The organism is Peptacetobacter sp. AB800 (genome assembly GCF_047807365.1).
GTDB lineage: Bacteria > Bacillota > Clostridia > Peptostreptococcales > Peptostreptococcaceae > Peptacetobacter.
The window spans coordinates 57,672-173,014 of record NZ_JBLOUI010000001.1; the positions used below are offsets into that span (position 1 = coordinate 57,672).

Here is a 115,343-nt window from a genome sequence, read left to right on the forward strand (position 1 = left end):
CTTCTTATAACTAATGGTGGATCTGAAGCATTATTATTCGCTATGATGGCTACTTGCGATCCAGGAGACAAACTTTTAATACCAGAACCATTCTACACTAACTACAATGGATTTGGACAGTGTGTAAACGTTGGAGTTGCTCCAATAACAACTAAAGCAGAAAACGGATTCCACTTACCATCTAAAGAAGAAATACTTTCTAAAATAGATGATAAAGTTAAAGCAATACTTCTTTCAAACCCAGGTAACCCAACTGGTGCTATATACAGCAAAGAAGAATTAGAAATGATAGCTGAAATAGCTATAGAAAAAGATTTATGGATAATATCTGATGAAGTTTACAGAGAATTCGTATATGATGGATTAGAATATACAAGCTTTGGTAACTTAAAACAGGTTGAAGACAGAGTTATAATAATAGATTCAGTTTCTAAGAGATATAGTGCTTGTGGTGCAAGAATAGGATCTATAGCATCTAAAAACAAAGAACTTATAGCTCAGATAATGAAACTTTGCCAGGGAAGACTTTGTGTTCCAACATTAGAACAGATAGGTGCAGTTGAACTTTACAAAACTCCAGTATCTTACTTCAAAGAAGTTAACGATGAATACAGAAAAAGAAGAGATGTTCTTTATTCTGAATTAATGAAAGTTGATGGAGTTATATGTGAAAAACCAACTGGTGCATTCTACATAGTTGCTAAACTTCCAGTAGACAACGCAGAAGATTTCGTTAAATGGATGCTTACTGACTTCAGAGTTGACAATGAAACAGTAATGGCTACTCCAGCAGAAGGATTCTACGCTACTCCAGGACTAGGAAGAGACGAAATAAGACTTGCTTACATCTTAAAAGAAGAAGATTTAAGAAAAGCAGCTAAAATACTTAAAGAAGGTCTTGAAGCTTACGTTAAATTAAACAAATAATAAAATTTAATATATTTAAAAGAAGGATATTTATTATCCTTCTTTTTTTATGATTTCTTTAGATTTAATTTATTACGTCTTACTTGTTAAGTTTGTTTTGTTGTGATATTATATTTTAGGTGTAGCATTGTTTAAATTTTTGCTACAAATACACTTAAATTTGAATTTTAGGAGGTAACAATTTTGATAGAAATTCTTAAAGCCGTCCTACTTGGGATTGTTCAGGGTATAACTGAATGGCTTCCTGTAAGTAGTACTGGACACATGATACTTGTTGATGAATTTGTAAAGCTTAATTTTTCACCGACATTTATAAGTACATTCCTTGTAGTTATACAGTTTGGTTCAATTTTAGCAGTTTTACTAATATTCTTCAAAAAATTAAATCCTTTCGACTCTAGCAAGAGCAAGGTTGAAAAGAAAGAAACTCTAAGCCTATGGGCAAAGGTAATCGTAGCAGTTATACCATCAGGTATAATAGGGATTTTATTTGAGGAAGATATAGACCGTCTATTCTTCAATTCCACTACTGTTGCACTAGCTCTTATAATCTACGGGGTTATAATGATAGTTATAGAAAACAGAAATAAGAAACCAGCTGTTTCAGACTTCTCTCAGGTTTCTTTTAAGTTAGCTTTAGGAATAGGTCTATTCCAGTGTCTAGCACTTATACCAGGTACATCTAGATCTGGTTCAACAATAATAGGTGCAACTCTACTTGGAGCATCTAGATACGTTGCTGCAGAATTCTCATTCTTCCTAGCAATACCTACAATGCTTGGTGCTAGTTTATTAAAACTATTAAAAGCAGGATTTGTATTCTCAGGATTCGAATGGTTAGTATTAGGTGTTGGATCTGTTGTTGCATTTGTAGTTTCTGTTATAGTTATAAAATTCTTTATGGATTACATCAAAAAACACGACTTCAAAGCTTTCGGATACTATAGAATAGTTCTTGGTATAATCGTTCTACTATACTTCGGACTTGTTAAATAATAATAAACATAAAAATAAAGGGACTTTTATTTTGACAATAATATCGTCATTATAAAGTCCCTTTTCTTTTACATATTTATTATCTTTTCACTTTCGACAGTATCATTTATCACTTTGATAATATCGCTTGTATCTTCGCTAAATGTAGTTACAAAGCTTACATAATCTGTAGCTCTGTTCACAGCATGATATACCTTGTTTATATCTCCTGCAAAGTCATTTACCTGATAATCCTGACTAATGTCTGCTATCTTCTGATTATAAAGCATTTCTAATTCACATATTATAACAGCCTTAAACTCTAAGCTCTTTACAGTATATATATTTGATATTGTTACACCATTTTTTCTACTCAGACTTGTAAGATTTTCATCAGACACTATAACCTCTATTCCAGCATCGTCTAACGCTTTTTTAATCATATACTGGAAGTAGATTGTTTTTCCATTTTTCAATCTCTTTTTATTGAACGGATATATTATAGCTATATCAGAATAATCCAAACCTTTTTTATTTACAAAGTACTCTATTTCCCAAATAACTGAGCTTATCTGGTCATCTAAGTCGCTCACCTTGATAAGTGCTACCTGATTCTTTCCAAGCTCTCTAACTGGCTCTGATTCCAAGAATACATTTCTCTTAATATCCGGTCTTATCTCCTTATAATAATTATCCGTATTCTGTCCAAGCTTATTAGAAAAATCTACAAGACTTCCTGTCTGTCTATAATTTTTCTTTAAATCTACAATTTTATCTATATGTATATTTTCGTATTTATTTTTGAATATATTCATATTATTTGTAAGATTTGTAGCTTTACAGTTAAATATATTGAAAATATGTTTTGTTTTGTATAAGAATTCTTCTAAGAATTTTATCTGATCTTCGCTGAAGTTTTCAGCCTCGTCTATAAAAATACCTTTAAACATTCTTTTATTTTTTATAACATTTTTTGCCTGTTTTATCAGATTTTCAAATGTTTTTTCGTAATCTTTTTTTAGCATTCCATAATCAAATACTAGATTATACATTCTAGCTAACTTAAATACAAATGAGCTAAATGTATGAACTTCTAGATTTGATACATCATTGCAAAGTACCTCTAGTTTCTCTCTTAAGTCACTACTAGACTGTTTATTTTCCGTTATTATAAGGAATTTATGGTGTGGGTATATCTTTGATAGCTTTATAGCTCTACTAAGCATTAGAGCCGTTTTTCCTGTCCCTGACGCACCATTGTAAAGAGTTGTTCCATAATGTATTGAATCAGCCTCTACAATCTGGCTATTTTCCATAACAGCTGCTGTATACTCATATTCATTACTAAAGAAAGAAATCTTTTTAAAATCCTTATTGAGATGCAGTTTGCTATCTAAAATGTAATATTCAGAGCAAACATCAAATAGGAATAAGTTTAAAATTATCTCATCATTTTCGTCCTTCATATAATCATCTAAAGATTTTTCATCGTTCATAAGCGCTTCAAATCCTTCTTTGTCGATTATATTATTCTTTACAAAGTCACCGTACTCATATACATCGTCTATGCTTACATAAGGCATTACAAACATATAGTCGTATGATATCTGATTGTGATTTTGCTGCATTTTTATTTTTAATAAGTCGTATTCTTCGCTCATTATCTCTAAAAGTTCTTCATCCAATATAGAGAATAACTCATCAGTAGTATTCATAAACTTAAGAAATAAAACTTTATTATCTTTTATGTAAAGCATGTCAGTATTTACACCTTTAAAAGGTATAACTTTAGGAATTATTTTTCCCTCGTTTTTTATCTTTTCATAAAATGTTTTTTCTATTTCTTTAAGCTTCAGGGCCTCTAATTGCGAATTAATATTTTCGTAATAGTTCATTAAATCTCCCCCCTTATATTCTCTATTATATATTTAAACATATGTATCTCTATTCCCTTTTTTTATAGCTATTAAATTTATATTTTATACATAAAAAGCTATCTCATACGAGATAGCTTTTTAATTCATTATTTTGCATATTCTATTGCTCTAGTTTCTCTTATTATGCTTACTTTTATCTGGCCTGGATATTCAAGTCCTTCTTCTATCTTCTTAGTCATATCCCTAGCTAATAGATGTAATTCTTCATCGCTAACTTCTTCTGGTTTTACCATTATTCTTATTTCTCTACCAGCCTGTATTGCAAATGATTTTTCTACACCTTCATAAGAATTGGCTATCTCTTCAAGTTTTTCAAGTCTCTTAATGTATGCTTCTAGAGTTTCACGTCTAGCACCAGGTCTAGCTGCTGATATAGCATCTGCAGCTGTAACTAATACAGCTTCTACAGTCTGTGGTTCGTAATCTCCGTGGTGAGTTGACATAGCATGTATAACTTCTTTAGATTCTTTGTATCTTCTTAATAAGTCCATACCTATTTCAACATGAGTACCTTCCATTTCATGGTCAACAGATTTACCTATGTCATGAAGAAGACCGGCTCTCTTAGCTAATTTAACGTCTACACCTAATTCAGATGCCATTATACCAGCTATATGAGCAACTTCTATAGAATGTTTAAGAACATTCTGGCCATAACTAGTTCTGTAGTTTAATCTACCAAGAAGTTTTATAAGTTCTGGATGAAGTCCATGTACACCTGTTTCAAATGCTGCCTGTTCTCCATATTCTTTTATTATATTATCAACTTCTTTTCTAGCTTTTTCTACCATTTCTTCTATTCTTGCTGGATGTATTCTACCATCTGCTATAAGTTTTTCAAGAGCTATTCTAGCTATTTCTCTTCTTATAGGGTCAAATCCAGAAAGTATAACTGCTTCAGGAGTATCATCTATTATTAGATCTATTCCTGTTAATGTTTCAAGTGTTCTTATGTTTCTACCTTCTCTACCGATTATTCTTCCTTTCATTTCGTCATTTGGAAGATTTACAACTGTAACAGTTGTTTCGGCAACGTGATCTGCTGCACATTTCTGTATAGCATATCCTATTATTTCTCTTGCTTTCTTTTCTGCTTCGTCTTTTGCCTGAGATTCTACTTCTTTTATCATTATAGACATCTCACGTCTAACATCTCTTTCAGCATTTGTAAGTATGATTTCTTTAGCTTTTTCTGAGCTTATTCCTGAAATACTTTCAAGTTTTTCAAGCTGTTTGTGCTTTATAATTTCTACTTCTTCCTCTTTTTTGTCTAATGCTTTTACTTTGTCTCTAAGATTTGCTTCTTTTGACTCAAGTTCAGATGTTTTTTTATCAAGGTTTTCTTCTTTCTGTAAAACTCTTCTTTCGTACTTCTGTACTTCATTTCTTCTTTCTCTGTTTTCTTTTTCTGCTTCTGTACGCAATTTGTGAATTTCTTCTTTAGCTTCTAATAGTTTTTCTTTTCTTACTGTTTCAGTATCATGGTTTGCTTTATCTATAATTTCTTTAGCTCTAGTTTCGGCCTGACCTACTTTAGCTTCAGATATATTTCTTCTAACAAAATAACCTACTATTATTCCGACTATTGCGCAACCTAACGCCACTAATATCTTATCTATGACATCCACCTCCTCTTTAGTATTCAGAACTACCATAAAAAACAGTAGTTTTCAGGATTCCTCCCTTAATTTTTTCATTTTCCATTTTCATATTAACTCTCATATTCTAGTATCTTAAACTTTTTAAAGAATCTATTATTTTATTGGATATAGTTAAGTTTGGATAAAATACCCTCTTTTAATTTTATAATGTTTTCATAAGCATGTCAAGATTGTGTGATTAGAATACATTCAATATATTCACTATTTTTTCACAAAATTTTCAATTATTTTTTCTTACATACAAATTTATACCAAAAAAAGAGAGCTATTAAACAGCTCTCTCGTATATTTTTGACTTAATTTTTATTATTTTGCAGGATTTTCTTCTTTAACTGCTTTTGTATCTTTTTTAGCATCAGCTTTTACTTCTTCCACTTCATCGTCTTCTGGAGAAGTTCCATCTAAATGATAATAATGTCTTACCTTAGCTTCTATTTCGTTAGTTAAATCCATATTGTCTTCAAGGAATTTTTTAACATTTTCTCTACCCTGACCTAGTTTAACATCTTGGTAGTTGTACCAAGAACCAGATTTTTTAACTACATCTATATCAGCTGCTATATCTAGTAAGTCACCTATTTTAGATATACCCTGTCCATACATTATATCGAATTCTGCCTGTTTGAATGGTGGTGCAACTTTATTTTTAACAACTTTTACTCTTGTTCTACTTCCTAAAACTTTATCTCCCTGTTTTATAGTGTCTATTTTTCTAACATCTAATCTTACAGAAGAGTAGAATTTAAGTGCACGTCCACCAGTAGTTGTTTCTGGGTTACCAAACATTATACCAACTTTTTCTCTTAACTGGTTGATGAATATTGCAACACAGTTAGATTTCTTTATTGAACCTGTTAATTTTCTAAGAGCCTGAGACATAAGTCTTGCCTGAAGACCAACATGAGAATCCCCCATATCACCTTCTATTTCGGCTTTAGGAACTAATGCAGCAACAGAGTCGACTACTATTATGTCTATAGCACCACTTCTTATAAGAGCCTCTGCTATTTCTAGAGCCTGTTCTCCTGTGTCTGGCTGAGATATTATAAGATTTTCTACGTCTACACCTAATGCTTTAGCGTATACTGGATCTAATGCGTGTTCTGCATCTATGAATGCTGCTATTCCTCCATTTTTCTGTGCTTCTGCTACACAGTGAAGTGCAACTGTAGTTTTACCAGAAGATTCTGGTCCATATATCTCAACTATTCTTCCTTTTGGAAGACCACCTATACCGATTGCTATATCTAATCCTATAGAACCAGTAGATATTGTATCTATTTCTAGAGAAGTAGCTTCTCCTAATCTCATTACTGAACCTTTACCAAAGTCTTTTTCTATTTTACCCAATGCTTCGTTAAGGGCTTTTAATTTTTCCTGATCTACACTCATCACGATTCTCCTCTCAATTTATATATCAAACATTTGTTCTATCTTTTTCATATACTTATTATATCGTATAAAAACACACTCGTCAATAAATAAGATTCGTTAAAAAATTTTTATTTTTAAAACGATACAAAATATATAAATTATCCTTCTATTTTATTTATTGACATATAAATTAAAATTTAAACAAAATTTTTATAAAAAAAGAACTATTACAAAATTGTAATAGCCCTTTCAATCAATTTTAAATTATTTTGAATTCATAAATACGTGTCTGTTTCCGTATAAGTATTCCCATCCTGAGTAAAGTGTTAGAAGTGTAGCTATTATTAATAAAATATTTCCAACCATTAAGATTGTAAGATTTTCTAAATGTGCTCCAAATAGTAATAAAACTATTGAAACCATCTGAGTAGCTGTCTTCCATTTACCACTCTTACCTGCAGCTATAACAGTACCGTCTGCAGCTGCTATTGCTCTAAGAATACTAACAGATAACTCTCTAGCAACTATTATAATAACCATCCAACCAGCAGCTAAATCAGCTTCTATCATACATATTAGTGTAGATATAACTAATAATTTATCTGCTAATGGGTCCATAAATTTTCCAAAGTCAGTAACTAGATTATATTTTCTAGCTATTTTACCGTCCAGCATGTCTGTAAGTGATGCAACTATAAATATTATACAAGCTATTAAAAACTTAGCTGGTATATCCATCATCATAACAATTACTAGAATTGGTATAAGAAATACTCTGAATAAAGTTAATTTATTCGGCAAGTTCATCTACAACATCTCCTATCAAATCATATTCCATAGCTTCTGTTATATAAACATTTACGAAGCTACCTATTTCTAATTCTTCGTCTGAATTAACATATACAACACTATCTATTTCTTCAGCATCTCCCTGAGTTCTACCAACGTATACACCATCTTCAGCCTCTTCTTCTATAAGAACTTCAAATACTTTATCTTCTCTTTTCTGATTTATTTCCTCAGATATTGCCTGCTGAACCATCATGACTCTATCTCTTCTTTCTTCTTTGATTTCTTCGTCCATGTGTCCATCCATTCTATCTGCAGGAGTATCTTCTTCTCTTGAATACGCAAATGCACCAAGTCTATCAAATTTTATTTCCTTCATAAAGTCGATTAATTCTTCTAAATCTTCCTCTGTTTCTCCTGGGAAACCAACTATAACAGTAGTTCTTATAATAGCATCAGGTATTTTACTTCTTATCATTTCAACTTTAGATCTTATATCTTCTTTTGATGTTCTTCTGTTCATTCTTTTTAATACTCTGTTGCTTGCATGCTGTATTGGCATATCGAAGTAGCTACAGATATTGTCGTGAGCAGCTATTACATCTATTAATTTTTCAGTTATTGATTCTGGGTAAGAGTACATTATTCTTATCCATTTTATACCTTCTATACCTGCTAATTCTTCTAATAACTCAGCAAGTTTAGCTTCTCCGTATAAATCCTCACCGTATCTAGTAGTATCCTGAGCTATTACAACTAACTCTTTTACTCCTTCTGCAGCAAGAGTTTTAGCTTCTTCTACTATATCTTCTATTTTTCTACTTCTGTATTTTCCTCTTAATTTAGGTATTATACAGTATGTACAGTGGTTAGAACATCCTTCACCTATTTTTAAATAAGCCATATGTTCTGGAGTAGATACATATCTAGGAAGAGTTTCATCAAATGCAAATTCTATATTTCCTATTTCTGTTACATTTTTTTCGCTTTCTAATCTATCTATTATTTCAGATATATTCATAAAGTTACCAGTTCCAACTATTGCGTCTATTTCTGGTATTTCTTCTAATAATTCATCTGCATATCTCTGTGCTAGACATCCAGTAACTATTAGATATTTAAGTTTTCCAACTTCTTTTAACTGAGATAATTCAACTATTGTATCTATTGATTCCTGTTTTGCATCTCTTATAAATCCACAAGTATTAACGATTATTATATCTGCTTCGGCGAATTCTTCTACAAATTCGTACCCTTTTTCTTTTAAGATCCCTGTCATTATCTCTGCATCCATTAAGTTCTTTGAACATCCTAGGGATTCAAGTGCTATTTTTAACATTTATTCTCCTTTCAATTTTAAAATTAAGGTGGAATAATATCCACCTTAATCATAATTTATATTATTTTTTCATTTCGTCTAACTGTTCTTTAGATATAAGGACTTTTCTAGGTCTACTTCCTTCATTCTGACCTACTATTCCTCTTTCTTCCATTGCATCTATCATTCTCGCTGCTCTGTTAAATCCTATTTTGAATTTTCTCTGTAGCATTGAAGAAGATGCCTGTCCATTATTTACAACGAATTCGATTGCTTCTGGAAGTAATTCATCTTCGTCGTCGTGTTCCATATTTTTCACAGCTGATATTGTTTCTATTATATCTTCTTCATATTTAACTTCCTCGTCTTTAAACTGTCCTTTGACATATTCTATTACGTTTTCTAGTTCTGAATCAGATATAAATGCTCCCTGAAGTCTTTCTGGTTTGGCTGCTCCTAGTGGATAGAATAGCATATCTCCTTTTCCAAGAAGTTTTTCTGCTCCTCCCATATCAAGTATTGTTCTTGAGTCTGTCTGAGAAGATACGGCAAATGCTATTCTTGAAGGGATATTAGCTTTTATTACACCTGTGATTACGTCTACAGAAGGTCTTTGTGTTGCTATAACAAGGTGCATACCTGCTGCTCTGGCTTTCTGAGCTAATCTACATATATAATCCTCTACTTCTTTAGCACAAGTCATCATAAGGTCAGCTAACTCGTCTATTACTATAACTATGCTAGGCATTTTTTCTTCTGCCTTTTCATTATAGCTTTTTATATCTCTAACACCTGTATCGCTAAATGCTTTATATCTTCTATTCATTTCGCTAACAGCCCAATTTAGCGCATTTGCTGCTTTTGAAGGATCTGTTACAACTGGTATTAGAAGGTGTGGTATACCATTGTAATTAGAAAGTTCTACTACTTTAGGGTCAATTAAAAGTAATTTAACTTCATCTGGTTTTGCTTTGAATAATATACTGTTTATAAGTGTATTTACGCACACACTCTTACCAGAACCAGTTGAACCAGCGATTAAAAGATGTGGCATCTTAGCTATATCACTTACAAATATTTTACCAGAAACGTCTTTTCCTAGACCCATAGCAAGAGGAGATTTAAAGTCTTTAAATTCCTTGCTTTCTACTATTTCTCTTATTCCAACCATCTGAGTTTCTTCATTTGGAACTTCTATACCTATAGCATTTTTACCTGGTATAGGAGCTTCTATTCTTATACTTCTAGCTGCTAAACTAAGTGCTATATCGTCAGTCAAATTAACTATTTTACTAACTTTTACACCTGGTTTTGGCTGAACTTCGTATCTAGTTATAGTAGGACCTACTGTAACCTGACTTATTGTAGCCTCTACTCCAAAATCAGAAAGAGTTTTTTCTAGTAAACCAGCATTTTTTATAACTGATTTCTTTACATTTTCATTTGATTTTTTATTTACTTTATTTAAAAGAGTCACTGGTGGAATCTTATAATTTTTATACTTTTCATTTTCTTCTACTGCATCAAAAGGCATAGTAGATTCCATTGTTTTAGGACTAACTGCAGAAGTTGTATTAACAGTTTCTTCTTCAAACATATTATTATATGCTTTTACGTCGTTGTTAGAGTTTGAAGAAGAATTATTTCTACTAAATATCTCATCCTCAGGTGCTCTTTCCTGGCTCTGTAATTCTTTTAATACATCAAGTTCAGACATAGTCTGAGTTCCTTCAAGTATTTCTAGATAATCGTCTTCTGCTTTATTGAATCCAACAATTTTTATAGTCTTGTCGTCGTTAAATTCTTCTTCCTCAGGTTCATCTTCTGCTTTATTGAACTTATTCTTCAAGTTTCCAAATACGCCTTTTTTCTCTTCTTTTTCATCTCTTGCAATCATAGTTTTGTCGTCCATTTCATCGACTTCATCAGTTACTAGATTTATTGCAGAGTCTTTCATTTTGCTAATTCTTTCTCGTATAGAAAGTCCACTGTTTTTAGTTGCTTTGAATCTTTTGAACATATCGCTAACAGAAACATTACATATATAAACTATACTTATAATTAATGCAAATATAGCTACTAACCACGCACCTACTGTACCGAATATTTTACATAAATAATATACGATAACAGTTGATATTAGTCCGCATCCATTTCCTGTTACTCCCTGATGCATAATTTCAGTCATCATACTCTGTTCAAATGGGCTACTTACAACTATGCTATTTGCGTGAAGTAGTCCATAGAATACAAACACAAATAGTATTATTACATAATAAACCTTTGTTTTTCTAAATCTATAGATATATTCATTTCCATCCATAAATCCTAGGACACCTGTCATTATAAGGAGAATTGGTATAAATATTGATAATCCTCCAAATAATCCTTTAAACATATTCTGTATGAACTGAGGTACCCAGCCCATAGAATTAGAGTTTAAGCTGTATAATAGGAATATACCTAAAAATATAGTTATAAGATTATGATATTCTGAGTTAAATCTTATCTTTTGTTTCTTTTTTCTTTTTTTCTTGTTTTTCAAACTCGCCAAAAATATCACTCCTTTTCCTTTCTAAAATTATAATATTTAACATTTTCAAAGTAAATTATCAAAATCAACATTATATTATTATATCACATATATGACATTTTCAACAAATTTAGATATTAAACTAACAACAGAATTTGCTGTGTATAGCATGAACTGCTTTTTCCATATCATTTTCGTCAACTAGGCAAGATATTGTCATGCTAGAGTCAGATGTCTGTAATAGTGGTATTTCAGCCTCTTTAAGACCTCTTGCAACTTTAGACATTACTCCAGGTATTCCTGTCATAGATGATCCTATAAGAGTTACCTTCGCACAATTTGTTTTTATTTCGTAATTAACACCATTATCTTTTAATATTTTTTCTAGTAAATCTTTATCTTTTTCGTCTATTACAAATGCTTTTTCTCCTATAAAGAAGTTTATCATATCCATACTTATATTTTTTTCTTCCATTTCAGATAATATATCTGTAAAAGTTCCGTTGTCTTTTATCTTTATCTGTACTATATCTCTTTTATTAGCTACAGCAAATCTTTCTTCTTTACAGCAACATTCAAATCCATCGTTTTCTATATTTTTTACTGAGCAAATTTTTGTTCCTTCATAGCTTGGATTTAATGTGTTTTTTATAGCTAGAGTTATATTTCCATCTTTTGCTATCTGAACAGCTCTTGGATGTATTACTTTAGCTCCTTTGTCAGCCATCTGGAATACTTCTTCGTAATCAATGTAATCAAGCACCTTTGCATCTGGCTCAACTCTTGGGTCAGCAGTCATTATTCCGTCTACGTCTGTATATATTTCCACGTATTTACACCCTAAAGCTTTTCCAAGTGCAACAGCAGAAGTATCTGAACCACCTCTTCCAAGTGTGTTTATATCTCCTCTATCGTCTCCACCTTGGAATCCAGCTACAACTACAACTTTACCATCTTCAAGCTCTCTTTTTATTCTACTCGGATCTATGTCTTTTATCTTTGCATCTGAATAAACACCATTTGTCATCATACCTGCCTGGCTACCTGTAAATGCAACGGCCTCTACTCCATTAGCAGTAAGCATGCTCGCCATAAGTGTAGAAGAAATTATTTCTCCACAAGACATAAGCATGTCTTTTTCTCTATCAGTAGGGTTATTTGTAACCTGTTCTAAAAGACCTAATAGAGTATCTGTTGCATATGGATCTCCTTTTCTACCCATAGCAGATACAACTATCACTACATCATTTCCTGTTTCTTTAGTTTTTTTAACTATTTCACATACTTCAGCCATTTTTTCAAAATTAGCTACTGAAGTTCCTCCAAATTTCTGAACTATTATACTCATCTTAACCTCCTAAAATATGAGTTTCTACAACTCAATTTCACTTACGCCTTTTCCAACAACACATACGCCCATTTTATCTATATCTAGTACATCTTTTATTACCCTATTTATATCCTCCATAGTTATAGAGTTTAATCCTTCTATAACATCTTCTAATGTTTCAACCTTTCCAGTTATAAGCATATACTTTCCTATAGCACTCATTCTACTCTCAGTGCTTTCCATTCCAAGCATAAACTCACCTTTTAGCTGCTCCTTAGAATTTTTTAATTCTTCCTCAGTTATTCCTTTTTCATTAAGAGATACAATCTCTTCTTTTATTAATCTATATACGTCCTCTAGATTTTCTGTACTCATACTAGCATATATTCCAAGCTCTCCCTTATCCCGGTAGAACTCTTGCTCTGAATAGATAGAATACACAAGGCCTTCATCTTCTCTAATTCTCTGGAATAATCTAGAAGTAGAGCTTCCTCCAAGTACATTGTTTATAATATCTATCGTATATACATCATTTGAGCTAGAGCCTATATTTTCACACTCAAAACAAATAGCTAGATTTGTCTGCTCATAATCTCTATCCTTCTTAACAACACAAGGATTGAATATCTCATCTTGTAGATTATAATCAGGCTTTTTCCCATTCCAATTTGCAAACTTATCTTCTATAAGTTTGACAGTTTCGTCAAAATCAAAGTTTCCACATATTGAAAGAACTGCATTTTCTGGAACATAGAATTTTTCAAAGTAATTTAAAATAGCTTCTTTATTCATACTCTTAATAGATTCTTTGCTACCAAGTATGTTCTTTCCTATACCTTTATTATCATAGACTTTTTCAAGTAGTATGTCATATGTTAAATCCTCTGGGGAATCCTCGTACATTTTTAATTCCTCTGTTATTACACTCTTTTCTCTTTCGATATCTTTTTCATCGAATTTAGAATTTAATATCATATCAGAGAGAATATCTATACCTATATTCAAATGTTCATCAAGGAGTCTTACATAATAACATGTACATTCTCTACCTGTAAAAGCATTGATTACACCGCCTAGATTTTCGATTTCTGCAACCAACTGTTTTGATGTTCTGTTTTTAGTTCCTTTAAACATCATATGCTCTATAAAGTGAGATACACCATCTATATAATTTTCTTCTGTTTTTATTCCTGCTCTAAACCATATCCCCATAGATATCGATTTAAAGTAAGGAATTTCCTCGGCTATAATTGTAAGCCCATTTTTTAATTTTTTCGTTTTGTACATAACTCCTCCAAAAACATTTATTCTTTACTCCATTATACTATTATAATTTACATAGAATATATTATCAACTTCTAATAATTGAAAAAGAATTTGACAACTACAACTGTTATTTTATTTTTATTTTTTCTGCACATCTATTTAAATAACAAAAAAAGAGATGCCTCAAAATTTTTCGGCATCTCTTGATTATTCATTTATTATAATAGAACTTTTCTAGAAAGGTTTATTCTTCCTTTTTCGTCTATTTCAGTTACTTTAACGTCTAATTCATCGCCTATGCTTAGAACATCTTCTACATTGTTTACTCTTTCTTTAGATATCTGAGAAACGTGAAGAAGTCCTTCTTTACCTGGAAGTATTTCCATGAAAGCACCAAAGTTCATTATTCTAGTTACTTTACCTCTGTATACTTTACCAACTTCTGCTTCAGCAACTATATTTCCGATAAGTTCTTTAGCTCTTTCTATCATAGCTTTGTCAGTACCAGCTATGAATACTTCACCAGTCTGTTCGATGTCTATTTTAACACCAGTTTCGTCTATTATCTTAGTTATAACTTTTCCACCAGGTCCTATTACATCTTTTATCTTATCTGGATTTATGTTCATTCTTTCTATTTTTGGAGCGTATGGAGAAAGCTCTGGTCTTGGTTCAGATATAACTTTTCTCATTTCTCCAAGTATGTACATTCTACCTTCTCTAGCCTGTGCAAGAGCTCTTCTTAATATATCTTCATCTATACCGTCTATTTTTATATCCATTTGTATAGCTGTTATACCGTGTTCAGTACCTGCAACTTTGAAGTCCATATCTCCTAAGTGGTCTTCCATTCCCTGTATATCAGAAAGTACAACTACTTTATCGTGGTGTTTTATAAGACCCATAGCTATACCAGCTACCATATCTTTTATTGGAACACCCGCATCTAATAATGATAATGTAGATGCACAAACACTCGCCTGAGAAGTTGATCCATTTGAGCTTAGTACTTCAGATACTAATCTTATTGCATATGGGAAATCTTCCTGAGATGGTATTACTGGAAGTAATGCTCTTTCAGCAAGTGCCCCATGTCCTATTTCTCTTCTTCCTGGTCCTCTTGAAGGTCTAGCTTCACCTACTGAGTAAGCTGGGAAGTTATAGTGGTGCATATATCTTTTGTTTTCTTCTTCATCTAATCCATCAAGTTTCTGAACATCACCTAAAGCTCCTAATGTAGCTATGTTCATTACCTGAGTCTGACCTCTTGTGAATATAGCAGAACCATGAGTTCTTGGTATCATACCAGTTTCACACCATATAGGTCTTATTTCATTGTATTTTCTGTTGTCTGGTCTTACTTCTTCATCAGTTATTAAAGATCTAACTTCGTCTTTTATTATAGCCTGAAGAACTTCTTCTATATCTCCAGCTACTTCTTCAAAGTTTTCTAATTTTTCTTCAAAGTAAGCGAAAGTTTCTTCTTTAACTTTATCCATATTTTCCATTCTTTCCATTTTTTCAACAGTCTGAACGGCTTCTCTCATTTTTGCTGAAGCAAATTCTTTTACCCGAGCTTCTATATCTTCATCAGCGTGGTATAATTTTACTTCTTCTTTTTCTTTTCCTGAACCAGCTACTATTTCTTCTATGAACTCAACTATTTTTTTGATGTGTTCATGTGCGAATAATATAGCTTTTAACATAGTATCTTCAGATACTTCCTGAGCACCTGCTTCAACCATCATTATAGCGTCTTTTGTACCAGACACTACTAAGTGCATTTCACTTTTTTCTCTCTGTTCAGCGTTAGGGTTTACAACGAATTCACCGTCAACTAAACCTATGCAAACTGATCCTGTTGGCCCATTGAAAGGTATATCAGATATTGATAATGCAACTGATGAACCTATCATAGCTACTATGTCAGGAGTACAATCCTGGTCTACTGAAAGAACAGTTGCTACAACCTGAACATCATTTCTGAATCCTTTTGGGAATAAAGGTCTTATTGGTCTATCTATTAATCTTGATGTTAATATCGCTTTTTCTGAAGGTTTACCTTCTCTTTTTAAGAATCCACCAGGTATTTTACCTACTGAATATAATTTTTCTTCATAATCAACACTTAGAGGGAAGAAATCTATTCCATCTCTTGGTTCTGCTGATTTTGTTGTGTTTACCATAACTACACTGTCACCGTATTTTACTATACAGTTACCATTAGCCATTTCACATATTTTTCCTACTTCTACAGAAAGCTCTCTACCAGCAAATTCTGTAGTATATATCTTATGTTCAACCATAATCTATTTTTCCTCCTAATTCTTCCGTTTTCTCGTCTCAATTAATATATTATCAAAAATATCAAACTTCTACAATATATTTAATCATTACTTAATTTTTAAAGAGAACTACTTAAAGCAATTATGTCTGGTCCAGTATGAGAACATATACATACTCCACCTCTTGTAAACATTACTTTTCTAGCTTTTATTCTCTTTCTAACTTCTTCTTCAAGACCTTTCATCTCGTCGTAATTTGCTCCACACCCTATTGTAACAATTTTATCTTCAAGTTTTCCATCGTTCATATTTATAAGTACGTCAACCATTGTGTGAGGAACTTTTTTCGCACCTCTTATTTTTTCTAACATTTTTATATCCCCATTTTCAACATAGAATAATGGCTGAACATGAAGAAGATTTCCTATTGTTGCTGTAGCGCTTGGGACTCTACCACTTTTCTTTAAATAAGTAAGAGTAGACGGTACAAATAATAAATGCACACTTTCCCTTATATTCTCTAATTCCTCTAGCACTTCTTCATAACTTTTTCCTTCTTCTATCAATTCGCATGCTTTTATAACATACTGTCCACTTCCCAGAGAAAGGTTTAGCGTATCAAATACAGATATTTCTCCATTTTCACAATCTTCCTTCGCAAGTGTAGCACTCTGATAAGTTCCAGATGATTTTGAAGAGCCTGTTATACATATAACTTTTTTACCCTCAGAAGTATACTTATCAAATGCTTCTCTAAACTCTATATATGTCGCCTGAGAAGTTTTAGGTATTTCTCCAGTAGATTTTACCCTTTTATAAAACTCCTCTTTACTTATGTCGATTCCCTCTCTAAATTCCTCATTCTCGAACATTACTGTCAACGGAATAACTTCTAAATAAGGCTTAGCTGCTATTTCGTCTGGTATATCGCATAAACTATCGCATAATAGCTGAATATTCATATTATACCTCCTTGTTTCTGTTATTGAATTTTCAATTGAATAAAATAAAAATCCCCTATTATTTATTTTATCTTTATTATATTTCTATTTGAAAAAAGCAGGTAATTATATACCTGCTTTTTACTGATAAATAAATTATTTTCTTAAACCTAATTTTGCTATTAACGCTCTGTATCCTTCTAGGTCGTTTTCTTTTAAGTAAGAAAGTAAGTTTCTTCTTTTACCAACCATTTTTAATAGACCTCTTCTTGAGTGATGGTCTTTTTTGTGAACTTTTAAGTGTTCGTTTAATTCGTTTATTCTAGCTGTTAATATAGCTATCTGTACTTCTGGAGAACCAGTATCTCCTTCTTTTCTTCCGAATTCTTTGATTATTTCTGCTTTGTTTGCTAACATTTGTTTTTCCTCCATGTATTTATTTTTAATCGCCCTTCACTAGGCAGTGATCGGAGTGTTCAACTGCTGAGTGTGGGTTAATCACCTTAATTATATTAACATATCTTAAAAGTATTTGCAAATATTTTTTAGTCATCCATTTTATTATTTGACAAATACTTCTGTCTTACAAATCCAGTGTCTAAATCTAACTGCTTTCTCAATTCGTCAAGCGATTCAAATTTTTTCTCATCTCTAATTTTTTCTAAAAACTCAATTCTAACTCTTTTTCCATATATATCTTCATCAAAGTCTAGTATATTTGTTTCTATTGAAAGATATTTTCCATTAACCGTTGGATTCATACCAACATTAGTAGCTCCAAAATATTTCTTTCCATCTATGATTACTCTTGAAGCATATATTCCATTTTTAGGATTTATAATTTGATCCTTCAAGCTTATATTAGCTGTTGGGTATCCCATCTTTCTTCCATTTGCTTTTCCGTGGATTATCTCTCCTTCAATTACATAAGGAGTTCCTAAGTACTGAGGTATCTCATCAACACGACCTTTAGAAATCAATTCTCTTATAAATGTACTACTAACTCTTATTCCATTTATTTTTATAGGCTGAACTATTTCAACTTCTATTCCATATTCATGTCCAATTTCCCTCAATACATCCACAGTTCCCTCTTTATTTCGTGCAAATGTAAAGTCATGACCTACAACTATTTTTTTTGCGTGAATTTTATCTTTTAATATCTTTACAATAAATTGCTCAGCTGATATTTGTGTCATAGCCTTATCAAATGGTATATCTATAAGGTAATCTATTCCAAAGCCTTCTATCAGCCTTTCCTTTTCTTTTTCATCAAATATATTCTTTACTTTTTCAGGAACAAAGTAGTTTATTGGATGATTTAAAAATGTAAAAACAGCACTTTTAATGCCTCTCGCTTTAGCATAAGTTGCAGTTTTTTCAATAAGCACCTGATGACCTTTATGTACGCCATCAAAGTTTCCTATCGTAACAACTGTATCAAATTCAATATCTATATCTTTTATAGCTTTAATAACTTTCATATTAATACTCCGGTAGTTTTAATAGAATTTATTTTTATCTAATATAAATCAACAAAACATCATCTTAAACGAAAATTTTGTCGCTTTTCACACTGACCTTTCCATTTTCTCTTATTAGTCTTCCAACTCCGATAAATCCTTCATGACTATAAACTCTTACATACTCATCCTTATCTGTGTAATTTTTCTCATCAAATCTATAAGACTCTATAATTCCACCATTAGAATAGTATTTTACCGCATTATCTCTAAGCACTATCTTTGGATAGAAGTCTAAAGTATAGTCAATATCAAAAGCGTGATCCTCTACAGTTCCGTCTTCTACAAATTTTTCTAACTCCTCAAAAGTTATAGAATTTTCTAGATTGAATTTCCCTGAAGATGTTCTAAGAAGGAAAGACATATGTCCTCCACATCCTAAGATTTCGCCGATATCATAACATATACTTCTTATATATGTCCCTTTTGAGCACTCGACATAGAATCTAATCTTGTTTCCTTCTATACTAAGTATCTCAATTTTTTTTATAGTAACTTTTCTAGGTTTAAGAACAATCTCGTCCTCTCTTCCACTTCTAACTAAATCGCACATTCTTTTGCCATTTACCTTTAAAGCAGAATACTTAGGTGGATATTGCTCTATATCACCTATCTGAGATTCAAATGCTTTTCTTATATCCTCTTCTTTATACTCAAAATCATCCGGAACTTTAAATAATATCTCTCCAGATGAATCATAAGTATCTGTAGATGCTCCAAGAGTTAATTCACATAAATATGATTTTTCTTTATTTAAAATAAGCTCGCTTACCTTTGTTGCTCTCCCTATACAGATAGGAAGTACTCCAGCAGCGTCTGGATCTAATGTACCAGTGTGTCCAATTTTCTTTATCTTTAAAATTTTTCTAGCTTTTCCAACGACATCATTTGATGTCATTCCAGTAGGTTTTAAAATACTTATTATCTTATCCATATAGTTAATCCTAAAAAGCCCTTAAAACCCGCTCTTTTATAATTTTCTCTGCATTTTCAATAGTGTCGTTTATTGTGCATCCAGCAGCTCTCACATGACCGCCACCGTTAAACTGCATTGCAATTTTACTAACATCTATATCATTTTTTGAGCGTAGGCTTATTTTTATTTCGCCCTTTCTTTTTTCTTTTAGGAATATTCCTACTTCAACATTTTCTATATCTCTAGTATATGTTGTTACGCCATCTATATCGTTATAGCCTATAGAATGTTTTTTCATCATATCTATAGAAACACATATAGAAGCTACTAACTGTCCATTAGGTGCTTCGGCTATACTTAAAGTATTAAGAGCATCCCCAAGTAATCTATAGTAGTTTGGAGAATTACTCTGATATAATTTCTGTATAATCATATCTCTCTCAGCGCCATGCTCTAATAGAACCTTGGCCATTTCAAAGCTTGATGGTTCAGTAGATGAATATTGAAAGTTTCCTGTATCTGTTGAAAGTCCAGTGTATAGTCTAGTGGCTATTACTTCATCTATATAGTCCTCATCTTTTAAATCGCCGTATCGTCTTATTATGTTGTATACAAGTTCACATGTAGATGACGCCTCACTGTCTATGTAGTTTATCTCACAGAAACTAGCATCATTGCTGGCGTGGTGGTCTATACAAACTCTAACACTGGCATTTTTCTTAACATCGTCGCTTGTACAAATTCTTTTTTCATCTCCACAGTCAAGAGCTATCATTACATAATTATCTTCTTCTAGCTCTGTAGAGCTTATTTTATCTACTTCCTTAGAAAGAAATACTAGATTAGAAGGGATATCATCATCTAGTACATGATATACCTTCTTCCCTAATCTTTCTAAAAATCTATACATTCCAAGAGTAGAACCTATATTATCTCCATCAGGACTGACATGTGAAGTAACTACGAAAACATTATTGTCTTCAATGCATTTTATTACACTGTCCATCTTTGGGATAAATTTACTCTTCATCTTCTTCTACCTCTTTGCTGTTTTCCATATCGTGTTCCTGAACTTTCTTAATCAGACTATCCATGTACATTCCTCTTTCTATAGAGTCATCCACTTTGAATACTATCTCAGGTATATATCTAAGTTTTACTTTTCTTCCAACTTCTCTTCTTATATAGCCTGCTGCACTTTTTAATCCAGCAAGAGATTCTTCTTCATTTCCACCTAATAAACTAACATATACAAACGCATATCTTAAATCATTAGTAACATCTACATCTGTAACACTTATCATAGATGTTATTCTAGGGTCTTTTATTCCGTTTATTAACATCTGCCCTATTATTTTTTTAATTTCTTCTGATATTCTTCTTGTTCTATTATATGATGTCATATCTTCGACCTCTTTCCTTTTGTAATTTTTAAATTAGCAGCCGACTTAAATATGTTTAATCTCCTAAAATTAAGAGAAACATCTTATTATCTATTATAATGTTCTTTCAACTTCTTTAGTTATGTATGCTTCAACTATATCGCCTTCTTTTATATCGTTATAGTTTACGAAGCTCATACCACATTCGTATCCTTCTGCAACTTCTTTAACGTCGTCTTTGAATCTTCTAAGAGTAGCTAATTCACATTCGTGAACTATTATACCGTCTCTTACTATTCTAGCTTTACAGTTTCTGTATATTTTACCATTTGTTACATAGCATCCAGCAACTGTACCAACACCAGATATTCTATAAGTTTCTCTTATTTCTGCTTTACCTGTGTCTTCATCAACTATATCTGGATCAAGCATACCGCACATAGCAGCCTGTATATCTTCTATAGCTTTGTATATTATTGTGTATGTTCTCATATCCACGTTTTCTTTTTCAGCTAATGATTCAGCACCAGATACTGGTCTAACGTTGAATCCTATTATTATTGCATTAGATGCAGCTGCAAGAAGTACGTCTGTTTCAGTTATCGCACCAACACCACCGTGTATAGCTTTAACCTGAACTTCATCATTAGATAATCTTTCTAGTGACTGTTTAACTGCCTGAACAGAACCCTGAACGTCTGCTTTTATAACTATATTTAATTCTTTTAATCCATCATTCATCTGGTTGAATAAATCATCAAGAGATAATCTCTGGCTTGATTTTAACATTTCTTCTCTCTGCTGCTGCTGTCTTTTTTCTGCTATACTTCTAGCAACTTTATCACTTGGAACTTCAACGAACTGGTCTCCACCCTGTGGAACATCAGAAAGTCCAAGTATTTCAACTGCAGTAGATGGTCCAGCAACTTTAACTCTCTTACCTTTTGAGTTTATCATCGCTCTAACTTTACCACTTGCAACACCTGCTACTATTGGATCTCCAACTCTTAAAGTACCACCCTGAACAAGTACTGTAGCAACTGGTCCTCTACCTTTATCAAGCTGTGCTTCTATTACTGTACCAACAGCTCTCTTATCTGGGTTTGCTTTTAATTCTTCCATTTCAGCAACTAATAGAACCATTTCTAGTAAGTGATCTATTCCTATGTTTTTCTTAGCTGAAACTGGAACTGCTATAACATCTCCACCCCAGTCTTCAACAAGAAGTCCGTGTTCAGATAATTCCTGTTTAACTCTGTCTGGGTTTGCTCCATCTTTATCTATTTTATTTATAGCAACTATTAGTGGGACTTCTGCTGCTTTAGCGTGGTTTATTGCTTCTACTGTCTGAGGCATTATACCGTCATCTGCTGCAACAACTAGTATAGCTATATCTGTAACCTGAGCACCTCTTGCTCTCATTGATGTGAAAGCTTCATGTCCTGGTGTATCTAGGAATACTATTTTCTGTCCATTTATTTTAACTTCTGAAGCCCCTATGTGCTGTGTTATACCACCGGCTTCACCTTTTGTAACATTAGTTTTTCTTATTGCATCTAGTAAAGAAGTTTTACCGTGGTCAACGTGTCCCATAACTGTTACAACTGGTGGTCTAGGTTTTAAATCTTCTTCTTTATCTTCTTCTATTTCCATTAATTTTTCTATTTCGTCTTCAGTTTCACTATCATCTGCTGTAGTTAATTCAAATCCGAATTTAGTAGCAACTAATGATGCTATTTCAAAGCTTATTTCCTGGTTTATTGTCGCCATTGTACCCATCATCATAAGCTCTTTTATAACTTCTGATACAGTTTTACCCATTTCATTTGCTAAATCCTGTACAGTTATTTTTCCGCTGATTGATATTACATTTCCTCTTTCAGCTATTACTTCTTCTTTTATCATTTCGTAAGCAAGTTCGAATTCTTCTCCTTCAAGAACATCTTCTTCACTTGATACTTCTATATCGAAAGCTTTTAATTTATTTATAAGCTCCTCATTCGATATTTTTAATTCCTTTGCTAACTGGTCTACTCTTGTTGACACAAGACCACCCCCTATATTAAATTTCTTCTAACAATTCCAATATCTTCTTCGCAAATCCTCTATCCTCGATACCTATAACAGCACGAAAACTCTTTCCAATTGCGTTTCCAATTTCTTCTTTTGTTCCGTATTCAACCATCTTTACATTTCTAAAAGATGATTTATCTCTAAAAAGTTTTTTAGTATTATCTGATGCATCTGTTGCAACTATAACTAAATCAACTTTTCCTTTTTTTAAATCTTGAAGAGTCGTATCATCTCCTGATACAACCTTTCTAGCTCTAGTAGCTAGACCTAATAGTGACATTACTCTTTTTTTAGACATATTATTCATAATCTTCTAACTCCGTAAGTAATCTTTCATATACTTCTTGTGGTACTTCCATTTTAAAAGCTCTATTTAACGCTTTACTTTTTATAGCTTTTTTAAGACATTCGGCACTTTTGCAGATATATGCTCCTCTACCATTTGCCTTACCTGTTGGATCTAAAAATATTTCGCCTTCTTTATTTTTAACTATTCTTATAAGGCCCTTTTTAGAATCTCTTTCCTGACAAGCTATACATTTTCTCTGAGGTACTTTTTTCACTTTCTGCAAAACAATCCCTCCTAACTCATCTATTCTTCTACAGTTTCTTCTTTTACTTCTACGTCATCTGCGAATAAATCTTCATCTGAGAAATCTGCAAATTCATCATTGAATTCTAATTCGCTTTCTTCTTTTTTATCGTATACACCATTTGCTAAATCTTCTTCGTACTGAGATTCGCTTTTTATGTCTATTTTCCATCCAGTAAGTTTAGCTGCTAATCTAGCATTCTGTCCGTCTTTACCTATTGCTAATGAAAGCTGATAATCTGGTACAACTACTAATGCTGATTTTTCTTCTTCATCAACTTCTACCTTAACAACTTTTGATGGGCTTAATGATGCAGATATATATTCAGCAAAATCATCGCTGTATTTTATTATATCTATTTTTTCATCTCCAAGTTCATCTACTATGTTTTTAACTCTTGATCCCTTAGGTCCTACACAAGCTCCTATTGGATCTATTTTTTCGTCTACTGATTTAACAGCCATTTTAGTTCTTGATCCAGCTTCTCTAGCTATAGATTTTATCTGAACTATTCCCTGTTCTATTTCTGGAACTTCAAGTTCGAATAATCTTCCAACAAGACCTTTATTACTTCTTGATACTATTATCTGAGGTCCTTTGCTTCCTTTTTTAACTTCTACAACGTAAACTTTTATTCTCTGACCTTCTTTATATATTTCGTTGTCTATTTTTTCGCTCCGTGGCATAACACCTTCTATTTTACCAAGGTCTACATATACAACGCTTGGAGTAGCTCTAGTTATTTCACCGTCTACTATTTCGCCTTCTCTTTCCATGAATTCGTTGTAAACTATTTCTCTTTCTGCTTCTCTTAATCTCTGAACAACTACCTGTTTAGCTGTCTGAGCTGCTATTCTACCAAAGTTACTTGGAGTTACTTCATTTCTTATAACATCTCCTATTTCGTAGCTTGGGCTTATTTTTTTAGCTTCTGAAAGTTCTATTTCTAAGAAACTATCGTAGTAATCAGATTCATCAACTACAGTTCTAGTAGAGTATACTCTTATATCTCCATTTTCTCTGTCAAATTCTACTTCAACATTCCGCGCCTGACCAAAGTTTTTCTTATAAGCTGTTAAAAGAGCCTGTTCGATAGTATCTATAAGTATTTCTTTGTCTATGCCTTTAGTTTCTACTATCTCGTTTAATGCGTTTAAAAATTCCTGATTCATTTTTCCTCCTTGTGCATCTAAGACTAGAATTTTATAGCTAATCTTATTATTGCAACGTCCTTTCTATTGAATTTCATTTCTTCATTATTTATGATAACAACTATATTATTTTCTTCATCTAAACCTACTAGTTCCCCTTCGAACTGTTTAACACCATCTATGGCTTTGTAAAGTTTTATTTCCACATCTCTTCCTTTGTACTTCACAAACTCTTTATCTCTTTTTAGTGCTCTATCAATTCCAGGAGAAGATACTTCAAGATAATAATTTTCTTCTATAAAATCATTTTCGTCAAGTTTTGGGCTTAATTCTCTACTTACCTCTTCACATTCGTTAAGAGATATTCCACCTTCTTTATCAACCACTACTCTTAAATAGAACTGGCCTGCTTCTTTTACGTACTCAACGTCTACCGTTTCATAACCTTTTTCATCCGTTATAGCAGTTACCATTTTTTCAACTCTATCTACTATTTCACTTTTTTTCATTATTATCTATCCTCCTTATTCAATTGTAATTTTTCGTTCTTTTTCCATAAAAAAGAGTGAGAACAACTGCCTCACTCTTCCTTTCCTTGTAAAAGATAAACTGTATTAATTTATATATTATCACATATTTCCCATGTTTGCAAGATTTGACAATAATAAATTACAATAATTATAACATTGTCATTTCTTCTAAAAACTTGACTTTTATTTTTAGAATAATGAAAGCTGATTCTTATCGCTCATACTTCCAAGTGAGCCATGCTTGTCTAATGTTTCTACAACCGTTCTCGAAATCTTAGTTCTCTTTCTAAAATCTTCCTTAGAAATAAACTCTCCATTTTCTCTTTCCTCTACAATATGTATCGCTGCATTTTCTCCAACTCCCTGAAGCGCTGTCATAGGTGGTCTTAAAAGTCCAGGCCCTATCACTTCAAACTCTGTTGCAGATGATTTATAAATATCAACAGGCGCAATTTTTATTCCCCTTGCATACATTTCTTGCGCAACTTCCAAAATTATATACATTCCTTTTTCCTTTTGAGTTGCGTCATTTCCAAGTTCTTCAATTTCTTTTTTCTTTGCCTTTATCGCATCGTATCCCTTTATAATAAGATCTGCATCAAAATCTTCAACTTTTGTAGTAAAGTACGTCGCATAAAATGCTTCTGGATAATGTACTTTACAGTACGCAAGTCTGAAAGATGTCATAACATATGCAACCGCATGTGCTTTAGGGAACATGTATTTTATTTTTTTACAAGAATTTATATACCAATCCGGAACATTATTTTCAATCATCGCCTCTTCATGTTCTGGCTTTAATCCTCTACCTTTTCTGACACTTTCCATTATCGTGAAACTCATCTTTGGTGGAAGTCCTTTAAATATCAAGTAGTTCATTATATCGTCTCGTGTAGATATAACTTCTTTTAGTCCAACTATATTTTCTCTGACCAAATCCTGTGCATTATTTACCCAAACATCTGTCCCATGAGAAAGCCCAGATATTCTGACTAACTCTGCAAATGTAGTCGGCTTTGTATCTAAAAGCATCTGTCTAACGAATTTTGTCCCGAATTCTGGAATTGCAAGACATCCTATCTCACAATCTATTTCCTCAGGAGTTACACCAAGTGCCTCAGTTGAAGTAAATAAAGACATTGTAGCTTTATCATCAAGAGGAATATCAGTTATTGTTATTCCTGTTATATCTTCAAGCATTCTTATAATGGTCGGACCATCGTGCCCAAGTATGTCTAGCTTCAGAATTCTACCACTTATAGAATGATAATCGAAGTGAGTAGTTATAACTCCACAGTTTACATCATTAGCTGGATACTGAATTGGAGTAAAATCATAAACATCCTTGTAATCTGGTATAACCATTACTCCTCCAGGATGCTGCCCTGATGTTCTCTTAACACCTGTACAACCTTCTGCAAGTCTAAGTACCTCAGCTGATGGAACTTCTATATCATTTTCTTCAACGTATTTCTTTGCATACCCAAAAGCTGTCTTTTCGGCTACTGTACCTATTGTACCTGCTCTATAGACGTGACCTTCCCCAAACAGCTCCTCTGTATACTTGTGGATAACTGGCTGATATGAGCCAGAGAAGTTAAGGTCTATATCCGGTTCTTTATCCCCTTCAAATCCTAAGAAAACTTCAAACGGTATATCATGTCCGTTCTTTATAAGTTTTTCACCACATTTTGGACAAACTTTATCTGGTAAATCTATTCCAGATCCCCATTCACCTATAGCATAGAAGTACGAATACTTACACTCTTTATTAGGACAAACATAATGAGCTGGAAGTGGGTTAACCTCTGTTATATCACTCATTGTAGCTGCAAATGAAGAACCAACAGAACCCCTTGAACCAACTAGATATCCATCTGAAAGTGATTTTGCAACTAGCTTCTGTGCAATTATATACATCACCGCATAACCATTACCGATTATAGAGTTTAGCTCTCTATTAAGCCTTTTTTCTACTATCTCTGGAAGTGGATCTCCATAAATATCCACAGCCTTTTTAAAGCACATCTCTCTAAGTTCTACATCTGAACCTTCAATTACCGGTGGATAAGTTTCATCTGGTATCGGTTTAACATCCTCTACCATATCAGCTATAAGATTTGTATTTTCTACAACAACCTCATAAGCAAGTTCTTCTCCTAAATAAGAAAACTCATCTAGCATTTCGTCAGTAGTTCTAAAATGAAGGTAAGTCTCCTCATCATCTAGCTTAAATCCTTGAGAGAATTTAAGCACCCTTCTAAGCACTGCATCGTGTTTATCTAAGAAATGAACATCTCCAGTAGCTACAGGAATTTTACCAAATTTCTTGGCAGTTTCTACAACTCTTCTATTTATTTCCTTTAACTCATCTTCGTCCTCAACATCTCCATTATCTATCATAAATCTATTATTATCTATAGGCATTACTTCAATATAATCATATGGAGCTATAATCTTTTCCATTTCTTCATCTGGAAGTCTTTTCTTAACAGCATCGTATACAACACCTGCTTCACATGCAGATCCTACAATAATTCCCTCTCTATATTCATCAAGCACACTTTGAAGAATTCTCGGTGCTCTGTAAAAATGATTAACATGCGCATCAGATACAATCTTGTAAAGATTTTTTATACCAGTCTGATTTTTTGCAATCAATGTTATATGATGAGTTTTTAATTTTGTATAGTCAACCTTTCCAAGTACTGTATTTACATCTGATAATTTTTCAACTCCTTGTTTTTTTAACATTCCAAGGAATTTTATAAATATATTTGCAGTTGCTTCGGCATCGTCTACAGCTCTATGGTGGTTAAGTAGCTGCACACCGACCTCTTTTGCAACCTTATCTAGCTTATATCTTTTTAAATTAGGAAGCATAATTCTAGCAAGCATCAGTGTATCTACCTTTTTATTCTTATACTCCAATCCCTGCTCTTTACACTTCTGCATAATAAATCCTGTATCGAAGTCTGCATTATGAGCAACTAGCACGTCATCTCCTACAAACTCCATAAACTTAGGAAGTATTTCTTCAATTGTAGGCTTGTCTTTTACCATTTCATTGGTAATTCCTGTAAGCTCCTGAACTCTATATGATATATCTTTTTCTGGATTTACAAGCTCACTAAATCTATCCACAATCTCAAAATCTCTTATCTTAACAGCACCTATTTCTGTTATCTTGTCGTTTATATTGGAAAAACCTGTAGTTTCCAAGTCAAATACTACAAACTCTTGAGATAAACTCTTATCATTTGCATTCTCTATGGCATCTTTATTATCCTCTGTTAGATACCCTTCAACCCCATAAAGCACCTTTATCCCTTCTTTTTTAGCTGCATTCATAGCATCTGGGAATCCCTGTACAACACCGTGGTCAGTTATTGCAATAGCAGGATGTCCCCATTTTGCAGCACGAGATACAAGTCCTTTAACTGAGCAAATTGCATCCATTGAGGACATCTGAGTATGTGCGTGTAGTTCCACTCTTTTCTTTTCAGCAGTATCTTTTCTCTCTTCTCTTTCTTCCTTTCTCATACCGCTGATTGTCATACTTATCTCTCTCTGGAATGTATCATAAAGAACATCTCCCTTTATCTTTATATACATACCCTTGCTTATTTTTCCAAGTACCCAATCTTTATTAGTATCAGTGAGGAATATTTTACAAGTTATAGAACTTGTGTAGTCTGTTACCATAAGCATTAGAAGGATTTTACCATTTCTAAGCTCTTTTATCTCTATGTTGAATATTGTTCCCTCTATACCTACAGTTCCAGAATTGCTATCTAGGTTTTCTATTTTTTCTGTAAGGACATTTACATTTTCTCCATAAATCATATTTTCGTCCTTCTCATCTTTTATAACATATCCGCTTTCTTCTTCGGACTCACTAGTTTTATTTCTATTTTCTTTTTCGAGAATCATAATCTTTTCATTGAATTCTCTATCTATTTTTTCAACTAATTTCTTCCTATCAACCTTTTCATCGACTGCGCTCTCGATTTCAATATCCATATCAATTCCAAACTCCTCACTTATTGTATGTTTTAGAGTTGTAGTGATATTCTTATTCATAATTCTCTGGTAAAATATACCCTTTGGAATTTTTATCTTAAGTTTGTTTTCTATGCATAAATACTCAATCTCTTTCTGCCACCCAGATATAGATGGGCAAATACTCTTTAGTATATATACTATATTAGGCCAATATTTTTTCATTATATCTTTTTCTGTTTTTCTCTCAAACCCTGTATACTCTATCTTAAACTTTATCTCTCTAAAATATTTATTCTTAGCCTTTATCTCCCTTTGAGCTCTTTCTAAATACTCATATGGAACAACGTCTTTAGAAGATAGATAGAAATATACAGTTTTATTTTCTTTAAAGTAGATAACTTTTTTTATATAAACATCTTCCATCTTTTTTATAAGAGAAGTATTGCTTATATCCATTTTTATCATACATTCCTTTAAGCTTTCCAATCTTTTCTTCTCTCCTAACAGTATTTAAAATTTACAAACTTCCAATTTATTTGTTTGCAAAATAATATATTAACGTAAATAAAGAATCATGTACAAATTATCGCACATGATTCCATATATTCTATAAATTTATTTTTATTATTTATATTCTGGAATATCTATTAAAAGATTGTTTCCATTTCCATATTTTGTCATAAGTGATGACATCATCTTTGATATTCCATTAGCCCAGTTTACATCTGTTGCATACTGATGCCAAGTATATTCATAGCACCATCTCATAGAATAAACTGTGTTCTGATTATATTTAGAGTTGTGGATGTATCCATCAGAAATCCATTTTGCAGCCCCGTCTATACCTTTTTCAACAGTTGTCCAACCATTTTTATAAGCAGTAATTTTACCGCCTTCAAGTGCATTTCCATCTGTAGCACCTATTCCAAAGAAGTTGTAAACTGTTACAGGTTTTTCAAGAGTTACTCCATCGACACTAGTTACAACCTGTCCTTGCGCAAGTTTAGATTTACCATTTCCAGTTTCCCACATTGCATGAGATACAAAGTATAGTACATCTATATCGTACTTTTTAGCTGCATCTATAAATGCCTGACCTTTTCCGTTAAATACACATTCTGATCCTCTAGATGCAAAATAATTATCTAGTGATTTTGCTGTTATAGAATTTGTATATCTATCAAGTCTTACAAATTGCATTATTCCATCTGTATGACTAGTAAAGTTTGATGGATCTAAGTAGTATTCTAATTCTTCCTTAGTAGGTGCCCCATATGCTCTTGGATTAGTTCTCATAGCTTCTGTTGTGAATAAGCTTTCTTGAGGGTTTAATATATCAAGAAGTCTATTTGTCTGTCTTGATATTAAATTTCCACCACTCTGACCTTTTATATACTGAGCTTCTACCATATCATCTAGAGAGTAATCCTTTTGACTTCTCTGAGTATATGCACCTGGTATTACATCTGAAGCAGTACCATTTAAATCAGTATCTTCGTCTTCTATCTTATCTGATATGTATTTTAAATATATAGAAGAAACATATCCATTTTTTCCATCGTATTCTACTTTGGCCCAGTTATTCTCAATAGTTGAAACTACTACTTTATCACCTTTATGAAGTGTGTCTATTTTTGTATACTGGCCACCAGCTCCATTTCTAACATTTAATAGAGATGATGTTACCTCCTGTATAGTCTTCTTAACTCCCTGAGAATTTCCTGTATTTCCAGAGTTATTATTTCCTGTAGATACAGATTTTAGGTATTCTGAAGAAACATACCCTATTTTAGATCCAAATTGAATCTTAGACCATCCATTAGATTCTGATATTACATCGACCTCGTTGTTTTTATATAATTTGCCTATTGATGTATACGATGTAGCTGGACCACTTCTTACATTTAATGTTGTAGCTGTTACTATCTTTTTTATGCCTCTAGCATCTTTTCTAATAGCATCGGCTTTTAATGATATATATTTTGAAACAACCCAACCTGTTTTACCAGAGGCTGTTTTAATTTTGTACCAACCATCTTTTTCACCAATTACAGTTACCTTATTTCCTTTTTTTAACACTAACTGCAACTTTGCTGATGCTGAAGGAGAATATCTTACATTTAAATACGCTGAACTCACAATCCCTGTCTTAATATTTTCTGCATTTACATTCATCGCAAGCATAGGAATCATTGCTAGAGATGCAGCTGCCATTCTTTTTTTCATTTTAAAATCTCCTTTCAATTCACTTAGTTAATATAATTATAATCTATTTTTGCAATGTAAGTAAAGACGATATATTTTTCACTATACGATTACATTTTTATTTTTTTGTAGTAATATAATAATATAAAACAAAAGGAGATGATTATTTTGTTCGAGAATGAAGTAAACGAATTAAAAAAATTAATAGATTCACACAGTAATATCGTGTTCTTTGGAGGAGCTGGAGTTTCTACAGAATCAAATATCCCAGATTTCAGAAGCTCTAATGGTTTATTCAATCAAAAGTTAAATAGAAGATTTTCACCTGAAGAAGTTGTATCTTATTCTTTCTTTGTTAGATATCCAGAGTATTTCTATGAATTCTACAAAGATAAGCTTATTTATCAGGACGCAGAGCCTAACAATGCACATAAAGCACTAGCTTATTTAGAGGAAATCGGAAAGTTAAAGGCTGTTATAACTCAGAATATAGATGGACTTCACCAAAAGGCTGGAAGCAAAAATGTTTACGAGCTTCACGGTTCTGTTCAGAGAAACTACTGTACAAAATGTCACAAGTTCTTTGATTTAGAAGATATGTTGGCTTTAGATGGAACTATTCCAAAATGCGATGTATGTGGTGGAATTGTAAAGCCGGATGTCGTTCTATATGAAGAAGCACTGGATGAAAACACTATAACTGGAGCTATAAAAGCTATTAAAAATGCCGATCTTTTAATAATCGGTGGAACATCTCTTGTAGTTTATCCTGCTGCTAGCTTTGTAAACTACTACAGAGGAAAAGATTTAGTCCTTATAAACAAAAGCTCTACTTCTATGGATGGAAGAGCAACTTTAAAAATAAATGCTCCTATAGGTAAGATACTATACGATGCAGTTTTAGCAGACAAATAAAAAAAGGAAGGAATTCTCATACCAACTCAACGTTGTATGTATGAGAATTCTTTCCTTTTTTATTTTTAATAATTTTAGTTTTCCTATTATTTAAGAGTTCCTATTAAAGTATCAAATACAAAATCTAATGCTTTGTATAAATCTTCTCTTTTGTCTTCGTCTATAAGCTCTATTTTTTTATTTATTATTTTTAAGATATCAGCTTTTTCTCTCTCTAAAACTTCCTTACCTTTTTCAGTTATTCCATAGAATGTATTTCTTCTATCTTTTTTATCTTCTTCTCTATAAACATATTCCTGTTCAACAAGTTTATTTAGAAGTATGCATAGACTTGAAGTAGACACATGTAATACCTTACTTAGATTTTTCAATTCCATTTTATCTATTTCCGCCATTTTCTTTAACGCAAAGAACTGTCTTTCTGTAAGTATTCTGCTTTCATTTCTCTCACTAACTATTACTTTAACTATACTGTGGAATACATGTATATTTTTAAGTAACATTATTGATAAATCTCTGTCTTCCATTTTTATTTCCTCCGTTCCACATTTAACTAGCAATCCACAAATTTCCCACTTTAATTATTTTCTTCTATCTCCTCTATCTTAGGTAGCTCATCTATAGATTCTATATTGAGTAATTTTAAAAATTCATCACTAGTTTTATATATTATAGGTTTCCCTATTTTATTCAATCTTCCAGCCTCTACAATCAATTCATTTTCCTGAAGTGTTTTAAGAGCTTTATCGCACTTGACACCTCTTATATTTTCTATTTCTAATTTTGTAACCGGCTGCTTATATGCAATTATTGTAAGAGTTTCAAGAGTCGCCTGACTTAGAGTTTTTTTCTTTTTAGGCTCAAGAACCATCTTTATATAATCTGCATATTTTTCGTTTGTACACATCTGGTACTTGTTTTCAAGTCTTATAATCTGAATTCCTCTATCATTCTCTTTATACTCAGATATAAGCGCATCCATCATAAACTCTATTTCCTTATGAGAAAGGTCTTTATTTATAATAGCATTTAATTCTTTTATGCTTATAGGCTCTCCATATGCAAACATAATAGCCTCTATTATATTTTTTATATCTTCTCTCTTCATACTAATTCTCCTCAGAATATTCTAGCATCTTATCCGTTCTTTTAACTATTACTATATCTTCAAAAAAGTCATCTTGTGTAACAATTATCTCTTTTTCTTTTATCATCTCTAAGACACATAAAAACGATGCTATGATATCACCTCTGTCACTTTGGTCTACAGTTTCTAAAAAGCTTATTTTATTTTTTGTAGCCAACGTTCTTCTCAAAGATACTATTTTTTCCTCTACAGATATAATTTTTCTATTTACAAGTCTTTCTAGTACGTCGTTTTTAGTTTCTTCTTCCTTTTTGTCTATATTTTTCAACAACTTAGGAAGCAGCTCCATCATTTTTGCTATAGATACGTCTTCTAAACTAAGCTCGTCCTCTATTATAACCTCTTCTTTTTTTCTAAAGAATCTTTCGTGTTCTTCATCAGCTTTTTCTTTTAATTCTTTAGATACTTGCTTGTATTTTTTATATTCTTTAAGTCTTTCAACAAGTTCAATTCTTGGATCCTCTTCCTCAGAATCCTCTCTTTGAAGATAAAGTAAATATCTAGATTTTATTTCGACCAACTTTGACGCCATAGTTATAAAGTCACTAGTTATTTCCATATCCATAGCTTCCATAGCATCTAGGTAATCAAGATACTGTTTTGTTATTTCTGAAATAGCTATATCCTTTATATCTATCTTATGTTTTGTCACAAGGTCGTACAAAAGGTCCATAGGTCCCTCATATACCTTTAATTGTACATTGTATTTCATATAATCTCCTCTTTAAGTAGTTATTAGATTATTTTTATTAATTATTAAAACATAAACATCTGTACTATTGTTGCAAATAAACCATGTATAGGATTTATTATTATTCTATACGCACCAGTTATAAGAAGTAATATAAGTACAAATCCACTTATTCTTTCAAATTTGTACGCATATTCTCTCCACTGATATGGTATAAATGTTTCTATTACTCCCCATCCATCTAGTGGTGGTACCGGAAGTAAGTTAAATGCAGCAAACCCTATATTATATATTATACATGTATATGTTAAAACCTGTACTCCATATATAGGAACATTTTTGTAAATTGTAGCACATACTATAGCTGTAAGTAGATTGCAGCATACTCCTGCAATAGATACTATAAAGTTCCCTACTCTGTAGTTTTTGTAATTCATAGGATTTACTGGAACTGGTTTAGCCCAACCTATGTGGAATATTATCATCGCAAGTAGTCCAAGTGGGTCTACGTGCTTTATAGGGTTTAATGTCATCCTTCCATATAATTTAGCTGTATCATCTCCTAAAAGATGCGCTGAATAAGCGTGTCCAAATTCATGTACTGATATTGCGATTGCTATCCCTGCAGCAGTCGCCACTATTGTTGCTATATCCATAAAATCTTTTCCTTTCAAAATTATTTTAATCATTATATATTATATTAATTATTATATATTATAACTAATATATTCAGATTTATCAAATTAGGTTTTGTGGATATTTTTAAATTTTTAGCTTTATTTTTCAAAACTTTTTTATTTTTATTATTCTCATAAAAAAAGATGCCTCAGCTAGAGACATCTTTTACAAATCTATAATATTAGTTTTTTCCTAATAATTTGAACATGTTCTTTTTATAAACTTCAACACCTGGCTGGTTGAATGGGTTTATATCTATCATGTAGCAAGTCATTGCACAAGCTCTAAAGAAGAAGTAGCATAAGTATCCAAAGCTCTTAGCACTCATATCATCTACAGTTATTAAAAGGTTTGGTACTCCACCTGTATTTTCGTGAGCATCTAATGTACCCTGCATTGCCATTTTATTTATCCAGTCTACATTTTTACCAGCTAAGTAGTTCATTCCGTCCATATTTTCTTCATCTGAAGGGAATATAACATCTTCTATTGGTTTTTCAAATAATACTAATGTTTCAAATAAACATTTAGTTCCATCCTGAACAAACTGTCCTAATGAGTGAAGGTCTGTTGAGAATGTAGCACTACATGGTAATACACCTTTTCCATCTTTACCTTCTGATTCACCAAATAACTGTTTCCACCATTCAGCAAGCATTGTTGTATTTAAGTCGTAAGTTACGAACATTTCTGCGTTTTTACCTTTTCCTTCTAAAACTCTTCTAGCTACTGCATATGCATAAGCTGGGTTTTTAGTAAGGTCTGGATCTGCTAAATCGTTGTAAGCTTCTTCAACACCTGCCATTAAATCATCTATGCTTATTCCAGCAACTGCTATTGGTAATAGACCAACTGGAGTTATAACAGAGTATCTACCACCTATATCATCTGGTATTACGAAAGTAGTATAACCTTCTTTGTCAGACATAGCTCTTAATGTACCTCTTGATTTATCAGTTGTTGCAAATATTCTATTTTTAGCTTCGTCTTTTCCGTATTTCTTTTCCATGAACTGTTTTAATAAACGGAAAGCTAAAGCTGTTTCAGTTGTTGTTCCTGATTTAGATATTACGTTTACACAAACTTCTTTGTTTTCTATATATTTCATAACCTGCGCTATGTATGTAGAAGAGAATGTGTTACCAACGAATATTATTTCTGGTTTTTTGTCAGCATATAATCCGTTTATCATTTCTATAGCTGCACGAGCACCTAAGTATGATCCACCTATACCACATACAAGGAATACGTCACAGTTTTCTCTTATGTATTTAGCACTTTCTTTTACTTTTTCAAATTCTTCTTTATCGTAGTTTTTATACCAATCTACCCATCCTAAGAAATCATTTCCTGTTCCTGTTTTTTCTACTATTTCTTTGTGAAGAGCATTAACTCTGTCCTGATGAGCTAATATTTCTTCCATTTTACATGCATGTGAAGCATCAAATTTTATCATAATATTTTTCTCCTTTGTATTTATTTTATATAGCTTTCCCACCTTAAAATATATACACTTTATAAGGATATATTATACCAATTTTCAATTTTAGTAAAGCCTAACTTTTGGCTATATTACTAGGTTTTAACAATATTTTTTCAAGAAATCGTTTTTTCTATTATATATAATAACTATCTCAAAAATATTTTTTATTTATTTTTTGTGGATTCTGCTTTTTTTATATCAGATATTCTTTTTAATTCGTAAATAGATACTGCTAAACATCCTGCTGCACTTATAAGTGTCATTGTAGATTTATCAATTCCACTAAAATAAACATACATACACGCTACTGTTAAAAAAGCAAATCCTGCAGCAGCTCCAAATCTAGTCTTTGTTGTAATCTTTTTTCTCAATTTAAACTCTCCTAACTCTAAAATTTAAACTTATATATATAAAAAGCCGGAATAGAATTCCGGCCATTTATTTCTATTATACAAATCCTAAACTTCCATTATTATAGGTAGTATCATTGGATTTCTCTTTGTCTTCTGGTAAAGATATTCTTTTAACTGTTCTTTTATATTGTTCTTTAGATATGCCCATTCTTTTATGTTGTGTTCTTCACATTCACTTAGCACATCTCTAACTATCTGTTTAGCTCCATCCATAAGGTCTTCAGATTCTCTTACATATACAAATCCTCTTGATATTATATCTGGACCTGCAAGCACTCTTCCTTCTTCTTTAGATATTGTTACAACTATTGTCATAAGTCCATCTTCAGAAAGGTGTTTTCTATCTCTAAGTACTATGTTTCCAACATCCCCAACACCTAGTCCATCTACTAGTATATTTCCTGTTGCAACCTTACCTTTTATAGAGGCTTCATCTTTGTTTACTTCTAGTATATCTCCATTATTTATAACGAAGATATCTTCTTTATTCATTCCAAGGCCTCTAGCAAGCTCAGCATGTTTTTTAAGCATTCTATATTCACCGTGAGCTGGTAAGAAGAATTTAGGCTTAACTAATCTAAGCATTAATTTTAATTCCTGCTGACATGCATGTCCTGAAACGTGTATGTCTGCTATATCACTAGAAACAACTTCAGCACCTTTTTCAAGTAAGAAGTTTATTACCTTAGATATCAGTTTTTCGTTACCTGGAATTGGATGAGCTGATATTATAACAAGGTCACCTTCTTTTATTTCTATTTTCTTGTGTTCTGAATTTGCCATTCTTGCAAGTGCTGACATAGGTTCTCCCTGTGAACCAGTAGTTATTATTACTAGTTCTTTGTCTTCATAGTTACCTACATCATTTAAATCTATTATCATATCGTCTTCTACTTCAAGATATCCAAGTTCTTTTGCTACGTTTACTACATTTAACATAGATCTTCCTGAAACAGTAACTTTTCTACCGTGTTTTTTAGCCGCATCTACAACCTGCTGTAATCTATGTATATTTGATGCGAATGTAGCAACTATTATTCTGCTATCCCCTGCTTTAGTGAATAAATCATCTAAACCTATTCCAACTTTTTTCTCTGATTTAGTATATCCTGGTCTTTCAGCATTAGTACTATCTGAAAGCATTAGGATTACTCCTTCTTCACTTAATTCACATATTCTCCGGAAATCCATTACATCTCCGTCTATTGGTGTTAAGTCTACTTTAAAGTCTCCTGTGTGGAATATTACACCCTGGTCTGTATGTACAGCTATAGAATATGAATCCGGTATACTGTGAGTAGTTTTTATAAACTCTACTTCCATATTTCTAAGCTTTATAACTTCACGTGGTTTTATTATATGAAGTTCTACATTTTCTAATTTATGTTCTTTTAATTTAACCTCTAAAAGACCCATGCTTAATCTCGAACCGTATACTGGTATATTTATCTTCTTTAATAGATAAGGTAAAGCACCTATATGGTCTTCATGGCCGTGTGTTATAAATATCCCTTTTATTTTATCCCTATTTTTAACTAAATAAGTTATATCCGGTATAACTATGTCTATACCTAGCATTTCGTCTTCTGGGAAGCTCAAACCTGCATCGATTATCATTATCTCGTCTCTATACTCGATAACAGTCATGTTCTTTCCTATCTCATTCATTCCCCCAAGAGGAATGACCTTTATCTGTTCATCGTTTTTAAACAATAACATCATCTCCTTCTATTTATTTTTTTATATTTTTCATTCAATCATAATCCTTTAAAATAATTTAAAACTCTAATCATTTTAGTGTATATATACGCTCTCCCTAAAATTCTATATAAATCTACATACACATCGTATCTACAAAAATATATCCGGTAAAACAGGATTTCTCCGCAATAAAATCCTGGTTATATGCTACCGGAAATTTTCGTTTTACAGATTAAATTTTTAATAATTCTTCACGACCACTTTACCAGTTAATATTATTGTAACATAGATTACATTATAATTTAAGATTTATTTATATTTCTAAAATAATTAACATTTCACTATTTAACACAAATTCTCTATTTTTCAATATCCTCGTTGAATTTTTTTAATTTTTCTTTATAAAAAATTCAGATATTTTTCATAAACATTTTTTATCTTTAAACTATATTTTCTTAAACAATATGATATAATTAATTGTAATTTATAGAAACACACGTTCTGTAAAAATATTATCTTGGAGGTAAAAAATGCGAGGTAAAACTCATTGTGCTGTAGGAATTATAGCCGGTATTCAATTATCACTAGTATTATCACAACCTATAACCCCTACTAGTATTCTGACTTCCGCTGTATTTTCTACGCTCCCGGATTTAGATAAATCCAACTCTATAATAGCTGGGACAATTTTTAGAAAGAAATTTTCAAAGTTTTTATATAAGTTGCTTATTTTTTCGCTGAATCTTTTTATATTTTTCCTATCTATAAAAGTCAGCAGTAGCTTTTTTATAAGCGCAGTTATTACATTTTTTGCAATAGCATTTTTAGAAAAAAAGCTCACCCATTACAATATGAGAAAATCTCTTATTACAGCTACCTTGCTTCTTTTAGCATTGGTTTTAATAATTTCTAAAGTAGATATATCTTTTGTCATACCTATTTTAGTATTTTCGGTATTTCCATGGCTAAAGCATAGAAACTTTTCTCATAGTATTTTAATGGTTTTAATAGTTTATATAATTATGAATCCACTAGGAGAGTTTTTTAACTACGATTCATTAGGGCTTATGGCTTCCTCTATGTATCTACTTCATATAATTTGCGATATGTTCACAAAACGGGGTGTAGCTATCTTCTACCCATTCTCAAAGAATATGATTTCTGTGGGATATATAAGAGTTGGTGGAAGGTTTAGTAATATAATAGAAAGTCTATTAGTCTTTGTTTTAATTTTATTTACAATATATCTTGTTTTTAAATTTGTATAAAAGACAATAAAAAAAGAACTATCTATAAATCTTTTGTTTATGATTTATATATAGTTCTTTATTATTGTCTAATTTTTTTATTTTTGTATATTTATTTATCTTTTTTCATCTCTCTATAACAGTCTTCACAATATCCATCGAATTTAAGATCATGATTAACTACATGGAATTTGTAGTTTTCCTGAATTTTCATTTCTATATCTTTAAGAAGATCTTCTTCAACACCAATTATTTTTCCACAGTTTTTACATACTAAATGATGATGATTGTGTCCTTCATTATCAAGGTCTATTTCATATCTTATACAGCCATCATCTAAATTTAACTTTGATATAGCTCCTATTTCGTCTAATAGCTGCATCGTTCTATATACTGTTGCTAAACCTATTTCTGGGCAATTTTCTCTTACTTTATCGTATATTTCCTCACTGCTAAGATGATAGTATCGATTTTCAAGAAGAACTTCTATTATAGCTCTCCTTTGTGGAGTAATCTTAAAGCCTGTCTTTTTTAGTTTTTCTTTTAAAAGATCCATTCCATTATTCATATTTACCACACCTTTTCTCATTTATTAATCAATATAAGTTAAAATAAATGCTGTAATAGAGCTTAACTCTACTACAGCATTATATAATTTTACTTATTATTCATCAAAGTTAAGACCTTCTTCTTCCATTAAAGCTTCGTAAACAGCTACAACAGTTGAATACTCATTGTCGTCTTCTAATGGAACTAGCATTTCTCCCTGTTCGTCTTCATCTATTCTATATATATATGCTTCTTCGTCTTCGTTGTCTTCTAAAGGCATTAATATAGCATACTCTTTTTCTTCTGCTTCTAAAGTTAATATTATCTCAAAAGGTACTTCTTCTCCATTTTCATCTATTAGGTTTACTACATTTTCATTCATTTCTTCCATTGGTCTCACCTCATTACCTATTATTTGATTTTATTATATAACAAATTTTATATAATAACAATTACGTTTTCTTACTTATTAATCTCTTACATATGAAAATCAATCAATTATCATCTATTCTATATGATAATACCCAAATTTTCATACTTTATTCAATTTTTTTGTTATTTAACTTTAAAATCTAAATATCCTTGAAGAATTAATACCGCTGCCATCATGTCTATTACATTTTTTCTTTTCTTTCTGCTTACATCTGCAGTTATAAGAGTTTTTTCAGCTGCAACGGTAGTAAGTCTTTCATCCCAAAATTCTATTTCTAGTCCTGTTTCTTCTTTTATTAATTCACAGAATTTCTGTACTTTTTCGCCCTGAGGACCAACAGTACCATTCATATTTTTAGGAAGACCAGATACTATTAGATTTACCTGTTTTTCTTTTATTATCTGTTTTATTTCTTCTATATCGTTCTTTTTGCTAGTTCTTTTTATAGTCTTGATACCCTGAGCTGTCATTCCCATAAGGTCACTTACTGCAACACCTATAGTTTTATCTCCTATATCAAGGCCCATTATTCTACCTGTTAGCATCTATTTTCTCCTTTTTATCCTCGTTTAAAATCATATTTATAGTTATTATCATCACCGGTATAAGGATATATATAGATGCAGTAGAGGCTGCTACTATACCAGAGTCGTTTACTAGTAGAGTTATTATACAACCTACCATAGCTGCAACAAATCCTCTAAATACCATAGGATATTTACCTGCTATTACTCTAAAGTGTTTATTTGGTTTGAATATTAATGCTGCGATTATAACTATTCCAACTATTAATATATTAACCCATACACTAGTCTGTGCTAATTTAACATTCATCTGGATTTTTCTAGTAAATATAAGAACTATTTCACCTGGTCCATTTAACATTATCTGCTGAACAAATAGTCCTAAGTGAGATGGACTTCCTGAAGATAAATCCATAAATGCAAACACTCCAACTACTGCAACAACTGCAAGACCTATTCCTACAATCTTTTTCCAGTCAACTTTAACATTGTACATAAGAAGCACAAATAGTAAATATGCAGCGCATTCAGATATCGCACCACCGACATTTGCACCCATAGATGGATATGCACTAGTTATTAATATTACACCAAATGAAGCTGCAGCAACCCATTTTGGTATTTTTTTGTAGTATAGAAGTACTGCAAATGCAAATACTGCACTTCCTATAGTAACACCTTCATATTCATTTCCTATACCGTAGTATCTAGCACCTACCATAGCATCGTAACTCATTATGTTATTTTTCATAAGATATGTTCCAAATACAGCATCTACGGCAATCAGCACTATAGTAACAAGTGCTATGAATCCCATCTGTTTTAGATCATCATCTTTAAACATAGCCTTAGCTATGAAGTATATTAAGAATGTCACACCTATTACAGCTAAAGACATACTTACCTGTCCACTAAAATCAAATATTGGAGCTACCATAAATGATAACGGCATTATTATACCGAATTTGATAAGCTCTTTAAGTATAGTAAACAGTTTATCTTTATATTTTGGAGCAATTCTCTTAGCTAAAAGTACTGCTATTAAGCCTATTACCCAAGACGCAGACACTACTCCTACAAAAGTATTTACAACACCAGCTCTTATTAAAGCTGCTGAATTTATTTTTGAGTATTCTTTCTGAAGAAACTCTATATTATTTTCTTTTTCAACATTAGAGATAGTTCTACCTAACATCATTTCATTAGATAAACCAAAATGGTTAAGTATGTCTACACCTATATCCATATTTGCTATTATCCCATCTCTTCTTGTTGTAGCTGAAGTTAATACTCCTTTTCCAGAAACTCCTTTAGAGAATTTCATAACTGGAGAAAGTCTTTTCTTATTGCTGTAATCTAAATTGCTAGGGAATGCACTTACTATATAAACAGTGTCGTTTTCACCTACCATAGAAAATACATCTTTTAGATAAGAATTTATTCTGCTGTATGTTTTAGCTTTCATCTTAGCATAAGTATTTTCATTTAGATTCATTTTATACTCATCTAGTCTATATGTATCCCCTAGGTCTACATATACGGCATCAGTGTTCTTATAAAGTTCTTTTGTTTCAGCTTTAAGTTTTTTATAATCTGTAGAGATTCCAAATGGCATACTATTATCTTTTATATTGATATCGTCTATATTACCATAATCAACTCTTCCATAATTATCCATAGCTGCAAAAGCTACATTTCTATTTTTTACAAGAGTCCCATCGTAATCGTGGTAATCAGCATTACCTATTACTGATGTCTTATATCCATTTTCAGAAAGAATCTGCCCTACCATACCAAGAGTAGATTCAAACTCTCCCTTTTCAATATTCTCATTAGAAGACCTATTTGCCTCCATATTGACTATTTTTTTAGCTTTTTTGCCTGTAGAAGCTTCATATTCTTTAGCTTCGGCTGCATTTGGCTGTACAAAATCTACAGCAACTTTTTTATCAAACTGGGCTATTGTAGATCTCCCTGTAGCTCCCATAGTAGCTAAACTTCTTGCGTCGTCGTTACCCTGGTCACCCTTGATATTCATAAATCCTACATAGCCTTCTTTTTCAACTCTATTTCCAATCTCTTTTATGTTCATCATATTTTCAAGACTAGTTCTACTCATATTTATAAATATAACTTTTCCTCTTGCTGATTCTGCATTTACAGTAGAAAAAGCAGAACTAAAAATTATAAATAGAGATGCAAGTATTGATATAAACTTTCTGAACATTTATTTACCTACTTTCCTCTAGATATTTAGTTATAACCTCTTCAAGAATTTCATCTCTTTCAAATCTTCTGATTATCCCTCTTGCGTCCTTATAACTAGTTATATAACTAGAATCTCCTGATAGGAGATATCCTATTATTTGGTTTACGGGGTTATACCCTTTTTCTTTAAGGGCCCCATAAACTATTTTCATCGCTTCTTCAACAGTCATTTTTTCCTGCTGTGCTCCTTCAAATTTCATAGTGAAATCCATATTATCCATTTATCTCATTCCTCCTTTTTTAGAGAAATTATTTTACCTGAGATTCTATAACTTCCTTAGCATAATTTAAAGCTTCGTCAACTTTTGCTGGTTCTGTAGCACCTGCCTGAGCCATGTTAGGTCTACCTCCACCTTTTCCGCCAGCTATCTTAGCTACTTCTCTTACTATATTTCCAGAATGAACACCTTTTTCTATAACGTCTTTAGTTGCAGTAACAACAAAGTTTACTTTTCCATCAGCAACATTTGCTAATACAACTACACCACTTCCCATTTTATCCCTTAAATTATCAGCAGTATCTCTTAAAGTATTCATATCCATATTTTCGTATTTATTAGTAACTAGGTTAACACCTTTCACTTCTACTTTTGAATCTAAAGCAGAGTCAGCTGACTGCATACTTATCTGAGTTTTTAAATTATGTAATTCTTTCTCTAAGTTTTTATTTTCCTCTAAAACATTTTCTACTCTGTGTAAAAGTCCATCTTCTTTAGCTTTTATTGTAGCACAAACTTTGGCAATTAACTCATCTTTTTTGTTCATATATTCATAAACTGCTTTTCCAGTTACTGCTTCTATTCTTCTAACACCTGCAGCTACACCGCCTTCAGATATTATTTTGAACATTCCAGCCTGTGCAGTATTTGAAAGGTGAGCACCTCCACAAAGTTCCATTGAGTAATCTCCCATAGAAACTACTCTAACTTCATTTCCGTATTTTTCACCGAATAATGCTGCAGCTCCTTTAGCTTTTGCTGCATTTATATCCATTGTTTCAGCTACTACATCGTAAGCGTTGAATATAGCATTGTTTACTTTTTCTTCTATTGTTTTTAATTCTTCTTTTGTAACTGCTTCAAAGTGAGTAAAGTCGAATCTTAATCTATCTGCAGTAACTAATGAACCTGCCTGGTTTGCATGATCCCCTAATACTTCTTTTAATGCTTTGTGTAATAAGTGAGTTGCAGTATGGTTTCTTGAACATGCCATTCTGTTTTCTCTATCTACTTCACAAGTTAAAACATCTCCAGCTTTTAATTCACCTGCTACTACTGTACCAAAGTGTTTTATACTTCCTGCTGGACCTTTTTTAGTATTTTTAACAGCTACTGTACAATTATCATTTTTAAGAACACCGCAGTCTCCTGCCTGTCCACCACCTTCTGGATAGAAGTTAGTTTTGTCTAATACTACAACAACATCTTTTCCTTCAGATGCTGATTCTACTATTTCAGAATCTTCAACTATAGCTAATACTTTACCTTCACCTGTTAATTCAACGTACCCTACAAATTCAGATTCTACATTTTCTTCTTTAGCAAGAGGATCTTCTTTCCAGCTTTCACCGTCCATGTTTCCTCTAGCTGTTCTAGCTCTTTCTTTCTGTTTTTCCATTTCTTCGCTGAATTCTTCTTCATTAACAGAAAGACCTTCTTCTCTTAATATTTCAACTGTTAAATCTAGAGGGAATCCATATGTATCGTAAAGCTTAAATGCTATTTCTCCGCTAAGAACTGTTTTTCCTTCTTTTTTAAGTTCTTCTTTATAAGAATTTAACATTTCCATTCCCTGATCTATTGTTTCATTGAATTTTTCTTCTTCTATTTTTATAACTTTTTTGATGTAATCTTCTTTTTCTACTAATTCTGGATAAGCATCTCCACTAACTTTTATAACTTCATCAACTAATCCATTTAAGAATGTTCCTTTTATTCCAAGAAGTTTACCATGTCTAGCAGCTCTTCTTAATAATCTTCTTAATATATATCCTCTACCTTCATTTGATGGTAATACTCCATCTGCTATAAGGAATGATACGGCTCTTATGTGGTCAGTTATTATTCTTATAGATTTATCATTTGCTTTATCTTTTCCGTATTCTACACCTGCAACTTTAGAAACAGCTTCTAAAACTGAATGTATAGTATCTACTTCGAATATATTGTCAACACCCTGCATTATACAAGCTATTCTTTCAAGTCCCATACCTGTATCTATGTTTTTATTTTCTAATTCGCTGTAGCTTCCATCTTCTTCTTTAGAGAACTGAGTGAATACGTGGTTCCAGAATTCTAAGAATCTATCGCAGTCACATCCTGGTTTACAATCAGGGCTATCACATCCGTATTCTTCTCCTCTATCGAAGTATATTTCTGAACAAGGTCCACATGGTCCAAGACCTATTTCCCAGAAGTTGTCGTCTTTTCCAAGTCTAACTATTCTTTCTTCAGGGAATCCCATTTCTTTTGACCATATATCAAATGCTTCGTCGTCTTCTTCATATACAGTAACCCATATTTTTTCTTCTGGTATGTTTAGCCATTTAGTAGCAAACTCCCATCCCCAAGCTAATGATTCTCTTTTGAAGTAATCACCAAATGAGAAGTTTCCTAGCATTTCAAAGAATGTAGCGTGTCTAGCTGTAACACCGACATTTTCTATATCCCCTGTTCTTATACATTTCTGACAAGTAGCCATTCTGTTCTTTGGTGGAACTTCTACTCCTGAGAAATAGTTTTTAAGAGGAGCCATACCAGCATTTATTAAAAGTAAACTCTTGTCGTTGTTTGGTACAAGAGGATAACTAGCTCCTACATAATGATCTTTAGTTTTGAAGAACTCTAAAAATTTACTTCTTATTTCGTTTAAACCCATTTTTTCCATAACATTTGCCTCCCAATTTTTATATTTTTTCGTTTCGGAAAATAAAAAAACTCGCTCCCTATGATAAACATAGGGGCGAGTATTATTCGCGGTACCACCCTAATTTACAGATAAATATCTGCTTCTCCGGTAATCCTTAGCTATAACGTCGCTACCGTAAATCTCTAATAGTAAAATACGTTCAAGATTTATGCTCCAAGACTGCTTCAATCTGCCTATTCCAAGGGTTCTCAGCTATTCCCTCTCTCTGTGCAAAATCAGTAGATTTACTCCTTCTTTTCTTTGCATTTGATAAATATTTTTATTTGTCATATATTTAATATGATACTCGATTATTCTGACATTTTCAAGATTTTTTTCTTTTAGAGAAATATTTTTTATAATATATCGTCGATAACTCCTCCACCGACTAATATATCTCCGTCGTACATAACCAAAGACTGACCTTTAGTTATAGCTCTCTGCGCCTCTTCAAATACAACCTTGGCTGTATTGTCAGATAGTTTAGTTACAGTAGCTAAAGATGGCTTGGCTGCATATCTAACTTTTGCATATACTTTAAACTCATCTACATCTGCAAAATCAAATGGAATTGTATTTACGTCTTTAATGACAAGTTCTTTTTTGAAAAGATCGTCATTGCTTCCAAGTACTACTCTATTTTTCTTTGCATTTATATCAACTACAAACATAGGCTTACCAAAAGCTATTCCAAGCCCTTTTCTCTGTCCTATTGTGTAGTTTATAATTCCATTGTGTTTTCCTAGTACTGTTCCGTCAGCTTCTACAAATTCCCCCGTTTTGATTTTTATATCTGAGTTTTCTTTTAAATATCTTACATAGTCGTTGTCTTTTATAAAGCATATTTCCTGGCTGTCCTTCTTATTGTGGACATCAAGACCTATTTTCTTAGCTATTTCTCTTACTGTATCCTTTTCATAGTTTCCTATAGGAAGTAGTATTCTCTCTAGCTGTTCCTGTTTTATATTGTAAAGGTTGTAAGTCTGGTCTTTTTTAGCAGATTCACCTTTTTTAAGAACTAATCTGCCTGTCTTTTCATCTCTTTCTACTCTGGCATAATGCCCAGTAGCTACATAGTCACAGCCAAACTTTTCTGCAACGTCAAAAAATAGACCGAACTTTATAAACTTATTACATACTATACAAGGGTTAGGAGTTCTACCTTCTGCATACTCTTTTATAAAATCGTCTATTACCTTTTCTTTAAATTCTCTTCTAAAATCTAGTACATGTAGTGGAATATCTAACTTTTCAGCTACTCTTCTCGCATCTCTTATACTATCTTCTGTCATTCTTTTTTCTTCTTCAGTATTATCATTTGAAAGCATCATATTGACACCAATCACATCATAACCCTGTTCCTTTAAAAGATATGCAGCGACGGAGCTATCAACTCCGCCGCTCATACCTAGCATAACTTTCTTCTTCATTTATTTAACACCTCTAATGTTTTCTGAATTAATTGCTAGTCTTCTTCTATTTCTTCATGTTCATGCGCATCAGTTATTTCGTATCCTTCAAGCTCTGGTATAACTATGTTGTGTTTCTGAGCATAATCTATAAGAGCTGCTTTTACTGCCTGTTCTGCAAGTACTGAACAGTGCATTTTTACTGGTGGTAGTCCATCTAATGCTTCAGCAACTGCTTTATTTGTTAACTGAAGAGCTTCGTGTATGCTCTTTCCTTTTATCATTTCTGTTGCCATTGATGAACTTGCTATAGCACTTCCACATCCGAAAGTCTTGAATTTAACGTCTTTTATTATATCATCTTCTATATCAAGATATATTTTCATTATATCTCCACAAGTTGGGTTACCAACTTCTCCAACTCCACTTGCGTCCTCTATTGATCCCATGTTTCTTGGGTTCATGAAATGGTCCATAACTTTATCACTATACTGCATAATAATTTCCTCCGTAATTTTAAATATATTTTTCCGATTCTTTAATTTATTTATTTTGATTTACTTTTATTCTTTTACTTTTGTTTATAAATAATTCTTATTTCCCTTCAGCCTGTAAAGCTTCTTCGTATAAAGGAGACATACTTCTTAATCTTTCTATTACCTTAGGTAATACTTCTAGTATGTAGTCTATATCCTCATCAGTTGTAAAATCTCCAACTGTTAATCTTAAAGATCCATGAGCTATTTCGTGTGGTAAGCCTATTGCTAAAAGTACATGTGATGGGTCTAATGATCCTGATGTACAAGCTGAACCACTTGATCCAGATATTCCAGCATGGTTAAGAAGTAATAATATTCCTTCACCTTCTATAAACTTAAATGCAAAGTTTGCATTTCCTGGAAGTCTATCTTCTAAGCTTCCGTTTATTCTAGTATAAGGTATTCTTTCTTTAACACCTTCTATAAGCTTGTTTCTAAGTCTTGTAAGCTCTTTTATATGGTTGTCCATATTAGCTTTAGCAAGTTCTGCTGCTTTACCATATCCTACTATTGCAGGTATGTTTTCTGTACCAGCTCTTCTTCTTTTTTCCTGAGCTCCACCGTGAACAAGATTGTCAAATCTAAGTCCTCTTCTTATGAATAAAGCTCCTACTCCTTTTGGTCCGTATATCTTATGAGAAGACATACTTACCATATCTACACCAAGTTCTTTAACATCTACTGGTATATTTCCTGCTGCCTGAACAGCATCTGTATGGAATAGTATTTTATGTTTTTTAGCAACTTCTACTAATTCTTTTATAGGTTCTACTGTACCTATTTCGTTATTTGCAAACATTATACTGATTAGTATTGTGTTGTCTTTTATCGCATTTTCTAAAGCTTCTGGGCTAACTTTACCTTCTTCATCTACATCAAGATAAGTAACTTCAAATCCAAAGTTCTTTTCTAAGTATTCGCAAGTATGTAGTACTGCATGATGTTCTATTTTTGAAGTTATTATGTGGTTTCCTTTACCTTTTCTCTGAAGGTCAAAGGCAACTCCTTTTATCGCCCAGTTATCACTTTCCGATCCACCAGCAGTGAAGTATATTTCATTTGGCTCTGCATTTATAAGAGCTGCAACTCTAGTTCTAGCTAGTTCTAAAGCTTCTTTAGCTTCATGACCATAGCTATAAAAACTAGATGCATTTCCAAATCCTTCGCTAAAATATGGAAGCATTTCATCTAACACTTCTTTTTTAACAGGTGTTGTTGCAGAATAGTCCATATAAATTCTTTTGTTTTCCATAGTTTTTCCCCTTCCATTTGCCATTTTGCAAATTTCAAATATATTTTAAACTAAAACTTAATTCCATTTGATTCATATTATTATTTATATCCTAAATTTAACATCTCAACCATTTTTTTATTGCTTGTTTAAATCTATTTTATAAATATCTTTTTCATCACTAGACAATCCATTGTCACCTATCCGATCGTCTACCATGTCTTGTAAAAAAGTAGTGTTTACAACATCATCTATTGCATTCTTCATCTTTTTCCATACTAGTCTAGTAGCACATTTATCTGAGTTGCTACAGACGCCTTCTTCTTTTAGACAATCTGATATAGTTATAGGACCTTCTAGGACATTTAATATATCTCCAACAGAAATCTCATCTGGCTTTCTAGCTAAGAAATATCCCCCTTGAGAGCCTCTTATACTTTTTACAAGGCCTGCTTTTTTTAATTTTGAGAATATCTGCTCTAAATACCGCTCTGAAACATTCTGCTTTTCAGATATATATTTTATAGATATAGGTTCTTCGCCATAGTTTAATGCTAGTTCAAACATAGCCTTTAATCCATATCTACCCTTTGTTGAAAGCTTCACTTTATCACCTTCTTTTAATTCCTACTGTTTTACTATGGTTTAATGATATTATATCCGACTATTTTTGTCAAGTATAAATTTCGACTATTTTACTCTACTTTGTTTTTTTCTACTAATACTCTTCAAATAAATTTTTATACTATTAATATCTTATAAACTTAAATAAAAAAACGCCTCAAACATAATTCAATATGCCTAAGACGTTTTGCAATCTATTTATTATTGTTTTTTCCGTTTTCTTTTACCTGTTTCCAATAAGAATCATACGCTTTTTCGTTCTTATTTTCTCCTGGAGTATAGTAAGTTTTTCCTTTTAATTCATCTGGAAGATACTGTTGCTCTATCCAATGATTAGGATAATTGTGAGGATATTTATATTCTACTCCTCTTCCCAATTTTTCTGCTCCTGCATAATGTGCATCTTTTAAATGATCTGGTATATCACCTATATCAGAATTTTCTACATCGTACATAGCTTTCTCTATTGCATCTATTACAGAGTTTGACTTTGGACACTGAGCTAGATATATAGTTGCCTGTGCAAGTGGCAATCTCGCCTCAGGAAAGCCAAGTTGAAGCGCCGACGATACACATGCGTATGTTATAGACACCGCATTGGGCACAGCTAATCCTACGTCCTCTGACGCCACACAAAGCAACCTTCTAGTTATATTCTGCATATCCTCTGCTTTTATAAGTCTAGCTAAATAGTGAAGGGCTGCATCTACATCAGATCCCCTTAGAGATTTATGAAATGCGGATAAAATAGAATATCCATCATCTCCTTTTCTGTCGTAACTCACAGATTTTGCTGTAGAGCTATCTAAAACATTTTGTAATGTTATATCTACCACTCCAGTAGCTATATTTATACCTAAATTAAATGCAAGTTCTAATCTATTTATAGCTGTTCTCATATCGCCGTTACTTATCCGAGCTATATGTTCTAAAGCTTCATTTTCAACATTTCCAATTGTATAAGTTTTATTGTCTTTTAATTTTTCTACACAATTTTTTAATCCTTCTACAACATCTTCTTTTTCAATAGGCTTAAATTCAAATACAACACTTCTGCTAAGTATCGCCTTGTATATTACAAAATACGGATTATCTGCCGTACTAGCTATCAATGTAACTGAGCCCTCTTCTATAACTTCAAGAAGCGACTGTTGCTGCTTCCTATTTAATGCCTGGATTTCGTCTAGCATCAGAATTATTCCATTAAATGAAAATAAATTCTCTCTCTTAGAAGCTTCTATAACCTCTTTTATCTCCTTAACACCACAGTTTACTGCGTTTAGTTTTACGTATTTTTTTCCTGTTGCATTGGCTATAATATTTGCAAGAGTTGTTTTTCCTGTACCTGGTGGTCCATAAAAAATCATATTTGGAATATTTCCACTCTGTATTATTCTATTCATAACCTTATTTTCACCGATTATATGACTTTGACCTACCATATCCTCAATTTTGCTAGGTCTAAATCTATCAGCAAATGGCTGCATAATTTCACCCTCTTTTTAATTGCATTGTATTAAAAAAGGGATACCAATTCTGATATCCCTCTTGCTTTTTAATTCACATTTTTTACAGAAATAAATTATCTGTTTTCTTTTGTTTTAGCAAGTTCTTCTAATAGCTTGTCGTTTAATATTCTTATATGTGTTCCCTTCATTCCAAGAGATCTAGACTCTATAACACCAGCACTTTCGAATTTTCTAAGGGCATTAACTATAACTGATCTAGTTATACCAACTCTATCAGCTATTTTACTAGCTACTAAAAGACCTTCTTTTCCGTCAAGCTCAGCAAATATATGCTCAACAGCTTCAAGTTCTGAATATGAAAGAGTTCCTATAGCCATCTGAACAACAGCTTTCTTTCTCATTTCTTCTTCCATTTCTTCACTTATAGCTCTTAATATTTCAAGCCCAACAACTGTAGCTGAATATTCAGCAACAACTAAATCTTCATCGTTGAAGTCTTTTTCATATCTAGTTATTATTAATGTTCCTAATCTTTCTCCACTGCCGTGAATTGGAACTACTATTGTTTTTTTGTTTAATCTACCATGTTCGTAAGGGAATATTTTTAGCATTTCTTCGCCAGTTATATTTTCCTTAGTATCTTCTATTTTTAATAGATTTTTAGTATATTCTTCTGGGAACCATTTCTGTTTTGTTATTTCATCTTCTATAACAGAACTATCTGCTTCATCAGTTAAATGAAGTCCTAATACCTTTCCTTTTGCGCTTATTATATAAGTATTAGATTCTAAAACATCACCTAGTACTCCTGCAAGTAGGTTAAAAGATATATTACTACCACCGCTAGTCTGTAAAGTTTTGTTTATTTTTCTTGTTTTCTGTAATAATTCACTTACCATATCGAAATTCATCTCCTTGTCAAACTGTTCTACACAATAAATAAAGTAGTTTGATTAATTATAATAATTTTACCATTTTTTTGATTTTTCCACAAAATCACATTTTTCTTTCTATACTACTAAAAAGATTATCACAAGTTGGGTTTGATTTCAATATAATTTTGTTACTTTTTTTAATTTTCAATATTTTATATATTATTTTTAATTTTAATTTATTTCGGAATTGTTTGATTTTGAGTGACAATTCAAAAAGATTCCCACTCAAAATCATTTTCCACTTAAATTAATTAATTTTTTCTTCTTTTTATTCTTCTATAATTTTCTCAAATCCACATTCTTTATTTGAGCAAATATGTTTTTTCCCTTTTTTAGATACTTTCTCTGTCATGTAAGAACCACATTCTGGACATACTTCCTCCACAGGTTTGTTCCATTCTATAAAGTCACAGTCTGGGTATTTACTGCATCCATAGAATGCTCTTCCTTTTTTAGTTTTTCTTACAATTATCTCGCCCTCTCCACATTTAGGACATTTTACACCTATTTTATTTATTATAGGTTTAGTATTTTTGCATTCTGGATAGTTTTTACAAGCCATAAATTTACCAAATCTACCGTATTTTATAACCATATTTGATCCACATAGCTCGCAAATTTCATCAGTTTCTACATCCATATTTACTTTTTCTATATTTTCAAGAGCTTCTTTTATAGCCTCTTCAAATGGCTCATAAGATTCTTTTACAACTTCTTTCCAATTAGCTTCACCTTCTTCAATTGTATCAAGCTCATTTTCAAGTTTAGCTGTAAAGTCTACATCCATAAGTTTTGCAAAGTTAGCTTCAAGTATTTCAGTTACTAATATACCTAACTCTGTTGGCTGAAGACTAGAACCATTTTTTTCTACATATTCCCTATTTAATATAGTAGCTATTGTAGGTGCATATGTACTAGGTCTACCTATTCCAAGTTCTTCAAGTGTTTTTACTAAACTAGCCTCTGTGTATCTAGCAGGTGGCTGAGTAAAGTGTTGCTCTGGGAAAATTCCATTTACTTTTAAATCGTCACCTTCTGATATTTCAGGAAGTATTCTATCTTCTCTATCGTAGAAGTTATATATTTTTGTATAACCATCAAATATCATTTTTGATCCAGTAGCTTTAAATGTATAGTTTTCTATCTGACATTCTACATTCATAAGTTCAAATTCAGAATCACTCATCTGGCTAGCAACAAATCTTCTCCATATTAGGTTGTAAAGTTTGTACTGGTCTTTACTTAAAGAGTCTTTTATACTGTCTGGAGTTCTATCTACAGATGTAGGTCTTATTGCCTCGTGTGCGTCCTGAACTTTTTTAGTACTCTTTTTATCAGATGATTTTTTTTCTTCTTTATAGTATTCATTTCCTAAAGTTTCTTTTATAAATACTTCTGCCTTACCTTTTGCTTCTTCTGATATTCTATTAGAGTCTGTTCTTATGTAAGAAATTAACCCTACAGTTCCTTCACCTTTTACATCTATACCTTCATATAATTCCTGGGCAATCATCATAGTTTTCTTAGTTGAGAATCCTAGTCTATTAACCCCTTCCTGCTGAAGTACACTAGTTGTAAATGGTTTTGGAGCAGATTTTTTTCTCTTTTTAGACTCAATTTTTACCACGTGTAAATCTTTATTTTCTATTATTTCTAATATTTTATTTACTTCTTCTTCGTTGTGTATTTCGGCTTTTTTACCGTCTATAGCAGATAGTTTGAAGTCTATATTCTCACCTGTTTTAGATTCAGATTTTGCATCTATTGTCCAATATTCAACTGGTTCAAATGCATTTATCTCTTTTTCTCTATCACAGATTAATTTTGTTGTAACAGACTGTACTCTACCTGCACTAAGTCCTTTTCTAAGTTTCTGCCAAAGAACTGGACTTATCTGATAACCTAACAATCTGTCTATAACCCTTCTAGCCTGCTGAGCATCAACTAAATCAAGATTAATTTTTCTAGGGTTTTTTATAGCTTTTCTTATAGCATCCTTTGTTATCTCGTTAAACTCTATTCTACAAGGCTCGTCATTTTCTATGCCTAGTATATGTTCAAGATGCCAAGAAATTGCTTCTCCTTCTCTATCGGGGTCGGTTGCAAGATAAACCTTACTAGCTTTTTTAGCTGATTTCTTTAAATCTTTTATAAGATCCCCTTTACCTCTTATGTTTATATATCCTGGTTCAAAGTTATTTTCTATATCAATTCCTAACTTACTTTTAGGAAGATCTCTAACATGACCAACAGATGCTTTTACTGTGTAATGGCTTTTACCAAGGAATTTTTCGATTGTTTTCGCCTTTGCTGGCGACTCGACTATAACTAATATTTTTGCCAAAAAACACACCTCCGTCATTAATTTATTCTTATATTTTCATACTGTAGACCCCCTTTTCAATTTCGAAAATAAGATCGTACAGTTTTAATTTTTCTACAATTGGATTTATTTTTTCAATGCCAAATTTAGTTTTTAAACATAAAGAATCCATATCTATACTACCATTTTTTCTGATAATATCAACTAAAATCTTCTCATCATCTTCTAAATCCGCATTTATATCGGCTTTTTCTATAGTATCATATTTTATTTCTTTTTCAAGTGTTTTAAACTTAAATACTTCAAATTCCTCTAAAACATCATCTATATTTTCAGTTAATTTTGCACCTTCTTTAATAAGTCTATGACATCCTTTGCTGTTTTCTGAAAATATACTTCCAGGTACAGCAAATACTGTTCTACCTTGCTCTGCTGCAAATTCCGCAGTTATAAGTGCGCCGCTCTTTTTAGCTGCTTCAACTATAATAACACCATCACTGAGTCCACTTATTATCCTATTTCTATTTGCAAAATAATGTGGATGAACTGTTTTGTTTATTCCATGCTCTGATATCACTGCTCCACCAGAATCAACAATTTTGTTCATTAACCATATATTCGTCTTTGGAAGGGGATTGTCTATCCCAGAACCTAAAACACCAAAAGTCTTTCCCTTACCTAAAAGGGATGCTTCATGGCTTATTGCGTCTACTCCTATTGCAAGCCCACTTATTATATCAGCTCCATAATCAGAAAGCTCTCTAGCAAGCTTTTTAGTACACTCTGCTCCGTACACAGTAGGTTTTCTCGAACCCACTATTCCAACCGAAAAATGTTTGCCTAGTGCAGACAGATTTCCTTTATAGAATAATACCTTTGGTGCATCGTATATATTAGCCAATTTATAAGGGTAATCATCATCTCCAATAACCGAATATTTTACATTCTTTTTGTAAAGAAGTTCCTTATAGTCATCTACATTCATCTTATTTTTACAATTAATGATACTACTCTTAACTTTATCATTTACTCCTTCAAGATTATATATTGTTTTCTCTGAAAAATCAAATATATCTTTCGTACCTGGTATTTTCTTTTCAATTTTGTCTATTGTCAAATTACTTAAACCAACAACACCATATAACCATAAATATGCATCTCTTTTATTCATTATTAAATTTCCTTTCTTTCATATATATTTTAATCGTGTAGCTTAGAAAAATACGTATAGTATGCCCTTCTCATTGAAAATGCCTCCAGTATATCACTTTCTTTAATATTTTCCCTCTGATCTAAATCTGCTATTGTCCTTGCTACTTTTAGAAGTTTTATATAACTTCTATTACTCAATCTATATTTATTAAAAATCATCTCTAAAACTTTCTCACAGCTATCATCTACAGCACAATACTTGTCGATTTCAGAACTATTCATATCCCTATTGAGTTTATTTTTATCGCCTTTAAACCTTTTGTACTGCATTCTTCTAGCTGCTTCAACTCTTTTCTTTATTTCTTCAGACGTTTCATTTTTTATTTTTGAATTAATCTCATCGAATGAAACTGATTTCACTTCTGTGAAAATATCAATTCTATCCAAAAATGGTCCTGATAACTTTCCTAGATACCTCTCTATGTTGTATCGTCTACATCTACACTCTATATTTGACCTGTAATATCCACAGGGACAAGGATTCATTGCAGCAACTAAAATAAAATCACTTGGATATGTTATGCTGTACTTCAATCTAGAGATATTTACACTTTTCTCCTCTATAGGCTGTCTTAACGACTCCAATGTTTTTCTGCTAAATTCTGCAACCTCATCCAAAAATAACACTCCCCTATGAGCCAATGTTATCTCTCCAGCCTTTGCATCTACTCCACCACCTATCAACGAAATTCCTGTACACGTATGATGAGGTGCTCTAAAAGGCCTGTTTTCTATAAGACCACTTCTTTCAACTGAATTTGAACAAACACTATATATCCTACTCACTTCAAGCATCTCTTCCCTAGTCATATCGGGGAAAATTGTAGGCATTCTCTTTGCTAAAAAAGATTTTCCAGATCCTGGTGGGCCTATCATAAGCATATTGTGACCACCTGCAACAGAAATCTCAGCACATCTTTTGACGTATATATTTCCCTTTATATCGCTAAAATCAATCTTTTCATCAACTGAGTTTTTTAATTCTTCATCCTTTAAAATATCTGATTTAATCCATTCAATTTCTATCTTTGTAATACCTCCATTTAATATAGAGATGCAGTTTTTCAAGCTACTTACAGGTATTATTTCAATCCCATCTATAAAGCTACATTCATTAAAATTATCTCTCGGTACAAATATCTTCTCGTATCCGTTTTCTTTCGCTCCTATTACAATAGGAAGAATTCCCTTTATAGACTTAACAGTTCCATCAAGCGATAACTCTCCAACAAAAACAGAATCCGTCATTTCTTTATCTTTTGCTTTTATTTTATCTCTCAATATTCCCATACTTATTGGCAAATCTAGAAATGAACCCTGTTTTTTCATATCTGCTGGAGATAAGTTTACAACTATCCTCGCATTTGGAAATCTATATCCACTATTTGTTATTGCCGACTTCACCCTCTCTCTAGCTTCCTTTATCTCTGTACTAGCAAGCCCAACTATATTAAACGCCGGCATTCCCTTTCCGATATCTACCTCTACTTTTATATCGCAACTGTCTATTCCAATTATATTTCTCGAATTTATAGAACTTATCATCTCAACACCTCCATCAAAATGCATCCACTATATGCCTAATTTTCTTATCATTCATATATATTTCCACAACGTCAAATCTAATAGAAACCTTATACAAATTTTTCTTCATTATATATTCCTGTGCTGTTTTTCTTATCTTACTTTGCTTAGTTTTACCCACAGCCTCTGCAGGAAATCCATATCTACAATCGCTTCTACTTTTAACCTCTATAAAAACTATTTCTGTTGTATCAAAAAAGGCTATTATATCGATTTCCCCAAATCTGCCTCTAAAATTTCTTTCTTTTATAGTTGCTCCCTTCTTTTTCAAAAATTCAGCAGCTATATCCTCACCAATTTTTCCCTTTTCTACATTATTCATATCTTTAATAAACCTCCAATCTTTCTCCTATTTTTATTATTTTCATAGAATTTATTTTTTATACTTTTCTTTTGCGTTTTGCTATTTTTATTTGATTTTATCTTTTGGATTTGTGATATTATATTTATAGAAGTTTTAATATTTTATCTTTTAAAGGGGGATTTTCTATGTTAAAAAAAATAGATCCAAAGGAATTAAATGTAAACCCATTCACTCTTTTAGACAATGATTGGGCACTTCTTATGGCAGGAGATAAAGATTCTTTCAATTCTATGACTGTTAGTTGGGGTGGCGTTGGAGTTCTTTGGAGAAAAAATGTATCTACTGTATATGTTAGACAGAGCAGATATACAAAAGAATTTATGGACAATAGCGATTACTATACGCTTACATTCTTAAAAGATGGATATAAAGATAAATTATCTCTTCTTGGAACAAAATCTGGTAGAGATATAGATAAGATGAATGTAGAAGGGTTAAATCTTGTAGAGTTAGAAAATGGATTTGGCTATGAAGAATCAAAATTAGTGCTTGTTTGTAAGAAACTGTTTAAGAATGATTTAAAAGAATCTCAGTTCTTAGTTGATGGATTATTTGATGAATGCTATCCAGACAAAGATGATTTCCACACAATGTATATTGGTGAAATAGTTGGATGCTATATAAATGAATAAATTTATTCACATTATTTTAATTGATATAAAAATGAAAAGTGCTACCATAATATTATTTATGATAGCACCTATTTTTTGATATTAAGTAGAATTTTTAAGTATTTTGTGAGCTAAAGTTTTATTGCATGTCTTCTATTTTTTCTTTTATACACATGTAGTAGTCTTTAGCTTCTAGAACCTGTGCTTCTAGCATGTCTATTAGTTCCTGCTGCCAGTCAGCACATTTGTCCTTTAGTTCCATAGGAAGGGCTCTGTCTGCGATATATCTGTCTATCCAGTCACCAGCAGATTTTATGATCTCTTCTCTTTCTTTTACAAATTTTTCAATTTCCTTTAGTACTGTATCATAATTTCTTTCAGTCATCTGACTTCCCTCCTTATTTTATTTGTATATATTATAATTCTATATTAAAACCTTTATTACCTTCTTTTTCTAAAAAATATTTTATTATTTTTATTGTATTATTATCTTTTTAAAAATTTAATAAATCTACACCTTAAAAAGTTAACTCCTTAGGCTAACTTTTGTTTTTAAACGTAAAAAGAGGCTGTCACAAAATTGCAACAACCTCATAAAATATTATCTTATCTATATATTACTTTTTCATCTATTTCTGATATGTTTGAACATCCAGTTAATATCATAGCACCTTTTAGTTCAGATTTTATTTTATTAACATAAGTTTCTACACCGTCTGTAGCACCACCAAATGAAGCTGTTACAAATGGTCTACCTATTAATACTGCATCTGCTCCAAGTCCTAGCATTTTAACGACATCTACACCAGTTCTTATACCACCGTCTACAAGTATTTTTATTTTTCCTTTTACAGCCTTAGCTATTTCAGGAAGAACATCTGCAGAACCTGGTGTAAAGTCTAATACTCTACCTCCATGATTAGATACTACTATAGCATCTGCTCCTGCTTCTACAGCCATTAAAGCGTCTTCTACAGTCATTATACCTTTTAGTATGAATGGTAGTTTTGTTGATTTAACTAATTCTTTTAGCTGCTCTAAATCTTTTGGAAGAACTGGTTTTCCATGTAAAGATAATGTAACTAATCCGCAAGCATCTATATCAACACCTACAGCAAAAGCCCCTGCTTCTTCGGCTAATCTTATTTTTTTGATTATATTTTCATTGTCCCAAGGTTTTATAAATACTATACCATTTCCATCGTGACATTTTAAAACATCTAAGTTTTCTATAAGGAATGCGTCGACTGCAGTATCTCCAACCATAGCATATATTCCAGCATTAGCACATCCTTCTACAACTGGTTCTATGTATTCTCTTTCTGTTAACTGTCCACCCATATTAAGAGTTGTTCCTGTTATTGGAGCTGCAAATATAGGAGCATCCATTTTTTTACCAAATAATTCTATTGAAGTATCAGGATCAGCTGCATTGTGGATAACTCTCATATTTAGTTTAACTCTTTCAAGAGCTCTTACATTTTCTATGAAAGCCTGTCCGCTTCCTTTTCCACCCATACCAGGTACTTCTCCTGCACAAGCCACGCCGTTGCAAACCTTACATACCTTGCAACTTCCATTTAATTTTTCTCTAGCGTTTTTTAGCATTTCATTGTAATCCATTTTTTATCCCCCAGATTTAAAAAATTTTCAGACTATTATGCCTTATTTCATTATAACACAATAATTATGTTATTTTCTTATTTTATGTTAATATATAACATTCTTTAAAAAACTTTTTCTATGTATTGGAGTTATTCCATTTTCATCTATAGCCTTGTAGTGCTCTGCTGTTCCATATCCTTTATGATGTGCAAATCCATATTCAGGATATATCTCATCATACTGGTACATTAAAGAGTCCCTAGTAACCTTTGCTAATATACTAGCTGCAGCTATTGATATCGACTTAGCATCTCCTTTTATTATAGAGTTCTGATCTATATCTACATCTGGTATATGAACAGCATCTGCTAATATATAGTCAGGTTGTTTTTTTAGACAGTTTAATGCTTTTCTCATCGCCATATACGTAGCATTTAATATGTTGTACTCATCTATTTCTTCATTTCCAACTATACCTATTCCATAATCTAAAGCCTCTTCTTTTATTATGTCAAATAATTCGTTTCTTTTATCCTCACTAAGTTTTTTAGAGTCGTTTATTCCAGGAATTTTAGTTCCCTGTTTTAAAACTACAACCGCAGCTACAACAGGTCCCGCAAGAGGTCCTCTTCCAGCTTCATCTACTCCAGCTATATAAGTATATCCCTTTTCATATCCTTCATTTTCGTAAGCATTTATTCTTTCAAGTCTTTCCTCTTCTAATCTTATCTTGTCTAATTTCTTAGCCAAACTAATAGCTATTTTATTTACAGACTTTCTATCATCGCCTTTCAATTCTTCTATAAATTCTAAATATTTATCTTCTCTTAAATTATCTGCTATTTCTTTAATTTCTTTTACACTCTTATCTCTCATAGCTTTTCTCCTATTCTTTAATCTTAGTCTACAAATATAATTATACATTAAAATTCATCTTTATTCATCAAAAGAAAAGACCGTCAGTAAAACCGACGGCCATTTTATTGGAATATAATTATTTTTTAATTTCAATTATTATGCTGATTTTTTTGAAGGTATAAAGTTACCTATTATAGCTGCTGCAGCAACTGGTAGTATCCAGTTAAATCCGAACTGAGCACCCGGAAGGTTAACTATAACTTCAACGCCCATTATTGTAAGTATACTTATTACTAATGCCATGTATGTTGCACATTTGAATACATTGTCATTTTTAATTTTGTGTCCGAATAATGATAATATGATTAATGTTATTGTAGCTGGATATACTATGCTTAGTATTGGAGCAGAGAATTTTATTATTGTACTAACACCGAAGTTAGATATTACTGCTGAGAATACACATACAGCTACTACTATATGTTCATATTTTAATTTTCCATTTGTTAATCCTGAGAAGTATCTTCCTGCTGCTGAAGTTAATCCTATAGATGTTGTTAAACATGCTAGAGCAACTATTATAGCAAGAAGTATTTTACCAGTCTGTCCTAATAAAGCTTCAGTTATTGCAACTATTAAAGCTGTCTGTTCTACGTCCATTCCGTACTGAGTAGAAACTGTTGCTCCTAAGTAGCAAAGTCCACCGTATACAAGACCCATACCTATAACTGCTATTGCACCTGCACCTATAGTAGCTTTTACCATAAGTTTTTCATCCTCGTATCCTTTTTCCATTATAGATACTATAACTATTGTAGAGAATACTGTTGCTGCTAATGTATCCATTGTCTGATATCCCTGGTTAACACCTTCTGCGAATACTGATGGAACTAATGTATCTGGTCTTATTTCTCCAAGTGGAGTTATTACACCTTTAACTATTAGTATAGCAAGAGCTATTAATAATGCTGGTGTTAAGAACTGACCTACTATATCTACAACTTTTGAAGGTTTTATTGTTAATACTAATGTTAATGCGAAGAATATTACTGAGAATAATATTGCATTGAATCCAGGTCCTATTGTTGGTAATATACCCATTTCATATGTTGTAGCAGCTGTTCTAGGTATTGCTAGAAGTGGCCCTATACATATTACTATTGCTGAACCTAATAAAACGCTTAGCTTATGCCCAGCTCTGTCAAACATTTTTGACGTATCCCCTCTAAATCTTGTAGCTGCGATTACTGCTAATAATGCTAAACCACCATCTGCAAATAAGAATCCTACAAATCCTGTAAACCAACTAGATCCTGATTCTACTCCAAGATAAGGTGGGAAAATTAAGTTACCAGCTCCGAAGAACATTGCGAATAATGCGAATCCAACTACCATTAAATCCTTAACTTCTACTTTCTGTTTACCCATTTTGGCACCTCCGTATTTGACTTATAATTCCTTAAGACTAATTATTTTTTTATTATTCCAAAAATTTTAATAATTTCTTAACCTGGCTTTATTATACATTTTAAATAAGTACTATGTCAATATATTTTTTTAATTTATAAAATTTTCACAAAATTTGCAAAACAAAATAAAACACTGTACTAGTTAAAAATACAGCGTTTTTCATTTTAAAACTTTTTATTAATTTTTATTTTAATTTGGTAAAAAATTATATACTATACATGCAATTTATTTATTTTATTTTATAAAATTTAAACAAATTAATTATCGACATATGTCTTTTTCGTAATTCAAAATTTATATATGTTAATTTGTTTAATTATTAACTAGGTATATTTTTATAAAATCTAACACTTATACTAATTTTTTAGCAAGCTTTTTTAGGTTTTACAAAGTTTCCTATTATACCAGCTATTATTACAGGCACTACCCAGTTAAATCCTAGTGGTGCAAATGGAAGTGAGTTTATAAATGGTACATTTACTCCATAGCTCTGTAATACTGTTAATGTACTTATTATTAATGACATATATGTAGCGAATTTGTATACATTGTCATTTTCTATTTTTTCTGTGAAGAATGCAAGCACTATAAGTACTATTGTTGGAGGATATACTATACTTAGTATTGGTGATGCAAATTTGATTATTGCTCCAACACCTATAGATGCCATACAAGCTGAGAATATACATACAGCTAGTACTATTTTTCCGTATGAGATCTTACCTTTTGTTAGGTTAGTAAAGTACTGTCCTGTTGCAGAAGTAAGACCTATTGAAGTTGTTAAACAAGCTAATGCAACTGCTACTGCTAGAACTGTTTTACCAACATTTCCAAGTAATCCCTGAGTTATATTAACTATAACCTGAGTCTGAACTGCATTTACATCGTTGAATGTAGAAACTGTTGCACCTAAGTAGCAAAGTCCACCATATACTAATGCTAGACCTACACAAGCTAATGCTCCAGCTTTTAGTATAGCTTTTAATTTATCGCTAGTTTCTGTATAACCTTTTTCATTCATAGATACTATAAGAACTGATGCAAGTGCTATTGCTGCAAAGGCATCCATTGTCTGATAACCCTGTGCTATACCTTCTGCTACAACACCTTCTATCATAGGTTCTTTTATGATTGGTCCAAGTGGTGATATAACACCTTTTACTATTATAACTGCTAATGCTATTAATAATGCTGGTGTTAAGAACTGACCTACTATATCTATAACTTTTGATGGTTTTATTGTTAATATGTAAGTTATTACGAAGAATACTATACAGAATATAACAACTGGTATTTTATCGCCAAATATTGGCATTATACCCATTTCGTAAGTTGTTGCTCCTGTTCTTGGTATAGCTAGAAGTGGTCCTATACAAAGTATATCTGCACATCCTATAGCTATTCCTAGCTTTTCTCCTGCTCTAGAGAACATCTTGTTAAGATCTCCCTCGAATTTTGTAGCAGCCATAACTGCTAATAATGCAAGTCCTGCATCTGCAAATGTGAAACCTATAAATGAGATTAACCATTTAGGTCCTGTTATAATTCCTAAGTATGGTGGGAATATTAAGTTCCCTGCTCCAAAGAACATTGCAAATAATGCAAATCCAAAGACTATAATGTCCTTACTACTCTTTTTGTGTTCCATTTCCTACTTCCCCCTTGAGTGAATAATTCTTTTAATTTTTTAATTTTTCCCTTTAAATAAAAAAATAAATACAATTGCTAACGTTTGCAATCTGTAAAAAATAAACTTTCAAAATACGATTCTAATTATATATTTGAGAAAAATTTCTGTCAATAATATAAAAATAGTCTTATTTTTTAGAATTTTCAAATGCATATTTTTGTCTTATATTTATCACGTATAATCTACAAATACCACTATATAGCCATTTCAAGTGACATTTAGATTAATTTTTATAATCTAATCTACTTTTGATACATTTAAATTTCCATGAATAATTTAAATTAATAATCTGATTTTTCTCTATATTTTCTTTTTTCTCTATAATGTTGATTTTTCAATAATTACTTTATTTCTAAAATATATATTGTTAATTTTTTTCTTCTTGTCAATTTATTATTTTTTCATTTTACAGAATATTTTGTATTATATGCTCATTTTAACGTCTTATCATTATTTTGTATACAACTATTTTTTTCTGAAACAATGATTTTATACGTTAAAAAATAAACCTCTTTTCCAAAATAAAAAAACCGAGAAATTTTTGAATAATATCTCGGTTTTGTATACTATTTTATATTAATTTTAATACTAACTAACCAAACTTTTCTATCTTATGCGTTTTCTAACTCAGAGTTTTTACCAGGAACAAAGTGTCCTATTACTCCAGCTATTAATACAGGTACTACCCAGTTAAATCCAAATTCTTTTAATGGTAGGTAGTCAAGGAATGGCATTGCCACACCGTAGCTCTGTATTACTGTTAATATACTTACTATTAAAGAAGTATATACTGCAAATTTGTATACGTTGTCATTCTGTATTTTTCCAGTGAAGAATGCAAGTATTACTAGAACTATTGTAGGTGGGTAAACTATGCTTAGTACTGGAGAAGCAACTTTGATTATTCCACCAACACCTATAGATGCCATACAAGCTGAGAATATACATACAGCAAGTACTACTGTTTTATATTTTAATTTTCCGCCAGATAGTTTTTCAAAGAACTGACCTGTTGCAGAAGTAAGACCTATTGAAGTTGTTAAACAAGCTAGTGCAACACACACTGCAAGTATAACTTTACCAGTCTGTCCTAAAAGACCTTCTGTTATATTAACTATTACCTGTGACTGCTGAGCGTCTACACCGTACATAGTAGAAACTGTTGCTCCTAAGAAGCAAAGACCACCGTATACTAATGCTAGACCAACACAAGCTAAAACTCCTGATTTCATTATAGCTTTTAATTTGTCGCCAACTGTATTGTATCCTTTTTCATTAAGAGATACTATAAGAACTGATGCAAGTGCTATTGCTGCAAAGGCATCCATTGTCTGATAACCCTGTGCTATACCTTCACCCACAACACCCTGAATCATTGGTTCTTCAACTATTGGTCCAAGTGGTGATATAATACCTTTAACTATTATAACTGCTAATGCTATTAATAATGCTGGTGTAAGAACCCGTCCTACTATATCTACAACCTTAGAAGGTTTTATTGTTAATACGTAAGTTATTATAAAGAATATTGCCGCAAATACTGCTATTGGAATAGTGTTTCCTAATAATGGCATGATACCCATTTCGTAAGTTGTAGCACCTGTTCTTGGTATTGCTAGGAATGGTCCTATACAAAGTATATCTGCACATCCAAGAACTATTGCAAGTTTTAAACCTGCTCTTTTAAATAATGCGATAACATTACCATCGTATTTAGCTGTTGCCATAACTGCTAGAAGTGCTAACCCTGCATCTGCGAATGTAAATCCTCCAAATGCTGTTAACCATTCTGGACCAGTTATTATTCCTAAATAAGGCGGGAATATTAAGTTCCCTGCTCCGAAGAACATTGCGAATAACGCGAATCCAAATACTATTACGTCTTTGAAACTACCTTTCTGTTCAATCATAAGTTTTTCCTTTCCAAAATATAAGACTTAATCAAGATAACTAGAAAACATTTTCCCCCAGGTAATGTTTTTGTTTTCCTTTACAAATTTAATTTTATATTTCATTTCTTTCGATGTCAATAACTTTTTTCTAAATTTTTACACACTTCTGAATAATTAAAAATATTGTTTCTATTTTATCAAAATATTTTTTATTTTCTCAAATAATTTTTATTCGATTTTTTTGTATGTTTTTTATCTATAAAAATAAATTTATTTTCTATACTATTTTTTTAAGTTTTCTCTATGTATTTATTTATATAAACTATAATATTTTAAAAAGCTTGAAATTACTTATTTTTCATCCTTTTTATTATTTGTATTTTTTTATATACAAAATATTATTTTATTTATAAAGCTATTTATCAATAAGTTCCTTTATAACTTTTTTATATTTTTGTCACAGTTTATACTTTTTTTGATTATCTATAGATTTTAGATTAGTATAAACTTTTCAGAAAATTCTATTTAATAGTTAATAAAAAATCAATATTTTGTGGAGCTTTTTTATTCGATTTTATTATAAATCAACTAAAATATATTATAAAAAAATGGAGTATAATATAGATTTATTTCAATCTACAATATACTCCATTATTAATTCTAATATTTATTTTATATCTTCTGGCACTTCTAGTGTTATATTTCCTAATTTACCAGTTCTAAACTCATTAAGAACTGTTGTAGCTGTTCTTGTGTAGTCTATTTCTTTTCTACCAGTTATAAATCCTCTCTTCTGAGCTATCATATCCATAGTTTCTATTCCTGATTCACCAAGCTCTTCTAATTTATATCTAGCAGCTAATTTTTCTGGTTCTATTACCATAAGTTTTTCTATTAATCTAAGTGCTAACGTCTCTACATCTAGTATTTCGTCTTTTATAGCTCTTGTAAATGCTAAGTTTAATGCAACATCCTGATCTTCAAACTTAGGCCATAGTATACCAGGAGTATCTAGCAGCTCCAAGTTTCCTCTAAGTTTAACCCACTGTTTACCTTTAGTTACACCAGGTCTATCCCCAGTCTGAGTACTTCTTCTACCAGTAAGTTTATTTATTAGAGAAGATTTACCAACGTTAGGAACACCTACTATCATTATTCTTATTGCACGTTCTTTTCTTCCCTTTTCTTTTAAAGAATCCATCTTATCCTTTACAGCATTTTTACATTCGTCAACTATTCTATTAACTCCTGTACCCTTCATAGCGTCTATTGGAATAGCTTTTATGCCCTGCTCTTTGTAGTAGTTTATCCATTTGTTTAACTTTGCTCTATCAGAGATATCACTCTTATTTAAAAGCACTACTCTTGGTTTTCCAGCCATTAGAGTGTCTATATCAGGGTTTTTACTACTATAAGGTATTCTTGAATCTAAAAGCTCTACAACAACGTCTACAAGCTTTAAATTAGCTTTCATAAGGTCTTTAGTCTTTTTCATATGCCCTGGATACCAGTTTATATTAAGATTATCGTCTCTTAGGTAATCATATTCTTTATCGCTCATTCTTTCTTCCTCCTTTGCTAAAATAATTATTTATTTTAATTATTATTTTTTCATATTATAGAAAAAGGACTGATAGTGTATCAGTCCCTGTTCTCTCATATTAAATCAGATCTTATTTGTATCCTTTTGCTTCTTTAACTTTAGCAGCTTTACCAACTCTAGATCTTAAGTATCCTAGTTTAGCTCTTCTTACTTTACCTCTTCTAGTTACTTCTATTTTTTCTACTTTTGGTGAATGTACTGGGAAAGTTCTTTCTACACCGCAGTTGAAAGACATTTTTCTAACAGTGAAAGTTTCTCTAGCTCCTCCACCCTGTCTTTTTAATACTACACCTTCGAATACCTGTATTCTTTCTCTTTTACCTTCCACGATTTTAACGTGTACTCTTACTGTGTCCCCAGGTCCAAAGTTAGGAACTTCATTTTTTAACTGTTCGTTTTCGATTGCTCTTATTATTTCGTTCATATTTCCTCCTAAGTTCATAGACGTTCATTAATGCTTGACCGGTGCACAGAGGAACGCCCGTATTTTCAACAAGTTATATTATACTATAAAAAAAATCAATTTACAAGATTTTTTTTCACTATTTTTTGTCCAAAAGATCTGGTCTTCTTTCCTTAGTTATCTTTATAGATTCTTCTAATCTCCATTCATCTATTTTCTTATGGTTTCCAGAAAGCAATACTTCTGGCACCTCTCTTCCCTCATATACTCTAGGTCTAGTATACTGAGGATATTCTAGTAGATTATTTTCAAAAGATTCATCTTCAAAAGATTCATTCTGACCAAGAACTCCTGGAATAAGTCTAGAAATAGAGTCTATTACCACTAATGCAGCAAGCTCTCCACCTGTAAGAACATAATCTCCTATAGATATCTCATCTGTAACTATCATATCTATTACTCTTTGGTCTATACCTTCATAATGTCCACAAAGAAGGATTACATCCTCCTCTACAGATAGTTTTTTAGCTATTTCCTGACAATGTACTTTTCCCTTTGGAGTAAGATAAATTACTCTAGGATTTTCAATTTTATTTGTTTCTACTATATGTTTATATGTATCGATTATCGGCTGAGGAGTCATAACCATCCCTGCCCCTCCACCAAATGGATAATCATCTACTTTTTTATGTTTATTCTCAGAAAAATCTCTTATATTATATACTTTACAATCTATTATCCCTTTTTCTATAGCTCTTTTCATTATACTTTCGTTCATATAAGAGTTAAATATTTCGGGAAATAGAGTCATTATGTGAAATCTCATATCAATCACCTAGTCGTCAAGCATACCTTTTATAGGGTCTATTATCATTTTACCTTCTTCTATATCTATTTCTGGTACAAATTTCATAACAGCCGGTATAAGATATTCTTTTCCTTCTTCATTTTTTATAACATAAACATCATTAGCTGAATACTGAAGTACTTCTTTTAAAACACCTACTTTTTCGCCTGAAACAGTATATACATCCATACCTATCATGTCAGCTATAAAGAATTCTCCTTCTTCAAGCTCAAATGACTCATCTCTAGATACATATATATCTTTTCCTACAAGCTTTTCAGCCTCTTCAACCCTATCTATGCCTTTTATTTTCATTATGACAAGGTTGCCTTTATATCTAACATCTTCAACTTCCCAAGGATTTTCTCTATCTTTTCCTACATAAAATTCTTCAAGGTAGTCAAATCTGTATATATCATCTGTTGTAGGATAAATTCTTACATCACCTTTTAGGCCCTGTGTTTTTACTATTTTACCAACCTTAAAATGAGTTACTTTTTTTGCCATAATATCCACCTTAATCTTTTTGTAAGTTCTAGTTTATTTTGCTATTATAAAAGGTTATTAAAAAGGATTAGGCCATAAGACCTAATCCAACTTATACTATCTCAAGAGATACTTTTATTTTCTCTTTATTTGCAACGGATCTAACTACAGTTCTGATAGCTTTTGCTATTCTTCCCTGTTTTCCGATAACCTTTCCCATATCGTCTGGAGCAACAGTAAGTTTTAGGATTATTTCATCCTTTTCTTCTGAAACACTTACTACTACTTCATCTGGGTTATCAACTAGAGCCTTAGCTATATCTACAACTAGCTCTTTTATCATAGTTTTACATCTCCCGTTTATTATTTAGAAGTTTTAACACCGTTCTGTTCTAATAATTTTTTAACAGTTTCTGTTGGCTGAGCACCTGTTGCTAACCATTTTTCAGCGCTTTCGTTGTTTATTTTTAATACTTTTGGTTCTACTACTGGGTTGTAGTATCCTATTTCTTCTATGAATTTACCATCTCTTGGAGCTCTAGAGTCTGCTACTACTATTCTGTAGAAAGGTTTTTTGTTTGCTCCCATTCTTTTTAATCTTATTTTAACTGCCATTACAGCCACCTCCGAAAATTTTTCTATTTTTATTTTTTATTATTTAAAAAAAGGTAATCCGGCAAAACCGCCCCTTTTCTTTTTACCCTTGCCTTGTGTCATTCCAGTAAACATCTTCATCATTTTCTTCATTTCATTTAACTGTTTTATTAATCTGTTTACTTCCTGCACTGATGTTCCGCTTCCTTTTGCTATTCTTTTCTTTCTAGAAGCGTTTAATATTGAAGGATTTCTTCTTTCCTCCACTGTCATCGACTGAATTATAGCCATACTTCTCTTCATATCTTTGTTATTCTGTAGGTCTACATCGCCGATTTGATTTTTCATGTTTGCCATTCCTGGCATCATGCCTAATAACTTATCCATTGAACCCATTTTTTTAAGCTGCTCAAACTGATCTAATAAATCCTCAAAGTCAAATTCTTGTTTTCTCATTTTTTTCTCAAGTTCTTTGGCCTTTTCGATATCGACAGCTTCTTGAGCTTTTTCAATCAGACTTAAAACATCGCCCATACCTAATATTCTAGATGCCATTCTATCTGGATGGAATGGTTCTAAATCTTCTAATTTTTCTCCCATCCCTATGAATTTAATAGGTTTCTTTGTGACAGCTCTTATTGATAATGCTGCCCCACCTCTTGTATCACCATCTAGCTTAGTAAGTACTACTCCGTCTATACCTAATGCTTCATTGAAACTTTCAGCAACATTTACTGCATCCTGTCCTGTCATAGCATCGACAGTAAGAAGGATCTCATGAGGTTTTACTTCTGATTTTATATTTTTAAGTTCTTCCATAAGAACTTCGTCAACATGAAGTCTACCAGCTGTATCTATTATAACCATGTCGTTTCCATTTTTCTGTGCATGGCTTAGACCTGCTTTTGCTATATTTACTGGATTTTCTTTATCTCCCATAGCAAATACTGGTATATCTAATTTTTCTCCTACAACCTGTAACTGTTTTATAGCTGCTGGTCTATAAACGTCACAAGCTACTAATAACGGTTTTTTACCCTGTTTCTTAAAGTATCCACCTAGCTTACCTGCTGTAGTAGTTTTACCTGCCCCTTGAAGACCAACCATCATTATTACTGTTGGTGGCTTAGATGCTATCATTATTTTACTCTGAACATCTCCCATTAAGGCAGTAAGCTCTTCATTGACTATTTTTATTACATGCTGACCAGGAGTAAGACTTTTCATTACTTCCTGTCCAACGCATCTTTCTTGAACTTTCTTTATAAAGTCTTTTACAACCTTGAAGTTAACATCGGCTTCTAATAAAGCTAATTTAACTTCTCTCATTGCATCCTTTACATCTTTTTCAGTAAGTTTACCTTTTGATCTTAACTTACTAAAAGTGTTTTGTAATTTATCAGATAATCCTTCAAATATCATTCTATCATCCCCCTACATAAGTCTTCTATTTCATCTAGCTTAGGGATTAATTCTCCACAATCTTTATTGTGCAATAAATCTTGTTTAAAGTCAGCAATTTTTTCTATCATATTCTTTACAGTTTCATCTTTTTTCTGAAGTTCCGACAAAAGATGAAGTTTCTGTTCATAATCTCTCATTACTTTTTCAGCTCTTTTAAGAGTATCGTACACACCCTGTCTTGATACATTAAGATTTTCACTTATTTCTCCAAGCGAATAATCTTCTTCATAATAAAGAGAAACTATTTCTTTTTGTTTGTCTGTAAGAAGGTTTTTATAAACCCCGAACAGTTGTCCAACTTCTATCATCTTCTCCAAATTCATTTTTTCACTTCCTGAATAATTATTAAGTTCACGAATAAGGTCTTATAATTATTAAATACAAACCATTTTTAATGCTTTTTGTATCTGTAAAGGTTAATCACTTTACACTACTATTGTATTTTATATTATAAGACCTCTCTTGTCAACGGTTTTTATTGAAATTTTGACATTTTTATACAGTATTTTTATTCTCTGCTTTGATTTAACAATTCTAACTTATATTAATTTCCAAATAGAGCTACTGTAAATTCTCTTGCATCGAAATCCTGTAAATCCTCAGCCTTTTCTCCAACACCGATTAATTTTACTGGAACATCTACTTCTGATTTAACAGCTAGTACAACTCCACCTTTTGCAGTACCGTCTAACTTAGTAAGAACTATTCCAGTTATATCTGCAACTTCTTTAAAACTCTTAGCCTGAACAACTGCATTCTGTCCTGTAGTTGCATCTACAACTAAAAGAACTTCTTTCTTAGCTTCTGGGAATTCTTTATCTATTATTTTGAATATTTTTCCTAACTCGTTCATTAAGTTAGCTTTATTATGAAGTCTTCCTGCAGTATCGCATATAAGCACATCTGTTTTTCTAGCCTTAGCTGCTTTTATAGCATCAAATACTACTGCACCTGGATCTGCACCTTCATGATGTTTTACTATTTCTGTATTAGTTCTCTTAGCCCATATATCAAGCTGTTCTGTAGCAGCTGCTCTAAATGTATCTGCTGCAGCTAGCATAACTTTCTTGCCTTCAGATTTATATCTAAGTGCTAACTTTCCTATAGTAGTAGTCTTACCAACACCATTTACTCCTACCATTATTATAATAGCTGGAGAAGGTTCTACATCTAGCTTAGAATTTCCTTTAGATAAAATTTCTTCTACTATTTCCTTTAATTCTTCTCTGACAGCCATCGGATCTGTTATCTTCTTGCTTCTTACTCTATCATTTAAGTCGTCTATTATCTGCATAGTAGTATTAACACCTACGTCAGCTGTTATTAGAACTTCTTCTAAGTCCTCGAATAACTCATCATCTACACTAGTATAAGATTTTAAAACCTCATCTATTCTATCAGTTATTCCCTGTTTAGCCTTTGTAAGTCCCCGTTTTAATCTAGCAAATAGACCTTCTTTTTTAGCTGCTGGTTTTTCTCTACCTTCATTATTACTTTCTTCTGTAATAATTTCTTCTACCTCCTCAGCAGCCTCAACTATTTCCTCTACAGGCTCAGAAACTTCCTTTTCTACAGATTTTTCTTCTATTTCAGCCACAGTTTCTTCAAATATAGAAACTCCTTCTTCATCTAAAACAGCATTTATTTCCTCACATTCATCAACTTCTTTTGATGCTTCCTCTGCTGATTCTGGCTGTTCTGATATTTCTTCCTCAACGACTACTTCTTCTACTTTAGTTTCATCCTTAGTATCTTCTTTTTCTGATTCTAAAGTTTCTAAAAATCTTTCGTCGTCTTCTTTAACTTCTTCTTTTTCAACTTCAGAAACTACTTCGTCTACCTGAGTTTCTTCTTTTTTCTTTCCAAAACCAAATAACTTCTTAAACAATTTACCGCCTCCATCTCTAAAGCTTATATAATTCCAGCAAATTTTTCAGCTTCCTGAAGCTTTAGACTTATTATTTTTGATATTGCTCTTTCCTGCATAGTAACTCCATAAATATATTCTGCTGCTTCCATAGTACCTCTTCTATGTGTAACAGCTATGAACTGAGTTTCCTGTGATAATTCTTTTAAAAATTCTCCAAATCTATATACATTTATATCGTCTAATGGTGCCTCGATTTCGTCTAGTATACAGAATGGTGTCGGTCTAGAGATAATTATAGCAAACAGTATACAAATTGCTGTAAGCGCCTTTTCTCCACCTGATAAAAGATTTATATTCTTCATTTTTTTACCTGGTGGCTGAGCTGTTATAATTATATCGCTTTCAAGAATATTTTCCTTGTCAGCTATAGTTAATTCTCCAGTTCCTCCCCCAAATAATTTCTTATATACATTCTTGAAATTATTTGAAATCTCTCCAAATTTTTCAACGAACTCTTTTTTCATGTTGTGCTCTAATTCTTTTATAAGCTTAGTTATACCTGCTATAGACTCCTCTAAATCAGCTTTCTGACTGCTATAAAGGTCGTATCTTTCCTTTGTTTCCTTATACTCCTCTATAGAATCCAGATTTACACTTCCTATAGCTCTCTTCTCTCTTTTTAAAGAGTCTATTTCTTTCTTGCTTATCTGAAGTTCGTCATTTCTAAATTCTGATGCCTGCATAAATGTCATATCGTACTGCTCAAACATCTTATTCAGATATCCTTCTCTATTAGACTTAAATCTTTCTAGTTTAGAGTTAATCTTATAAAGTTCCTCTCTAAACTCTAGAACTTCTCTCTCATTTCTTTTTATTTCCTTTGATTTTTCATCTAAGCTATTTTTAAACTCTGCTTTTTTAAGCTTTTTATCTTCTAATATTCTATTAGCCTCTAAGTGCTCTTTCTGTAAATTAGATTTTTCTAATTCCTCAGCACTTATAGTTTTACCAAATTCTTCTACAGCTTTTAAATCCTCTTCTATTTCCTTCTTCATACCATCAATTTTTATAACGGTATTTTCATTTTCCATAGAAATTCTACTAGTGTTTGAATTGAGAGATTTTAAATCATTATTTAAATTTATTAGCTCTATATTTAACTCTTCAAAATCTTTTCTCTCTTTATCGTAAAGGTTTTTACTTTCTTCAAGCACTTTATTAAGCTTTTCAACTTCTTCTCTAGCTTCTTCTGATTTTTTATCTATCTCTTCTATTTTTTCATTGGCAGATTTTAATTTAGATATAGTGTATTCCATATTAGAGCTAATACTTTCTTTTTCTCTTTCTAATTTATCAATATTAGTTCTATATTCTGAAATTTTTTCCTCTAATTTCTTTATCTCTGCTTTCTTTAAAAGTATATTTTTTTCAATTGTATTTTTTTCAGAATTAGCTTTATCTTTTTCTGTGTACAAGTTAGTTTTTTCTTCTTTTAACTGTTTAAGTTCTGATTCTTCTTTATCTATACTTGTAGAAAGCTCTTCTATTTTTTCAGTATACTCTCCTATAATTCTCTTTCTAGATAATAGATTTGCACTATTTTTTATACTACCACCAGTTATAGATCCACCTGGTTTTAGTATTTCTCCATCAAGAGTAGCAATTTTTATCTTATACTTAGTATCTCTTGCAAACTGTATAGCCTTATCTATATCCTCTATTACAACAGTTTTACCAAGTAATCCCTCTACTACGTTTCTGTATTTTTCATCAAATTCTAATAGTTCTGATGCTATTCCTATAGGCTCTACCTTAGATTTTACATCTTTTAAATCTATTAAATTAGGTGTAACTACATTTAATGGAAGGAATGTTACTCTACCGCTCTCTGTTTTCTTTAGGAATTCTATGGCTTCTTTAGCACATTCTTCGTCTTCTGTTATTATATTTTGCATAGCAGCTGCAAGTGATGCCTCTATTGCCTTTTCATACTTTTCAGAAACAGAAATAACCTGTGCTACAGCTCCATCTATTCCTCTAAGTTTTTTATTTTTTAATACTTCCTTTACTCCACGATTAAAACCATCGTATTGGTTTTCCATCTCCACGTAGATTTTTTTCTTAGATTCGAATTCATTTAACTTATATTTATTATCAGTTATATTTTTGTTTGATTCATCTATTTTTTTAGATACATTTTCTATCTGTTTTGTGTTTTCTTCTATTTTTTTAGATACACTTTCAAACTCAGAATTTATATTTTCAAGTTCTTCTTTTTCTTTTTCAATAGATTTAGAAGTACTTTTTATAAATTTCTCATTTTCGTCAGTAGATTCATCTATCGCCTGCCATCTCTGATTCATATTATCTCTATTTGCTTCAAGAGAAGATACATTATTAGATATAGACTGTTTTTCATTTAATAGATTTATTCTATTATCTTTCAATTCATCTATTTTCTTTTCAACGCTGTCTATATTTTCCTTTTGTTCTTTGTTTTTTGCTCCTTTTTTATCTAAAGTATCCTCAAGTTCTTCTTTTTTAGAGTTTAAAATTTCTATCTTCTGAAGATTTTCCTTTTTATCCTCATCGTTTTTTTCTGATAAAGTGCTAAGTTTTTCTATTTCTTCTTTTTTTCTATCTATTTCTTTTTTCTTATTATTGCTCTTTTCTGTTACAAGATTTATATCTGACTCTTTCTGAGCTATTATTTCCTTAATTGAAGAAATATATTCATTCCCTTTTTCAATTTCTTCATCTAAAACCTCAGCCTCTAATCTTAAATCTTCGTATTCTTCTTCTAAAGATTTATTTTTTGCTTCACCAGTATTTATCTTCTTTTCACATTCTTCTAAAGTTACTTTTATATCCTTAGCTTCTTTATCTATCTTATTTATTTCTCTTAAAAAGCTATTTATCTCTAACTCTTTAAGTCTTCCAGATATTTCTAAGAATTTCTCAGCTTTTTCCTTCTGATTTTTCAATGGATTAATCTGTTTTTCTATTTCTATATAAATATCATTTATTCTCTCCAAGTTTTCTGCTGTATTTTTAAGATTTCTTTCAGCCTCTTGTTTTTTATATCTGTATTTAGCTATTCCGCAAGCCTCATCAAATACTTTTCTTCTAGCTCCCGGATTATTGCTCAATATTTCATCTACTTTCCCCTGCTCTATAATTGAATAACTGTCTTTTCCAATACCAGTATCTAGGAATAATTCTTTGATATCCTTTAATCTACATGGCTTTCCATTTAAGAAGAACTGACTTTCTCCGTTTCTATATGCTCTTCTTTTTATCGTAAGCTCTGTAAATTCTATATCTATTTCTCCATCAGAATTATCAATAGTTAGAGATACCTCACAGTAATTCATAGGTTTTTTATTGTCTGATCCAGCAAATATAACGTCTTCTAACTTATCTCCTCTAAGACTTTTTATACTCTGCTCTCCCAAAACCCATCTCACAGCATCAGATATATTACTCTTTCCACTACCATTTGGTCCAACTATAGCTGTTATCCCATTTTTAAATACTATATCTGTCTTTTCTGGAAATGATTTGAACCCTTTTAATTCGAGCTCCTTCAAATACATACTCTCATCTCCTCTCTCAGCTTAATTCTTTATAACCAATTTTACAAACCGTAAGTTTCTAACAATTTATTATTTATTTCATCAATAGACGCTTCTTTTAACAGTCCCTTTTCTCCATACAATCTAAATGTATCTTTGTCTATATCCTCTTCTTTTACCTTTAAAGCAATATCTTTATTATCTTTTAAATATTTTACATTAGATTTTTTATTTCCTATTGCCTTAGAAATATTTTTCTTATTAACTCCAAGAGCTATATTTTTTTCATTGTTTTCTTCTGCTATATATAATATATAATCTCTTATCATTTCAGATTCTACAAGCTCCCTAAACGCTGGATGATATGGACCATCTATAACGTCCTTTCCAAGCTGGATATCATCTGTTGCCTGAAGTCCAACTCTTATTACATTTATATTGTTTACATAGTATAAGACAAGTAATTTTTTTACAATCTCTATGCTTTCTGATAAGGTGAATGGCTTATACGCTCCAGATTCAAGCCGTCTTTCAAGTCCAGTTTCTTTTATTACTAGAGTAGGATAGATTCTCACACAGAACGGATCCATTTTTATAAATTCTCTAGCTGTAAATAAACATTTTTCTTCTGAATCGCTAGGAAGACCTACCATCATCTGAAGGCCTAAGTTTATTCCGTGATTTTTAATCATTTCGGCACTTTTATAAACTACATTTGAGTTATGTCCTCTTATACTGTCTAAAAGAACTCTTTCATCTAATGACTGAACACCAAGCTCTATTATAGTAGTTCCATATGATTTTACCATTTCTAATATTTCATCTGTTATACAGTCAGGTCTAGTAGACATTCTTATATCTTTAACTATCCCTCTATCTTTATATTCTTTTGCAACTGCTAAAAGACTTCTCTGTATATCCATATCTATAGCTGTAAAGCTTCCTCCAAAGAATGCTATCTCAACTTCAGCATCCTCGTCTATTGTAGGAAGACATTCTTCTATTATATCTCTAACTATCTCAGGTGTAACTGTAGTGCATACCCCTGTTATTTTCTTCTGATTACAGAATATGCAGTCATTTGGGCAACCTTGATGTGGTACAAAAATAGGTATTATTCTCTTTTTCATCGTATTCACCTATCTTTCAGCATCTATCAAGTTTGATATTGCTGCCTTTGCTGCAGCCTGTTCTGCTTCTTTCTTGCTTTTGCCTTTTCCTACACCTAATTCTTTTTCATCCACACCTACCATCATTATGAATGTTTTATTGTGGTCTGGTCCATCTTCATCAATTAATTTGTACCATATATTTCTAGTTCCATTTTTCTGTATTTCTTCCTGAAGCTGAGTCTTATAATCTCTAAATATCTTTCCATCTATTGAATCTTTTATTATATTTGATAAATTAGATAGTATAAATTTAGAAACATTTTCTATTCCACCATCTAGGTATATAGCTGCAATAACTGCTTCAAATGCATCTGCAAGTATAGATTTTCTCTCTCTACCACCTGTAGCTTCTTCTCCTCTACCTAAAAGAATATAATCTCCTAGGTTTATATTCTTAGCTGCTTCACTAAGTGAACCTTCACAAACTATGTTAGCTCTTAGTTTTGTAAGTTCCCCTTCTGGAACCCCTGTTTCTTTTTTAAATATATGATCACTTATAACAAGTCCAAGTACTGAATCCCCTAAGAATTCCATTCTTTCATTGTATTTAAATTTCTTATTTTCATTTGAATAAGAACTATGTGTTAGAGCTTCTAATATATATTCTCTGTTATTAAATTTGTAGCCTATAACAGCTTCAAATTTATCTATATTTTCTTTTATTTCATTAAAAGATTTCATGTGCATATTTTTGCCTCCAATTTTTATGATAAATTTTGTATTTTATCAAATTTCTCCGTGCATTTCTATGATTAATTGTATCATAAAAAAATGCCTATGAAAAACCAATCTCATAGGCATTTTTTAATTTTACATAGATTTTTACTTTTCTATAAAGATCGATTTATTCTTCGTCTTCTCCACAGCATCCTTCGCATGAACAGCATCCATCTTCGCATTCATCATCGAAGTCTTCTGAAGATAATATAACTTCTTCACAATAAGGACAAACTATATCTAAATCGTCATCGTAAAGTTCATCTTCGTCTATTTCTACTAGTTCACCGCAGTATGGGCATTCCATTTCAATGTAGCCGTAATCGTCGTCATCTTCATCATCACAATCACAATCGCATTCACATTCATAAAGATCTTCTATATCTTCTTCCATGTCTTCTAATTCATCATATATATCGTCTATGTTTTCTTCTAATTCTTCCATATCTTCATACATATCTGCTAAATCTGAATCCACGCCTTCTATATATTCACGAAGTTCTTCATTTTCATCCTGAAGTCTGTTTATAGCATTAGCAAAATGATCTAAAGTTTCTATCATTTTATCTATTACTTTACCATTTTTACCTTCTTTTGCTATTTCAAGTCCTTCTGCTAATCCTTTTAGGTATGCAACATTTTCTTTTACTTTCATGTCCTGCCCCTCGCTTTCAATGCTTTGTTTTACATCGACTTTAGTCGGTGCCACACATTTTTAATTTGGTTTGAAATTTGATATTAGTTGTTTACTCTTGATAAATATTCACCAGTTCTAGTGTCTATTTTTATTTTGTCTCCTTCATTTATGAATAAAGGAACCTGAACAACTGCTCCAGTTTCAACTGTAGCTGATTTTGTTACGTTACTTGCTGTATTTCCTTTTATACCAGGTTCTGTTTCAGTTATTTCTAACTCAACAAAGTTTGGTCCTTCAACTTCGAATGGACTTCCCTGGAAGAATCTTATTGTAGCAACTTCATTTTCTTTCATGAATTTTATAGCATCTTCAACCCGTACGTAATCTAATGCTATCTGATCAAATGTTTCCTGATCCATGAAGTAGTATAATTCACCATCGTTGTATAGATACTGCATCTGTTTAGTTTCTATCTGAGCTTTAGGGAATTTATCACTTGGGTTAAAAGCTTCTTCTCTAGTTGCTCCTGTTATAAGATTTCTGTATTTTGTTCTAACGAAAGCAGCTCCTTTTCCAGGTTTAACGTGCTGGAAATCTACTACTAGACATGGCTGACCGTCTTTTTCAAAAGTTACACCTTTTCTGAATTCACTTGCTGTTACCATATATATAACCTCCAATAAATATTACTTAACCTCTAAAGGCTATTTTGTGTATTCTTATAATAATTCATAATCCTACTGATAACATAATATCATAAATCATATGATTTAAACAAGTATTTTTACATTTGACAATATCAATTTCTTAACCTTATATTTATTATATCATTAAATTGATTATTATTTTTGTTAAGTTTAAGTTTAATTGAAAAAGAATTATCAGAATCTTTTTTTGCTTCAATTCCTTCAGCATAATTTCCTATTTCATAATTTCCTCCGTTATATGATATGAATAGTTTTTTATTATACTTATTTACGTGTATAGATTTATCTTTTACCTTTACAACACCCGACTTAACATCATCAAACCGAGATATTTTAATTTTGTCCACCGCTACAAAGTCATCTTCTGGCATTATATTTTTATTATTTTTGTAAAACCTTATATTATTTGAATTTCTCAGCTCTCTTTTTAAACTCGATTTTATCTCGTTAAATTGCTCCATTAACTCAATTCTATTATCTGTTTGCTCTACAAGTGATATGGATTCATTGAGCATTAAATTGACAGTGCTCATAACAATCAATGATATACAAATAGCTACAAATACCTCTACCATTAAATATCCTTCTTTTCTCTTGCTATTCTTTATCATTGGAGTATATTCCCTCCTTAAATAAAATCCTTCCAGATATGGGCGTTATAGTTATCGTATAAGTCTTTTTCTTGTATCTAATCTCTATAGTACCAGAATCCATAGGTATGCCATCTGATTTAAACATAATTTTTTTCATATTGCTTGCAACTTTTATATTATCATCTACATATTCCTCCCTTATGAGTTTCAAATCGAAAAATGTTCTATAGCAACTTTTATTATTTACCTTTGCTATACGCATATACTCACCTATTCCAGCTAGATTTTTTCTTTTTAAAAGCCTTAATTCAGAACAAAGTTTTCTCCGTTCCCATTCAGATTTCATATATCCAGAATCAGCCTTTGGAACTACAATTCCTATAAGCAATATAACAAGACTCATCCCTATAATAAGTTCAGCTAAGCTCACATTCCTTCCCTCTTCATAAAAACACCTCTATATTTACAATTATCACTCTTTTACTACTCTAAATATAAGTGCATCCCTTGCATCTATATTTTCTATAATATCCTCTTCAGGTTCAATCTCAGGTGGCTGCTCTTCTACATTTCCACCAGGATTTTCCTCGGGATTAGTACCATTTTCTTGTTCTATATTATTTTCATTATCTTCCTTGATAGGTCTATCTTTTCTCAAATTCTTTAAGGTAACACAGAGCTCTAACTTTCTTTTCATATTGTACTCTTTTTCATATACAGTTACATTTACCCAAAATTTATAGAGTAATGAGCCATCTTCTGAAATATCATCCTTTACAACATCAATTTTTACATTTTCTATATTTACATCTGACAAATTTTCTATCTCGGATACATACTGCTTTCTATACTCAAAACTCTCTATTCTATTTTTAAAATCGTCTTTATAAGGACTTATATCGTATAATCTTTGAGTTGCCTCTACAATTTTTTCCTCTGTGATTATCATCGCACCTTCAGATTTTCTTAAAAGATTTTCAGATTGTACATCTATCCACTCACTTTTCCCATAATCTATCAATCTATTTTGAAGCGACATACAAGAAAGCGTTAAAAGTGTAAGAACCATTATGGCCATAATAGACGCACTTCCAATTCTTTTTTTTAATTTACTCATCTAAAGACAATCCTTCTTCGACACCTGCATATCTCTCGTATCCCTGTAGCTTAATAGTTTCATCATCTTTTTTAGCATCTACTGTGACCATATATACACCTCTTGCCTTGTCTACGATATTAATACTTTTACTTATCTCTATCTCATTCAAATTAGAATTAGTTTTAGTCTTTTTATTAAAACTTCCATTTTTTATATTATCTAGCTCTAAATTTAGTTCTTTTTCCGCCATATACACAAGTTCCTTATATTCCTTTTTCTTGTTCAAGATAAAGTTAGTATTGCTATTAAATGTAGAAAATAAATACATCGCTAAAAATAATATAGATACTGCAATAATTGCATCGGTTATTATAAATCCATTCTTGTGTTTATTAAATTTTAGGAACCCATTTGCATCACCCTCTGTTGTTTAGATTCTTTCAGATTGGAACATCTCCTTTAGAATCTCTGCATCCTTTGAATCAACAGTCTTTCCAGTCCATATTTCAAATGCATCTATACCTTGGTTTATAAGCATATCTATTCCATGAACAACTTTTAAATTATTTTTCTCTGCCCATTTGATCAAATTGGTTCTATGAGGTTTGTAAACTATATCGTACACCACTATATCTCCAGCTATCTCTATACTCTCATCTATAGGGCATTCTTCGCTTTCCATGCCTATTGGAGTAGTATTTATCAAAAAATCATACTTTTCTAAATCATTCTTGTTGACCTCTTCTTTTGAATATACAACCTCTGTTCCAAATACAGAATTTACTCTTTTGGCTATTTTTTCTGCATTTCCAAGGCTTCTATTTCTTATATCAATTTTTTTAATTCCATTAGATGCCATTTCAATAGCTATACTTCTACATGCACCACCGCATCCAAGTATAAGCGCACTCTTACCTTTTATAGATATATCTCTATCTGTAATAGCTTTTACAAATCCTCTTCCGTCTGTATTGTACCCTTTTAAAATTCCATCCTCATTTTTGACAGTATTTACAGCGCCTATTAATTCTGCATTTCTATCAATCTCATCTAGTCCTGCCATTATATCCGTCTTGTATGGAATAGTTACATTAAACCCAACTGTGTTTAATATTCTCATAGCTTCTACAGATTTATATATTTTTTTAGGCTCTATATCAAAGCATAGATACGCTCCATTTACGCCGTATTTTTCAAATAAATAGCTGTGCATATTAGGTGAAAAACTATTTTTAACCGGATGACCTAAAAGCGCAAAGATTCTTGTTTCTGAATTTGTTCCCATAATTTCTCCTTTCATATATATAATCTTCAAAAGTTTTTTATTATATACATTTTCTCATTATTTTTTTATATTTAAATACTGCATATTATCAAAATAAATCCGTAAGTATGCAATCGTTTGCAAATTATTATACAAAAATAGGCCCTCCCTATTGAATAGAGAGAGCCCACTAAAATTCCTATTAATTATCTACTTTTTCTTCTATAGGTTTTCTAAGCATATAATCTTCTTCAACTGGTACATCTAGTTTCATTTTTACTATCTGTCTTGGATGTGGAGCTGATTCTATTGGCTCACCATCTTCATTGTACATTTCTAATATCTTAGCGTACATAGTTTCTTTGTATGGAGCCATTATTTCTATATCTTCTCCAACAGACATTTTATTTCTCTGTTCTACTATTGCAAGACCAGTTTCCTCATCATGACCTCTAACAACACCTATGAAATCGTAGTTTCTTACATAAGATGCAGATTCGTAGTTCTGATCTTCTGTACCTGGTTTGTGTAAATAGAATCCTGTTGTAAAGTGTCTGTGACTTCCTTTTTTAAGTTCTTCCATCCACATTGGGTTGAATTTCCAGTTTTCTGGATCTTCATAGTATGCATCTAATGCCATTCTGTATGCTCTAACAACTGTTGCAACATAGTAAGCTGTTTTCATTCTTCCTTCTATTTTTAAACTCATTATACCTGATTCAACAAGTTCTGGTATATGTTCTATCATACAAAGGTCTTTTGAGTTGAAGAAGAATGTTCCTCTTTCATCTTCGTATATTGGGAAGTATTCACCTGGTCTTTTTTCTTCCATTAGGTAGTACTGCCATCTGCATGACTGTGCACAAGAACCTTTATTAGCTTCTCTACCTGTCATGTAGTTACTTATTAAACATCTTCCTGAGTAAGATATACACATTGCACCGTGCATGAACGCTTCTATTTCTAAATCATCTGGAGTTTTTTCTCTTATTTCTTTTATTTCTTCAAAAGACATTTCTCTAGCGACAACTACTCTTTTTATTCCCTGGTTGTACCAGAAATTAGCACTTTCAAAGTTTGTAGTATTAGCCTGAGTACTTAAATGTAATTCCATTTCTGGAACAACTCTCTTAGCAACACTTATAACCCCTGGGTCAGATACTATTATCGCATCTATTCCTATTCTCTGTAATTCTAGTAAATATTCATCTAAATATTTAAAGTCTTCATTGTGAGGTATTATATTAACTGTTACATATACTTTTTTTCCTCTTGCGTGTGCGAATTCAACTCCTTCTGCCATATCTTCTATACTGAAGTTTTTAGCAGCTGATCTCATTCCAAATACTTCTCCACCTATATATACAGCATCAGCACCGTATATTATGGCAGTTTTTAATTTCTCAAGGTCTCCCGCTGGAGCCAATAATTCTGCTCTTTTCATTTCCATAATTACTTTCTCTCTCCTTCTTTATAACTTAACGCTACACCATCTCCTATTGGTATTAGAGATGTGCTTAAATAATCGCAAGTGCATATATAGTCTAGATAATTTCTCATTCTTTTAACTATTGTTTTCTTTCTTCTTACAACGAAATCGTCGTGAGCAACCATTCCTTTGTAAAGTATATTATCTGAAACTACAAGTCCACCTTTTTTTAATCTATCTATTACAAGATCAAAGAATAACTGATACTGACCTTTTGCTGCATCTATGAAGATCATATCAAATTCTCCATCTATTGTTTTTAATGTTTCTTCGGCATCTCCCTCAAGTATAGTTATCTTATCCTCAAGTCCCGCTCTCTTTATATTTTCTTTTGCTTTTTCTATCATAACTTCATTTCTTTCAGTAGTTATAATTTCAACATCTCCACCTAATACAGATGCAAAGAATATTGACGAATACCCTATTGCACAACCTATTTCTAGTATTCTTTTAGGTCTATGTATTTTTAATATAACGTTTAAAAGATCTGATACCTCTTTGTGAATTATAGGTACACTATTTTCGTGGGCATAATCTTCTAATTCTTTAAGTAGCCCATCTTTTTCAGCTAGTGTTTCCCTTATATATTCTTCAACAAGGTCGTTTACTATATTACTCATAAAATCTCTCCACTTCTAATTAATTTGCCTCAGATTCTTTGTTCTGAGTTTCCTGTTTCTTTTTTTCTCTCTGTTCTTTATACTGTTTTTCGTATTTTAAATGTTCTTCATAAGTTTTAGCGTAATTATTTCCTCCACCATCTTCTTTAGCTACAAAGTATAAATACTCTGTATCAGCAGGGTTTATAGCTGCTTCTATTGATTTCCAAGATGGATTTGCTATAGGTGTAGGTGGTAGCCCTTTGTATTTATATGAATTGTATGGTGATTCAACCTTTAAATCATTGTAGCTGACAACCTTTCTTCTTTCCTTAAACGCATACTGAACTGTAGCATCAGATTGAAGTAGCATATCTTTTGCTAATCTATTGTAGAACACACTAGCAATTAAAGGTCTATCCTCATCTAAAACCGCCTCTTTTTCTACTATAGATGCCATTTTCATAACATCGTAGAAGTTAAGGTTTTTATGTTTTTCCATTTCTGGTTTTATTTTAGCTTTATATATTTCGTTGAATTTATTAAGCATTCTAGAGATTACTTCTCTTTCGCTCTCTCCTTCAGAGCAGAAATATGTACTAGGATAAAGGAATCCTTCTAAGCTTTTTATGTTATTATCTTTTAAAAACTCATACTTATCTCTAAACTCATCTGGATTGTTTATAAGTTTTTCATAATTTTCTTTGCTTCCAAGTTTTTTCTTAACTAACTCATCTATCACTTCAGTAGAAGTCGCGCCCTCTTTAACAGTCACTTTAGGACCAGAATGGTATATTTTACCAGCTGCTATATCATCTATAATCTCATCATTTGTATATGATTGGTCAAACTGATACTCTCCAGCTTTAAACTGAGATGCTTTACCACTCATTTTTACATTTATCTTAAATACTAATTTATTTTTTATAAGTTTTGCATCGCTAAGTATTTCTGCTATGCTATCTGTTCCAGAACTAGATGGAATCTCTACAACCACCTTTTTTTCTTCGTTTACATCGTATGCACCAGACCGCTTTTTAAAATATATACCCCCAGATGCTGCTATTACAACCAAAAGTACTAAAATAACTAAAAACTTTTTTTTCATATTTTTTCTCCTTTTTTATTGGATTATAACTCTGCAATTATAAATTATAACAGTAACATAAAAAAAAGTCTAACAAATAATGTTAGACTTTGTATTTTATAAGTATTTTATAATTCCATTTTATTTGTACTCAGTATTATTTTCTCGGGTGTTTTAGATTCATTTCTTTTCTCATATTTTGATCTATGCAGTTTAAATATGACTGTATACTAGATAAATTAGTGTTTCCTAAAATTTTATTTACAGACGCTATATTGGCACCCTTATTTATCATATGTATTGCAAATGAATGTCTTAGCATAGTTGGATTTATGTTTTTATTTATATTTGCCTTTTGAGAATATCTTTTAATTATTTTCCATAATCCCTGTCTTGTAAACCTATGCCCTAATGCACTTACAAATAAAGCATTTTCGCCTTCAGCTGCTACATTATCTCTCGCTTCATTTACATAAAGTTCTAAGTATTTCTTAGTTACATCTATAAGAGGTATAATCCTTTTATTCTTAGTTGAAGAACAAGTTATACTCCCCATTTCAAAATCTACATCATCTATATTAAGGTCTATCAGCTCAGATACCTTCATTCCTGTGCCGTACAACACCTCAAATATAGCCTTATCTCTTTTTAATTTATTTGAGTCTAAACTTTCGAAATTTAACAGAGCTTCTATTTCTTCTTCTGTTAAAATCTCCACTGCTTCTTTTTTTATCTTTGGCTTTTTAATATTTTTAGCCGGATCTGTTTCACAAATCTTACTAAAGAATAGATAGTCGTGGAAAGATTTTATAGATGATGTAGTTCTAGCTATAGTAGAAACAGATGTATTGTGTTTCTCTAGCTCAACTAGATAGTTTAATATATCTGTTTCTACAACATCTTTGATATCTATATTTTTTTCCTCTAAATAATCCTTATATTTTTTTAAATCTATTCTATAAGATGAAACAGTGTTTAAAGATAATTTTCTTTTATTTTCTATATAATCTATATATTCTTTTATTAAATTGTCCATCCTAAACTCCTCATTCGATTTCTTACACATCGTATGTCCTCATACGAAATCTTTTAAAGTCAGGTTCTTTAATCCCAAAATTTTAGAATTATTTATTTTCTGTTATATAAATCGCTGCAGACGATGCTGAGTCAAAGAATTCACTATCCTGTTCGTAGTTTCTTCCCATGCTCTTAACTTTTAGTCCGTAGCTATCTATATCTTCTTTTGTTCTATTATTTTTTATGTATTCTATTTTATGTTTTTCGTCTAATTTATTTTCTTTAATCTGATTTTTTATTATGCTATCTTTTTCTTCACCGTAAATAGTTATTGGTATTTCAACCCCTACATTAACTATTTCATCAAATATAGTTATACTGTGGTGAGATATCCCTCTATGTCTATCTCTCATATCAGCAAAACTTATTCTAGGTATAGCAACTGGTCTACCACCTAATTTTGATATTGCATCTAATATTGGTCCTTGTTCAATTCCTGTAAATCCGTATTTTGTACCAGTTCCAGCAATTCCAGGTCCCATGCTTATAAATACAGCATCTGCTTTAGCTATTTCTTTAGCAGTTATTAATGCTGTATATATATTTATACATTCGTAATCTCCACCAAAGGCATTTCCAAATGTTATTGTAGAGTCTATTAATCCTTTATCTTTTAGCGTTGCTGCATTCATACTAAAGTATATTGGAAGTGCAGCTCCGTCAGTCATTATGTATACTAGTTTTTTGTTTGGATTTAGTCTTTTGTACGTTGCTGCAAATGGAGTTAGCATACTGTGTAGAGTTCCAACAACTACAGGCATTCCATCAAGTGTTTCAAATTTTTCAAATACATCGTGGTATTTGCTTTCGTGATCCTCAACTGAATCAACTCTAACCTGCATAGGAGTATATCTAAGCTTCATTATGTGCCCCTGACCTTCTAAATCAGCCTCCATGTTGTCTAGGTTAGATATTACATAGTGGTATCCACCTGTACCAAGAGAAAGCTCCACAGCTGTCGTATTTAGAAGCACCTTATCTCCAACTTTTACTTCTCCAGTCATTTTAGGATAGTTGTACGCTCTAAATATTTCTCCGTTTATTTCAACTCTTATATCGTCAAGCTGTCCATTTTGTTTTTTTATTTCAACTACATCGCCTATTTTTCTGCTCAACATAAATGACTACCTTCCTAATCTGTCCAAGAAATTAAGGACTTTATTTTTTTCTATTATCTTAGTTAGGGAATATTTTTCAGTTAAGATATGTATAAGTACTAAGAATACTAACCAACCTATTTTAACATTTATAGAATATCCAAATGCCATAAATATACCTATTGATATACCAAGCACATTTGAACCAGCATCCCCCATCATACACTTAGCTTTTAAATCCTGATTGAAGTAAGCAAGCACTGCTGGAACTATTAAGAATGGTAGTATTCTTGTAAATCCAGTAAGTGTAGCTATCATAACAATCATTATAACTAAATATACTTTTATAGCTCTTCCCGGTCTTAAATCCATTAAGTTCATAAGATTTGTAGAAAGTGCTATTATAAGTGTATTTAATACTATTTCAGGTATGCTTCTTGTTAAGACTACTGATATTAATAATCCAACAAACCCTCCATAAAGTGCTTTAAATCCACCTGTTGTAAGTGTACCTTTGAAAAGACTTTTAAAGTGTCCTTTTAAGCCACTTACGTTTCTATTTCCAATTATATCGTCCATTATCCCTGCAAATGACATAGATAAAGCTGCAAATAAGAACATAAATAAGTATTTCATATGCTCAGAATCTCTATCTATATAAGCTAGTACCATAGATGATATAACAAGCATTGGAACGAATACTATCCCCATACTTACAGGTATCATATCCTGTTTGTAGTTAGGTCTAACTATTTCGCCTTCTATTAACATTTTTTTGAACATAGGAATTATAAGAAGAGTCCCTACAAATCCTACTAATGCAAGTATAAGCATAATGTACATATCTGCCATTACTTAGCACCCCATTCCTTTTTCTTCTGTTTTACAACTTTTTTAATATGGTAATATTGTTTACCTCTGTGGATAAATCCTTTTAAATCCCTTCCTGTTTCATTGTGAGTCATTTCCACTGGAACTTCTTTAATTCTGTATCCCCATTTTAATATGTCTATAGACATCCCTACTTCGACACCGTATCCATATGGTATTGTATCAAATCTTTCTATTACTTCTTTTTTGAATATTCTCTGACCTGATATACTGGCGTTTAATTCAACACCTGTCATTTCATATACAGACTCTTTAGCTAGTCCTTTTACAAGACCTAGTCCACCCTTTTTCTTAGCTCCAGGGAACTGTGCTATTGTCACATCTGCCTCGTCATCAAATACTGGTTTTATTATTTTTATTACTTCTGAAGAACAAGACCCTAAATCTGCATCTAAGAATCCTACTATATCTGCATTTTTAAGAGCTTCTTTTAGACCAAAGTTAAGAGCATATCCCTTACCTCTATTTTTATCAAGTCTAAATACTTTTACTTTTTCACTATCTACACTTCTAGCTTCTGATTCTGTATTGTCAGAAGAACCATCGTCGACAACTATTATTTCATTTATTTCATCTATACCAACAATCCCTTCAAGAGTAGCTTTTATTCTGCTACCCTCGTTGAATGCTGGCATTATTATGCTTGTATAATGTTCCATTTTTTTCTCCTTATTTTTCCATTGGGATTAGAGAAGATGCTGTATCTAATCTTCCGAAATTACCTACAAGATTTTCATCCTGTATTAGAGCTACTAAAGAAAGTACTCCTGTTTTTTCATCTATATTATCTACAGTTGCTGCTTTATTTTTAGCATACTGCTCAACATATGAAGTTTTAGCTCCTTTTGTCTGTGCTTCAACTACATATTTGTTTTCAGATTTTAATTTTGATACTACAAATTTATCAAGTTCATTGAACTGTTTTGCTGGATCTGATGATTCTGATGCTGCTGATATTACAACAGATGAGAAGTTTGAAATATCATCGCTTTCAGAATTTAAGTCTATCATCTTTAATTCTTCTAGTGGAGCTAAAGATTCAGCATTACCTCTTTTTACTATGTCGAACACATAGTTTACAACGTCCCCAGTTGATTTAAATTTTTCTCCAGTTTTTTCAGCTGCCTGTTTTATTAATTCTTTGTCAGTTATTTCTTTATTTAATATTAATTCAAAAGCAACTGAACCATCATACTGATTTACTATTTCTTTTAATTTGTCTACATTTTCTGTTCTACCGTAAGTAGATACAACAGCAACTTTTTTACCTGATAAAGAGCCTGACATTAAAGCATCTGCATTTTCATTTACATACTCTACTAAAGCATTGTACTTTTTATCAGTATTTTTTAAGTCAGATGATAATGTATCATTTTCTTCCTGGATACTGTTGAATTCTTCATCAAGCTGCTCTATTATAGCTGCCTGCTGTTTGTTCATTTCTTCGTTATTGTTTAGATTGAATCCAACAAGTATCCCTATACCTAACGCTAGGAATATTGCCCCAATCGAAACAATGTAGTATTTCATATTTATATGCATAATATTTTCCTCCTGCTAAAACTACATATTGAGCATTATTCTTAATTTTAATTGCATAAGCTGTATAAACTGCTGCATTCTTGGAGATAGTGATGCCAGTATTAATACTGGGAATAATGCAGTAGCTATTAATGCCCAAATATATTTTATTTTTAATTTACTTCTGTATAAAAGGTTAACACCTTTTGCATCTATAAGCTTTGCACCTATTTTCATTCTAACTAGGAATGTACTCGCCATACCTTTTCTACCTTTTTCAAGGAAGTCTATTATATTAGAATGAGTTCCAAGTGCAACTATAAGCTCAGCATTGTACTCGTATGCTATAAGCATAGCAATATCTTCACTTGTACCTGGTGCTGGGAATACTACAGAATCAAGTCCTAAATCCTGTACTCTTTTTAGTCCAGGTGCTCTACCATCTGTATATGCATGTACAACGATTTCTCCAGCTGCCTTTAATGATTCATCGCTTACACTATCCATATCCCCTACAACAACATCTGGTTTATATCCAAATTCCATAAGTGCATCTGCTCCACCATCAACACCTACTAGTATTGGTTTGACCTCTTCAATATAAGAAATCATTGTAGCTAAATCTTCCTTATAATCCTGTCCTCTTACAACTATAAGTACCTGTTTTCCCCGATATTTTGTTTTTACTTTAGGTATTTCAACTTCACCAAGTATAAAACCTTTTTCTTTTTTAGCATACTCTATAGTATTGTCTATAAATCTGTCTAATTCTTCCCCTAAGTTATCATACGCTAATTTTATCTGAACAGCTACTTTTTCTCTAGTAAGTACATCTCCTTCTCCTATTAGCTCATCACCACGGAATATTTTTCCATCCTCTACTAGTAATGTTTCGCCTTCAGATACATTGTTAAAAAGATCTTCTCCTACTCTATCTATTATAAGTATGTTGTTTTCTGTTAAAATCCCAGGTCCCTTGTTAGGATATCTACCACTTATAGACTCAGCAGCATTTATAACTAATTTGACCTTAGCTTCAACTAAAGAATTTGCTGCAACCTCATCTATATCAACATGGTTGATGACTGCTATCTCACCAGGCTGAATTCTTTTAGCAAGCTTCTTTGTTTTGCGGTCTACCCTTATCGGTGCCTTGACTATCATATCAAACCCTCCAAATTTCATAAAATCACATTATATTATACCATATTTTTTTATTTAAATATAAATTTTTATAAAAAAATAGGAAAGTTGATTTTATCAACTCCCCTAATATAGACTTATTTTTCTTTATTTAACCTTTTAACTTTATAATATTTTAATGTTTTTTCCACATATAAGGATTTTTTATAGTTTTAGAGTTTCTTATTTTTTCAGCTGCACAAAATACAAATTCCATATTTGTAGGAATATCATTTTTAGAAAAAATATCACACCCTAAAATTTGATTGAGCTCCTCATAATCCCTATTCTTTTTTAAATCTTGTATAGCATATCTAATACTTCTCTCTATATTCGTCTTTTCGGTATTATTTTTATTTGCTATAGCACCGATAGTAGTACTATCCTCTTTTATATCGTACTTTGTATCTCTTAAAAGCTCAATATATATAGATTCCTTTATATACCTATACCCTTTTAATTTCGAGCGAATTCCCAAATAATTTATAAATTCGCTTGTATCTGCTTCTATTGAACTTATGCAACGTATATCATCAATATTCAATTCTTCATATTGATCTTCTTCTATATACCAGCATATAGTATTATATAATGGTCTATCAATATACCTCATTTTTTCTCCCCCATTTCTCCAAAGTTTATTGATAAGTTTACCTATTATGCTTATATAAATACAACTATCTACATTTGTATTCTTCTGCAAGAGAAAGTATTTCTTTTGCATGCTCGATTGTTTTTTCTGTTATCTGCTTTCCAGATATAAGTCTTGAGATTTCTCTCTTTCTACCATCGGCATCCAATTTTTCAACAACTGTAAATGTTCTTTCACCATCTGTTTTCTTTTCTATACAATAGTGTGTATCCGCGTTGGCTGCAATCTGTGGAAGATGTGTTATACAGATTATCTGCTTCTTAGTAGCTATATCAGATAATTTTTCACCTACATTCTGTGCAGCAATACCACTTATTCCTGTATCAATTTCATCAAATACCAATGTTTCTATCTCATCCGTATCAGCTAAAATAGTCTTAAATGCAAGCATAAATCTAGATATTTCTCCTCCAGATGCCACCTTTGATATAGGTCTTAAGTCTTCCCCAACGTTGAAAGAAATCATAAATTCTGCAAAATCTCTTCCCTCTGCAGTAAAATCTCTATCACTAAACTCTGTACAGAATCTTACATTTTTCATATCCATACTATCTAGCTCTTCAATTAGAAGTGCAGCCATCTTCTCAGCTTGCTCTTTTCTAATTTCAGTTAATACTTCTGATTTTTTGTACAGCTCTTCTTCTATAGATTCTAATTTTTCCTTTAATCTCTCTTTTTCCTCATCTCTATTTAAAATATCGTACAATCTTTTAGATATTTTTTCGTGGAAATTAAAGATATCCTCTATAGTATCCCCGTATTTTCTTCTAAGATTATTAATATCATTTAATCTAATTTCTATCTGCTCAAGTTCATATGGCTCAAAATTTATACTATCCTTATAATCTCTTATTTCTCCAGATAAATCCTGAAGCTCATACATTATTCTCTCTACCTCATTGTAAATATCCCCTATTTTCTTATCAAAAGACGCTATAGAAGATAACTCACTTACAACTCTACCTACTATGTCAATAGCATTTATCTCGCTATTGTGGATTGCTTCATATGATACATTTAGATTATTGAATATTTTTTCGCTGTTTCTAAATACATCCCTCTTCTGTATGAGCTCTTCATATTCTTCAGGATTTAGATTTGCCGCTTCTATCTCATCAATTTGGAATTTTAGCAAATCTATTTCCCTCTGTATTTCCATCTCATCTTTATTGTCGTTCAATCTTAATAGTTCTGACTTCACCTTAGAATACTCAGAATAAAGCTCTTTATACTCCATTTTTGCATCCACTATTGTTTCTCCAGCAAATGCATCTATAAATTTCAAATGTCTGCTTGGATCAAATAACAACTGGTTTTGATGCTGCCCGTGGACATCTATCAAGTATGATACTATCTCTTTAAGCAAAGATAGTTTAACAGTTCTTCCATTGACCCTAGCAGTACTCTTCCCGTCAGAATATATTACTCTGGCTATAGTAATAATTCCGTCTTCCATATCAATATCATTTTCAGACATTATTCTTTTTAAATTTTCATTTTCAGAGTAGAAAACTGTTTCTACAAAACCTTTATCAGTTCCTTTTCTTAAAAATGATTTATCATATTTATTTCCAAGACACAGACCTAACGCATCTATTATTATAGATTTCCCAGAACCTGTTTCCCCTGTCAAAATATTCAAGTTTTTGTCTATAGTGAGCCTCAGCTCCTCTACAAGAGCACAATTTTTCATATATATTTCGAGAATCAAACCAATATGTAGTATACCTATATACTACAAACTCACCTCCAAGCTCACAAATCATATCGATTTAGTGAAAATTTTTACGTCTTTAATATTTAATTTATAAAATTTATTTTTTATAAATTAGCAAAATAACCCTATATTACGGGTTATTTGCTAAGCTGATGCGATTTTTCAACAACTTCTCTTATATTTTCAAAGTGTTTTTCTCTATCGTAAGTAAATCCTTCATTAGATGTACATAGATGTATTAAGTATTCTATATTTCCTTCTGGTCCTTTTATAGGTGAGAAATCTAGATTTTTAATAGCAAATCCATTTTCTACCACAAAATCAGAAATCATTTCTATAACTTCTATATGAGTTGAAGTTTCTCTTACGACACCTTTTTTACCAACTTTTTCTCTTCCTGCTTCAAACTGTGGTTTTATAAGAGCTACTATTTCTCCGCCATCTCTAAGCAGCTTTTTAGCTACAGGAAGTACTAATTTTAATGATATAAATGATACGTCTATAGAAGCAAAATCTGGGAATTCTTTTAAATCCTCAGTTGTGACGTTTCTTATGTTAGTTCTTTCCATACAAACTACTCTTTCATCACTTCTAAGCTTCCATGCTAACTGTCCATATCCAACATCTATAGAAAATACCTTTATAGCTCCGTTCTGAAGCATACAATCTGTAAATCCTCCTGTAGACGCTCCTATATCCATACAAATTTTTCCCTCTAGTGTAAGGTCAAAATTCTTCATAGCCTTTTCTAATTTTAATCCCCCTCTACTTACATAAGGTATTGGATTTCCTTTAACTTCTATATTTGCATCTTCCTTTACTTCTGTTCCAGCCTTGTCACATCTCTGATTATCTACAAAAACTAATCCAGCCATTATAGCTTTTTTAGCTCTTTCTCTACTTTCGAAGTAACCCTGCTCAACTAGAAGCACATCTATTCTTTTCTTCATATTAATCCTTTCCAGAATTTATACTCTATATACAATTATAAACTCTAAATTTTTTTTATTCTTTCTACAATTTTATTTGCTGATATTCCAGCTAATTCCTGTAGCTCTTCGCAGCTACCATGAGGAATAAATTTTTCTGGTAATGCTATGTTAATTACCTTGTTATTATATTCCTTTTCTGACGCATACTGCAATATCCTGCTTCCAAAACCACCGATGATTATATTATCCTCGACAGTAACAATATTTTTATATTTAGAAAACATCTCATCTAATAACTTTTCATCAATAGGTTTTAAGAATCTAGCATTTACAACACCAACACTTATACCTTCTTTTTCTAGTACTTCTGCTGCTTCAAGAGCATTTTTAACCATATTTCCTATAGCTAAAATTACTGTATCTTTTCCTTCTTTTAAAACCTCATATGTACCAGTTTCTATTTTTCCATATTTTCCAACATTTAACTCATAACAATTTCCACGAGGGTATCTTATAGCACATGGTCCATCTATTTCTAAAGATAAATCCATCATAGACATAAGCTCTTTTGAATCTTTTGGAGCCATTACTGTTATTCCAGGAATACTATTTAGATAAGACAAATCAAATTCTCCATGATGTGTTTCCCCATCATTTCCTACAAGACCAGCTCTATCTATAAGGAATGTAACATTTTTTCCTGTAATACAGACATCGTGTAAAACCTGATCATACCCTCTCTGAAGGAACGATGAATACACAGCAAAATAAGGCTTCATTCCATTTTTTGCAAGTCCTGCAGAAAATGCAACTGCATGTTGTTCTGCAATTCCCACGTCATAATATCTATTAGGATGATTTTTTTCAAATATATTAAGCCCTGTTCCTGAAGGCATAGCAGCAGTTATTGCTACTATTCTATCGTCTATACAAGCCATCTGAGATAGCTTTTCTCCAACAGCTGCAGATATGCTTTTTTTATCAGATGGTTGTACACCAACTTTTATATCAAACTTAGAAACACCATGATATTTATCTGGATGTTCCTCAGCATATCTATATCCTTTACCTTTTTTAGTTATAACATGTAAAAGCATAGGGCCTTTTCTTTCTTTTGCATTTTTTAAACAAGCTATTAAATCACTTATATTATGACCATCTATAGGACCGTAGTATTTAACCCCTATAGAATCAAAAAATGCACATTCTTGTGGTACAAAACTATACATTATAGTATCTGTAAGTCTGCTTGCAGCCCTAGATATCTGCCCTCCTGTGCTAGTCATATTTAAAAATCTATCTACTTCACCCTTCATTTTGTGAACTTTAGAATTTCTAATCAAACCAGACATATAAGTAGACATCCCACCTACATTTTTATCTATAGACATTTCATTGTCATTTAGAATGATAATCATGTCGTTTTTTATATATCCAAGCTGGTTTATAGCCTCCATAGCCATACCACCAGTTATAGAACCATCACCTATAACAGCTATAACACTTCCATCTTCACCTTTTATATCCCTTGCGCACGCAAGTCCGACTGCAGTAGAGATAGAAGTAGAACTGTGTCCAGTATCTATTATATCGTGACAACTTTCTTTTTCTTTAGGGAATCCACTCATCCCATCAAGCTGTCTTAATGTGTCAAATTTATCTTTTCTTCCTGTAACAATCTTATGTACGTATGACTGATGACCAACATCCCATACTATTTTATCTTTCGGACTATCAAACACTTTATGCAGTGCCAATGTCAATTCAACTACTCCTAAATTAGAAGCTAAATGTCCTCCTGTTTTTGATACAGATCTCACTAAAAACTTTCTTATATCCTTTGCAAGAAGATCTAGTTCCTCTATACTCATATTTTTTATATCTTTAGGAGAGTTTACTTTATCCAAATATTTGTACATTATCCTCACCTCTACTTTATTACATAAGTACAAGTGCCACTATTATTCCTAATATAGCACCACCTAAAACCTCAAAAGGCGTATGTCCAATAAGTTCCTTTAATTTTTCATTTTGTATTAATTTACCGTGTTGAAGGTCTTCTAACATCTGATTTAATATTGTAGCCTGTTTACCAACAGCTCTTCTAACACCTGCTGCATCGTACATTACAATAGCAGCAAAAACTACAGCTATTGCAAAGTTTGTAGAGTGGAACCCATCTACCATTCCAACAACAGTAGCTAAACTAGTTACAAAAGAAGTGTGAGAACTAGGCATTCCTCCAGATGTAGTTATTCTTTTTATATCAATTCTTTTTTCTTTTCCAGTAAATATTTTTATAAACTGAGCCAAAAAACACGCTATTATACTTATAGCCAATGCTCCGTTATGTGAAAATTCCATAAGGTATTTCATAATATACCTCCTTATCAAAGATTAGTGATCTCTAGATAGTATATAATCTGCTAAACCATCTAAGAATACTGTATCATCAGTTATCTTAGATATACTTTTCTTAGCATCTTCAACCAATTCTATAGCTATCTCTCTAGATTTTTCAAGTCCCATTAAAGATGGGTATGTAGATTTATTGTTTTCTATATCGCTTCCTACATGTTTTCCTAATTTAGCTTCATCTCCAACTATATCTAATATGTCGTCAACTATCTGGAATGCTAGACCTATTTTATTTGCATATTCTGTTATACATTCCATCTGTTTTTCATCAGCTCCACCTATAGCAGCTCCTGCTCTCATACAGCCGACCATCATGGCTGCAGTTTTATTTTCGTGTATATAGTCTAATTTTTCTTTAGGTATCTGCATATTTTCACTCTGGACATCTACAACCTGTCCACCTACCATACCGTAGATACCTGCTCCTCTAGCTATCTCATATGTAGCTCTTAGATATCTTTCTGGATTTTCTTTTCCTATAGATTCTTTAAGCATTGTTTCATATGCAAAGTTAAGAAGTGCATCTCCAGCAAGTATTGCCATAGCCTCACCAAATACTTTATGATTTGTAGCTCTACCTCTTCTTAAATCATCATTATCAAGCGCAGGAAGGTCATCATGTATTAGAGAGTATGTATGTATCATCTCTATAGCTGCTGCAAATGGAATTGCATTGTCTGTATCTCCACCAACTATTCTACAAGCCTCAAGAGTAAGAACTGGTCTTAATCTCTTTCCACCTGAACTTAAACTATAGTTCATAGCTTCCATTATAGTTTTCTGATAACCAACTTCCTCTGGCATATACTTTTTAATAATTTCTTCAGCATAATTAGCTCTTATTTTTAATTCTTCTTTAAAGTCCATTTTTCTTTCCTCCTAAACAAACTATTTTTCAAAATCTTCTTCTAATCCTAATTCATTGAACTTTTTAACTTTCATTTCAGCCTCATCTAAAAGCGCCTTGCATCTTCTATATAAAGCTATTCCTTCTTCGTACATCTCAAGTGATTTATCAAGCCCTGTACTCTTATCCTCTAAGGCTCTTAAAACTTCCTCTAATCTTGAATACGCTTGTTCATAAGTCATATTTTCTATATTGCTCATCGGATTACCTCTCAATTTAAATTATTTCTTTTCTATAGAATTTACAGTACAGTCTGCATTTCCATCGCTCATCATAATACTCAAAGACTCACCAACATTTATGTCTTCTGTACTGTTGACTGTTTTTCCTTCTTTTTGTACCATACAGTATCCTCTATCTATCGTAGCTAATGGACTTAAGCTATGTAGTAAAGCTCCTGTATTTCTCATATTTTCTCTCTTACTGCTAATAATCTGGTCCATACTGTTAATCATATTCACAGATACAGTATCTAATCTATATTTTTCAATATCTATTTTACTAGATATACTATTTTCAATTCTATTTGCTATAACCTTTAAGTTATTCTTACCCTCTTTTATAACTTCATTCTTAACAATAGAACAAATTTCTGAAAAATTATTTTCTAATTGGTATTTCTCTTTCTCTATCTTAGACTCTATACCTCTAGTCAATTTATTCGAAATTAATTCTAAATTATTCTTGCCAGATTTTATAACATCATTTTTTACAATAGTACATATAGCATTAAATGTATTATCAGCCTTATTTCTATCCCTATCTATAACTGCAGACATATTGTTTTTTAGCCGATTTTTACAATTATCTAATCTATATATTACTTCGTTCAAATCTGGCACTGCAATTTCAGCTGCTGCAGAAGGTGTAGGTGCTCTCATATCGGATACAAAATCGCAAATAGTATAATCTACCTCATGTCCTACTGCCGAAATTATAGGTATATCTGATGCAAATATAGCTCTTGCCACCTTTTCTTCGTTAAAAGACCAAAGTTCTTCAAGTGAACCACCACCTCTACCAACTATCATGGTATCTACATTCTGCATCTTATTAAAAAATTCTATCCCCTTTACAATTTCATCCGCAGAATTTGCTCCCTGCACAGCAACTGGGTACAAATATACATTAACCTTAGGGAACCTTCTCCTAACAACATTTATTATATCTCTAATTACCGCACCTGTTTGTGATGTTACAACACCTATACTCTTGGGCATATAAGGTATTTTTTTCTTAAACCTCGGATCAAATAGCCCTTCCCGGTTTAACTTCTTCTTCAATTTTTCAAATTCTATATGAAGGTTACCTACTCCATCTTTTTCTACATTTCGTATATATAATTGATATGCTCCATCTCTTTCGTATACCGATATATATCCATTTGCAACGATTTTCATTCCATCTTCTAACTGCAATGACTTATCGTAATTCCCCTTAAAAATTACACATTTCATCTTAGAAGTTTCATCTTTTAATGTTAGATATACATGTCCGCTAGAATTTATCTTAAAGTTGGAAATCTCTCCTCTAACCTTTAAGTTGTATAATATTGGATCATTAGATAAAACTTTCTTTATATATGAATTCGCCTCGCTTATTTCAAGTGCTCTAATTTCCATTTTTAATTCTCCTAAATAATTCTCTAAATTATTTTATAAAATCATCTAATCCTATTATAGCACAACCACATGCGTTATCTGCTGAGTATGCACCAACTGTAAAGAAACTGTTAATATTATACATCTGAAGTTTCTTTGACAGCCTTTCTGAAATATATTTACTCGATGCAACTCCACCAACAAATACGACATCATCTATCTCGTATTCATCACATACAAATCTCAATGCTTTCTCCAAACTTTTTACCGCTGCATTCATAACAGCCTTAGAAACATAGTACTTATCTTTTTCTTCCATCAATTTGTATACCTGATTTTCTAATCCAGATATATTCATATAACCGTCTTTTACAGACGTCTTTAATCCATTTGTAACCTCTTCCTTACATAAAAGTGCATTTTCGTCTACATATTTCCCAGCTGGAAAATCATAGCCCATCTTAACACCTACTCTATCTATCAACTGCCCAAAACTTATATCCTTGGTTCCACCTACTATCTCCGTCTTATATCCTTTATCACATTTTTCTGTAAGTAGAATTTCCATAGTCCCACCAGACATATGTACAGATACAAATCTCTCCAATTCTTCTTTATCGCAGCCGTAAAGAGATGCTGCTATATGATTTTCTTGATGTGTAGTTTCTAGCATCTCACAATCAAATATAGCTGCCATTGTCTTTGCAAAATTTTTTCCAACCTCAAAAACAGGCATATATGATTCCTCTACATCTCTAGGTTTTGCCGAAGCACAAATCATCTCTACCTTATATCCCTTTTTATGAATATGTTTTTTTAATCTTTCCGAAATCTCTCCAAAATTTTTAATATGTTGAAAAACGGCATCGCTCTGTCTAAGCCCACGCTCACCATTTTTTACATTCAGCATTATTCTTTCATTAAATACTATTTCTCTATTTAAAGTTATAGCTGCTATAGAAGTTGTATAGCAGCTAGTATCAATCCCTATTATTATTCGATTATTTTCTGTCATTTAAGTAACTACCTAAAACTCCATTTATAAATTTTGGAGATTTATCATCGCAGTACATTTTTGCCATTTCTATAGCTTCATTTATAGATACCTTTTCTGGTATGCTATCAATAAATCCTATCTCAGCTATTGCAAGTCTTAATATTGCAACGTCTACTTTTGGCATTGTCATTATAGACCATCCTTTAGCGTATTTGTCTATTGCTTCGTCTATTTCTTCGTGTTTTTCTTCGTATATTTTGCATACATTAGACACATAATCTAGGTTTAAATAGTTTTCTAGATCTATTTCTTCTTCAGTTTCCATAGATTCGTGTACATCGCTGTCATTTGAGCTCTGAAGTTTTAATTCTTCAAATCTATTAACTATATACTCCTCGTTACCTACTAAAAATTCCTTTACCTTGTTTTCTAAATCCGATAAATCGTCTTTTACAACATCTAAGTTGTATATGAATTTCATCATATATTCTCTTGATGTTACTGTCTTCACTCTATTGAATCCCATAAATTCCCTCCTAAATTTTTTCCGCACTATTTTTTTAGTATATTTATTTATTAAATCAAATTTTTCCGTTTAATTCAATAAGTTTTTTCAATTTACAAAAATATTTTGTCGCTTAAAAAACCCTCTGAAAAATCAGAGGGTATCCATTAATTTTTCTTAGCTTCTTCTTTATCTTTTTTGAAACTTACACCCTGAACATGTATGTTTACCTGAGATACGTCTAGCCCTGTCATTGTTTCAACAGCATTTTTAACATTTTCCTGTACTTTAAATGCTACATCTGGTATAGCAAATCCAAATTTAACAACTACCATAATGTCTACAGTTACAACTTCTTCTTCTAGCTGTATTTTTACTCCATTATTTTTTAATAATTTATCTGCTATGCTCTGAGAAGACTCAACCCCTTCAACTTCTAGCGCTGCTATCCATGCTATTGTAGAAACAACTTCATTTGATATTTTTATCTGTCCACAATTATTATTTTCCATTTTATATTTACCTCCCGCGTATTAGGTATTATTTACTCAATTATTTTAAAGCACTTATAGATATAATAATACCAAATTGAAAGAAACAATGCAATAACGTAATATTTTTAGCAAAAGAAAAGACAAGATTATAATCAATATTAAAACTATAATACAATACTTAATTAATGATTATTTCTCTTGTCTATATTTTTATGTTATCCAATAAAGTTATAAAACTTTTTTAGCAGTAATTTTTTCTACTCGTATTTTTTTAATACTATTGTAGCATTATGCCCACCAAATCCAAGAGAGTTGCTTAGAGCATAATTTATAGTTCTTTCTTTACCTTTATTTGGAGTGTAATCTAAATCCATTCCTTCTCCAAGATTTTCTAAGTTTATAGTAGGAGGCACAAAATTGTCTTTTATAGCAAGTGCACATACTATCGCCTCTATTGCACCAGATGCACCAAGAAGATGTCCTGTCATAGATTTTGTAGAAGATATAGAAACATTTTTAGCATTTTCACCAAATACTGATTTAATCGCCATAGTTTCATATAAATCATTGTAATATGTAGAAGTACCATGCGCATTTATGTAGTCTATCTGAGCTGGTTCTATTCCCGCATCATTTATAGCCACCTGCATTGCTCTAGCTGCACCTTCTCCACTTTCAGCAGGAGTAGTTATATGATATGCATCAGAAGTCATTCCATATCCTACTATTTCAGCGTATATTTTTGCATTTCTTTTTATAGCACTTTCTAATTCTTCTAATATTAATATTCCACATCCTTCTCCCATTACAAATCCATCTCTGTCTTTATCAAATGGTCTTGATGCCTTCTGAGGGTTATCGTTATTAGTAGACATAGCTTTCATATTACAGAACCCAGCCACAGCAAACTCAGCTACAGCAGCTTCTGTTCCCCCAGCTATCATAATATCTGCATCTCCTCTTTGGATTATCTTAAAAGCATCTCCTACAGAGTTTGTCCCAGATGCACATGCTGTACATATATTAGTACTTGGTCCTTTTGCGCCAAATTCTATAGCTACCTGTCCTGCAGCCATATTTCCTATCATCATAGGTATGAAGAATGGGCTAACTCTTCTATTTCCTTTTTCAAGAAGGTTTTTATGCTGAGCTTCTATTGTTTCTACTCCACCAATTCCTGTACCTATTACAGTACCCATTCTGTTTCCGTCTATATTGTTTAAATCTAACTCAGAGTCTGCAACAGCTAGCTTAGAAGCTACCATTGCAAACTGAGTAAATCTATCCATTTTTTTTAGTTCTTTTTTACTTATATAATCTTCTGGTGTAAAATCTTTTACCTCACCTGCTATCTGTGTCTGGTAATTTGTATAATCAAATCTAGTTATCTTATCTATACCTGATACACCACTTTTTATATTTACCCAGAAATCGTCTTTCCCTGTTCCAACCGGAGTTACGCATCCTAAACCAGTTATAACAACTCTTTTTTTCATAATTTCCTCCAATTTTCAATCTATCTTAGATTTACTATTCTTTTTTATGAAAATTTATTATTTATTAGCTTCTATATATTTAACTATATCGCCTATTGATTTGAATTCTTCAGCTGCTGTATCTGGTATTTCCATATCAAATTCATCTTCTAAAGACATTATTATTTCTACAGCGTCTAATGAATCTGCTTCTAAATCATTCATTAAAGAAGTCTCCATTGTTATTCCTTCGTTTTCAACACCTAACTGATCTACTATTATTTCTACTACTTTATCAAACATTTTAATTTCCTCCATAATTACCTTTTTAAATTTTTAATTTTAGTTTTTATATTTTAAATTTAATTTTGTTTTAATAGTCTTTAAAACTTTTAATTAAATTTACATAACCATTCCACCGTCTACGTTAATAACCTGACCTGTTATATAACTAGACATATCACTTGCTAAGAATAATGCTGTATCTGCTATATTCTCTGCGTTTCCTATACATTTTTTAGGAATCTGCTCAAGCATTTTTCCTTTTAAATCATCTGATAAGACATCAGTCATATCTGTTTCTATAAATCCTGGTGCTATAGCATTTATATTTATGTTTCTTGAAGCTAATTCTTTAGCTACAGCTTTAGTAAATCCTATTACACCAGCTTTAGATGCGCAGTAGTTTGCCTGTCCAGCATTTCCTACAACACCTACTACAGAAGACATGTTTATTACTCTTCCGTATTTTTTCTTCATCATAAACTTAGTGGCAGCTTTAGTTACATTAAACACACCTTTTAAATTTATGTCTATTACCTTATCAAAGTCTTCTTCTTTCATTCTCATAAGCAATCCGTCTTTTGTTATTCCAGCGTTGTTTACAAGAATATCTATCTTTCCAAATTCAGCTACTATATCTTCAACCATTTTAGTAGCATTTTCAAAATCTGAAACATCGCATTTTATTATTTTGCAAGTTTTTCCTAGTTTTTCTATTTCTTTGCTAACTTCTAGTGCAGCTTCTTCATTTGATGTATAGTTTATAGCCACATCTGCTCCATTTTCGGCAAATGCAATCGCTATTGCTCTACCTATACCCCTTGAGCCACCAGTCACAAGCACCGACTTTCCTTCAAAATTTAGTTTATTAGTTGCCATTGGCTTCACCCCCAATTGACTCTATAAATGCATTTACATCAGCTGCCGTATCTAAATTTACTATCTCTACATCAGCTTTTTTCTTAGATGCTATTTTTTTAATAAAAGCTCTAAGTGTTTTACCTGGTCCTATTTCTATAAATCTATCAAAACCTTCATCGATTAATTTAGATATAGAATCTTCCCAAAGAACTGAGCTATATACCTGTTTTATAAGTATTGATTTTATTTCCTCTGGATCTTTGTGTATATTTGCATCTACATTAGATACAACATCAACACTCGGCTCTTTCATATCGACTTTATCTAATTCTAGTTTTAATTTTTCTCCAGCTCCTTTTAATAATGAAGAGTGGAATGGGCCACTTACATCTAGCATAATTGCTCTTTTGGCTCCATTTTCTTTTAAAAGAATTGTTGCTTCTTCTACAGCTGCTTTTTCACCAGATATTACTATCTGTGCTGGCGAATTATAATTCGCAATCTCAACTGTACCTGATTCTAATTTGAGAATACATTCTTCTATGAGTTCTCTACTTGCTCCTATTACAGCGCACATTGCACCTTCTCCATCTGCAACTTCATTGCTCATTATAAGTCCTCTTTTTCTAACAAGAGATACTGCATCTTTAAAATCCATTGTATTTGCAGCAGTTAAAGCACTATATTCACCTAAGGATAACCCTAAACAAGCATCGTATTTAAAGCTTTCATATTTAGATAGTATTTCCATTATAGCCATACTATGTGTTAAAAGAGCTGGTTGTGTGTTTTCTGTCTTAGAAAGTAAATCCTTACACTCTTCATTGTGCATCATGCTTATTAAATCAAAATCTAGTATAGAATTTGCTTTATCTATAACATCTTTTGCCTCTTTAAAGCTCTCGTATAAGTCTTTTGCCATTCCTGTATACTGAGCTCCCTGTCCAGGAAATACTAGGGCTGTCTTACTCATATCTAATCCCTCCTAAAATATTCCCGGCATTATATATAAAGCCTGTTTTGAAATTTCTTCTACTATATCTTTACAAGGTTTGATTTCTCTAACCATTGCTGCACTCTGTCCTGCCATAAAAGATCCACCGTCTTTATCACCTTCTACAACAGCTAATCTAAGTGCACCTGCTCCTAATTTTTCTAATTCTTCAGGAGATGCTCCTTCTTTTTCCATTTTTAAGTATTTTTTAGCTAATTTATTTTTTAGAGTTCTAACTGGATGTCCTGTTGGTCTTCCTGTTACAACTGCATCTCTGTCCTTAGCTTTTAACACCGCATCTTTATAATTCTGATGTATGTTACATTCTTCAGAACATATAAATCTTGTACCTATCTGAACTCCTTCTGCACCTAGTGCAAATGAAGCTGCTATTCCTCTACCATCTGCTACACCACCAGCTGCTATAACTGGTATGCTTAGAGCTTCTGCAACCTGAGGAACTAACACCATAGTTGTAAGTTCTCCTATATGTCCTCCAGCTTCTGTCCCTTCAGCTATTACAGCATCAGCACCTAGTTTTTCCATTCTCTGTGCTAAAGCTACTGTAGGAACAACAGGAATTACTTTTATTCCAGCTTCTTTTAATCTATCCATATATTTAGCTGGGTTTCCTGCACCAGTTGTTATCCCTGCTGGTTTTTCTTCTATTATTAAATCTATAACCTCATCTGCATTTGGAGACATTAACATTACATTTACCCCAAATGGTTTATCAGTTAATCTTCTACAGTTATCAATTTCTTTTTTTACTATATCGGCAGTAGCACTACCAGTTCCAATTATCCCAAATCCTCCAGCATTTGATACAGCTGCAGCTAAATTTGAATCAGCTACCCAAGCCATACCACCCTGGATTATAGGGTATTTTACATTTAGTATTTCACAGATTCTATTCATAAATCCTCCTATATACTCCACTCAACAACAGAAGCGCCCCAAGTAAGACCTCCACCAAATCCAACAAGTACTACCTTATCGCCTTTTTTTAGCTTTCCTTCTCTAAAAGCTTCATCCATTGCCACTGGAACAGATGCCGACGACATATTTCCGTATCTTGTTAAATTTACATATACCTTATCTTTTTCTAACTTTAATCTTTTTGCCGACGAATCTATTATTCTTATGTTAGCCTGATGTGGTATAAGAAAATCTATATCTTCAAGAGTTAGATTTGCAGCTTCTACAGCCTTAACTGATTCATCAGCCATTTTTCTAACAGCAAATTTAAAAACATCATTTCCCGCCATCTGAACTGTATGAAGCTTGTTTCTAACACTTTCTTCACCTGCTTTTATTCTGGATCCTCCAGCAGGTATTTTAAGATAATCTTTACCAGAACCATCCGCACCATTAGTAATAGATAGGATACCACCATTTTCTACAGCTGAGATAACAGCAGCACCTGCTCCATCTCCAAATAGAACCGCTGTAGATCTATCGTCGTAATTTATAACACTAGATAAAGTTTCTGCTCCTATTATCAGTACGTTTTTATATGCTCCTGATTCTACAAACCGTTTCGCAATATTCATAGCATATAAAAAACCAGAACAAGCAGCTGCTAAATCAAATGCCGCAGCATTTACCGCTCCGATATTTTCCTGAACAATACAAGCAGTAGCTGGAAGAGGGCTGTCTGGAGTAATAGTTGCAAGGATTATCATATCTACATCTTTTGGCTCAAGTTTTGCACATTCTAATGCTTTTAATGCAGCTTTTGATGCAGTATCTGAAGTTGCCTCTCCTTCTGCAACCTTTCTTCTCTCAGAAATCCCTGTTCTCGTCCTTATCCATTCATCTGACGTGTCCATTATCTTTTCTAAATCGAAGTTGGTTACTACATTCTCGGGAACATAGCTTCCAACCCCTATAATACCTGCTTTTATATCCATATTTTCTATTCTCCCATAGTGATTTTATTCTTCATCACCGCTGGCTTCTTCTTCCTTCTTAGAATACTCATTTATGAATTCTTTTATATCCTCAACAACATTTCCTTCAGCAAATTTAATAGCCTGTCTAACAGCATTTTTTATTGCTTTGGCATCAGAGCTTCCGTGAGCTTTTATAACTCCACCTTTAACCCCTAGTAGAGGTGCTCCACCGTATTCTGAGTAATCCATATATGCTTTTAATTTTCTAAGATCATCCTTAATTAAAAGAGCCCCTAATTTTCCTTTTGTACTAGACATAAGAGTTTCTTTTATTAAGCCCATAAGCGAAAGGGCTATACCCTCAGCGGATTTTAGAAGTATATTTCCAGTAAATCCATCACAAACTATAATATCTGTTTTATCATTTATAACATCTCTGGCTTCTACGTTTCCTATAAAGTTTAAATCAAGCCCTTTTAATTCTTCATATGCTTTCTTAACTAAGTCGTTACCTTTACCTTCTTCTGCACCGACATTAGCAACTGCTACTCTAGGTTTTTCTATACCTAAAACTTTTTTAGAATATATATCTGACATTGCAGCAAATTCAACTAAGTTTCTTGGCTTACAGTCTGCATTTGCACCACCGTCAGCTATTATTGTCATTCCTTTTTTAACATTAGGTATTGCTGGACAAAGACAAGGTCTATCTATTCCCTTTATTCTTCCAACAACGAAAAGTCCTCCTGCAAGAAGTGCACCAGTATTTCCAGCTGAAACAACAGCCTCTGCTTTTCCTTCTTTGACCATTCTTAAAGCTACAACCATTGAAGAATCTTTCTTGCTTCTTATCGCCTTTACAGGTTTGTCTTCATTTTCAACTACTTCTGTTGTGTGTATTATTTCAAGTCTATTTTTATCAAATTCGTATTTTGCAAATTCTTTTTCAAGAATTTCCTTATCTCCTGTAACAATTAACTCTACATTTTTGTATTCATTTATGGCATCAACTGCTCCTTTTACATTTGATACTGGAGCATTATCTCCACCCATTCCATCTAAAGCTATTCTCATATTAAATTCCTCCTATTCCATTTCTTCAAATATAAATTTACCTCTAAAAATTTGTTCCTGTTTCTTATTGTTGATTACGACTTTAACATAGTGCTTTTTGTCGACATTTCTATAAATTTCAGCCTTTGCTATTAGCCTATCACCTTTTTCAACAAATTTTATGCATTTTATATTTGCAACTCTCATTATTACTTTAGGCGTATCTATTATCGCCATCGCTAGCGATTCCGCAAGCGAGAATATATACGTATCTTTTAAAGTTCCAGTATTAGAGTAAATCATATCCTCATTCACTTCTAGCATAGAAATCCCAAGCTCTCCTACAGATATATCTATTATCTCTCCAGTTATTTCTTTCATTCCTAAAGTTCTAACCTTTGTGCTCTGTGACTCAGCTATGTTTTTAACTCTTTCTCTGAGTTCTGGAATATTCAGACTCATACGGTCTAGCCTGATAGTCTGTACACTGACACTGAATACTTCAGCAAGTTCTTCATCTGTGTAGAACGGATCTGTCTTTAACATATCAACAAGTTCCTTCTGTCTCTGAACTTTACTTCTCTTTTTCATGTTACCTCCAATTTTTATAGCTAGTTTTTATGACCAACTACTAATAGTAGTATATATTATATGCTCATTTTTTTCAACACTTAATTTTTCACTTTTTTTCTATTTACCCCTAGAAAAAAAATATTCTCAGCATTTTGAACAAAAATTATCCTAATTATACATTACCACAAATTAAGACCAAGTACAAAAAAATGAACAAAATGCATAAAAAAAACATGTAGATTACTCTACATGCTTTTTTCTATTTGTAAACTTATTATTTTTCTACGATTTCTTTACCTTTGTAATATCCACAATCAGGGCAAACTCTGTGTGGTAATTTTGGTTCATGACACTGTGGGCATTCTACGAAACCTGGTGCAACCATTTTTGAGTTAGCTGCTCTTCTCATATCTCTTTTTGATTTAGAAGTTTTTCTCTTTGGTACTGCCATTTAGGACACCTCCTCTTTATTCATTTTTCAGTAATTCTTTTAATTTAGCAAAACGTGGATCAATATTATCCTCGTCATTTATCTTTTCGCTGCATCTGCAATCCTCTTTATTAAGGTTTGCTCCACATCCTGGGCAAAGACCCTTACAATCTTCACCACAAAGAACTTTATGAGGCATATTAAATTCTAAATTCTGAGCTATTATTTCTAAAAGGTCTACATTTTCGTAGTCTTCTACAATAAATGCATCGAATTCTTCATATTCATCCTCAGTATAATTGTTCTCCTGCACTATAAAGCCCTGTATATTGAAATCTAAAGGAATTTCAACTTCTTCAAGACATCTAGAACATCTGTCCACAACTGTCATCTTGACGTCTGAATTTATATACAGCTCTTTACCATTACGAGTTACTTTACCCGTAACTTCAATAGGTGAAGCTAATTTATATTTTTCATCACAGTAACTAATAGTATCAATTTCTTCGCAAAAATTCAAGTCAATTTTATCAATTTCTTTTCCGCGTAGTTTGTCGACATTAATTATCATAAAGCTCACCTCTTTGCATTTACCTAATTATTATACAAATCATAAATTTGTTTGTCAAGTATTTTTACTTGATAGGTAAAATTTTGTTTAAATTTTGTATCTTTTGTAGTCTAATTCAACTAATTTTATTATTTTACTAATGCTAAAGTATCTCTAGCTATCATTAATTCTTCGTTAGTTGGTATTAATAACATTTTAACTTTAGAGTCTTCTGTAGATATTACAGTTTCTTTTCCTCTAACGTTGTTAGCTTCTGCGTCTAATTTCATTCCTAAGAATTCCATGTTAGAAGCTATTTCAGCTCTTATTCCTATTCCGTTTTCACCAACACCAGCTGTGAATACAACTGCATCTAATCCGTTCATTTCTGCTGCATAAGCACCTATGTATTTCTGAACTTTTTTAACGTAAGCATCTAAAGTAGCCTGAGCTAATTCATTTCCTTCGTTAGCTGCTGATTCTATATCTCTGAAGTCTGAAGATATACCAGTCATTCCGTATACACCAGATTCTTTGTTCATTAATTTATCAAGACCATCTGCGTCTAATCCTTCTTTTCTCATTAAGAATGGTAGTATAGCTGGGTCTATGTCACCACATCTAGTTCCCATTATTAAACCTTCAAGTGGAGTGAATCCCATAGAAGTATCTACACATTTTCCACCATCTACAGCTGCTATAGAAGCACCGTTTCCTAAGTGGCAAGTTACTATTTTAAGGTCTTTTATGTCTTTTCCTAGCATTTCTGCTGCTTTTTTAGATACGTAGTTGTGAGAAGTACCGTGGAATCCGTATCTTCTTACTCCGTATTTAGTGTATAATTCGTATGGAAGTCCATATAAGAATGATGATTTAGGCATTGTCTGATGGAATGCTGTATCAAATACACCTACCATTGGTACATCTGGTAATATTGCTCTACAAGCATCTATTCCCATTAAGTTTGCTGGGTTGTGTAGAGGAGCTAAGTCTATACATTCTTTTAAAGCTTCTTCTACTTCTGGTGTTATTAATGCTGAAGATGCGAATTTTTCTCCACCGTGAACAACTCTGTGACCTACTGCATCTATTTCTTTCATATCTTTAACTGCTCCAACTTTTTCGTCAGCAACAGCGTTTAATACAAGCTGTATAGCGTCTTTGTGGTCTTTCATTGGCTGTTCAACAACGTATTTGTCTGCTAAACCTTCTTTTTCGTGTTTAAGAACAGAACCTTCTATTCCTATTCTTTCTACTAAACCTTTACATAAAACTGATTCATTTTCCATATCTATTAACTGATATTTTAATGATGAACTACCGCAGTTTAAAACTAATATTTTCATTATTTATACCTCCAGAAATTTGTTGTCATTTTTTTGCTGCACTATTTCCCTCAATACTGCAACTTTTACTTATATAAAAACCGAATTAACATTACTAATATATCATTTTTTTGCGTAAATTTAAAGTCTTTTTCCTTTTTTATTTCATTCACTTGAGTTATACTTTTTTTATTAGAAGAATTTTTTTAAAAGGAGTTTAATTTTTTATGAATATAACTGGCTTAATAGTCGAATACAATCCATTTCACAACGGTCATATATATCACTTACAAAAATCTTTAGAAAAAACAAATGCAGACGCATCAATCGCTGTTATGAGTGGAAATTTTATACAAAGAGGAGAGCCTGCTCTATTTGATAAATTTTCAAGAGCAAAGGCTGCTGTTGAATCTGGTGTAGATTTGGTTGTAGAACTACCATCAATCTACGCATCTCAAAGTGCAGAGCTTTTTGCAAAAGGATCTATTACACTTTTAAACTCTCTAGGATGCGTCGATTCAATTTGCTTTGGAAGCGAGGAGGGAGATGTCGATATCTTATACCTAATTGCGGAAATACTTTGTTTAGAGCCTCAGGAATTTAAGGAAAAACTTTCTTATTATCTAGCTGAAGGTATGCTCTTCCCTACTGCTAGAAACAAAGCTTTATTTGATTATATAAATTCACCTAATTTTTCATTTGGGGATAACTTTAAAAATATAGATTTAACTGAGGAAAGGCTTAACGATATTCTGAGCTCTTCAAACAATATTTTAGGGATTGAATATATAAAGCAACTAATATCATTAAAAAGCGATATAAAACCATTTACAATAGGAAGAATTCACTCTGAATACAATTCAGAGGAGATATCTGGCAATATAAATTCTGCAACGGCTGTCAGAAAAAAACTTAATGAAATAATTTCTCATGTGGAAGCTAGTAATTCATCAGATGTCGATAGTTTAGTTGATGCAATAAAAAATTCTACAGATATAACCAACTCAATTCCAGAAACTACACTCAATATGATTACTTCAAATATAGAAAAAGGATTTTTCCCGATGTATCCAGAGTACTTCTTTGAAACACTTATTGCGACTATAATAAGAGATAAAAAAAATCTAGAATCATACTTTGACATTTCTGAGGGAATTGAAAACAAAATATTCAAATCGGCACTTGTAGCAAAAGATTACGACGAATTATTAAATTTGATAAAATCTAAAAGATACACAATGACTAGAATAAAAAGATGTTTAAACAACATCCTTTTAGGAATTACTAAAGACGATATGGAAACTGCTAAAAAAATAAATTACATTCCATACGTAAGAATACTGGCGTTCAACTCAAAAGGGCGAGAAATAATAAGAGAAATAAAAAAATCATCTGAAATAAAAATAATAAACAAATTCTCAGAAGTAGAACACTTCATGGACGATGAAGAATTTAAATCTCTAATCGAAAACGACATAAAATGTACGGACATGTACAACACAATTTACTACAAAAAAAATAGATCCCTACTAAAAGGATCTACAGACTACTTTATAAAACCGATATACGTAAGATAAACTTTATTACAATATATTTTTTACCGTATCATCAAATTTACAAACTAAGGGCAAGAGATATAACTGCTCGTATGCGACAATACTGCAAGCGCTCCACAACTGCTAAATGTGTTACTCTAACAATGTGGGGCGCTGAAGCCTGGAGCCAAGAGCAGTTATACTCTTGCCCTTTTACTTATAAATTTGATGTGCAATGTGGACATCTAGTCGCATCTATTGCTATTTCAGTTTTGCAGAACGGACATACTTTTGTAGTAGGTGCTGCCTGTTCTTCTTCCTCTTTTTTCTTAATAGCTAACTTAGCAGAAAAACCATTCATTAGCTTGATTATTGCAAATAGTACTGCAGCCATTATCAAGAAGTTGATAACCGCTGTTATGAAGCTTCCATAGTTTAGAGTAACATCTCCAACTATATTCCATTTTAAATCACTAAAGTTCATTCCTCCAAAAATACCAAGTATAGGGTTTATAATATCAGTTACAAAAGAATTAACTATTCCTGTAAATGCACCACCTATAATAATCCCTACTGCCATATCCATTACATTTCCGCGGCTGATGAATTCTTTAAATTCCTTTAAAATCTGCTTCATATCAATTCTCCCTCTTCTTTTATTATATTTTTATATTATTTTTTTATAAAGTTAGCTTCGTTACCTAAAGAAATAGTCTGTTTTTCAGTTTCTTCCCCATTCTTATACTCAAACACAAGTTTATGCTGATTTAATAATTTTTTTATACCCGCATTATCAAGACCTTTAGTATATAGTATAAAGTCCTCATCATATCTATACACTCTGTCTATATCATTTTCACTAGATGTAGCATTTCCTGAAACATATCTCTGTATTGAATCTACAGTACCACATTTTCCTTTGAATGTAGGTATAGTCATCTTCATATCAGAATATTTATCGCTGTAGTTAGTATATACTGATATATTAACAACCTTAAACTCATCTCTGTTTATATTTCTACCTAACTGTTCGATTTCTATACTTTTAAATTCTTCTATGTTAGGTGTTGCAACATCCACCTCAACCTGTATATTAGGGTCTTTTGCTTCTTCATCAGTTTTTTTACATCCTGTCATTAAAACAGAAGAAAATACAACTGTAGAAGCAAGTAAAAGTGCTAATAGCTTCTTTTTCATTTTCTTAACCTCCAACAAATCTTTTTTATCAATTCTATTTAAATATTATAACATAAAAATTTTATTTGTATTGCTTATAGACAAATTTTTTATAAACTATCCATATTTATTAACAAAAAAGAGGCTAATGCAAATCTGCAACAGCCTCTGTGTAATCTAATTATTTGATTAGTTTGTGAAGTTATCGAAGTATCCCTGTATATGTACTATTGGAGTACCTTTATCTCCACTTCCTGAAGTAAGGTCACATAATGAACCTATAAGGTCAGTTAATCTTCTTGGAGTAGTACCCTGAGATACCATTTCTCCTACTAAATCATTATCTTTATTTTTTATGTATTCAGATATAGCGTCTTTTAATTCATCACCTTTTAAATCAGCGAAATCATTGTCTGCTAAGTATTTTAATTTAACTTCGTTTGGAGTTCCTTCTAAACCTGAAGTATAAGCTGGAGAAACTACTGGGTCAGCAAGTTCCCATATTTTTCCT

General features: G+C 31.9%; 110 protein-coding genes and 1 other annotated feature (2 of these 111 cut by a window edge). Of the genes, 6 read left to right on the forward strand and 104 right to left on the reverse strand.

The window, feature by feature from the left end; genetic code table 11:
* Both ACK2WN_RS00270 and ACK2WN_RS00275 read left to right on the forward strand, forming a co-directional pair.
* Positions 1-927, forward strand: the 3' portion of a protein-coding gene (locus ACK2WN_RS00270) for a pyridoxal phosphate-dependent aminotransferase (protein ID WP_416154511.1). Its footprint begins 273 nt before the window's first position; the window shows 927 of its 1,200 coding nt (coding positions 274-1,200); its start codon lies off the left edge, out of view; its stop codon occupies positions 925-927.
* A gap of 183 nt (positions 928-1,110) precedes the next feature.
* Positions 1,111-1,923, forward strand: a complete 813-nt coding sequence (locus ACK2WN_RS00275; protein WP_118548071.1) for an undecaprenyl-diphosphate phosphatase — start codon at positions 1,111-1,113, stop codon at positions 1,921-1,923.
* Positions 1,924-1,991: 68 nt separating this feature from the next.
* On the opposite strand, the gene ACK2WN_RS00280 is transcribed toward ACK2WN_RS00275, so the two are convergent.
* From ACK2WN_RS00280 to ACK2WN_RS00385, 22 genes are all read right to left on the reverse strand, one after another.
* Positions 1,992-3,797, reverse strand: coding sequence for an AAA family ATPase (locus ACK2WN_RS00280; RefSeq protein ID WP_300531078.1), 1,806 nt, complete (start codon positions 3,795-3,797; stop codon positions 1,992-1,994).
* 128 nt (positions 3,798-3,925) lie between these two features.
* Complete coding sequence (rny, locus tag ACK2WN_RS00285) at positions 3,926-5,494, reverse strand: ribonuclease Y (RefSeq protein ID WP_416154512.1); 1,569 nt, start codon at positions 5,492-5,494, stop codon at positions 3,926-3,928.
* A 312-nt stretch (positions 5,495-5,806) separates the two neighbouring features.
* Positions 5,807-6,892, reverse strand: a complete 1,086-nt coding sequence (gene recA / locus ACK2WN_RS00290) for a recombinase RecA (protein ID WP_330000368.1) — start codon at positions 6,890-6,892, stop codon at positions 5,807-5,809.
* A gap of 246 nt (positions 6,893-7,138) precedes the next feature.
* Entirely contained in the window at positions 7,139-7,681 is a 543-nt protein-coding gene (gene pgsA, locus ACK2WN_RS00295) for a CDP-diacylglycerol--glycerol-3-phosphate 3-phosphatidyltransferase (RefSeq protein WP_300531362.1), read from the reverse strand.
* Entirely contained in the window at positions 7,665-9,002 is a 1,338-nt protein-coding gene (gene rimO, locus ACK2WN_RS00300) for a 30S ribosomal protein S12 methylthiotransferase RimO (protein ID WP_416154513.1), read from the reverse strand. Before rimO ends, pgsA begins: the two co-directional genes overlap by 17 nt.
* A 61-nt stretch (positions 9,003-9,063) precedes the next feature.
* Complete coding sequence (locus ACK2WN_RS00305; protein WP_416154581.1) at positions 9,064-11,409, reverse strand: DNA translocase FtsK 4TM domain-containing protein; 2,346 nt, start codon at positions 11,407-11,409, stop codon at positions 9,064-9,066.
* A 247-nt stretch (positions 11,410-11,656) separates the two neighbouring features.
* Positions 11,657-12,862, reverse strand: coding sequence for an aspartate kinase (gene dapG, locus ACK2WN_RS00310; protein WP_416154514.1), 1,206 nt, complete (start codon positions 12,860-12,862; stop codon positions 11,657-11,659).
* Between the two features lie 24 nt (positions 12,863-12,886).
* On the reverse strand, positions 12,887-14,131 hold the full coding sequence (locus ACK2WN_RS00315) for a M16 family metallopeptidase (protein WP_300531355.1): 1,245 nt from the start codon (positions 14,129-14,131) through the stop codon (positions 12,887-12,889).
* Between the two features lie 197 nt (positions 14,132-14,328).
* On the reverse strand, positions 14,329-16,416 hold the full coding sequence (pnp, locus tag ACK2WN_RS00320) for a polyribonucleotide nucleotidyltransferase (protein WP_330000394.1): 2,088 nt from the start codon (positions 16,414-16,416) through the stop codon (positions 14,329-14,331).
* Positions 16,417-16,514: 98 nt separating this feature from the next.
* On the reverse strand, positions 16,515-17,357 hold the full coding sequence (locus tag ACK2WN_RS00325) for a DegV family protein (RefSeq protein ID WP_416154515.1): 843 nt from the start codon (positions 17,355-17,357) through the stop codon (positions 16,515-16,517).
* 135 nt (positions 17,358-17,492) lie between these two features.
* Positions 17,493-17,753: a 30S ribosomal protein S15 gene (rpsO, locus tag ACK2WN_RS00330; RefSeq protein WP_040410435.1), complete on the reverse strand. Its 261-nt coding sequence runs from the start codon at positions 17,751-17,753 to the stop codon at positions 17,493-17,495.
* A 128-nt stretch (positions 17,754-17,881) separates the two neighbouring features.
* Positions 17,882-18,820, reverse strand: coding sequence for a bifunctional riboflavin kinase/FAD synthetase (locus ACK2WN_RS00335; protein WP_300529807.1), 939 nt, complete (start codon positions 18,818-18,820; stop codon positions 17,882-17,884).
* Between the two features lie 64 nt (positions 18,821-18,884).
* Positions 18,885-19,793, reverse strand: coding sequence for a tRNA pseudouridine(55) synthase TruB (truB, locus tag ACK2WN_RS00340; RefSeq protein ID WP_416154516.1), 909 nt, complete (start codon positions 19,791-19,793; stop codon positions 18,885-18,887).
* 10 nt (positions 19,794-19,803) lie between these two features.
* Positions 19,804-20,805: a DHH family phosphoesterase gene (locus ACK2WN_RS00345; protein ID WP_416154517.1), complete on the reverse strand. Its 1,002-nt coding sequence runs from the start codon at positions 20,803-20,805 to the stop codon at positions 19,804-19,806.
* Positions 20,795-21,178, reverse strand: coding sequence for a 30S ribosome-binding factor RbfA (gene rbfA / locus ACK2WN_RS00350; protein WP_300529813.1), 384 nt, complete (start codon positions 21,176-21,178; stop codon positions 20,795-20,797). Before rbfA ends, ACK2WN_RS00345 begins: the two co-directional genes overlap by 11 nt.
* A 93-nt stretch (positions 21,179-21,271) precedes the next feature.
* Positions 21,272-23,203 carry a translation initiation factor IF-2 gene (gene infB / locus ACK2WN_RS00355; RefSeq protein WP_300529815.1) on the reverse strand — a complete coding sequence of 644 codons (1,932 nt, stop codon included), beginning with the start codon at positions 23,201-23,203 and terminating at the stop codon, positions 21,272-21,274.
* 16 nt (positions 23,204-23,219) lie between these two features.
* Positions 23,220-23,537: a L7Ae/L30e/S12e/Gadd45 family ribosomal protein gene (locus ACK2WN_RS00360; RefSeq protein ID WP_300529817.1), complete on the reverse strand. Its 318-nt coding sequence runs from the start codon at positions 23,535-23,537 to the stop codon at positions 23,220-23,222.
* Positions 23,530-23,802 carry an RNase P modulator RnpM gene (rnpM, locus tag ACK2WN_RS00365; protein ID WP_178411637.1) on the reverse strand — a complete coding sequence of 91 codons (273 nt, stop codon included), beginning with the start codon at positions 23,800-23,802 and terminating at the stop codon, positions 23,530-23,532. Before rnpM ends, ACK2WN_RS00360 begins: the two co-directional genes overlap by 8 nt.
* Positions 23,803-23,822: 20 nt before the next feature.
* On the reverse strand, positions 23,823-24,995 hold the full coding sequence (gene nusA / locus ACK2WN_RS00370) for a transcription termination factor NusA (protein ID WP_300529821.1): 1,173 nt from the start codon (positions 24,993-24,995) through the stop codon (positions 23,823-23,825).
* A gap of 23 nt (positions 24,996-25,018) precedes the next feature.
* Positions 25,019-25,483, reverse strand: coding sequence for a ribosome maturation factor RimP (rimP, locus tag ACK2WN_RS00375; protein ID WP_006440138.1), 465 nt, complete (start codon positions 25,481-25,483; stop codon positions 25,019-25,021).
* Between the two features lie 210 nt (positions 25,484-25,693).
* Positions 25,694-29,995, reverse strand: coding sequence for a PolC-type DNA polymerase III (locus tag ACK2WN_RS00380; protein ID WP_416154518.1), 4,302 nt, complete (start codon positions 29,993-29,995; stop codon positions 25,694-25,696).
* 138 nt (positions 29,996-30,133) lie between these two features.
* Complete coding sequence (locus ACK2WN_RS00385; protein WP_416154519.1) at positions 30,134-31,735, reverse strand: SH3 domain-containing protein; 1,602 nt, start codon at positions 31,733-31,735, stop codon at positions 30,134-30,136.
* Between the two features lie 138 nt (positions 31,736-31,873).
* Between ACK2WN_RS00385 and ACK2WN_RS00390 the strand changes: the two genes are divergently transcribed.
* A complete protein-coding gene (locus ACK2WN_RS00390) occupies positions 31,874-32,629 on the forward strand; it encodes an NAD-dependent protein deacylase (protein WP_300529828.1) in 756 nt (251 codons plus the stop codon).
* Positions 32,630-32,715: 86 nt separating this feature from the next.
* Here ACK2WN_RS00390 and ACK2WN_RS00395 read toward each other — a convergent pair whose 3' ends face one another.
* The 7 genes from ACK2WN_RS00395 to ACK2WN_RS00425 all read right to left on the reverse strand — a co-directional run bounded on the left by ACK2WN_RS00395 (position 32,716) and on the right by ACK2WN_RS00425 (position 38,763).
* A complete protein-coding gene (locus tag ACK2WN_RS00395) occupies positions 32,716-33,156 on the reverse strand; it encodes a MarR family winged helix-turn-helix transcriptional regulator (protein WP_118548115.1) in 441 nt (146 codons plus the stop codon).
* Positions 33,157-33,206: 50 nt separating this feature from the next.
* Positions 33,207-33,737 (reverse strand): SMC-Scp complex subunit ScpB, encoded by a 531-nt coding sequence (gene scpB / locus ACK2WN_RS00400; protein ID WP_270839157.1) that lies wholly within the window; start codon positions 33,735-33,737, stop codon positions 33,207-33,209.
* A 1-nt stretch (position 33,738) separates the two neighbouring features.
* A complete protein-coding gene (locus ACK2WN_RS00405; RefSeq protein WP_416154520.1) occupies positions 33,739-34,488 on the reverse strand; it encodes a segregation and condensation protein A in 750 nt (249 codons plus the stop codon).
* A 44-nt stretch (positions 34,489-34,532) separates the two neighbouring features.
* Positions 34,533-35,123, reverse strand: a complete 591-nt coding sequence (locus tag ACK2WN_RS00410; RefSeq protein ID WP_330000401.1) for a site-2 protease family protein — start codon at positions 35,121-35,123, stop codon at positions 34,533-34,535.
* Between the two features lie 203 nt (positions 35,124-35,326).
* Positions 35,327-36,601 carry a glucose-6-phosphate isomerase gene (locus tag ACK2WN_RS00415; RefSeq protein ID WP_118548123.1) on the reverse strand — a complete coding sequence of 425 codons (1,275 nt, stop codon included), beginning with the start codon at positions 36,599-36,601 and terminating at the stop codon, positions 35,327-35,329.
* A 191-nt stretch (positions 36,602-36,792) separates the two neighbouring features.
* Positions 36,793-36,999, reverse strand: a complete 207-nt coding sequence (locus ACK2WN_RS00420; RefSeq protein WP_300530982.1) for a hypothetical protein — start codon at positions 36,997-36,999, stop codon at positions 36,793-36,795.
* 87 nt (positions 37,000-37,086) lie between these two features.
* Positions 37,087-38,763 carry a ribonuclease J gene (locus ACK2WN_RS00425; RefSeq protein ID WP_416154521.1) on the reverse strand — a complete coding sequence of 559 codons (1,677 nt, stop codon included), beginning with the start codon at positions 38,761-38,763 and terminating at the stop codon, positions 37,087-37,089.
* 509 nt (positions 38,764-39,272) lie between these two features.
* Here ACK2WN_RS00425 and ACK2WN_RS00430 point away from each other — a divergent pair.
* Positions 39,273-40,010 (forward strand): metal-dependent hydrolase, encoded by a 738-nt coding sequence (locus ACK2WN_RS00430; RefSeq protein WP_300530987.1) that lies wholly within the window; start codon positions 39,273-39,275, stop codon positions 40,008-40,010.
* A gap of 91 nt (positions 40,011-40,101) precedes the next feature.
* On the opposite strand, the gene ACK2WN_RS00435 is transcribed toward ACK2WN_RS00430, so the two are convergent.
* From ACK2WN_RS00435 to ACK2WN_RS00510, 16 genes are all read right to left on the reverse strand, one after another.
* The gene (locus ACK2WN_RS00435) at positions 40,102-40,557 is read right to left on the reverse strand and encodes a Fur family transcriptional regulator (protein ID WP_083780557.1); all 456 of its coding nucleotides are present in this window, start codon (positions 40,555-40,557) and stop codon (positions 40,102-40,104) included.
* Between the two features lie 96 nt (positions 40,558-40,653).
* A complete protein-coding gene (locus tag ACK2WN_RS00440) occupies positions 40,654-40,920 on the reverse strand; it encodes a DUF1292 domain-containing protein (RefSeq protein WP_050754671.1) in 267 nt (88 codons plus the stop codon).
* A 173-nt stretch (positions 40,921-41,093) separates the two neighbouring features.
* Positions 41,094-41,516, reverse strand: a complete 423-nt coding sequence (gene ruvX / locus ACK2WN_RS00445; RefSeq protein WP_006440123.1) for a Holliday junction resolvase RuvX — start codon at positions 41,514-41,516, stop codon at positions 41,094-41,096.
* A complete protein-coding gene (locus ACK2WN_RS00450; RefSeq protein ID WP_416154522.1) occupies positions 41,503-43,722 on the reverse strand; it encodes a hypothetical protein in 2,220 nt (739 codons plus the stop codon). The genes ruvX and ACK2WN_RS00450 overlap by 14 nt, the downstream gene beginning before the upstream one ends.
* Positions 43,723-43,726: 4 nt before the next feature.
* Entirely contained in the window at positions 43,727-43,984 is a 258-nt protein-coding gene (locus tag ACK2WN_RS00455) for an IreB family regulatory phosphoprotein (RefSeq protein WP_006440121.1), read from the reverse strand.
* 28 nt (positions 43,985-44,012) lie between these two features.
* Positions 44,013-46,649 (reverse strand): alanine--tRNA ligase, encoded by a 2,637-nt coding sequence (gene alaS, locus ACK2WN_RS00460; RefSeq protein WP_416154523.1) that lies wholly within the window; start codon positions 46,647-46,649, stop codon positions 44,013-44,015.
* Positions 46,650-46,717: 68 nt separating this feature from the next.
* Positions 46,718-46,941: a binding site (T-box leader), on the reverse strand.
* 85 nt (positions 46,942-47,026) lie between these two features.
* A complete protein-coding gene (gene mnmA, locus ACK2WN_RS00465; protein WP_330000403.1) occupies positions 47,027-48,100 on the reverse strand; it encodes a tRNA 2-thiouridine(34) synthase MnmA in 1,074 nt (357 codons plus the stop codon).
* A gap of 35 nt (positions 48,101-48,135) precedes the next feature.
* Entirely contained in the window at positions 48,136-48,576 is a 441-nt protein-coding gene (gene nifU, locus ACK2WN_RS00470; RefSeq protein ID WP_040410429.1) for a Fe-S cluster assembly scaffold protein NifU, read from the reverse strand.
* Between the two features lie 97 nt (positions 48,577-48,673).
* Positions 48,674-49,870: a cysteine desulfurase NifS gene (gene nifS / locus ACK2WN_RS00475; RefSeq protein WP_416154524.1), complete on the reverse strand. Its 1,197-nt coding sequence runs from the start codon at positions 49,868-49,870 to the stop codon at positions 48,674-48,676.
* Positions 49,871-49,987: 117 nt separating this feature from the next.
* Entirely contained in the window at positions 49,988-50,455 is a 468-nt protein-coding gene (locus tag ACK2WN_RS00480) for an RrF2 family transcriptional regulator (RefSeq protein ID WP_300527727.1), read from the reverse strand.
* Between the two features lie 212 nt (positions 50,456-50,667).
* Complete coding sequence (locus tag ACK2WN_RS00485; protein WP_416154525.1) at positions 50,668-51,960, reverse strand: replication-associated recombination protein A; 1,293 nt, start codon at positions 51,958-51,960, stop codon at positions 50,668-50,670.
* 95 nt (positions 51,961-52,055) lie between these two features.
* On the reverse strand, positions 52,056-52,841 hold the full coding sequence (gene codY, locus ACK2WN_RS00490) for a GTP-sensing pleiotropic transcriptional regulator CodY (RefSeq protein WP_040410426.1): 786 nt from the start codon (positions 52,839-52,841) through the stop codon (positions 52,056-52,058).
* Positions 52,842-53,145: 304 nt separating this feature from the next.
* On the reverse strand, positions 53,146-55,221 hold the full coding sequence (topA, locus tag ACK2WN_RS00495) for a type I DNA topoisomerase (protein ID WP_416154526.1): 2,076 nt from the start codon (positions 55,219-55,221) through the stop codon (positions 53,146-53,148).
* A gap of 28 nt (positions 55,222-55,249) precedes the next feature.
* Positions 55,250-56,371, reverse strand: a complete 1,122-nt coding sequence (gene dprA, locus ACK2WN_RS00500) for a DNA-processing protein DprA (RefSeq protein ID WP_300527735.1) — start codon at positions 56,369-56,371, stop codon at positions 55,250-55,252.
* A 29-nt stretch (positions 56,372-56,400) separates the two neighbouring features.
* A complete protein-coding gene (locus tag ACK2WN_RS00505) occupies positions 56,401-57,957 on the reverse strand; it encodes a YifB family Mg chelatase-like AAA ATPase (protein ID WP_416154527.1) in 1,557 nt (518 codons plus the stop codon).
* 13 nt (positions 57,958-57,970) lie between these two features.
* Entirely contained in the window at positions 57,971-58,318 is a 348-nt protein-coding gene (locus tag ACK2WN_RS00510; RefSeq protein WP_416154528.1) for a YraN family protein, read from the reverse strand.
* A 167-nt stretch (positions 58,319-58,485) separates the two neighbouring features.
* On the opposite strand from ACK2WN_RS00510, the gene ACK2WN_RS00515 reads away from it, so the two are divergent.
* Complete coding sequence (locus ACK2WN_RS00515) at positions 58,486-58,992, forward strand: flavin reductase family protein (protein WP_300527744.1); 507 nt, start codon at positions 58,486-58,488, stop codon at positions 58,990-58,992.
* Between the two features lie 118 nt (positions 58,993-59,110).
* Here the strand turns inward: ACK2WN_RS00515 and ACK2WN_RS00520 are convergent, their stop codons facing one another.
* From ACK2WN_RS00520 to ACK2WN_RS00795, 56 genes are all read right to left on the reverse strand, one after another.
* Complete coding sequence (locus ACK2WN_RS00520) at positions 59,111-59,356, reverse strand: hypothetical protein (protein ID WP_300527746.1); 246 nt, start codon at positions 59,354-59,356, stop codon at positions 59,111-59,113.
* A gap of 221 nt (positions 59,357-59,577) precedes the next feature.
* A complete protein-coding gene (locus ACK2WN_RS00525) occupies positions 59,578-60,594 on the reverse strand; it encodes an alpha-hydroxy-acid oxidizing protein (protein WP_300527749.1) in 1,017 nt (338 codons plus the stop codon).
* A gap of 87 nt (positions 60,595-60,681) precedes the next feature.
* Positions 60,682-61,452: a ribonuclease HII gene (locus ACK2WN_RS00530; RefSeq protein ID WP_416154529.1), complete on the reverse strand. Its 771-nt coding sequence runs from the start codon at positions 61,450-61,452 to the stop codon at positions 60,682-60,684.
* 138 nt (positions 61,453-61,590) lie between these two features.
* Complete coding sequence (brnQ, locus tag ACK2WN_RS00535) at positions 61,591-62,862, reverse strand: branched-chain amino acid transport system II carrier protein (RefSeq protein WP_330000411.1); 1,272 nt, start codon at positions 62,860-62,862, stop codon at positions 61,591-61,593.
* Positions 62,863-63,268: 406 nt separating this feature from the next.
* Positions 63,269-64,552 carry a branched-chain amino acid transport system II carrier protein gene (brnQ, locus tag ACK2WN_RS00540; protein WP_330000412.1) on the reverse strand — a complete coding sequence of 428 codons (1,284 nt, stop codon included), beginning with the start codon at positions 64,550-64,552 and terminating at the stop codon, positions 63,269-63,271.
* A gap of 653 nt (positions 64,553-65,205) precedes the next feature.
* Entirely contained in the window at positions 65,206-66,504 is a 1,299-nt protein-coding gene (brnQ, locus tag ACK2WN_RS00545) for a branched-chain amino acid transport system II carrier protein (RefSeq protein WP_300527758.1), read from the reverse strand.
* 649 nt (positions 66,505-67,153) lie between these two features.
* Entirely contained in the window at positions 67,154-68,047 is an 894-nt protein-coding gene (ylqF, locus tag ACK2WN_RS00550; RefSeq protein ID WP_270839175.1) for a ribosome biogenesis GTPase YlqF, read from the reverse strand.
* A gap of 112 nt (positions 68,048-68,159) precedes the next feature.
* Positions 68,160-68,513: a 50S ribosomal protein L19 gene (rplS, locus tag ACK2WN_RS00555; RefSeq protein WP_300527763.1), complete on the reverse strand. Its 354-nt coding sequence runs from the start codon at positions 68,511-68,513 to the stop codon at positions 68,160-68,162.
* Positions 68,514-68,631: 118 nt separating this feature from the next.
* Positions 68,632-69,318 carry a tRNA (guanosine(37)-N1)-methyltransferase TrmD gene (trmD, locus tag ACK2WN_RS00560; RefSeq protein ID WP_300527765.1) on the reverse strand — a complete coding sequence of 229 codons (687 nt, stop codon included), beginning with the start codon at positions 69,316-69,318 and terminating at the stop codon, positions 68,632-68,634.
* Between the two features lie 9 nt (positions 69,319-69,327).
* Entirely contained in the window at positions 69,328-69,846 is a 519-nt protein-coding gene (gene rimM, locus ACK2WN_RS00565) for a ribosome maturation factor RimM (protein WP_300527767.1), read from the reverse strand.
* Between the two features lie 91 nt (positions 69,847-69,937).
* Positions 69,938-70,165: a KH domain-containing protein gene (locus ACK2WN_RS00570; RefSeq protein ID WP_040410536.1), complete on the reverse strand. Its 228-nt coding sequence runs from the start codon at positions 70,163-70,165 to the stop codon at positions 69,938-69,940.
* A 23-nt stretch (positions 70,166-70,188) separates the two neighbouring features.
* Entirely contained in the window at positions 70,189-70,440 is a 252-nt protein-coding gene (rpsP, locus tag ACK2WN_RS00575; protein WP_040410420.1) for a 30S ribosomal protein S16, read from the reverse strand.
* A gap of 39 nt (positions 70,441-70,479) precedes the next feature.
* Positions 70,480-71,841: a signal recognition particle protein gene (gene ffh / locus ACK2WN_RS00580; RefSeq protein WP_300527770.1), complete on the reverse strand. Its 1,362-nt coding sequence runs from the start codon at positions 71,839-71,841 to the stop codon at positions 70,480-70,482.
* Positions 71,838-72,206, reverse strand: coding sequence for a YlxM family DNA-binding protein (ylxM, locus tag ACK2WN_RS00585; RefSeq protein ID WP_118548163.1), 369 nt, complete (start codon positions 72,204-72,206; stop codon positions 71,838-71,840). Before ylxM ends, ffh begins: the two co-directional genes overlap by 4 nt.
* A 221-nt stretch (positions 72,207-72,427) precedes the next feature.
* Positions 72,428-73,771: a signal recognition particle-docking protein FtsY gene (gene ftsY / locus ACK2WN_RS00590; RefSeq protein WP_416154530.1), complete on the reverse strand. Its 1,344-nt coding sequence runs from the start codon at positions 73,769-73,771 to the stop codon at positions 72,428-72,430.
* 23 nt (positions 73,772-73,794) lie between these two features.
* Entirely contained in the window at positions 73,795-77,349 is a 3,555-nt protein-coding gene (smc, locus tag ACK2WN_RS00595) for a chromosome segregation protein SMC (RefSeq protein ID WP_300527777.1), read from the reverse strand.
* Positions 77,350-77,390: 41 nt separating this feature from the next.
* The gene (locus ACK2WN_RS00600) at positions 77,391-78,458 is read right to left on the reverse strand and encodes an elongator complex protein 3 (protein WP_330000415.1); all 1,068 of its coding nucleotides are present in this window, start codon (positions 78,456-78,458) and stop codon (positions 77,391-77,393) included.
* Between the two features lie 9 nt (positions 78,459-78,467).
* On the reverse strand, positions 78,468-79,181 hold the full coding sequence (gene rnc, locus ACK2WN_RS00605; RefSeq protein WP_330000435.1) for a ribonuclease III: 714 nt from the start codon (positions 79,179-79,181) through the stop codon (positions 78,468-78,470).
* Positions 79,182-79,344: 163 nt separating this feature from the next.
* On the reverse strand, positions 79,345-79,872 hold the full coding sequence (locus ACK2WN_RS00610) for a CD1247 N-terminal domain-containing protein (RefSeq protein ID WP_118548169.1): 528 nt from the start codon (positions 79,870-79,872) through the stop codon (positions 79,345-79,347).
* An 83-nt stretch (positions 79,873-79,955) separates the two neighbouring features.
* A complete protein-coding gene (gene efp / locus ACK2WN_RS00615) occupies positions 79,956-80,519 on the reverse strand; it encodes an elongation factor P (protein ID WP_006440085.1) in 564 nt (187 codons plus the stop codon).
* A gap of 134 nt (positions 80,520-80,653) precedes the next feature.
* Positions 80,654-81,172 (reverse strand): hypothetical protein, encoded by a 519-nt coding sequence (locus tag ACK2WN_RS00620; protein WP_416154531.1) that lies wholly within the window; start codon positions 81,170-81,172, stop codon positions 80,654-80,656.
* Positions 81,159-81,584, reverse strand: a complete 426-nt coding sequence (locus ACK2WN_RS00625; RefSeq protein WP_330000417.1) for a hypothetical protein — start codon at positions 81,582-81,584, stop codon at positions 81,159-81,161. The genes ACK2WN_RS00620 and ACK2WN_RS00625 overlap by 14 nt, the downstream gene beginning before the upstream one ends.
* Before the next feature lie 42 nt (positions 81,585-81,626).
* Complete coding sequence (locus ACK2WN_RS00630) at positions 81,627-82,271, reverse strand: hypothetical protein (protein WP_416154532.1); 645 nt, start codon at positions 82,269-82,271, stop codon at positions 81,627-81,629.
* Positions 82,264-82,503 carry a hypothetical protein gene (locus ACK2WN_RS00635; RefSeq protein ID WP_300527790.1) on the reverse strand — a complete coding sequence of 80 codons (240 nt, stop codon included), beginning with the start codon at positions 82,501-82,503 and terminating at the stop codon, positions 82,264-82,266. Before ACK2WN_RS00635 ends, ACK2WN_RS00630 begins: the two co-directional genes overlap by 8 nt.
* A gap of 180 nt (positions 82,504-82,683) precedes the next feature.
* A complete protein-coding gene (gene aroE, locus ACK2WN_RS00640) occupies positions 82,684-83,538 on the reverse strand; it encodes a shikimate dehydrogenase (RefSeq protein ID WP_416154533.1) in 855 nt (284 codons plus the stop codon).
* A 181-nt stretch (positions 83,539-83,719) separates the two neighbouring features.
* Entirely contained in the window at positions 83,720-84,967 is a 1,248-nt protein-coding gene (locus ACK2WN_RS00645; RefSeq protein WP_300527796.1) for a peptidase U32 family protein, read from the reverse strand.
* Positions 84,968-84,969: 2 nt separating this feature from the next.
* Positions 84,970-85,626 (reverse strand): O-methyltransferase, encoded by a 657-nt coding sequence (locus ACK2WN_RS00650; RefSeq protein ID WP_416154534.1) that lies wholly within the window; start codon positions 85,624-85,626, stop codon positions 84,970-84,972.
* 19 nt (positions 85,627-85,645) lie between these two features.
* Complete coding sequence (gene mltG / locus ACK2WN_RS00655; RefSeq protein ID WP_416154535.1) at positions 85,646-86,713, reverse strand: endolytic transglycosylase MltG; 1,068 nt, start codon at positions 86,711-86,713, stop codon at positions 85,646-85,648.
* A gap of 136 nt (positions 86,714-86,849) precedes the next feature.
* Complete coding sequence (locus ACK2WN_RS00660; RefSeq protein WP_416154536.1) at positions 86,850-87,758, reverse strand: tyrosine-type recombinase/integrase; 909 nt, start codon at positions 87,756-87,758, stop codon at positions 86,850-86,852.
* 58 nt (positions 87,759-87,816) lie between these two features.
* Entirely contained in the window at positions 87,817-88,887 is a 1,071-nt protein-coding gene (locus ACK2WN_RS00665; protein WP_300527804.1) for a DUF3866 family protein, read from the reverse strand.
* Between the two features lie 6 nt (positions 88,888-88,893).
* Positions 88,894-89,718 (reverse strand): glycosyl transferase, encoded by an 825-nt coding sequence (locus ACK2WN_RS00670; RefSeq protein ID WP_416154537.1) that lies wholly within the window; start codon positions 89,716-89,718, stop codon positions 88,894-88,896.
* On the reverse strand, positions 89,718-90,416 hold the full coding sequence (locus ACK2WN_RS00675) for a glycosyltransferase family 2 protein (protein WP_330000423.1): 699 nt from the start codon (positions 90,414-90,416) through the stop codon (positions 89,718-89,720). Before ACK2WN_RS00675 ends, ACK2WN_RS00670 begins: the two co-directional genes overlap by 1 nt.
* 10 nt (positions 90,417-90,426) lie before the next feature.
* Positions 90,427-91,299, reverse strand: a complete 873-nt coding sequence (locus ACK2WN_RS00680; protein WP_416154538.1) for a copper transporter — start codon at positions 91,297-91,299, stop codon at positions 90,427-90,429.
* A 21-nt stretch (positions 91,300-91,320) separates the two neighbouring features.
* Positions 91,321-92,442 carry a putative cytokinetic ring protein SteA gene (gene steA, locus ACK2WN_RS00685; RefSeq protein ID WP_300527813.1) on the reverse strand — a complete coding sequence of 374 codons (1,122 nt, stop codon included), beginning with the start codon at positions 92,440-92,442 and terminating at the stop codon, positions 91,321-91,323.
* A gap of 154 nt (positions 92,443-92,596) precedes the next feature.
* Positions 92,597-93,073, reverse strand: a complete 477-nt coding sequence (locus tag ACK2WN_RS00690; protein ID WP_300527816.1) for a sporulation initiation factor Spo0A C-terminal domain-containing protein — start codon at positions 93,071-93,073, stop codon at positions 92,597-92,599.
* A gap of 64 nt (positions 93,074-93,137) precedes the next feature.
* Positions 93,138-94,823, reverse strand: a complete 1,686-nt coding sequence (gene recN, locus ACK2WN_RS00695) for a DNA repair protein RecN (RefSeq protein ID WP_416154539.1) — start codon at positions 94,821-94,823, stop codon at positions 93,138-93,140.
* Between the two features lie 143 nt (positions 94,824-94,966).
* A complete protein-coding gene (locus ACK2WN_RS00700; RefSeq protein WP_300527821.1) occupies positions 94,967-95,779 on the reverse strand; it encodes a TlyA family RNA methyltransferase in 813 nt (270 codons plus the stop codon).
* Between the two features lie 44 nt (positions 95,780-95,823).
* Entirely contained in the window at positions 95,824-97,680 is a 1,857-nt protein-coding gene (gene dxs / locus ACK2WN_RS00705; RefSeq protein WP_330000424.1) for a 1-deoxy-D-xylulose-5-phosphate synthase, read from the reverse strand.
* A 19-nt stretch (positions 97,681-97,699) separates the two neighbouring features.
* A complete protein-coding gene (locus tag ACK2WN_RS00710) occupies positions 97,700-98,137 on the reverse strand; it encodes a divergent PAP2 family protein (protein WP_300527825.1) in 438 nt (145 codons plus the stop codon).
* A gap of 21 nt (positions 98,138-98,158) precedes the next feature.
* On the reverse strand, positions 98,159-99,046 hold the full coding sequence (locus ACK2WN_RS00715; RefSeq protein WP_416154540.1) for a polyprenyl synthetase family protein: 888 nt from the start codon (positions 99,044-99,046) through the stop codon (positions 98,159-98,161).
* A gap of 21 nt (positions 99,047-99,067) precedes the next feature.
* On the reverse strand, positions 99,068-99,286 hold the full coding sequence (xseB, locus tag ACK2WN_RS00720; RefSeq protein ID WP_270839988.1) for an exodeoxyribonuclease VII small subunit: 219 nt from the start codon (positions 99,284-99,286) through the stop codon (positions 99,068-99,070).
* Positions 99,287-99,307: 21 nt separating this feature from the next.
* Complete coding sequence (xseA, locus tag ACK2WN_RS00725) at positions 99,308-100,708, reverse strand: exodeoxyribonuclease VII large subunit (RefSeq protein ID WP_416154541.1); 1,401 nt, start codon at positions 100,706-100,708, stop codon at positions 99,308-99,310.
* Positions 100,709-100,736: 28 nt separating this feature from the next.
* Positions 100,737-101,702 (reverse strand): O-sialoglycoprotein endopeptidase, encoded by a 966-nt coding sequence (locus tag ACK2WN_RS00730; RefSeq protein ID WP_300527833.1) that lies wholly within the window; start codon positions 101,700-101,702, stop codon positions 100,737-100,739.
* A complete protein-coding gene (nusB, locus tag ACK2WN_RS00735) occupies positions 101,689-102,210 on the reverse strand; it encodes a transcription antitermination factor NusB (RefSeq protein WP_006440061.1) in 522 nt (173 codons plus the stop codon). The genes ACK2WN_RS00730 and nusB overlap by 14 nt, the downstream gene beginning before the upstream one ends.
* Positions 102,211-102,356: 146 nt before the next feature.
* Positions 102,357-102,701 carry an Asp23/Gls24 family envelope stress response protein gene (locus ACK2WN_RS00740; RefSeq protein ID WP_006440060.1) on the reverse strand — a complete coding sequence of 115 codons (345 nt, stop codon included), beginning with the start codon at positions 102,699-102,701 and terminating at the stop codon, positions 102,357-102,359.
* A gap of 239 nt (positions 102,702-102,940) precedes the next feature.
* Positions 102,941-104,179: a beta-ketoacyl-ACP synthase II gene (fabF, locus tag ACK2WN_RS00745; protein WP_416154542.1), complete on the reverse strand. Its 1,239-nt coding sequence runs from the start codon at positions 104,177-104,179 to the stop codon at positions 102,941-102,943.
* 57 nt (positions 104,180-104,236) lie between these two features.
* Positions 104,237-104,476, reverse strand: coding sequence for an acyl carrier protein (gene acpP / locus ACK2WN_RS00750; RefSeq protein ID WP_270839983.1), 240 nt, complete (start codon positions 104,474-104,476; stop codon positions 104,237-104,239).
* 84 nt (positions 104,477-104,560) lie between these two features.
* Positions 104,561-105,319 carry a 3-oxoacyl-[acyl-carrier-protein] reductase gene (fabG, locus tag ACK2WN_RS00755; RefSeq protein ID WP_300527841.1) on the reverse strand — a complete coding sequence of 253 codons (759 nt, stop codon included), beginning with the start codon at positions 105,317-105,319 and terminating at the stop codon, positions 104,561-104,563.
* Positions 105,309-106,274, reverse strand: a complete 966-nt coding sequence (fabD, locus tag ACK2WN_RS00760; protein WP_330000430.1) for an ACP S-malonyltransferase — start codon at positions 106,272-106,274, stop codon at positions 105,309-105,311. The genes fabG and fabD overlap by 11 nt, the downstream gene beginning before the upstream one ends.
* A gap of 12 nt (positions 106,275-106,286) precedes the next feature.
* On the reverse strand, positions 106,287-107,213 hold the full coding sequence (gene fabK / locus ACK2WN_RS00765) for an enoyl-[acyl-carrier-protein] reductase FabK (RefSeq protein ID WP_416154543.1): 927 nt from the start codon (positions 107,211-107,213) through the stop codon (positions 106,287-106,289).
* A gap of 8 nt (positions 107,214-107,221) precedes the next feature.
* Positions 107,222-108,208, reverse strand: coding sequence for a beta-ketoacyl-ACP synthase III (locus ACK2WN_RS00770; RefSeq protein ID WP_416154544.1), 987 nt, complete (start codon positions 108,206-108,208; stop codon positions 107,222-107,224).
* Between the two features lie 24 nt (positions 108,209-108,232).
* On the reverse strand, positions 108,233-109,264 hold the full coding sequence (gene plsX / locus ACK2WN_RS00775; RefSeq protein ID WP_006440053.1) for a phosphate acyltransferase PlsX: 1,032 nt from the start codon (positions 109,262-109,264) through the stop codon (positions 108,233-108,235).
* A gap of 12 nt (positions 109,265-109,276) precedes the next feature.
* Positions 109,277-109,834, reverse strand: a complete 558-nt coding sequence (fapR, locus tag ACK2WN_RS00780; RefSeq protein ID WP_416154545.1) for a transcription factor FapR — start codon at positions 109,832-109,834, stop codon at positions 109,277-109,279.
* A gap of 256 nt (positions 109,835-110,090) precedes the next feature.
* Positions 110,091-110,267, reverse strand: a complete 177-nt coding sequence (gene rpmF, locus ACK2WN_RS00785) for a 50S ribosomal protein L32 (protein ID WP_006440051.1) — start codon at positions 110,265-110,267, stop codon at positions 110,091-110,093.
* Positions 110,268-110,283: 16 nt separating this feature from the next.
* Positions 110,284-110,817, reverse strand: coding sequence for a YceD family protein (locus ACK2WN_RS00790; RefSeq protein WP_300527854.1), 534 nt, complete (start codon positions 110,815-110,817; stop codon positions 110,284-110,286).
* A gap of 128 nt (positions 110,818-110,945) precedes the next feature.
* Positions 110,946-112,142: an acetate/propionate family kinase gene (locus tag ACK2WN_RS00795; RefSeq protein WP_300527856.1), complete on the reverse strand. Its 1,197-nt coding sequence runs from the start codon at positions 112,140-112,142 to the stop codon at positions 110,946-110,948.
* Positions 112,143-112,348: 206 nt separating this feature from the next.
* On the opposite strand from ACK2WN_RS00795, the gene ACK2WN_RS00800 reads away from it, so the two are divergent.
* Entirely contained in the window at positions 112,349-113,698 is a 1,350-nt protein-coding gene (locus ACK2WN_RS00800) for a nucleotidyltransferase (protein ID WP_416154546.1), read from the forward strand.
* Positions 113,699-113,873: 175 nt separating this feature from the next.
* Here the strand turns inward: ACK2WN_RS00800 and mscL are convergent, their stop codons facing one another.
* The 3 genes from mscL to ACK2WN_RS00815 form a co-directional block, all read right to left on the reverse strand.
* Positions 113,874-114,293: a large conductance mechanosensitive channel protein MscL gene (gene mscL, locus ACK2WN_RS00805; protein WP_300527860.1), complete on the reverse strand. Its 420-nt coding sequence runs from the start codon at positions 114,291-114,293 to the stop codon at positions 113,874-113,876.
* A 35-nt stretch (positions 114,294-114,328) separates the two neighbouring features.
* Positions 114,329-114,853: a hypothetical protein gene (locus ACK2WN_RS00810; protein WP_300527863.1), complete on the reverse strand. Its 525-nt coding sequence runs from the start codon at positions 114,851-114,853 to the stop codon at positions 114,329-114,331.
* Positions 114,854-115,021: 168 nt separating this feature from the next.
* Positions 115,022-115,343, reverse strand: partial view of a coenzyme F420-0:L-glutamate ligase gene (locus ACK2WN_RS00815; RefSeq protein ID WP_300527865.1) — the final stretch only. Its footprint extends 869 nt past the window's final position; 322 of the gene's 1,191 nt are visible here — the last part of the coding sequence; its start codon lies beyond the right edge, outside the window; it ends in the stop codon at positions 115,022-115,024.

Bases quoted from the DNA above. Each gene is read 5' to 3' on its own strand.
- ACK2WN_RS00280 (WP_300531078.1), bottom strand. From the start codon at position 3,797: ATGAACTATTACGAAAATATTAATTCGCAATTAGAGGCCCTGAAGCTT.
- rny (WP_416154512.1), bottom strand. From the start codon at position 5,494: ATGGTAGTTCTGAATACTAAAGAGGAGGTGGATGTCATAGATAAGATA.
- recA (WP_330000368.1), bottom strand. From the start codon at position 6,892: ATGAGTGTAGATCAGGAAAAATTAAAAGCCCTTAACGAAGCATTGGGT.
- pgsA (WP_300531362.1), bottom strand. From the start codon at position 7,681: ATGAACTTGCCGAATAAATTAACTTTATTCAGAGTATTTCTTATACCA.
- rimO (WP_416154513.1), bottom strand. From the start codon at position 9,002: ATGTTAAAAATAGCACTTGAATCCCTAGGATGTTCAAAGAACTTAATG.
- ACK2WN_RS00305 (WP_416154581.1), bottom strand. From the start codon at position 11,409: ATGGGCTGGGTACCTCAGTTCATACAGAATATGTTTAAAGGATTATTT.
- dapG (WP_416154514.1), bottom strand. From the start codon at position 12,862: ATGAGTATAATAGTTCAGAAATTTGGAGGAACTTCAGTAGCTAATTTT.
- ACK2WN_RS00315 (WP_300531355.1), bottom strand. From the start codon at position 14,131: ATGTACAAAACGAAAAAATTAAAAAATGGGCTTACAATTATAGCCGAG.
- pnp (WP_330000394.1), bottom strand. From the start codon at position 16,416: ATGGTTGAACATAAGATATATACTACAGAATTTGCTGGTAGAGAGCTT.
- ACK2WN_RS00325 (WP_416154515.1), bottom strand. From the start codon at position 17,357: ATGAATATTCAGCTATTATGCGATAGTTTATGCGATATACCAGACGAA.
- rpsO (WP_040410435.1), bottom strand. From the start codon at position 17,753: ATGTTAGCAAACAAAGCAGAAATAATCAAAGAATTCGGAAGAAAAGAA.
- ACK2WN_RS00335 (WP_300529807.1), bottom strand. From the start codon at position 18,820: ATGAAAGTTATTAAAGCTATAAAAGATATAGATATTGAATTTGATACA.
- truB (WP_416154516.1), bottom strand. From the start codon at position 19,793: ATGGATAAGATAATAAGTATTTTAAAACCTACTGGAATGACATCAAAT.
- ACK2WN_RS00345 (WP_416154517.1), bottom strand. From the start codon at position 20,805: ATGAAGAGTAAATTTATCCCAAAGATGGACAGTGTAATAAAATGCATT.
- rbfA (WP_300529813.1), bottom strand. From the start codon at position 21,178: ATGACATCATATAATAGAACAAGAAGAATATCAGAAGAAATTAAAAAA.
- ACK2WN_RS00360 (WP_300529817.1), bottom strand. From the start codon at position 23,537: ATGAATAATATGTCTAAAAAAAGAGTAATGTCACTATTAGGTCTAGCT.
- nusA (WP_300529821.1), bottom strand. From the start codon at position 24,995: ATGAATCAGGAATTTTTAAACGCATTAAACGAGATAGTAGAAACTAAA.
- rimP (WP_006440138.1), bottom strand. From the start codon at position 25,483: ATGAAAAAAAGTGAAATAGTAGATAGAGTTGAAAAAATGGTAACTGCT.
- ACK2WN_RS00385 (WP_416154519.1), bottom strand. From the start codon at position 31,735: ATGAAAAAAAGAATGGCAGCTGCATCTCTAGCAATGATTCCTATGCTT.
- ACK2WN_RS00390 (WP_300529828.1), top strand. From the start codon at position 31,874: ATGATTATTTTGTTCGAGAATGAAGTAAACGAATTAAAAAAATTAATA.
- ACK2WN_RS00395 (WP_118548115.1), bottom strand. From the start codon at position 33,156: ATGGAAGACAGAGATTTATCAATAATGTTACTTAAAAATATACATGTA.
- scpB (WP_270839157.1), bottom strand. From the start codon at position 33,737: ATGAAGAGAGAAGATATAAAAAATATAATAGAGGCTATTATGTTTGCA.
- ACK2WN_RS00405 (WP_416154520.1), bottom strand. From the start codon at position 34,488: ATGAAATACAATGTACAATTAAAGGTATATGAGGGACCTATGGACCTT.
- ACK2WN_RS00410 (WP_330000401.1), bottom strand. From the start codon at position 35,123: ATGGATATAGCAACAATAGTGGCGACTGCTGCAGGGATAGCAATCGCA.
- ACK2WN_RS00415 (WP_118548123.1), bottom strand. From the start codon at position 36,601: ATGATAAAATTTGATGCTTCACATGCATGTAAAATGGAAGAAATATTA.
- ACK2WN_RS00425 (WP_416154521.1), bottom strand. From the start codon at position 38,763: ATGATGTTATTGTTTAAAAACGATGAACAGATAAAGGTCATTCCTCTT.
- ACK2WN_RS00430 (WP_300530987.1), top strand. From the start codon at position 39,273: ATGCGAGGTAAAACTCATTGTGCTGTAGGAATTATAGCCGGTATTCAA.
- ACK2WN_RS00435 (WP_083780557.1), bottom strand. From the start codon at position 40,557: ATGAATAATGGAATGGATCTTTTAAAAGAAAAACTAAAAAAGACAGGC.
- ACK2WN_RS00440 (WP_050754671.1), bottom strand. From the start codon at position 40,920: ATGAATGAAAATGTAGTAAACCTAATAGATGAAAATGGAGAAGAAGTA.
- ruvX (WP_006440123.1), bottom strand. From the start codon at position 41,516: ATGCTAACAGGTAGAATAATGGGCCTTGATATAGGAGATAAAACTATA.
- ACK2WN_RS00450 (WP_416154522.1), bottom strand. From the start codon at position 43,722: ATGTTCAGAAAGTTTATATCAATACTTGCATCTCTATTTATAATTTTT.
- ACK2WN_RS00455 (WP_006440121.1), bottom strand. From the start codon at position 43,984: ATGGATAATATGGATTTCACTATGAAATTTGAAGGAGCACAGCAGGAA.
- alaS (WP_416154523.1), bottom strand. From the start codon at position 46,649: ATGGAAAAAATGGGTTTAAACGAAATAAGAAGTAAATTTTTAGAGTTC.
- mnmA (WP_330000403.1), bottom strand. From the start codon at position 48,100: ATGAAGAAGAAAGTTATGCTAGGTATGAGCGGCGGAGTTGATAGCTCC.
- nifU (WP_040410429.1), bottom strand. From the start codon at position 48,576: ATGCAGTATAGTGATAAAGTTATGGACCATTTCATGAACCCAAGAAAC.
- nifS (WP_416154524.1), bottom strand. From the start codon at position 49,870: ATGGAAAACAAAAGAATTTATATGGACTATTCTGCAACAACACCTGTT.
- ACK2WN_RS00485 (WP_416154525.1), bottom strand. From the start codon at position 51,960: ATGCAGCCATTTGCTGATAGATTTAGACCTAGCAAAATTGAGGATATG.
- codY (WP_040410426.1), bottom strand. From the start codon at position 52,841: ATGGTAAGTGAATTATTACAGAAAACAAGAAAAATAAACAAAACTTTA.
- dprA (WP_300527735.1), bottom strand. From the start codon at position 56,371: ATGAATAAAAGAGATGCATATTTATGGTTATATGGTGTTGTTGGTTTA.
- ACK2WN_RS00505 (WP_416154527.1), bottom strand. From the start codon at position 57,957: ATGATAAGTTCTATAAATTCGAGAAATATAATTGGAATAGACAGTTGC.
- ACK2WN_RS00510 (WP_416154528.1), bottom strand. From the start codon at position 58,318: ATGAATAATGTAGAAAAGGGAAAAATTGGTGAGGATATAGCTGCTGAA.
- ACK2WN_RS00515 (WP_300527744.1), top strand. From the start codon at position 58,486: ATGTTAAAAAAAATAGATCCAAAGGAATTAAATGTAAACCCATTCACT.
- ACK2WN_RS00520 (WP_300527746.1), bottom strand. From the start codon at position 59,356: ATGACTGAAAGAAATTATGATACAGTACTAAAGGAAATTGAAAAATTT.
- ACK2WN_RS00525 (WP_300527749.1), bottom strand. From the start codon at position 60,594: ATGGATTACAATGAAATGCTAAAAAACGCTAGAGAAAAATTAAATGGA.
- ACK2WN_RS00530 (WP_416154529.1), bottom strand. From the start codon at position 61,452: ATGAGAGATAAGAGTGTAAAAGAAATTAAAGAAATAGCAGATAATTTA.
- brnQ (WP_330000411.1), bottom strand. From the start codon at position 62,862: ATGGGTAAACAGAAAGTAGAAGTTAAGGATTTAATGGTAGTTGGATTC.
- brnQ (WP_330000412.1), bottom strand. From the start codon at position 64,552: ATGGAACACAAAAAGAGTAGTAAGGACATTATAGTCTTTGGATTTGCA.
- brnQ (WP_300527758.1), bottom strand. From the start codon at position 66,504: ATGATTGAACAGAAAGGTAGTTTCAAAGACGTAATAGTATTTGGATTC.
- ylqF (WP_270839175.1), bottom strand. From the start codon at position 68,047: ATGAGCGATAAAGAATATGATTACCTAAGAGACGATAATCTTAATATA.
- rplS (WP_300527763.1), bottom strand. From the start codon at position 68,513: ATGAACGAAATAATAAGAGCAATCGAAAACGAACAGTTAAAAAATGAA.
- trmD (WP_300527765.1), bottom strand. From the start codon at position 69,318: ATGAGATTTCACATAATGACTCTATTTCCCGAAATATTTAACTCTTAT.
- rimM (WP_300527767.1), bottom strand. From the start codon at position 69,846: ATGGCAAAAAAAGTAACTCATTTTAAGGTTGGTAAAATAGTAAAAACA.
- rpsP (WP_040410420.1), bottom strand. From the start codon at position 70,440: ATGGCAGTTAAAATAAGATTAAAAAGAATGGGAGCAAACAAAAAACCT.
- ffh (WP_300527770.1), bottom strand. From the start codon at position 71,841: ATGATATTTGAAGGATTATCTGATAAATTACAAAACACTTTTAGTAAG.
- ylxM (WP_118548163.1), bottom strand. From the start codon at position 72,206: ATGAATTTGGAGAAGATGATAGAAGTTGGACAACTGTTCGGGGTTTAT.
- smc (WP_300527777.1), bottom strand. From the start codon at position 77,349: ATGTATTTGAAGGAGCTCGAATTAAAAGGGTTCAAATCATTTCCAGAA.
- ACK2WN_RS00600 (WP_330000415.1), bottom strand. From the start codon at position 78,458: ATGAAAAAGAGAATAATACCTATTTTTGTACCACATCAAGGTTGCCCA.
- rnc (WP_330000435.1), bottom strand. From the start codon at position 79,181: ATGAAATCTTTTAATGAAATAAAAGAAAATATAGATAAATTTGAAGCT.
- ACK2WN_RS00610 (WP_118548169.1), bottom strand. From the start codon at position 79,872: ATGAAAGTAAAAGAAAATGTTGCATACCTAAAAGGATTAGCAGAAGGA.
- efp (WP_006440085.1), bottom strand. From the start codon at position 80,519: ATGGTAACAGCAAGTGAATTCAGAAAAGGTGTAACTTTTGAAAAAGAC.
- ACK2WN_RS00620 (WP_416154531.1), bottom strand. From the start codon at position 81,172: ATGATAAAGAATAGCAAGAGAAAAGAAGGATATTTAATGGTAGAGGTA.
- ACK2WN_RS00630 (WP_416154532.1), bottom strand. From the start codon at position 82,271: ATGAGTAAATTAAAAAAAAGAATTGGAAGTGCGTCTATTATGGCCATA.
- ACK2WN_RS00635 (WP_300527790.1), bottom strand. From the start codon at position 82,503: ATGGCGGAAAAAGAACTAAATTTAGAGCTAGATAATATAAAAAATGGA.
- aroE (WP_416154533.1), bottom strand. From the start codon at position 83,538: ATGGGAACAAATTCAGAAACAAGAATCTTTGCGCTTTTAGGTCATCCG.
- ACK2WN_RS00645 (WP_300527796.1), bottom strand. From the start codon at position 84,967: ATGGAAATGAAAAGAGCAGAATTATTGGCTCCAGCGGGAGACCTTGAG.
- ACK2WN_RS00650 (WP_416154534.1), bottom strand. From the start codon at position 85,626: ATGAGTAATATAGTAAACGACCTTGTTGAAGAATATATAAGGGAAACA.
- mltG (WP_416154535.1), bottom strand. From the start codon at position 86,713: ATGAAAAAAAAGTTTTTAGTTATTTTAGTACTTTTGGTTGTAATAGCA.
- ACK2WN_RS00660 (WP_416154536.1), bottom strand. From the start codon at position 87,758: ATGTGTAAGAAATCGAATGAGGAGTTTAGGATGGACAATTTAATAAAA.
- ACK2WN_RS00665 (WP_300527804.1), bottom strand. From the start codon at position 88,887: ATGTTGAGCAGAAAAATAGGCGATGTAGTTGAAATAAAAAAACAAAAT.
- ACK2WN_RS00670 (WP_416154537.1), bottom strand. From the start codon at position 89,718: ATGGCAGATATGTACATTATGCTTATACTTGCATTAGTAGGATTTGTA.
- ACK2WN_RS00675 (WP_330000423.1), bottom strand. From the start codon at position 90,416: ATGGAACATTATACAAGCATAATAATGCCAGCATTCAACGAGGGTAGC.
- ACK2WN_RS00680 (WP_416154538.1), bottom strand. From the start codon at position 91,299: ATGCATATAAATATGAAATACTACATTGTTTCGATTGGGGCAATATTC.
- steA (WP_300527813.1), bottom strand. From the start codon at position 92,442: ATGATAGTCAAGGCACCGATAAGGGTAGACCGCAAAACAAAGAAGCTT.
- ACK2WN_RS00690 (WP_300527816.1), bottom strand. From the start codon at position 93,073: ATGAGGTATATTGATAGACCATTATATAATACTATATGCTGGTATATA.
- ACK2WN_RS00700 (WP_300527821.1), bottom strand. From the start codon at position 95,779: ATGAAGAAAAGAATAGATGTGCTTCTAGTTGAGCAGGGTTACTTCGAA.
- dxs (WP_330000424.1), bottom strand. From the start codon at position 97,680: ATGTACAAATATTTGGATAAAGTAAACTCTCCTAAAGATATAAAAAAT.
- ACK2WN_RS00710 (WP_300527825.1), bottom strand. From the start codon at position 98,137: ATGAAATACCTTATGGAATTTTCACATAACGGAGCATTGGCTATAAGT.
- ACK2WN_RS00715 (WP_416154540.1), bottom strand. From the start codon at position 99,046: ATGGACTTTAAAGAAGAATTAAAAATAAGAGCTAATTATGCTGAAGAA.
- xseB (WP_270839988.1), bottom strand. From the start codon at position 99,286: ATGAGCAATATAGAAAATATGACTTATGAACAAGCGTATTCAAGATTA.
- xseA (WP_416154541.1), bottom strand. From the start codon at position 100,708: ATGGAAATTAGAGCACTTGAAATAAGCGAGGCGAATTCATATATAAAG.
- ACK2WN_RS00730 (WP_300527833.1), bottom strand. From the start codon at position 101,702: ATGACAGAAAATAATCGAATAATAATAGGGATTGATACTAGCTGCTAT.
- nusB (WP_006440061.1), bottom strand. From the start codon at position 102,210: ATGGGATTCAATAGAGTGAAGACAGTAACATCAAGAGAATATATGATG.
- ACK2WN_RS00740 (WP_006440060.1), bottom strand. From the start codon at position 102,701: ATGGAAAATAATAATTGTGGACAGATAAAAATATCAAATGAAGTTGTT.
- fabF (WP_416154542.1), bottom strand. From the start codon at position 104,179: ATGAAAAAAAGAGTTGTTATAACTGGTTTAGGATGCGTAACTCCGGTT.
- acpP (WP_270839983.1), bottom strand. From the start codon at position 104,476: ATGGAGGAAATTAAAATGTTTGATAAAGTAGTAGAAATAATAGTAGAT.
- fabG (WP_300527841.1), bottom strand. From the start codon at position 105,319: ATGGCAACTAATAAACTAAATTTTGAAGGAAAGTCGGTGCTTGTGACT.
- fabD (WP_330000430.1), bottom strand. From the start codon at position 106,274: ATGAGTAAGACAGCCCTAGTATTTCCTGGACAGGGAGCTCAGTATACA.
- fabK (WP_416154543.1), bottom strand. From the start codon at position 107,213: ATGAATAGAATCTGTGAAATACTAAATGTAAAATACCCTATAATCCAG.
- ACK2WN_RS00770 (WP_416154544.1), bottom strand. From the start codon at position 108,208: ATGGATATAAAAGCAGGTATTATAGGGGTTGGAAGCTATGTTCCCGAG.
- plsX (WP_006440053.1), bottom strand. From the start codon at position 109,264: ATGAGAATAGCTTTAGATGGAATGGGTGGAGATAATGCTCCAGTATCA.
- fapR (WP_416154545.1), bottom strand. From the start codon at position 109,834: ATGAAAAAGAGAAGTAAAGTTCAGAGACAGAAGGAACTTGTTGATATG.
- rpmF (WP_006440051.1), bottom strand. From the start codon at position 110,267: ATGGCAGTACCAAAGAGAAAAACTTCTAAATCAAAAAGAGATATGAGA.
- ACK2WN_RS00790 (WP_300527854.1), bottom strand. From the start codon at position 110,817: ATGATAATTAATGTCGACAAACTACGCGGAAAAGAAATTGATAAAATT.
- ACK2WN_RS00795 (WP_300527856.1), bottom strand. From the start codon at position 112,142: ATGAAAATATTAGTTTTAAACTGCGGTAGTTCATCATTAAAATATCAG.
- ACK2WN_RS00800 (WP_416154546.1), top strand. From the start codon at position 112,349: ATGAATATAACTGGCTTAATAGTCGAATACAATCCATTTCACAACGGT.
- mscL (WP_300527860.1), bottom strand. From the start codon at position 114,293: ATGAAGCAGATTTTAAAGGAATTTAAAGAATTCATCAGCCGCGGAAAT.
- ACK2WN_RS00810 (WP_300527863.1), bottom strand. From the start codon at position 114,853: ATGAAAAAGAAGCTATTAGCACTTTTACTTGCTTCTACAGTTGTATTT.